Source organism: Streptomyces monashensis (assembly GCF_001866665.1).
Lineage (GTDB): Bacteria > Actinomycetota > Actinomycetes > Streptomycetales > Streptomycetaceae > Streptomyces > Streptomyces monashensis.
On sequence record NZ_MLYO01000012.1, the window covers coordinates 284147 to 379286 of the forward strand.

The 95140-nt window shown below is 72.1% G+C and carries 82 protein-coding genes, 2 pseudogenes and 2 riboswitches (1 of these 86 only partly in view); of the genes and pseudogenes, 27 read left to right on the forward strand and 57 right to left on the reverse strand.

The window, feature by feature from the left end; genetic code table 11:
- The 3 genes from BIV23_RS06100 to BIV23_RS06110 form a co-directional block, all read right to left on the reverse strand.
- A protein-coding gene (locus BIV23_RS06100) for an acetolactate synthase large subunit (protein WP_177239730.1) crosses the window boundary here: on the reverse strand, positions 1-687 show its start. 1161 nt of this gene lie to the left of the window's left edge; only the first 687 of its 1848 coding nucleotides appear in the window; it begins with the start codon at positions 685-687; its stop codon lies off the left edge, out of view.
- Between the two features lie 377 nt (positions 688-1064).
- Positions 1065-4181 carry a putative bifunctional diguanylate cyclase/phosphodiesterase gene (locus BIV23_RS06105; RefSeq protein WP_245790384.1) on the reverse strand — a complete coding sequence of 1039 codons (3117 nt, stop codon included), beginning with the start codon at positions 4179-4181 and terminating at the stop codon, positions 1065-1067.
- A gap of 422 nt (positions 4182-4603) precedes the next feature.
- Positions 4604-5581 (reverse strand): 2-hydroxyacid dehydrogenase, encoded by a 978-nt coding sequence (locus tag BIV23_RS06110; protein WP_177239732.1) that lies wholly within the window; start codon positions 5579-5581, stop codon positions 4604-4606.
- 274 nt (positions 5582-5855) lie between these two features.
- On the opposite strand from BIV23_RS06110, the gene BIV23_RS06115 reads away from it, so the two are divergent.
- Positions 5856-6854, forward strand: coding sequence for an aldo/keto reductase (locus BIV23_RS06115; RefSeq protein WP_071379688.1), 999 nt, complete (start codon positions 5856-5858; stop codon positions 6852-6854).
- Between the two features lie 252 nt (positions 6855-7106).
- Positions 7107-7292 (forward strand): annotated as a pseudogene (locus BIV23_RS45730) (PQQ-dependent sugar dehydrogenase); the annotation flags it as partial.
- A 43-nt stretch (positions 7293-7335) separates the two neighbouring features.
- On the opposite strand, the gene BIV23_RS06120 reads toward BIV23_RS45730, so the two are convergent.
- The 18 genes and pseudogenes from BIV23_RS06120 to BIV23_RS06200 form a co-directional block, all read right to left on the reverse strand.
- Positions 7336-7548, reverse strand: a complete 213-nt coding sequence (locus BIV23_RS06120; protein WP_071379689.1) for a DUF6191 domain-containing protein — start codon at positions 7546-7548, stop codon at positions 7336-7338.
- Positions 7549-7613: 65 nt separating this feature from the next.
- The gene (locus tag BIV23_RS06125) at positions 7614-10661 is read right to left on the reverse strand and encodes a helix-turn-helix transcriptional regulator (protein ID WP_107471090.1); all 3048 of its coding nucleotides are present in this window, start codon (positions 10659-10661) and stop codon (positions 7614-7616) included.
- A gap of 149 nt (positions 10662-10810) precedes the next feature.
- Positions 10811-11002 (reverse strand): hypothetical protein, encoded by a 192-nt coding sequence (locus tag BIV23_RS06130; RefSeq protein ID WP_071379690.1) that lies wholly within the window; start codon positions 11000-11002, stop codon positions 10811-10813.
- Positions 11003-11229: 227 nt separating this feature from the next.
- Complete coding sequence (locus tag BIV23_RS06135; RefSeq protein WP_071379691.1) at positions 11230-11835, reverse strand: hypothetical protein; 606 nt, start codon at positions 11833-11835, stop codon at positions 11230-11232.
- Positions 11836-11870: 35 nt separating this feature from the next.
- A complete protein-coding gene (locus BIV23_RS06140) occupies positions 11871-12446 on the reverse strand; it encodes a GNAT family N-acetyltransferase (RefSeq protein WP_071379692.1) in 576 nt (191 codons plus the stop codon).
- A complete protein-coding gene (locus tag BIV23_RS06145) occupies positions 12421-14649 on the reverse strand; it encodes an MMPL family transporter (protein WP_071379693.1) in 2229 nt (742 codons plus the stop codon). Before BIV23_RS06145 ends, BIV23_RS06140 begins: the two co-directional genes overlap by 26 nt.
- Before the next feature lie 204 nt (positions 14650-14853).
- Positions 14854-15168, reverse strand: coding sequence for a hypothetical protein (locus tag BIV23_RS06150; RefSeq protein ID WP_071379694.1), 315 nt, complete (start codon positions 15166-15168; stop codon positions 14854-14856).
- Positions 15169-15251: 83 nt separating this feature from the next.
- On the reverse strand, positions 15252-16766 hold the full coding sequence (gene gatB, locus BIV23_RS06155) for an Asp-tRNA(Asn)/Glu-tRNA(Gln) amidotransferase subunit GatB (RefSeq protein WP_071379695.1): 1515 nt from the start codon (positions 16764-16766) through the stop codon (positions 15252-15254).
- A gap of 16 nt (positions 16767-16782) precedes the next feature.
- Positions 16783-17025 carry a hypothetical protein gene (locus BIV23_RS06160; protein WP_071379696.1) on the reverse strand — a complete coding sequence of 81 codons (243 nt, stop codon included), beginning with the start codon at positions 17023-17025 and terminating at the stop codon, positions 16783-16785.
- On the reverse strand, positions 17022-18521 hold the full coding sequence (gene gatA / locus BIV23_RS06165) for an Asp-tRNA(Asn)/Glu-tRNA(Gln) amidotransferase subunit GatA (protein WP_071379697.1): 1500 nt from the start codon (positions 18519-18521) through the stop codon (positions 17022-17024). Before gatA ends, BIV23_RS06160 begins: the two co-directional genes overlap by 4 nt.
- 5 nt (positions 18522-18526) lie before the next feature.
- Positions 18527-18823 (reverse strand): Asp-tRNA(Asn)/Glu-tRNA(Gln) amidotransferase subunit GatC, encoded by a 297-nt coding sequence (gene gatC, locus BIV23_RS06170; RefSeq protein WP_006130840.1) that lies wholly within the window; start codon positions 18821-18823, stop codon positions 18527-18529.
- Positions 18824-18929: 106 nt separating this feature from the next.
- On the reverse strand, positions 18930-19424 hold the full coding sequence (locus BIV23_RS06175; RefSeq protein ID WP_071379698.1) for a cupin domain-containing protein: 495 nt from the start codon (positions 19422-19424) through the stop codon (positions 18930-18932).
- 40 nt (positions 19425-19464) lie between these two features.
- Positions 19465-19583, reverse strand: a pseudogene (locus tag BIV23_RS53860) (DUF4267 domain-containing protein); the annotation flags it as partial.
- A 131-nt stretch (positions 19584-19714) separates the two neighbouring features.
- Positions 19715-21985: a putative bifunctional diguanylate cyclase/phosphodiesterase gene (locus BIV23_RS06180; protein ID WP_071379699.1), complete on the reverse strand. Its 2271-nt coding sequence runs from the start codon at positions 21983-21985 to the stop codon at positions 19715-19717.
- 259 nt (positions 21986-22244) lie between these two features.
- On the reverse strand, positions 22245-24443 hold the full coding sequence (gene ligA, locus BIV23_RS06185; protein ID WP_071379700.1) for an NAD-dependent DNA ligase LigA: 2199 nt from the start codon (positions 24441-24443) through the stop codon (positions 22245-22247).
- Positions 24444-24458: 15 nt separating this feature from the next.
- Entirely contained in the window at positions 24459-25466 is a 1008-nt protein-coding gene (locus tag BIV23_RS06190; protein ID WP_079172976.1) for a methionine synthase, read from the reverse strand.
- Between the two features lie 66 nt (positions 25467-25532).
- Positions 25533-26231 (reverse strand): SDR family oxidoreductase, encoded by a 699-nt coding sequence (locus BIV23_RS06195; protein ID WP_071379701.1) that lies wholly within the window; start codon positions 26229-26231, stop codon positions 25533-25535.
- A 37-nt stretch (positions 26232-26268) separates the two neighbouring features.
- Positions 26269-26799: an LOG family protein gene (locus tag BIV23_RS06200; RefSeq protein WP_071379702.1), complete on the reverse strand. Its 531-nt coding sequence runs from the start codon at positions 26797-26799 to the stop codon at positions 26269-26271.
- A 73-nt stretch (positions 26800-26872) separates the two neighbouring features.
- Between BIV23_RS06200 and BIV23_RS06205 the strand changes: the two genes are divergently transcribed.
- Positions 26873-27196 (forward strand): DUF427 domain-containing protein, encoded by a 324-nt coding sequence (locus BIV23_RS06205; RefSeq protein ID WP_071379703.1) that lies wholly within the window; start codon positions 26873-26875, stop codon positions 27194-27196.
- A 62-nt stretch (positions 27197-27258) separates the two neighbouring features.
- The gene (locus BIV23_RS06210) at positions 27259-28041 is read left to right on the forward strand and encodes an alpha/beta fold hydrolase (protein ID WP_071379704.1); all 783 of its coding nucleotides are present in this window, start codon (positions 27259-27261) and stop codon (positions 28039-28041) included.
- Between the two features lie 39 nt (positions 28042-28080).
- Here BIV23_RS06210 and mnmA read toward each other — a convergent pair whose 3' ends face one another.
- The 4 genes from mnmA to BIV23_RS50155 all read right to left on the reverse strand — a co-directional run bounded on the left by mnmA (position 28081) and on the right by BIV23_RS50155 (position 31380).
- A complete protein-coding gene (gene mnmA / locus BIV23_RS06215; protein WP_071379705.1) occupies positions 28081-29205 on the reverse strand; it encodes a tRNA 2-thiouridine(34) synthase MnmA in 1125 nt (374 codons plus the stop codon).
- A 397-nt stretch (positions 29206-29602) separates the two neighbouring features.
- Complete coding sequence (locus BIV23_RS06220; protein ID WP_071379706.1) at positions 29603-30772, reverse strand: cysteine desulfurase family protein; 1170 nt, start codon at positions 30770-30772, stop codon at positions 29603-29605.
- 128 nt (positions 30773-30900) lie between these two features.
- A complete protein-coding gene (locus BIV23_RS06225; protein ID WP_071379707.1) occupies positions 30901-31179 on the reverse strand; it encodes a DUF4190 domain-containing protein in 279 nt (92 codons plus the stop codon).
- A gap of 33 nt (positions 31180-31212) precedes the next feature.
- A complete protein-coding gene (locus BIV23_RS50155; RefSeq protein WP_177239734.1) occupies positions 31213-31380 on the reverse strand; it encodes a hypothetical protein in 168 nt (55 codons plus the stop codon).
- Between the two features lie 166 nt (positions 31381-31546).
- On the opposite strand from BIV23_RS50155, the gene BIV23_RS06230 reads away from it, so the two are divergent.
- Complete coding sequence (locus BIV23_RS06230; RefSeq protein ID WP_071379708.1) at positions 31547-32173, forward strand: TetR family transcriptional regulator; 627 nt, start codon at positions 31547-31549, stop codon at positions 32171-32173.
- 478 nt (positions 32174-32651) lie between these two features.
- Here the strand turns inward: BIV23_RS06230 and BIV23_RS06235 are convergent, their stop codons facing one another.
- Positions 32652-33617, reverse strand: coding sequence for a helix-turn-helix transcriptional regulator (locus tag BIV23_RS06235; RefSeq protein ID WP_071379709.1), 966 nt, complete (start codon positions 33615-33617; stop codon positions 32652-32654).
- Positions 33618-33749: 132 nt separating this feature from the next.
- Here BIV23_RS06235 and BIV23_RS06240 point away from each other — a divergent pair, with 132 nt between their 5' ends.
- Complete coding sequence (locus tag BIV23_RS06240) at positions 33750-34373, forward strand: TIGR03086 family metal-binding protein (RefSeq protein WP_071379710.1); 624 nt, start codon at positions 33750-33752, stop codon at positions 34371-34373.
- A 143-nt stretch (positions 34374-34516) separates the two neighbouring features.
- Here the strand turns inward: BIV23_RS06240 and BIV23_RS06245 are convergent, their stop codons facing one another.
- The gene (locus BIV23_RS06245) at positions 34517-35377 is read right to left on the reverse strand and encodes a thioesterase family protein (RefSeq protein WP_071379711.1); all 861 of its coding nucleotides are present in this window, start codon (positions 35375-35377) and stop codon (positions 34517-34519) included.
- 162 nt (positions 35378-35539) lie between these two features.
- On the opposite strand from BIV23_RS06245, the gene BIV23_RS06250 reads away from it, so the two are divergent.
- Positions 35540-36790, forward strand: coding sequence for an alpha/beta hydrolase (locus BIV23_RS06250; RefSeq protein WP_071379712.1), 1251 nt, complete (start codon positions 35540-35542; stop codon positions 36788-36790).
- On the opposite strand, the gene BIV23_RS45735 is transcribed toward BIV23_RS06250, so the two are convergent.
- The 9 genes from BIV23_RS45735 to BIV23_RS06295 all read right to left on the reverse strand — a co-directional run bounded on the left by BIV23_RS45735 (position 36699) and on the right by BIV23_RS06295 (position 46704).
- Positions 36699-37358, reverse strand: a complete 660-nt coding sequence (locus BIV23_RS45735) for a trimeric intracellular cation channel family protein (RefSeq protein WP_079172977.1) — start codon at positions 37356-37358, stop codon at positions 36699-36701. The two genes, BIV23_RS06250 and BIV23_RS45735, sit on opposite strands and share 92 nt — an antisense overlap.
- Before the next feature lie 90 nt (positions 37359-37448).
- Complete coding sequence (locus BIV23_RS06260) at positions 37449-38735, reverse strand: ABC transporter ATP-binding protein (RefSeq protein WP_071379778.1); 1287 nt, start codon at positions 38733-38735, stop codon at positions 37449-37451.
- 47 nt (positions 38736-38782) lie between these two features.
- Entirely contained in the window at positions 38783-39880 is a 1098-nt protein-coding gene (locus tag BIV23_RS06265; protein WP_071379714.1) for an ABC transporter ATP-binding protein, read from the reverse strand.
- Complete coding sequence (locus BIV23_RS06270; protein WP_071379715.1) at positions 39877-40875, reverse strand: ABC transporter permease; 999 nt, start codon at positions 40873-40875, stop codon at positions 39877-39879. The genes BIV23_RS06265 and BIV23_RS06270 overlap by 4 nt, the downstream gene beginning before the upstream one ends.
- A 109-nt stretch (positions 40876-40984) precedes the next feature.
- Positions 40985-42772, reverse strand: a complete 1788-nt coding sequence (locus BIV23_RS06275) for an ABC transporter substrate-binding protein (protein ID WP_071379716.1) — start codon at positions 42770-42772, stop codon at positions 40985-40987.
- Positions 42773-42843: 71 nt separating this feature from the next.
- Positions 42844-43851 (reverse strand): ABC transporter permease, encoded by a 1008-nt coding sequence (locus tag BIV23_RS06280; protein ID WP_071379717.1) that lies wholly within the window; start codon positions 43849-43851, stop codon positions 42844-42846.
- Between the two features lie 273 nt (positions 43852-44124).
- Entirely contained in the window at positions 44125-44970 is an 846-nt protein-coding gene (locus tag BIV23_RS06285) for an enhanced serine sensitivity protein SseB C-terminal domain-containing protein (RefSeq protein ID WP_071379718.1), read from the reverse strand.
- Positions 44971-45149: 179 nt separating this feature from the next.
- Positions 45150-45941 (reverse strand): enhanced serine sensitivity protein SseB, encoded by a 792-nt coding sequence (locus tag BIV23_RS06290; protein WP_071379719.1) that lies wholly within the window; start codon positions 45939-45941, stop codon positions 45150-45152.
- Between the two features lie 118 nt (positions 45942-46059).
- The gene (locus tag BIV23_RS06295; protein ID WP_071379720.1) at positions 46060-46704 is read right to left on the reverse strand and encodes an AAA family ATPase; all 645 of its coding nucleotides are present in this window, start codon (positions 46702-46704) and stop codon (positions 46060-46062) included.
- 163 nt (positions 46705-46867) lie between these two features.
- A riboswitch (glycine riboswitch) is annotated at positions 46868-46964 on the forward strand.
- Positions 46965-47077: riboswitch (glycine riboswitch) on the forward strand.
- Positions 47078-47120: 43 nt separating this feature from the next.
- Between BIV23_RS06295 and gcvT the strand changes: the two genes are divergently transcribed.
- From gcvT to BIV23_RS06320, 5 genes are all read left to right on the forward strand, one after another.
- Complete coding sequence (gene gcvT, locus BIV23_RS06300) at positions 47121-48239, forward strand: glycine cleavage system aminomethyltransferase GcvT (RefSeq protein ID WP_071379721.1); 1119 nt, start codon at positions 47121-47123, stop codon at positions 48237-48239.
- Between the two features lie 115 nt (positions 48240-48354).
- The gene (gene gcvH / locus BIV23_RS06305) at positions 48355-48744 is read left to right on the forward strand and encodes a glycine cleavage system protein GcvH (protein WP_071379722.1); all 390 of its coding nucleotides are present in this window, start codon (positions 48355-48357) and stop codon (positions 48742-48744) included.
- A gap of 4 nt (positions 48745-48748) precedes the next feature.
- A complete protein-coding gene (gene glyA, locus BIV23_RS06310; protein ID WP_071379723.1) occupies positions 48749-50014 on the forward strand; it encodes a serine hydroxymethyltransferase in 1266 nt (421 codons plus the stop codon).
- Positions 50015-50130: 116 nt separating this feature from the next.
- Entirely contained in the window at positions 50131-51513 is a 1383-nt protein-coding gene (locus tag BIV23_RS06315) for an L-serine ammonia-lyase (protein WP_071379724.1), read from the forward strand.
- 10 nt (positions 51514-51523) lie between these two features.
- Positions 51524-53344, forward strand: a complete 1821-nt coding sequence (locus BIV23_RS06320; RefSeq protein ID WP_245790386.1) for a hypothetical protein — start codon at positions 51524-51526, stop codon at positions 53342-53344.
- Between the two features lie 70 nt (positions 53345-53414).
- Here BIV23_RS06320 and BIV23_RS06325 read toward each other — a convergent pair whose 3' ends face one another.
- The 4 genes from BIV23_RS06325 to BIV23_RS06340 form a co-directional block, all read right to left on the reverse strand.
- On the reverse strand, positions 53415-55823 hold the full coding sequence (locus tag BIV23_RS06325) for a tetratricopeptide repeat protein (protein ID WP_245790387.1): 2409 nt from the start codon (positions 55821-55823) through the stop codon (positions 53415-53417).
- A 110-nt stretch (positions 55824-55933) separates the two neighbouring features.
- Entirely contained in the window at positions 55934-56824 is an 891-nt protein-coding gene (locus BIV23_RS06330) for a class I SAM-dependent methyltransferase (protein ID WP_245790389.1), read from the reverse strand.
- Complete coding sequence (locus BIV23_RS06335) at positions 56821-57171, reverse strand: VOC family protein (RefSeq protein ID WP_071379727.1); 351 nt, start codon at positions 57169-57171, stop codon at positions 56821-56823. Before BIV23_RS06335 ends, BIV23_RS06330 begins: the two co-directional genes overlap by 4 nt.
- A gap of 1 nt (position 57172) precedes the next feature.
- Complete coding sequence (locus BIV23_RS06340) at positions 57173-57364, reverse strand: CopG family transcriptional regulator (protein WP_071379728.1); 192 nt, start codon at positions 57362-57364, stop codon at positions 57173-57175.
- A gap of 260 nt (positions 57365-57624) precedes the next feature.
- Between BIV23_RS06340 and BIV23_RS06345 the strand changes: the two genes are divergently transcribed.
- Positions 57625-58179 carry a glycoside hydrolase family 25 protein gene (locus BIV23_RS06345; RefSeq protein ID WP_071379729.1) on the forward strand — a complete coding sequence of 185 codons (555 nt, stop codon included), beginning with the start codon at positions 57625-57627 and terminating at the stop codon, positions 58177-58179.
- 6 nt (positions 58180-58185) lie between these two features.
- On the opposite strand, the gene BIV23_RS06350 is transcribed toward BIV23_RS06345, so the two are convergent.
- Positions 58186-58848, reverse strand: a complete 663-nt coding sequence (locus BIV23_RS06350; RefSeq protein WP_071379730.1) for an NADPH-dependent F420 reductase — start codon at positions 58846-58848, stop codon at positions 58186-58188.
- Positions 58849-58959: 111 nt separating this feature from the next.
- Positions 58960-59952 carry a zinc-dependent alcohol dehydrogenase family protein gene (locus BIV23_RS06355; RefSeq protein WP_071379731.1) on the reverse strand — a complete coding sequence of 331 codons (993 nt, stop codon included), beginning with the start codon at positions 59950-59952 and terminating at the stop codon, positions 58960-58962.
- A gap of 103 nt (positions 59953-60055) precedes the next feature.
- On the opposite strand from BIV23_RS06355, the gene BIV23_RS06360 reads away from it, so the two are divergent.
- Positions 60056-60973, forward strand: coding sequence for an AraC family transcriptional regulator (locus BIV23_RS06360; protein WP_071379732.1), 918 nt, complete (start codon positions 60056-60058; stop codon positions 60971-60973).
- Between the two features lie 104 nt (positions 60974-61077).
- On the opposite strand, the gene BIV23_RS06365 is transcribed toward BIV23_RS06360, so the two are convergent.
- Both BIV23_RS06365 and BIV23_RS06370 read right to left on the reverse strand, forming a co-directional pair.
- Positions 61078-61290 carry an EF-hand domain-containing protein gene (locus BIV23_RS06365; RefSeq protein WP_071379733.1) on the reverse strand — a complete coding sequence of 71 codons (213 nt, stop codon included), beginning with the start codon at positions 61288-61290 and terminating at the stop codon, positions 61078-61080.
- Between the two features lie 85 nt (positions 61291-61375).
- A complete protein-coding gene (locus BIV23_RS06370) occupies positions 61376-62278 on the reverse strand; it encodes a helix-turn-helix domain-containing protein (protein ID WP_071379734.1) in 903 nt (300 codons plus the stop codon).
- Positions 62279-62329: 51 nt separating this feature from the next.
- Here BIV23_RS06370 and BIV23_RS06375 point away from each other — a divergent pair, with 51 nt between their 5' ends.
- A complete protein-coding gene (locus tag BIV23_RS06375; protein ID WP_071379735.1) occupies positions 62330-62956 on the forward strand; it encodes a GNAT family N-acetyltransferase in 627 nt (208 codons plus the stop codon).
- Between the two features lie 22 nt (positions 62957-62978).
- Here BIV23_RS06375 and BIV23_RS06380 read toward each other — a convergent pair whose 3' ends face one another.
- The 6 genes from BIV23_RS06380 to BIV23_RS06405 all read right to left on the reverse strand — a co-directional run bounded on the left by BIV23_RS06380 (position 62979) and on the right by BIV23_RS06405 (position 69416).
- Positions 62979-64166, reverse strand: coding sequence for a YncE family protein (locus BIV23_RS06380; RefSeq protein WP_071379736.1), 1188 nt, complete (start codon positions 64164-64166; stop codon positions 62979-62981).
- Entirely contained in the window at positions 64166-64984 is an 819-nt protein-coding gene (locus BIV23_RS06385; protein WP_071379737.1) for a polysaccharide deacetylase family protein, read from the reverse strand. The genes BIV23_RS06380 and BIV23_RS06385 overlap by 1 nt, the downstream gene beginning before the upstream one ends.
- Positions 64985-65069: 85 nt before the next feature.
- Positions 65070-65678, reverse strand: a complete 609-nt coding sequence (locus tag BIV23_RS06390) for an ATP-binding protein (protein WP_079172981.1) — start codon at positions 65676-65678, stop codon at positions 65070-65072.
- A gap of 205 nt (positions 65679-65883) precedes the next feature.
- Positions 65884-66651, reverse strand: coding sequence for an enoyl-CoA hydratase/isomerase family protein (locus BIV23_RS06395; protein ID WP_071379739.1), 768 nt, complete (start codon positions 66649-66651; stop codon positions 65884-65886).
- 161 nt (positions 66652-66812) lie between these two features.
- On the reverse strand, positions 66813-68048 hold the full coding sequence (locus BIV23_RS06400; protein ID WP_177239738.1) for a L,D-transpeptidase: 1236 nt from the start codon (positions 68046-68048) through the stop codon (positions 66813-66815).
- A 156-nt stretch (positions 68049-68204) separates the two neighbouring features.
- A complete protein-coding gene (locus BIV23_RS06405) occupies positions 68205-69416 on the reverse strand; it encodes a L,D-transpeptidase (RefSeq protein ID WP_079172978.1) in 1212 nt (403 codons plus the stop codon).
- Between the two features lie 215 nt (positions 69417-69631).
- Here BIV23_RS06405 and glgX point away from each other — a divergent pair, with 215 nt between their 5' ends.
- Positions 69632-71878, forward strand: a complete 2247-nt coding sequence (gene glgX, locus BIV23_RS06410) for a glycogen debranching protein GlgX (RefSeq protein WP_177239740.1) — start codon at positions 69632-69634, stop codon at positions 71876-71878.
- 36 nt (positions 71879-71914) lie between these two features.
- Here glgX and BIV23_RS06415 read toward each other — a convergent pair whose 3' ends face one another.
- From BIV23_RS06415 to BIV23_RS06430, 4 genes are read right to left on the reverse strand one after another with little or no spacing between them, the layout of a single operon-like run.
- Positions 71915-72559 carry a response regulator gene (locus BIV23_RS06415; RefSeq protein WP_071379741.1) on the reverse strand — a complete coding sequence of 215 codons (645 nt, stop codon included), beginning with the start codon at positions 72557-72559 and terminating at the stop codon, positions 71915-71917.
- Positions 72549-73799: a sensor histidine kinase gene (locus tag BIV23_RS06420; protein ID WP_071379742.1), complete on the reverse strand. Its 1251-nt coding sequence runs from the start codon at positions 73797-73799 to the stop codon at positions 72549-72551. Before BIV23_RS06420 ends, BIV23_RS06415 begins: the two co-directional genes overlap by 11 nt.
- A gap of 25 nt (positions 73800-73824) precedes the next feature.
- On the reverse strand, positions 73825-74559 hold the full coding sequence (locus BIV23_RS06425; protein WP_071379743.1) for an ABC transporter permease: 735 nt from the start codon (positions 74557-74559) through the stop codon (positions 73825-73827).
- On the reverse strand, positions 74556-75476 hold the full coding sequence (locus tag BIV23_RS06430; protein WP_071379744.1) for an ABC transporter ATP-binding protein: 921 nt from the start codon (positions 75474-75476) through the stop codon (positions 74556-74558). The genes BIV23_RS06425 and BIV23_RS06430 overlap by 4 nt, the downstream gene beginning before the upstream one ends.
- Positions 75477-75658: 182 nt before the next feature.
- Here BIV23_RS06430 and BIV23_RS06435 point away from each other — a divergent pair, with 182 nt between their 5' ends.
- From BIV23_RS06435 to BIV23_RS06465, 7 genes are all read left to right on the forward strand, one after another.
- A complete protein-coding gene (locus tag BIV23_RS06435; RefSeq protein WP_071379782.1) occupies positions 75659-77542 on the forward strand; it encodes an ABC transporter ATP-binding protein in 1884 nt (627 codons plus the stop codon).
- A complete protein-coding gene (locus tag BIV23_RS06440; protein WP_071379745.1) occupies positions 77539-79434 on the forward strand; it encodes an ABC transporter ATP-binding protein in 1896 nt (631 codons plus the stop codon). Before BIV23_RS06435 ends, BIV23_RS06440 begins: the two co-directional genes overlap by 4 nt.
- Positions 79435-79461: 27 nt before the next feature.
- A complete protein-coding gene (locus tag BIV23_RS06445) occupies positions 79462-81201 on the forward strand; it encodes an ABC transporter transmembrane domain-containing protein (protein ID WP_071379746.1) in 1740 nt (579 codons plus the stop codon).
- Positions 81198-82967, forward strand: a complete 1770-nt coding sequence (locus BIV23_RS06450) for an ABC transporter ATP-binding protein (protein ID WP_071379747.1) — start codon at positions 81198-81200, stop codon at positions 82965-82967. Before BIV23_RS06445 ends, BIV23_RS06450 begins: the two co-directional genes overlap by 4 nt.
- Positions 82968-83248: 281 nt before the next feature.
- Complete coding sequence (locus tag BIV23_RS06455) at positions 83249-85312, forward strand: M4 family metallopeptidase (RefSeq protein WP_071379748.1); 2064 nt, start codon at positions 83249-83251, stop codon at positions 85310-85312.
- Positions 85313-85563: 251 nt separating this feature from the next.
- Positions 85564-87213, forward strand: coding sequence for a M4 family metallopeptidase (locus tag BIV23_RS06460; protein ID WP_071379749.1), 1650 nt, complete (start codon positions 85564-85566; stop codon positions 87211-87213).
- Positions 87214-87284: 71 nt separating this feature from the next.
- Positions 87285-87806, forward strand: coding sequence for a DUF1990 domain-containing protein (locus BIV23_RS06465; RefSeq protein ID WP_071379750.1), 522 nt, complete (start codon positions 87285-87287; stop codon positions 87804-87806).
- Between the two features lie 349 nt (positions 87807-88155).
- Here the strand turns inward: BIV23_RS06465 and BIV23_RS06470 are convergent, their stop codons facing one another.
- Together BIV23_RS06470 and BIV23_RS06475 are read right to left on the reverse strand one after the other, a co-directional pair.
- Positions 88156-89076, reverse strand: coding sequence for a hypothetical protein (locus BIV23_RS06470; protein WP_071379751.1), 921 nt, complete (start codon positions 89074-89076; stop codon positions 88156-88158).
- 35 nt (positions 89077-89111) lie between these two features.
- Positions 89112-89516 (reverse strand): ATP-binding protein, encoded by a 405-nt coding sequence (locus BIV23_RS06475; protein WP_071379752.1) that lies wholly within the window; start codon positions 89514-89516, stop codon positions 89112-89114.
- 191 nt (positions 89517-89707) lie between these two features.
- On the opposite strand from BIV23_RS06475, the gene BIV23_RS06480 reads away from it, so the two are divergent.
- The 3 genes from BIV23_RS06480 to BIV23_RS06490 all read left to right on the forward strand — a co-directional run bounded on the left by BIV23_RS06480 (position 89708) and on the right by BIV23_RS06490 (position 91410).
- Entirely contained in the window at positions 89708-90544 is an 837-nt protein-coding gene (locus tag BIV23_RS06480; RefSeq protein WP_071379753.1) for a helix-turn-helix domain-containing protein, read from the forward strand.
- A gap of 8 nt (positions 90545-90552) precedes the next feature.
- The gene (locus tag BIV23_RS06485) at positions 90553-90756 is read left to right on the forward strand and encodes a DUF397 domain-containing protein (RefSeq protein ID WP_071379754.1); all 204 of its coding nucleotides are present in this window, start codon (positions 90553-90555) and stop codon (positions 90754-90756) included.
- 102 nt (positions 90757-90858) lie between these two features.
- On the forward strand, positions 90859-91410 hold the full coding sequence (locus tag BIV23_RS06490; RefSeq protein WP_143079053.1) for a hypothetical protein: 552 nt from the start codon (positions 90859-90861) through the stop codon (positions 91408-91410).
- Positions 91411-91438: 28 nt separating this feature from the next.
- Here BIV23_RS06490 and glgP read toward each other — a convergent pair whose 3' ends face one another.
- Entirely contained in the window at positions 91439-94057 is a 2619-nt protein-coding gene (gene glgP / locus BIV23_RS06495; RefSeq protein ID WP_071379756.1) for an alpha-glucan family phosphorylase, read from the reverse strand.
- A gap of 330 nt (positions 94058-94387) precedes the next feature.
- On the opposite strand from glgP, the gene BIV23_RS06500 reads away from it, so the two are divergent.
- Positions 94388-95140, forward strand: a 753-nt coding sequence (locus BIV23_RS06500; protein WP_143079054.1) for a maltotransferase domain-containing protein, incomplete at its 3' end; no start/stop codon positions are given.

A 95140-nucleotide genomic window follows, 5' to 3' on the forward strand; every position in this document is an offset into this window, starting at 1 on the left:
CCGCTTGGCGGCGGTGATCAGCTTGGCGGCCTCGCGGATCTGCTTGGCGTGCGGCTTGGTCACCGGGCGGTAGCCGGGCAGGTCCATGACGGGCGGCCAGGTGAAGGTGGTCTTCGCCTGCAGGGCGTCCTTGGCGATGTCGACGAGGACCGGGCCCGGGCGGCCGGTGGAGGCGATGTGGAACGCCTGCGCGATGATCCGCGGGATGTCCTCCGCCTTGGTGACGAGGAAGTTGTGCTTGGTGATCGGCATGGTGATGCCGACGATGTCCGCCTCCTGGAAAGCGTCCGTGCCGATCGCCTTGGAGGCGACCTGGCCGGTGATCGCGACCATCGGGACGGAGTCCATGTGGGCGTCGGCGATCGGCGTGACCAGGTTGGTGGCGCCGGGGCCGCTCGTCGCCATGCAGACGCCGACCTTGCCGGTGGCCTGCGCATAACCGGTGGCCGCGTGTCCGGCGCCCTGCTCGTGCCGGACCAGGACGTGACGCACCCGGGTGGAGTCCATCAGCGGGTCGTACGCCGGCAGGATCGCGCCGCCGGGAATGCCGAATACCGTGTCCGCGCCGACCTCCTCGAGGGAGCGGATGAGGGACTGCGCACCCGTGACGTGCTCGACGGGGGCGGACTGCTGTCCTCCGGATCGGGGCCGCGGCTGCGGATGGGCCCCGGTGGCCTGCTCGGTCATCGGCATTCTCTTCTCGATGCTGAGGGTTTTTGCGAGGTTTGTACGGAGTTCAAGTGCCACACGATCGGTGCTCGTGCAACAAAAAACCCCTCGTGCCGTAAGGCAAGCGAGGGGAGCGCGCCGGTGCGGTCGCTGGGGATTCCGGATCGTCCTCCGGTGGGTCCCAGCTCAGCCGACGCGCTTGCCAAGTACGAGAATTCGGGTGCGCATGGCACTGACCCTCCCTCTGACGCGCACCACGTGTCAAGTGGGTGGGACGGGAGTCTCAGAATGTGAGCGAAGGGCACTGCCGCCTCCGAAGACAGCGGGAACACCTTCTGTGTACACCCCCGCACCCCACTCCACCATGTGCTTCGCCTACTCGCCCACGGCCCGTGTCACCTCCGGGGCCCGCCGCTCGGCGCCGGGGCCACGACCGTGCTCAGCCCTTCGGGCCGCAGCGCGTCGGACCGCAGCGTCTCGGACCGCAGTGCGGCCCCGCTCTCGATGCCGACGCGTCCCTGTGGCTCGCACACGCTGACCGCGAACGCCGGCTCGGCCGGTGCGTGCGGCACCGGGTAGTGGCCGGATCCGAGCGCCCGGCGCAGCCGGTACTCGTCCACGGGCCCGGCGAACGCCATGCCCTGCCCGTGCGTGCAGCCCATCGCGCGCAGTGCGACGACCTGCTCCGGCAGGTCCACGCCCTCGGCCACGGACTGGAGCCCGAGATCCCCGGCGATCCGCAGCAGACCGCTGGTGATCTTGTGCAGCCGCGCGGACTCCACGACGCCCTCGACCAGGCCGCGGTCGAGCTTCAGGATGTCGACCGGAAGCCTGCGCAGGGCCGTGATCGCCGCGTAGCCGCTGCCGAAGCCGTCCAGCGCGATCCGCACCCCGAGCCGGCTGAGCGCGGTCAGGCGCCGCTCCAGATCCTCCAGGCAGACCCGCGGATCGGTGTCGGACAGCTCCACGATCAGCGCGCCGGGCGGCAGCCCGTGCCGGGTGAGCAGCGCCTCCACCGAGCCGAGCGGCATGGAGCGGTCCAGCAGCCGGCGGGCGCTCATCCGGACGGTGACCGGCATGACGAGCCCGGTCGCGGCCCGCTCGGCGGCCTGCTCGACGGCCTCCTGCACGATCCAGCGGTCCAGCTCGGCGGTCTTGTCACCGTCCTCGGCCACCCGCAGGAACTCGGCCGGGGTGAACAGCACCCCCTGGGACGAGCGCCAGCGCGCCTGCGCCGAGACCGCCGTGATCCGGCCGTTCTCCAGGCACACCACCGGCTGGTGCAGCAGCGCGAACTCGCCGTCGTGCAGTGCGGCGCGCAGCCGGGTGGCCAGCTCCGCCTTGCGTACGACGTCCTGCTGCATCTGCGGCTTGTAGAGCTCGACGCGGCCCTTTCCGGCCGCCTTCGCGCGGTACATCGCGAGGTCGGCGTTGCGCAGCAGCTCGCCCGCGCCGAGGCCCGGTTCGGCGAAGGCGACCCCGATGGACGCGTTGACCCGGACGTCGTTGCCGTCGATGGCGTAGGGCTGGGAGAGGGTCACCCTGAGGCGGTCGGCGAGCTCCAGGATGTTGCGCTCCCGGGCGGCACGGTCGCGGGTGCCGTCCCCGACGATCAGGGCCGCGAACTCGTCGCCGCCCAGCCGGGAGGCGGTGTCCCCCTGCCGGACCGCGTCCTGGAGTCTGCGTGCGGCCTGGACGAGCAGTTCGTCCCCGGCCTGGTGCCCGATCGTGTCGTTGACGGCCTTGAAGCCGTCCAGGTCGATGAAGAGCACCGCCGTGTTGCGCAGCGCCGCGCCCCGGTCGGTGGCCCGGCGGCCGGACAGGGCCTGCTGGACGCGCCGGGTGAACAGCGCGCGGTTGGGCAGGTCGGTCAGCGGGTCGTGCTCGGCGTTGTGCTGCAACTGTGCCTGGAGGCGGACGCGTTCGGTCACGTCCCGGCTGTTGAAGATCAGCCCGCCGTGGTGCCGGTTGACGGTCGACTCGACGTTGAGCCAGCCTCCCCCGCTCTCGGCTTCTCCCCCAGCCTCCGGCCGGGAGGTGCCCCCAGAGCGGGAGGTGCCCCCACCGCCGGAGCGGAAGCGGCACTCGATGCGGGTGGTGGGCTCCTCCAGCGGGCTGGCGGCGAGGAAGCGGCGCACCTCGTGCACCACGCAGCCCAGGTCCTCCGGATGGATGAGACCGGCCAGCTCCGTGCCGACCAGGTCCTCGGCGGGCCGGCCGTAGACCCCGGCGGCGGCCGGGGAGACGTACCGCAGGACGCCGTTGGGCGCGGCGATCATGATGACGTCGCTGGAGCCCTGGACCAGGGAGCGGAAGTGGTTCTCCTTCTGCGCCAGTTCCTGGGTGAGGGTGATGTTGTCCAGCAGCATGATGCCCTGCCGGATCACGAGCGCGAGCACGACCATGCCCGCCGTGATCAGCACGACGTGGTCGGGCCGACGGCCGTTGAGGACGTTGTACAGGATGCCCAGGGTGCACACGGCGGCGGCGAGGTACGGGGTGAGCGCGGCGAGCGAACCGGTCAGCGGACGGCCGGCCGGATACCGGCTGTGGTCGCTGCCCGGCGCGGGCACGGGCACGTGCGGATGGCCCGGGCCGCGCTGTCCGGGCACGTGCTCGTGGATCACGCGCGTGTGCCCGTCCGGCCGGTGCGTCTCCTGCGCGCACCGGTGCCGGGCGGCCCAGGGGGCGTAGGCGAGCAGCAGCGAACCGGCGAACCAGCCGGCGTCCAGCAGCTGGCCGGAGCGGTAGCTGCTGTGCAGCAGCGGGGAGGTGAACAGCGCGTCGCACATCACGGTCAGCGCGAGCGCGCCGATCGCGGTGTTCACCGCCGTGCGGTTGCCCGGGGAGCGGCGGAAGTGCAGCGCGAGCACCATGCTGACCAGCGCGATGTCGAGCAGCGGGTACGCCAGCGACAGCGCGGTGTGGGGCACGCTCGGTCCGTCGAAGCGGGCCGCCTGGGCGAGTGCGAGGCTCCACGACAGGGTCAGCAGCGAGCCGCCGATCAGCCAGGCGTCCAGCCCGAGGCAGATCCAGCCGGCCTTGCTCACCGGACGCTTGGCCAGCACCAGCAGGCCGACGATGGCGGGCGGCGCGAAGCACAGGAAGAACAGGTCCGCGTAGCTGGGCGTGGGCACGGGCCGGCCGAGGACGACCTCGTACCACCCCCAGACCGCGTTGCCCAGGGACGCCATCATCGACGACAGGGCGAACAGCAGCCAGGCCGATCGGAAGCGGACGCGCGGGCTGCGGGAGTACAGGAAGCAGGAGACGGCGGCGACTCCGGCCGCCGCGCTGAGCCCGAAGTCGCCCATGATCAACGCCACTTCGTGCGTGCCCCAGTCGAACGCGGCCCCGACGGCGTAGACCGCGCAGACCAGGGCGAGAACGAGTTGCTCCGTCACGCGCGAGCCCTCGCCTGCGGCCGGCCGGAGCGGCGGCGGCGCCTCCTGCGGGTGCGGTGCGCGCACCGCGTCCTCGAACGTGGTCGTCACTGTGAGCGGCGCAGTCACCGGGGCCTCCCGGTCTGCGCCGCTCCCCGGTCGCGCCGGTCCCGCTGCGCTGGGTGCGCGTGCCGCCTGCGGGCGCTCTGCCTGCGCTGCTGGTTGCTGTGGTGGCCGGTGTGGTGACCGCGCCTGCGCGCGGTCGTGCGCCAGGGTCGCCGTCGGCGGCTCCGCCGCGTCGGATCGTTCGTCCATAGGCCGTGCATCGCCCGTCGCCCCCCTCACAAAATCTGAAATATCCATCCCCGGCGCCGACACGTCAGCGGCGCTGCCCCTCGTCGGGACGATACACCAGGATCGTCACTCAGGGACATAGCCTCTCTACGCTCCGTGACGACCAGCGAAGATGCGGCAACGGCCCGCGTCCGAGGGGTTGCGGAGGGTGCCGGACGGGGGGTACCGCGCTCGCGCGAAACCGGGAACGGGACGGTTCAGCGCCCGCCGTCGTCCGCCGTTTCGGCGTCCGTCGTCAGGATCACGTTGCGCAGCGGCCGCTGGTTCACGAAGCGCGTCAGCTGGTCGACGAGCAGCCGCTCGGCGCGGGGCAGGAAGGCCGAGGAGGGGCCGCCGACATGGGGGCTGATCAGCACTCCGGGCGCCTGCCAGAGGGGGTGGCCGGGCGGCAGCGGCTCGGGGTCGGTGACGTCCAGGGCGGCGGTGATCCGGCCGCTCTTCAGCTCGGCGAGCAGCGCCTCGGTGTCCACGACCGATCCGCGGGCGACGTTGACGAGCAGCGCGCCGTCCTTCATCCGCGCGAGGAACTCGGCGTCGACGAGCCCGTGTGTGGCCGAAGTGAGAGGAGTGGACACGATGACGACGTCCGCGTCCGGAAGCAGTGAGAGCACATCGGCGATCGGGTGCACAAGACCGCGCGCTGTGGTGCGCCCCGAGCGCGCGATGCGCGCCACCCGCGCAACCTCGAAGGGTGTGAGCCGGTCCTCGATGGCCTCGCCGATGGCTCCGTACCCGACGATGAGCACGCTCTTGTCGGCCAGCGCGGGCCGGAACCCGCCCTCCCAGCGCCCCTGTTGCTGGGCGCGCACGAAGCCGGGGATGCCGCGCAGGGAGGCGAGGGTGAGGGTGAGGGCGAGTTCGGCGGTGCTCGTCTCGTGCACACCGCGCGCGTTGCACAGCGTGACGCCCGGCGCGAGGGAGTCGAGCCGCCCGAGGATGTCGTCCACGCCGGCCGTGAGCGTCTGGATGAGCCGCACCCGGGTCAGCCGCTCCAGCGGCCGCACCCGCACCGGCAGCGGCTTCATGTACGGCACCACGTACACCGCGCAGTCCGCGGGATCCCCGGGAAACTCCTGCTCACCGTCCGCACCACCGTCCCAGAACAGGTACCGGGGCCCGACGGGCAGCCCCTCGATCTGCTCGGGCGGGATGGGCAGCCACACGTCCGTAGTCATGGAACGGAGGCTAGGGCCTGCCCGGCGGGTCAGGCCAAAGGAGGCCGGCGGTAACTCATGAGCGCAGGTGAGCGGGGTCATGGGGTCCCCCCGCTCGAGCGAAGCCGAGCGTGGGGGAGAAGCCGAGCGTGGGGGAGTCGGCGATCGACGACGCCGCCGCAGATGCGCGTGCCGGACCCACGTCCTTGGCAGGATCCGCCGGGCAGGCCCTAGGTCAGGGCCTCGGGAGCGCAGAGGTTAGGTTGGAGGTGAGAAGAGGGAGGGTCGCGAGCAGGTGGAGCGCAGGACGATCGGCGCGGGGGCACTCGCGGTGGGGGCCGTCGGACTCGGGTGCATGCCGATGAGCTGGGCGTACAGCGCCTCACGGCGGCGCGGCGAGGAGTCGCTGAGAGCGGTGCACCGGGCGCTGGACCTGGGGACGACCCTCCTCGACACGGCGGACATGTACGGCCCGTTCACCAACGAGCTGCTGCTGGGCCGGGTGCTGAAGGAGCGCCGCGGCGACGCCTTCGTGTCGACGAAGGTGGGGCTGCTGGTGGGCGAGCAGCACATCGTGGCCAACGGCCGCCCCGGCTACGTCAAACGGGCCTGCGACGCCTCCCTGCGCCGCCTGCAGACCGACGTCATCGACCTCTACCAGCTACACCGCGCCGACCCCGAGGTCCCGGTCGAGGAGACATGGGGCGCGATGGCGGAGCTGGTGCGGGCCGGCAAGGTGCGGGCGCTCGGCCTGTGCGCGGTGGGAGCGCGCGGCGGCCGCCGCTCGGACGCCGGGCTGCACGACGGCACCCTGCGTCAACTGCGGCGGGTGCAGCAGGTGTTCCCGGTGGCCGCGGTGCAGGCGGAGCTGTCGGTGTGGTCGCCGGAGGCGCTGGACGGGCTGCTGCCGTGGTGCGAGGCGCGGGGCGTGGGCTTCCTCGCGGCGATGCCGCTGGGCAACGGCTTCCTGACCGGCACGCTGACCCCGGGCGAGGGTTTCGAACCGGACGACCTGCGCGCCCGCCACCCCCGCTTCACGGCCGAGATGATGGCGGCCAACCAGCCGATCGTCGCGGGCCTGCGCCACATCGCGCGCCGCCACGGCGAGGACGTCACCCCGGCCCAGGTGGCCCTCGCGTGGGTCCTCGCCCAGGGCCGCCACGTCATCGCCGTACCGGGCACGAAGCGGGACCGCTGGGCCGCACAGAACGCCTCGGCGTCCGGGCTGAGCCTGACCCCACAGGACCTGACCGAGATCTCCCACCTGCCGGCGGCCCAGGGCTCATGGGACTGAGGACCAGCGCGGCGGACGGGGACCGCGGACCTGAGGACCGCGCGACGGGCGGGGACCGGGATCCGAGGATCCGCACCTCCAAGGGCGACCGCGCACCTGAGGATCCGCGCTTCCGACCGGCAGCGCGGGCCTGGGCAGTGCGCATCCAACGGACGTCGGGGGCTTGCGAACCCGCGCGGCCGGGGAGCCGCGAACTCCGCGGGGCCTGAGGGCCGGTGGCCTCGCGAGCGGCCCGGGGGCGGGCAGGAGTCGCGGATCCCGCTGAAGGGCACGGCGGTGGCCGCCGCCCCGCAGGCCTTCCTCACCGGCGCGTACGGCCGCCTGCGCACGGTCGTCGCGGCGGGCGGCCGCAAGATCTGGCTGGTGACGAGCAACACGGACGGCCGGGGCACGCCGAACAAGGGCGACGACCGGGTGCTGGAGGCACAGGTGCGGTGAGCCGGCACCCGGGTACCGATGACCGGCTGCCGGCTGCCAGTCGTCAGTCATCATCCCCGGACTCCGCCTCGGCGGCCGGTTCCTCTGCGGGCGATGGCTCCGGCAGGCGTACGACCACCTTGCCCGATGCCAGGTCTATCGGCCCCCGCCCCGGATCGCCGTCGCCGACGTCCTCGCGGGTCAGCTCCAGGCGGTTCTGCTCGTCCCGGGTGTGCTTGCGGCTGGGCGCGAACAGTTCCTCGAAGGCGTTGAACACGGCGTCTCCCCCGCTCTCTCCTCGTAGTGCTCTCTCCCGCCGACCGGCCCTCTACAGCGTACGAGTCAGCCCGCCGACGGCGCAGGGGCGGTCTCGGCCGGGAACAGCTCCAGCCGGTGGGCCAGCGCAGCCGCCTCTCCCCGGCCCGAGACGCCGAGTTTGCTCAGGATGTTGGAGACGTGGACGCTCGCCGTCTTCGGGGAGATGAACAGCTCCTCGGCTATCTGACGGTTGGTGCGGCCGGCCGACACCAGACGCAGGACGTCCCGCTCGCGCATGGTGAGGCCGAGGGCCGCGGCCGGGTCGGCGGGGGCCAGGGCCTGGCGTGCGGCGCGGGTCAGGGTGAGACGGGCGCGCTGGGCGAGGCGGGCGACCGCGTCGGCCAGGGGGCGGGCGCCCAGGTGGTCGGCGACCGCGCCGGACAGCCGGAGCAGTTCCACCGCGCGGTCGCGTTCGTCGTCCCCGGCGCCGGCTTCGGCGAGGAGGGCTCCGGCGAGCCGGTGGCGGACCCGGGCGAGGTCGTAGGGGCGGTCCAGGCTCTCGAAGGCGGTGACGACCGGCGACCAGGTGTCGGCGGAGTCCGTGCTCTGCGCGCGCAGCAGTTCGGCACGGGTCCACTGCTCGTAGGCCTGCCAGAGCGGGGCGCCCGTGGTGAGTCCGCGGACGGTCTCACGGAGGCGGTCGAGGGTCTCCTCGCGGCCGGGCCCGGCGGCGGGCACGGTGCGGGTGTCGGCCTCGGCGGTGGCGGCGGCCAGCAGCAGGGGCCAGCCGTAGCGCTGGGTGCCGGGCGGGAATCCGGCGTCCAGGGCCCGGAGCAGCTCGGTGCGGGCGTCGGCCACCCGGCCCTGCGCGGCGGCGAGGCCGAGGGTGACGCGGGCCAGCGGCAGGGAGTGCTGGGGCATGGGGTCGTGGGTGCCGTAGTGGGCGCGGGCGGCGGCAAGGTGCCGGCCGGCCTCGGCGAGGTCGCCGCGGGCCAGCGCGATATAGGCCAGGCGCAGGGCGCCCGAGCCGCGTGGCTGGGCGCCGTGGCCGCCCCGGGCCGCGTGCGCGGCGGCCTCGGCCGCCTGCGGCCACTGGCCGAGCGCGTAGAGCGACTCGGACAGGTTGCACCACATCCAGGGCTCGGAGTCCAGCAGTCCGTGGGCGCGGGCGTAGGCGAGGCCTTCGCGCAGCAATTCGGCGGACTCGCGGTCACGGCCGACGGACTGGAGCTCGGACGGCAGGTTCACATAGGCGCGGCCCGCGACCTGGTCCACGCCCTCGGCGACGGTGTCCGCCAGCACCTGCCGCATCTGCGCGAGGCCGGTCTCGAAGTCGCCGGCGTCCACCTGGAGGCCCGCCAGGGTGAGGCGGGCGTGCAGTTCGGTGTCGCGGGCGCCCACCATGCGCGCGTACTCCACGGCCCGCTCGGCGGCGGCGAAGGCCTCCGCTCCGGGCCGGTGCAGCATGGACCAGTTGGCGGCGAGCGCCAGCACCTCGGCGTGCACCTCCGAGGGCGGCAGACCGCGGACCAGGTCCTGGGCGGTGGCCAGTTCCGGCCAGCCGTCGCCGCGGGCCAGGGACTGGACCAGACGGGAGCGCTGGATCCAGAACCAGGCGGCGCGCAGGGGGTCCGGCTCCTCGTCCAGGAGGCGCAGCGCCCGCTTGGTGATCTTCAGGGCACGTTCGCGCTCGCCGCCGAAGCGGCCCGCGACGGCGGCCTCGGCCAGCAGGTCGAGGTAGCGCAGCGGGGTGGTGGCCGGGTCGCAGCCGCAGGGAGGGTAGACCTCGGCGCAGTCGATCGGGCGCAGGACGCGGCGCACGTCCTCGGGGGCGCTGTCCCACAGTTCCATCGCCCGCTCCAGCAGCCCCAGTTGCTCGGTGTAGGCGTGCCGGCGGCGGGCCACGACGGAGGCGGCCAGGACGGCGGGCAGGGCCTTGGCGGCGTCGTGCGCGTGGTACCAGTAGCTGGCCAGGCGCATCACGCGCGCGTCGGCCGGGACGAGCGTGGGGTCGGCCTCGACGGCTTCGGCGTAGCGTCGGTTGAGCCGGGAGCGCTCGCCGGGCAGCAGGTCGTCGGCGACGGCCTCACGGACCAGGGAGTGCCGGAAGCGGTAGCCGTCACCGGCCGCGGTGACCGTGAGGATGTTGATGCCGACGGCGGCCCGCAGCGCCTCGATGAGATCGTCCTCGGTGAGCCCGGCGACGGCGGCGATCAGCCGGTACTCCACGGTGGAGCCGCCCTCGGCGACGATCCGGGCGACCCGCTGGGCGCGCTCGGGCAGCGCCTCGACCCGGACGAGGAGCAGATCGCGCAGGGAGTCGGTGAGGCCGGTGCAGCAGCCCTCCCAGGCGGCGACGGCGAGTTCCTCGACGAAGAAGGCGTTGCCGTCGGAGCGTTCGAAGATGTCGTCGACCTGGTCGGGGTCGGGTTCGGCGGCGATGATGCCGGCGATCTGGCGGCCGACCTCCTCGCGCGTGAAGCGGGCGAGCTCGACCCGGCGGACGGTGCGCAGCCGGTCCAGCTCGGCGAGCAGGGGGCGCAGCGGGTGGCGGCGGTGGATGTCGTCGGAGCGGTAGCTGGCGAGGACGAGGAGCCGGCCGGCGCGCAGGGTGCGCAGGAGGTAGGCGAGCAGATGGCGGGTGGAGGCATCGGCCCAGTGCAGGTCCTCCAGGACGAACACGACGGGCCGGTCGGCGGCGACCCGCTCCAGCAGGCGGGCGGTCAGCTCGAACAGGCGGGCCATGCCCTGCTCGTCGTGCCGGCCGGCGCCGGCCTCGCCCAGGTCGGGCAGGAGCCGGGCCAGCTCCTCCTCCTGCCCGCACGCGGCGGCGGCGAACTGCTCGGGCAGTGCGTCGCGCAGGGCGCGCAGCGCGGCGGAGAACGGGGCGAACGGCAGCCCGTCCGCGCCGATCTCGACGCAGCCGCCGACGGCGACGACCGCGTGCCGCCCGGCGGCCGCGGCGAACTCCTCGACGAGGCGGGTCTTGCCGACCCCCGCCTCGCCGCCGAGCAGCAGTGCCTGCGGCTCGCCGGCGCGGGCGCGGGCGAGCGCGTCGTTCAGCGTGTCCAACTCGTCGGCGCGGCCGACGAACACGGGACTGACGGACCTGGTCTCCACGGGCCCGAGCATCGCACGAGGTCCGGGTGGCGGGTCACCGGTTTTCCACAGGTCCGGTGTGATGGTCGTACCACCGGCCGGACGGGTGGTGGGGCGGGACGGACGACGGCCGACCCCCGTACGGCCCTCCGCCGCCCCGCCCCGGTCCGCCGTCCCGGGGTTCACGCGGTGCGTGGGAGGCGGTGCCGGCGGACCCGCCCGGTATGGGACTCGGCACCCGCGCCGTCGTGGCCGTCCCGGTCCGCCGGGCGGGCGGCGCGGCGGGCCCGGGCGACGGAGCGGGCCAGTCGATCCTCCTCTGCCGCGCGGATCAGCTGGGCGGAGCGCATCTTGTGGTACTCGATCTCGATCATGACGTGTCCCTCTGGTGCGGGCTCGGCGAGCGTCGAAGGCCCGATGAGCGTCGGTGTCGTGCCTCGCGTTCTGCGATGCCTCCACCTTCGTCCGCGAGGGGGGTGCGCCACATCGGGAGAGTTCCGCATCTTCGTGGCCGCCCGCGGCCCGCACGCACGCGTAAGGGGCCTCAGGGCGCCCGTAAGGTACTCACGGATTCCCTAAGGCCCCTGGGACCTGCGGTTTCTCAGCCCGCCGAGGGCAGGGCCAGCAGCGCGTCGGAGTACTTCAGGACGGCCAGGACCAGGCCGATCACACCGAGCGAGACACCCGCCCAGGCGACCGACTTGATCCAGGGCGTCTGCGGGCGGCCCGGAGTGCCGAACGCGGGGCGGACGAGCACGACCACGCCGGTGAGCAGCGCGGCCAGCGCGAACACTCCGGCCCACAGCGCGGTGGTGTGCCAGGCGTCGCCGTAGACCGCCTTGATCTGCTTGGCGACGGTCGCCGTGGAGGAGGTCCGCAGCTGGCCGACGAGCTGCTGGCGGGCACCGGCGACGGTGCCGATCCAGCCGCCGCTGAGCGAGACCAGGCCCAGCGCGGCGGAGACGACCGCACCGGCGCCCTGGCCGACGCCAGAGGGCACCCTGGCCTCCGGCTCGCCGTCCTCGTCGAGGTCCTCCTCCGGCCCCGCCTGCGGGGCCCGGTCCTCCTTCGCCGCCCGGTCCGCCGCGGGCTCCGGGTGCTCGTCGCCGGATCCCGTCCGCGCGGTCTCCTCGACGGCGGTCGCGTCCTCCGCCGCGGTCTCGGCGTCACTGTGCGCCGCAGCGCCTTCCTTCGTCTTCGTTGCCATGCCCGGCACCGTACGGACGCTGTCTGAGAGGTCTCTTAATGATCGTTCTGCCCGGTACGCGCGTGTGCCGCACGCCACTCGGGGGCGAGCACCGACCAGATCTCGGTGTTGGAGCGCACGCCCCGGTGCGGGTAGTTCTCGCGGAGCACGCCCTCACGGGACATGCCGAGCCGCCGGGCCACACCGATGCTGGGCTCGTTGGCCGAGGAGACGTGCCACTCCACGCGGTGCATGCCGCGCTCCTCGAACGCCCAGTCCAGCAGCACCCTCAGCCCCCGGGTGACCAGTCCGCGCCCGGCCGCCGCGGGCTCCAGCCAGCAGCCGGCCTCGCACACGCCGCCCGGGGTGTCCCACACGCGGAACAGCAGCCCGCCGACGAGCGTGCCGTCGAGCCAGATGCCGTGCAGACTCCCGCCGTCGACGGCCCGCTTGTCGGCGTACGCCTTCAGCCAGGCACGCGCGCCGTCCAGGTCGGACACCACGTCCGGCAGCCCCACGTGCCGGCCGATGAACTCCCGTCCCCGGTCGATGTGGGCGAGGAGCTCCTCGGCGTGCCACACCTCCAGCGGCCGCAGCTCGGCTCCGTCATCGCCCAGGGATGTCGCGTACATCGTGTTCCTCACCCAGCTCCGCCGTCGAGACGTCCCCGAGCCTCTCATGTCCGCCGCGGCACTCCGGCGGCTCGATGCTGATACGCGGCAGGCGGCGCTCCAGCCAGGCGGGCAGCCACCAGTTGGCGGCGCCGAGCAGATGCATCAGGGCGGGCACGAGCAGGGTGCGCAGCACGAAGGCGTCGAGGGCGACGGCGGAGGCCAGCGCGATGCCGAACATGGCGATGACCCGGTCGCCGCTGAGCACGAAGGCGAGGAAGACCGAGATCATGATGACCGCGGCGGAGTTGATGACCCGGCTGGTCTCGGCGAGGCCCACGCGGACGGCGCGCCGGTTGTCGCCGGTCTCCAGCCACTCCTCGTACATCCGGCTGACCAGGAAGACCTGGTAGTCCATGGAGAGGCCGAAGAGGACCGAGACCATGATCACGGGCAGGAACGGCTCGATGGGCCCGGCCCGGCCGAGGCCGAGCAGTTCGCTGCCCCAGCCCCACTGGAAGACGGCGACGACGACGCCGAACGCGGCGGCCACGGCGGCGATGTTCATCGCGGCGGCCTTCGCCGGGATGCCGAGCGAGCGGAACGCGACCAGCAGCAGGAGACAGCCGAGTCCGACGACCGCGCCGACGAACACCGGGAGTTTGCCGACGATCACATTCGCGAAGTCGTCGTATCCGGCGGTCACTCCGCCGACCTGGACGTCGAGGGAGGTGCCGGCCTCCGCGCGGGGCAGGACGTGGTTCCGCAGCCGGTCCACGAGGGCACTGGTGTCCTGCGACTGGGGCGCGGAGGCGGGGACGACCGTGAGGTAGGCGGTGTCGCCGCCGGCGCCGTAGACGACCGGGGTGGCGGAGGCGACGCCGGGGGTGGCGCGCAGGGTGTCGTCGAGGTTGTCCAGGGCGAGTTTTCCGGCGGCTCCGTCGACCCGGGCCACCAGCGTGAGCGGCCCGTTCACGCCCGGTCCGAAGCCCTCGGCGAGCAGGTCGTAGGCCTTGCGGGTGGTGGAGGTGCGCGGGTCGTTGCCCTGGTCGGAGGTGCCGAGGTGGAGCGAGAGGGTGGGCAGGGCGAGGACGGCGATGACGGCGACGGCGAGCGCGCCGAGCAGTCGGGGGTGGCGTTCGACCAGCGCCGACCAGCGGGCGGCGAGTCCGGTGGGCAGCTCCGGGCGCGGTCCGTGCGCGGCGAGCCGGCGCCGCTCGCGGCGGCCGAGGGCGCGCGGACCGATGTACGACAGCAGGGCGGGCAGCAGCGTGACCGAGGCGGCGACGGTGAGCACGACCGTCAACGAGGCGGCGACGGCGACCCCGTTGAGGAAGCCGAGGCGCAGGATCAGCATCCCCAGCAGGGCGATGCACACCGTCGCACCCGCGAACACGACGGCCCGTCCGGTGGTGGCCACGGCGTTCACGGCGGCCTCGGTCACGCTCAGCCCGCGTTTCAGGCCGCGCCGGTGTCTGGTCACGATGAACAGGGCGTAGTCGATGCCGACGCCGAGTCCGATCAGCATGGCGAGCATGGGCGCGAAGTCGGCGACGGTCAGGGCGTGTCCGAGCAGCCCTATGCCGGCGTACGCGGTGCCGACGCCGACCAGCGCGGTGGCGATGGGCAGGGCCGAGGCGGCGAGCGAGCCGAAGGCGAGGAACAGCACGACGGCGGCGACGAGCACGCCGACCAGCTCGGCGGTGTGCTCGCGCGGGGACGCCGTGAGCCCGATCGCGTCGCCGCCCAGCTCGACCTGGAGCCCGTCGTGCGCGGCGGCCTTGGCGGTGCTCACCACGGCCTGCGCCTCGGACTTGCCGATCTCCTCGGCGGGCTGGGTGAAGGTGACGGTGGCGTAGGCGGTGCGGCCGTCGGCGCTGATCCGGTGGGCGCCCTGGGGGCCGTACGGGCCGGACACGGAGGCCACGCCGGGCAGGGCGGCGATCCGGTCGAGGGTGCGGGTCATGGTCTGCTCGACGCCGGGGGCGCGGACGGTACCGCCGCCGGTGTGCCAGACGACGCTGTCGCTGTCCCCGCCCAGCCGCGGAAAACCCTCCTTGAGCAGGTGCTCCGCCCGGCCGGACTCGGTGCCCGGGACCTCGTAGTTGTTCGAGTACGACGTCCCGGCGACGGCGGCGGCCGCACTCACCCCGCCGAAGGCGAGCAGCCACAGCAGCACGGTGATCAACCGGTGCCGGACACACCAACGGGCGAGGTCTGCCACGAACGTGCTCCCAGAATCGCGATGTGTGGATCTTTGGCCGGGAACAGTCGTCCATGAACTGAACAGCCCGCAAAGAACGGATGAGCAAGCGCAAGACACTCTTGCAGGCGAATGTGATCGTTTGCCGTGTTCGTGGGCTTCTTCACACGAGTGGGAGGCAGGTCACAGGACAGTTCGGCGAAGTCTGTCGCGGCTCCGGGGACGTCAGTCGGACTGGTCCCCCAGCGCCATGACCATCGTCCCGGCGATCATCAGCCACAGCGCCCTGCGCGTGCGGCCCCTGGCCCCGAGCGCGGCGGCGAGGGCGCACACGGCGGCCCCGAGGCCGTAGGCGGCGGGAACGCGGGCGGAGGGGGCGCCGGTGAGCTTGAACAGGGAGGCGGCGAGCCCGGCGAGGGTCAGCAGCACACCGGTGCCGACGGCCAGCCAGCGGGCCCGGCGGGCGTCCTCGACGTGGTCCGGCCGGTCCTCCGCTTCGGTTATGGCGGGTTCGGTGTCGGAGTCGGTACGTGTGCTCATGGCGGGCGAGCGTAGTGCCTCCGGCCGGCACGCAGGCGAACGGCCCCGGAGGACATGCCTCCGGGGCCGCGCGGAACGCGGCGTCAGCCCTCGCTGACGCCCAGCTTCTCCAGGATCAGCTCCTTGACGCGGGCCGCGTCGGCCTGCCCCCGGGTGGCCTTCATGACCGCGCCGACCAGGGCGCCGGCCGCGGCCACCTTGCCGCCGCGGATCTTGTCCGCGACGCCCGGGTTGCCGGCGATGGCCTCCTCGACGGCGGCGGTCAGCGCGCCCTCGTCCGAGACGACCTTCAGACCGCGCTTGTCGACGACCTCGTCCGGGGTGCCCTCGCCCGCGAGGACGCCCTCGATGACCTGCCGGGCCAGCTTGTCGTTCAGGTCGCCCTTCGCGACGAGCTCGGTGACCCGGGCCACCTGCTGCGGCGTGATGGCCAGCTCGTCCAGGGACGTGCCGGACTCGTTGGCGCTGCGCGCCAGTTCGCCCATCCACCACTTGCGGGCGGAGGCCGCGTCGGCACCGGCGTCGATCGTGGCGACGATCGGGTCCAGCGCACCGGCGTTGAGGATCGCCTGCATGTCGGTGGCCGTGATGCCCCACTCGGCGAGCAGCCGGGTACGGCGGGCCAGCGGCATCTCGGGCAGGGCCGCGCGGATCTCCTCGACCCACTCGCGCGAGGGGGCCACCGGCACCAGGTCCGGCTCGGGGAAGTACCGGTAGTCCTCGGCCTCCTCCTTCACGCGGCCCGAGGTCGTGGACCCGGTGTCCTCGTGGAAGTGGCGGGTCTCCTGGACGATCGTGCCGCCGCCGGAGAGCACGGCCGCGTGCCGCATGATCTCGAAGCGGGCCGCACGCTCCACGGAACGCAGCGAGTTGACGTTCTTCGTCTCGGAGCGCGTACCGAACGTCTCGGTGCCGTTCGGGCGCAGCGACAGGTTCACGTCGCAGCGCATCTGGCCCATCTCCATGCGGGCCTCGGACACGCCGAGGGCACGGATGACCTCGCGCAGCTCACGGACGTACGCCTTCGCCACCTCGGGGGCGCGCTCGCCGGCGCCCACGATCGGCTTGGTGACGATCTCGATGAGCGGGATGCCCGCGCGGTTGTAGTCCAGCAGCGAGTGCGAGGCGCCGTGGATACGACCGGTCGCGCCGCCCACGTGCGTGGACTTGCCGGTGTCCTCCTCCATGTGCGCGCGCTCGATCTCCACGCGGAAGGACTCGCCGTCCTCCAGTTGCACGTCGAGGTAGCCGTTGAAGGCGATCGGCTCGTCGTACTGGGAGGTCTGGAAGTTCTTCGGCATGTCCGGATAGAAGTAGTTCTTCCGGGCGAAGCGGCACCACTCGGCGATCTCGCAGTTCAGCGCGAGGCCGATCTTGATGGCGGACTCGACGCCGGTCGCGTTGACGACCGGGAGCGCGCCGGGCAGGCCGAGGCAGGTCGGGCAGGTCTGGGAGTTGGGCTCGGCGCCCAGCTCGGTCGAACAGCCGCAGAACATCTTGGTCCTGGTGCCGAGTTCGACATGGACCTCGAGGCCCATGACGGGGTCGTACGACGCCAGCGCGTCCTCGTACGACACCAGGTCGGTCGTGGTGGTCACGGTGAAAACTTCCCTCTCAGCCCAGCAGGACGTCGTCGTCGCCCAGCCGCTTCAGCTCGCGGTAGAGGATGGCGAGGCCGGTGATGATCGCGACGGCGGACACGGTGGCGTCGATGAGGCGCAGCGTGTCGTGCTCGGCCCGCGCCTTCTTGATCTGCTTGGTGACCCCGATCGCGCCGAACGCGGTGGTGGCCATCGACAGATACGTACCGGACTTGGACTTCTTGAAGCCCTTGGCCTTGGACAGTGCGTTGCTCACAGCGACGGAGCCTCCTCCAGCAGCGGGTGTCCCCACTTTTCCACGAAGGCGGCCTCGACGGCGGCGCCCACCTTGTACAGCCGGTCGTCCTGCAGCGCCGGGGCGATGATCTGCAGGCCCACCGGGAGGTTGTCCTCCGGGGCGAGGCCGCAGGGCAGGGACATGGCCGCGTTGCCCGCCAGGTTGGTCGGGATGGTGCACAGGTCCGCGAGGTACATCGCCATCGGGTCGTCGGCGCGCTCGCCGATCGCGAAGGCGGTGGTCGGGGTCGTCGGGGAGACGATCACGTCGACCTGCTCGAAGGCCTTCTCGAAGTCCCGCGTGATGAGCGTGCGGACCTTCTGGGCGGAGCCGTAGTACGCGTCGTAGTAGCCGGAGCTCAGGGCGTACGTGCCGAGCATGATGCGGCGCTTGACCTCGGGGCCGAAGCCCGCCTCACGGGTGAGGGAGGTGACCTCCTCGGCCGAGTGGCCGCCGTCGTCGCCGGTGCGCAGGCCGTAGCGCAGGCCGTCGAAGCGGGCGAGGTTGGAGGAGCACTCGGACGGCGCGATGAGGTAGTACGCCGACAGCGCGAGGTCGAAGGACGGGCAGTCCAGCTCGACGATCTCGGCGCCCAGCTCCTTCAGCAGCTCGACGGACTCGTCGAAGCGCTGGATGACGCCGGCCTGGTAGCCCTCGCCGCGGAACTGCTTGACCACGCCGACGCGCATGCCCTGCACCGAGCCGTTGCGGGCGGCCTCGACGACCGCCGGGACCGGGGCGTCGATGGAGGTGGAGTCCAGCGGGTCGTGCCCGGCGATGACCTCGTGCAGCAGGGCCGCGTCCAGGACCGTACGGGCGCAGGGACCGCCCTGGTCGAGGGAGGAGGAGAAGGCGACCATGCCGAAGCGGGACACCGCGCCGTACGTCGGCTTCACGCCGACCGTGCCGGTGACGGCGGCCGGCTGGCGGATGGAACCGCCGGTGTCGGTGCCGATGGCGAGGGGCGACTGGAAGGAGGCGAGCGCGGCGGAGGAACCGCCGCCGGATCCGCCGGGGATCTTGGTGAGGTCCCACGGGTTGCCGGTCGGGCCGTAGGCGCTGTTCTCGGTGGAGGACCCCATGGCGAACTCGTCCATGTTGGTCTTGCCGAGGATGACGACGTCGGCGGCCTTCAGGCGCTTGGTGAGCGTCGCGTCGTACGGCGGGATCCAGCCCTCGAGGATCTTCGAGCCGACGGTCGTGGGCACGCCCTCGGTGGTGAAGATGTCCTTGAGCGCGAGCGGGACACCGGCCAGCGGGCCGAGCTTCTCGCCGCGGGCCCGCTTCTCGTCCACGGCGCGGGCCTGGGCGAGGGCGCCCTCGCGGTCGACGTGCAGGAAGGCGTGCACCTTCTCGTCGACGGCCTCGATCCGGGCGAGGTGGGCCTCGGTGACCTCGACGGCCGTCAGTTCGCCGGAGGCGATCTTCTCGGCGATCTGCGCGGCCGTGAGCTTGATGATGGTGCTGTCCGTCATGGTCGTCACTCCTCCCCCAGGATCTGCGGCACCTTGAAACGCTGCTGCTCCTGGGCCGGGGCGCCGGAGAGCGCCTGCTCGGGGGTGAGCGAGGGACGGACCTCGTCCGCGCGCATGACGTTCGTCAGCGGGAGCGGGTGCGAGGTCGGCGGTACGTCTTGGTCGGCGACCTCGCTGACGCGGGCCACCGCGCCGATGATGTCGTCCAGCTGTCCCGCGAAGTGGTCGAGTTCTTCGGGCTTCAGCTCCAGACGCGCCAGCCGGGCGAGGTGGGCGACCTCCTCGCGCGTGATGCCAGGCATGCAGCGATCCTCTGGGGTGAGTGTGTGTGGTTTGGCCCAATCCTATGGGGCGGGGGCCGGTGCCCGTGAAACGGTTTCCCGGGTACCTGCTTCCGGGCCCCTGTCCTCACGCGTGCCGGCCGTCCCAGGCGTCGCTCCTCAGGAAGTGGTTGTCGTACAGCTCCTGGACCTCCAGGAGGCTCTCCGGGGTGACCTCGCCGAGGCGGATGCGCCGGAGGTGGCGGAAGTACTCGAAGCGTTCGACGCCGGGCGCGATCACGATCAGGATGTCGGCCGGGCTGCCGGGGGCCGCGGCGAAGGCATGCGGCCGGTCCGGCGGGACGATGATCAGGTCCCCGGGCTCGGCGGTGACCACGTCGTCCCCGGAGAGGAACTCGGCGGCGCCGTCGAGCAGGAAGAACATCTCGGCGGAGTTGTGGTGCACATGCGGTCTGGCGCCGTCGGCCCCCTCGGCGAGGGTGACCCGGACCGTGGACAGCGCGCCGCCGCTGGCGCTGCTGTCGGCGAGCAGCTTGACGCCGGTGGGCGCCTGACCCACGACTTCGGCCTCGGCGTCCCGGACCACCACGGTGTCGTCGAACCTGGGCACGAACAGAGACATCGCACTTCCCCCTGGTGTGGAGTCGGCCGGTGTGACGTCGGACCGCGAGGAGCGGTCCCGCACTGATCAATACCACGCCCGCGGTGGCGAAATGATCCCGAACGCGACGGCTTGCGTACCGCCGTCGCGCAGGACGATCAGCGTGTCGCCGAGCGGGACGGGGGTTCTCCCGGAGGGGGCGCGCGTGCAGGCTGGAGCCGCTGATCAGCCAGTTCAGCGCATCGTAGAGCCACGGGGCGGTGTCGATGCGCCGTTGCGCCGCGTGCACCCCACGGCGGCGGACGGGCGGGTCACTCGGCGCTGGGGAGCGCCGCCCGCGGCCGCTGCCATCCCCGCGACCCCCGCGCCCGCAGCCACGCCGTGGTCTCCTCGGGCGGCATCGCGGCGGCCACCAGCCAGCCCTGCACCGCGTCGCACCCCATGTCCCGCAGCCGCTCCCAGGTCTCGTCGTCCTCCACGCCCTCGGCGACGACGAGCAGCCCCAGCGAATGCGCCAGATCGACCGTGCAGCGCACGATCTCCGCGTCCTCGGTGTCGACGGCCAGCCGGGCCACGAAGGAGCGGTCGATCTTCAGCTCGCTCACCGGCAGCCGCCGCAGATGCACCAGTGAGGAGTACCCGGTGCCGAAGTCGTCCAGCGACATCTTCACGCCGTGCCCGGTGAGCCCGGCGAGGGTGTCGGCGGCGCGCTGCGGGTCCTCCAGCAGGACGTGCTCGGTGATCTCCAGCTGGAGCGCTCCCGCGGGGACCCCGTGCCGGGCCAGCCGCGCCGCGACCGAGCCGGCGAAGCCGGGCGTGTGCACATCGCGCGGGGAGACGTTCACGGCCACCGGCACCCGCAGCCCCTGTGCCCGCCAGCGGGCGACCTGCCCGAGCGCGGTCTCGAGCACGTACTCCGTGAGGTGGGGCATCAGCCCGGAGGACTCGGCGATCGCTATGAACTCGTCCGGCGGCACCTTCCCGCGCTCGGGGTGCACCCAGCGCACCAGCGCCTCCAGGCCGGCGACCTGGCCGTCGAAGCGGACCTTGGGCTGGTAGTGCAGCTGCACCTCGTGCGCGTCCAGCGCCCGGCGCAGATCGCCCAGCAGGCCGAGGCGGTCGGGGGTGTTGGAGTCCCGCTTGGACTCGTAGACCTCGACGCCCGTACGGTCGCGCTTCGCCTGGTACATCGCCACGTCCGCGCGGCGCAGCAGTCCCTCGGCGTCCAGGGCGTGGTCGGGGAAGACGGCGACGCCCGCGCTGGCCTCCAGGACGAGGGTGAGCCCGTCGAGGTCGAGCGGGGAGCTCAGGTCGGCGACGAGGCCGCGGGCGACGCGGGTGGCCGACGTGGTGGAGTCGGCGACGGGCAGTAAGACCGCGAACTCGTCGCCGCCGAGCCGCGCGGCCTCCGCTCCGCGCGGCAGGGCGAGCCGCAGCCGGTCGGCTATCTGGAGCAGCAGCCGGTCACCGGCGAGGTGACCGAGGGTGTCGTTGACCGACCGGAAGCGGTCGAGGTCGATCAGCATGAGGGCGGAGCGGGCGCCGATGCGTTCGGCGTCGTCGAGGGCGGTCCAGATCCGCTCCAGCAGCCACTGCCGGTTGGGCAGCCCGGTCAGCGGGTCGCGCAACTGCTCCTCGGCCCGCGCGCGGGCCATCCACAGGGTGGAGTCGAGCGCGATGAGCGGGATCGCGAACAGCGGCAGCAGGATCGGCCGGGCGTCGGCGACGACACACAGCAGGGGCGCGATGCCGAGCAGGGCGACGGCGAGAAGGCCCTGCCTGACCAGGGACGCCCGGTCGACGGTGGGCACCTTGCCGGCACGCGGAGCGTGCAGGTACCACAACAGGCCGCGGCTGACCACGAGGTAGACACCGGCGACGAGGACGACCTCCGGCACGGCCGCGATGCTCCAGCTCTCCGGCCGCCAGGGGGTCTCGACGCTCGGGACCCGGCCGAACGCGCCGAGGAGCAGCGCACCGGCGCCGATGCCGAGGAGGTCCACCGCGCCGTGCAGGACGCCCTGGCGCCAGCGGTGGCGGCGGGCGATGCCGACCAGGACGACGACGGTGAGGCTGACCATGCCGGCGGGCACCCAGCCGTAGAGCAGCAGGACGGCGAGGGTGAGGGCGGCGCCGGAGCCGGTGCCGCCCCACCAGCGGGCGCGGCCCAGCATGACGAGGTGGCCGACGATGACACCGGTGAGCAGGGCCAGCGACCAGCCGACGGTGCCGCCCGGGAAGAGGGCGTGGTGACCGGCGAAGGCGCGGTAGAAGCCGGCGGCCAGGACGAGGGCGCCGGCGGCCACGAGGGCCGCGGGCAGGGCGGGCCAGGGCAGGCGCCGGGCCGGGCCGGCGTCCGATCCCGTCCCGGTCCCGCCCGGCCCGGTCAGGCCGCGGGCCGGTTCGACGGCGGTCACGGGTATCGGCGGATGGGCCTCGGCGACGGCGCCCGGACCGGACCGGCGGACCCGGCCCGCCGCACGCCCGTCCGCCCGTGCCGCCCACCGGGTCCCCCGCCAGGCGCCCGCGCGACGGCGCAGACGCAGCCCTGAGCCCGGGGCGACGCTCTCGGTCGGTTCCATTCCCGTCCCTCTCACACCCGGCGGTGCCCACGCCACGCGGCCCGATGTCCGACACCCATCAGCGGCTCCGCGTTGAAGAAACGTTCCCCGCGCCTTGGGAGCGCACGGGAATGCCCCGACCGCAGCTGGGCACGGCAGGCGCACACCTCAACAGTAGGCCGCTGAAGGCTTCCACGGGCACCGGTCGTCGACGGTTGCCCGAATGCGCCCAGGCCACCCGTATGCATCTGATATGCGCCGATCGGGTGGCCTTCAACCGCTACTCCTCGGTCGGAAGCGCGACTTCGGCCGCGGCGTCCGGGCCCTGCTCCAAAAGGACGGTGAAACCGTCCTCGTTCAGTACCGGAACCTTCAATTGCATGGCCTTGTCGTACTTCGAGCCGGGGTTGTCACCCACAACGACGAACGAAGTCTTCTTCGATACGGATCCGGTCACCTTCGCGCCCTGGCCCTGCAGCGCGTCCTTCGCTCCGTCCCGCGTGAAGTTCTCCAGCGTTCCGGTGACGACGACGGTGAGCCCCTCCAGCGGGCGCGGGCCCTCGTCCTCGCCGGTGGACCGGTCCTCCAGCGGGATCCCGGCGGCCTTCCACTTGCGGACGATCTCGCGGTGCCACTCCTCGGCGAACCATTCCTTGAGCGCGGTCGCGATGATCGGCCCGACGCCGTCGGTGGCCGCCAGCTCTTCCTCGCTGGCCTGTTCGATACGGTCGATGGAGCGGAACTCGCGGGCGAGGGCCTGCGCGGCCACCGGTCCGACGTGCCGGATGGACAGTCCGTTGAGGAATCTCGCCAGCGGGCGCTGCTTGGCCGCCTCGATGTTCTCCAGCAGGGCGAGGGTGTTCTTCTTCGGCTCGCCCTTCTGGTTGGCGAAGACCGTGACGACCTTCTCCTCGCCCGTCTTGGGGTCCCGCTTGGGCAGACCGCTGTCGGGGTCGAGGACATAGGCCTTGATGGGCAGCAGCTTGTCCACCGTCAGGTCGAACACGTCGCCCTCGTCCACCAGCGGCGGGTCGGCCGGCTCCAGCGGGCGGGTGAGCGCGGCGGCGGCCACCGCGCCGAAGCCCTCGATGTCCAGGCACTCGCGGCCCGCGAGGTAGGTCACGCGCTCGCGCAACTGGGCCGGGCACGTACGGGCGTTGGGGCAACGGAGGTCGATGTCGCCCTCCTTCATGGGCCGCAGCGGGGTGCCGCACTCGGGGCACTCGGCCGGCATCACGAACTCCCGCTCACCGCCGTCCCTCAGGTCGACCACCGGGCCGAGGATCTCCGGGATGACGTCACCGGCCTTGCGGATGACGACCGTGTCGCCGATGAGGACACCCTTGGCCTTGACGACCTCCTGGTTGTGCAGGGTGGCGAACTCGACCTCGCTGCCCGCGACCGTGACCGGCTCCACCTGGGCGTACGGCGTGACGCGCCCGGTGCGGCCGACGCCCACCTTGATGTCGATGAGCCTGGTGTTGACCTCTTCCGGCGCGTACTTGTACGCGATCGCCCAGCGGGGGGCCCGCGCGGTGGAGCCGAGGCGGCCCTGGAGGCGGATCTCGTCCAGCTTGACGACGGCACCGTCGATCTCGTGCTCCACGGAGTGGCGCATCTCGCCGTCGTAGCGGGCGATGAACTGCCGTACGCCGTCGAGGTCGTCGACCACCCGGTTGTGCGGCGAGGTGGGCAGGCCCCAGGTCTTCAGCAGGTCGTACGCCTGGGACAGCCGGGTCAGGCCCGTGAAGCCCTCCAGGGCGCCGATGCCGTGGACGACCATGTGCAGCGGGCGGGTGGCGGTGACGCGCGGGTCCTTCTGGCGCAGCGAACCTGCGGCGGCGTTGCGGGGGTTGGCGAACGGCTTGTCACCGGCGGCGACCAGGCGTTCGTTCAGCTCCAGGAACTTCTCCATCGGGAAGTAGACCTCGCCGCGGATCTCCACCAGGTCCGGGACTTCTTCGCCGTGCAGCCGGTCCGGGATCTCGGCGATCGTACGGACGTTGGGTGTGATGTCCTCGCCGGTGCGGCCGTCGCCGCGGGTCGCCGCGCGCGTGAGGCGGCCGTGCTCGTACGTGAGGTTGACCGCGAGGCCGTCGACCTTCAGCTCGCACAGGAAGTGGTATTCCTGGTCGCCGAGTTCGCGCGCGATGCGGTCGGCCCAGGCGGCCAGTTCCTCGTCGTTGAAGGTGTTGTCGAGGGAGAGCATGCGCTGGCGGTGCTCGACCGCCGTGAAGTCCGTCTCGTACGATCCCGCGACCTTCTGGGTCGGCGAGTCCGGGGTGCGCAGCTCCGGATACCGCTCCTCCAGGGCCTCCAGGGACTTCAGGAGCTGGTCGAACTCCGCGTCGCTGACGACGGGGGCGTCCTTCACGTAGTACCGGAAGCGGTGCTCCTCGATCTGCTCAGCGAGCTGCGCGTGCTTGTCCCGTGCCTCGGCGGGCACTGCCGTCTCCGCCTGCTGCTTGTCGCCGGCCACCGTGTTGTCCTCCCGTTACTCTGGGTTGTCCGCGAGGGATCTCGCCGCCCGGACGCAGTGGGCGAGCGCCTGGCGTGCGTACGCGGGGGAAGCGCCCGCCAGACCGCACGCCGGGGTGAGGGTGACCGCCTCCGTGAGCAACCCCGGATGCAGCCCCAGCCTGCGCCACAGCGTCCTGACACCCATGACGCTACCGGCAGGGTCTGACAATGGGCCGTCCGTGCCCGGCACGACACCGGCGAACAGCCGCGTGCCGCCCTCGACGGCCTCGCCGATCGCGTCGTCGTCACGCTCGGTGAGGAGCGAGAAATCGAAGGAGACGGCGTCCGCGCCGGCTCTCCGCAGCAGGGCGAACGGCACGTCGGGGGCGCAGGAGTGGACGACGACGGGGCCGTCGCCGTGTACGCCGACGACGTCCCGCACGGTGGCCTCGACGACCTGGCGGTCCACGGCGCGGTGGGTGCGGTAGCCGCTGGCGGTGCGGACCTGGCCGCGCAGGACGGCGGTGAGCGAGGGCTCGTCGAGCTGCAGGACGAGGCGGGCGCCGGGGACACGGCGCCGCACCTCGGCGAGGTGGAGCCGGAGGCCCTCGGTGAGGGAGGCGGCGAGGTCGCGGCAGGCCCCGGGGTCGGAGAGCGCGGCCTCGCCGTTCCTCAGTTCCAGGGCGGCGGCGAGCGTCCAGGGACCGACGGCCTGCACCTTGAGGTCGCCCTCGTAGCCCTGGGTGAACTCCTCCAGGGCGTCCAGGTCCTCGCCCAGCCAGGACCGGGCGCGCTTGGTGTCCCGGCCCGGCCGGTCGCCGATCCGCCAGCCGCTGGGCTCCACGCGCGCGTACAGCTCGACCAGCAGGCCGGCACTGCGGCCGATCATGTCGGCGCCCGGCCCGCGCGCGGGCAGTTCGGCGAGGTACGGAAAGTCCTCGAAGCTGCCGGTGACCGTCTTGGCCGCTTCCCTGGCGTCCCCGCCGGGCATGGATCCGACGCCGGTGGCCGCGGGGAACCTGAACTGGGTGTTCTCACTCACCTGGGCAGGGTATGCCGTGAACCGTCCGGAGGGCTCCGCCCCCTGGACGCCCGCCCGGGCCGGAGGTCAGCTCCCCGGCCGTACCGTCAGGTCGTTGACCTCCGCGTCCCTCGGCAGGTCCAGGGACATGAGGATCGTCGTGGCGACGGACTCGGGGTCGATCCACTGCCCGGCGTCGTAGTCCTTGCCCTCCTGCTGGTGCACCTTCGCCTGCATGGGGCTCGCCGTGCGGCCGGGGTAGACCGAGGTGACGCGGACGCCGTTCGCGTGCTCCTCGTGGCGCAGGGAGTCGGCCAGGGCCTTCAGACCGTGCTTCGAGGCGGCGTACGCGGACCAGTTGGCGTGGGCGTTGAGGCCGGAGCCGGAGTTGACGAAGAGCACATGGCCGCGGGCGGCGCGCAGTTGGGGCAGGAAGTGCCGGGTCAGCTCGGCGGGCGCGATCAGGTTGACGTTGAGCTGGTGGTGCCAGGACTTGGGGGTCAGCTCGCCGACCCCGCCGAGGTCGACGACCCCGGCGATGTGCAGGAGGGAGTCCACACGGTCGGGCAGGGTCTGGTGCGAGAAGGCCCAGGAGAGGCGGTCCGGGTCGGCGAGGTCGCCCACCAGCGTGCGGGCGCCGGGGAACCGCGCCGCCAGCTCCTTGGCGCGGCCCGCGTCGCGCGCGTGGAGGACGAGTTCGTCCCCGCGCGCGTGCAGACGGCGGGCGACGGCGGCGCCGATGCCGGAACCGGCGCCGGTGATCACATGGGTAGCCATGCCCGCCATGCTCGCATCAGTGGCCGCCCGGCCCCGCGGCGGTGGCTCATGTCGCGGACTCCAGGTGGGCCAGCGCGGCGGCCGGCTCGTCGGCGAAGAACATCAGCTCGGCCAGCGGCCGCGGCAGGAAGCCCTCGGCCTCCATGCGGCGGAACTGCGTCTGCAGACCGTCGTAGAAGCCCTCGGTGTTCAGCAGGACGACCGGCTTGTCGGTGCGGCCGTGCTTCTTCAGCTCCAGGATCTCGGTGGCCTCGTCCAGCGTGCCGGTGCCGCCCACCATGATCACCACGGCGTCCGCCTTCTCCAGCAGCAGCCGCTTGCGCTCGGCGAGGTCGGGGGCGATGACCATCTCGTCGGCGCCGGGCCGCGCCTTGTTCGCCAGGAACTCCACGGAGACGCCCAGCAGCCTGCCGCCCGCCTCCTGCACACCGTCGGCGACGACCTTCATCAGGCCGACGTCGGAACCGCCCCAGACCAGGGTGTGGCCGGCCCTGCCGAGCAGTTCCGCGAACTCGCGCGCGGGGCGCGTGTACCGCTCGTCGAGGTCGGCGGCGGACAGGAAGACACAGATGTTCATGGCCCCTACCGTACGCGGGCCGATCGCGGGCCGTGCCCGGGAAGAACCGGGTGCCCGGCGGTGCTGAACGGATATGGCCGAAGGACACACCATCACCATCGAGCAGGGCGAGCGGCACGTGCGCGTGGTGCACGCGGACCTGGTGCTCGCGGAGACCGACCGACCCCTGGTGCTGCGCGAGACGGGCTGTCCCCCGCGGTACTACATCCCCGCCGAGGACGTACGCCTCGACCTGCTGACCCCCTCCGACACCCACACCGTCTGCCCCTTCAAGGGCACGGCGTCCTACTGGTCGCTGGCCGACGCGCCGGACCTGGTCTGGGCGTACCCGGACCCCAGGCCGGACGTGGCCGCCATCAAGGACCACTACTGCTTCTACGAGCCCGAAGTGTCATGATCTGCGCGGCACCGACGTGTCGTGAGCGATGAGTACCGGCCGGTGCGGCAGTCTGCACCGGCATGGACAAGAAGACGACGTCACGCGACGGTACCGCGCTCGCGTACGAAGTGACCGGCCAGGGGCCCGTCGTGATCCTGGTGAGCGGCGCGATGTCCACCGGGGGCACTGTGGCGCCCCTGGCCGCGCGGCTCGCGGACCGCTGCACGGCCGTGGTCTACGACCGCCGGGGCCGCGGGGCGAGCGACGACACGCCGCCGTACGCGGTCGCGCGCGAGGTCGAGGACCTGGCCGCGCTGATCGACGCGGTCGGCGGGGACGCCGCGCTGTTCGGGGTCTCCTCGGGCGGCGCGCTGGTGCTCCGGGCGGCGGCGAGCGGGCTGCCGGTGCGCCGGGTGGCCGTGTACGAGGTGCCGTACGCCGACTTCCTCCAGGGCGGGGCCGAGCAGGAGGCCGCGTACAAGCGGGCCCTGACCGAGGCGCTCGCGGCCGGCCGGCGCGGGGACGCGGTGGAGCTGTTCCTGCGGCTGGCGGGCCTTGGCGAGGAGATGATCCGGGGCGCCCGCAACTCACCGATGTGGGCCGGCATGGAGGCCGTCGCGCCGAGTCTCGCGTACGACGACGCGGTCATGGGCGACGGGCTGCTCCCCCGGCAGGAGCTCGCCGCGATCTCCGTGCCCGTGCTGTCCGTCGCGGGCGGCGCGAGTCCGGCCTGGATGCGCGAGGCGTCCCTCGCCGTCGCCGGGACCGTGCCCCAGGGCTCCCACCGGGTCCTGGAGGGCCAGACCCACATGGTGGAGCCGGAGGTGCTGGGGCCGGTGCTGGCGGACTACTTCACGGCCTAGGTGTGCCGTCCCAGGCCGAAGGAGGCGTGGTACGGAGAGCTACAGCGCGCCGGCCGTCGCGCGCGTGGTCGTCGCGATCGTCGCCGAGCCCACCACGCGCGTGCCGTCGTACAGGACGATCGCCTGGCCGGGGGCGACGCCGCGGACCGGCTCGGTGAAGGTGACGCGCAGCTCGCCGTCGACCGGCTCGGCGGTGGCCTCGGTCTCGCCGCCGTGCGCGCGCAGCTGGGCGGTGTAGGTGCCGGGGCCGGTGGGCGCGGTGCCGCACCAGCGGGGCTTGATCGCGGTCAGGCCCACCACGTCCAGGGCGGCGGCCGGGCCGACGGTGACCGTGTTGGTCACCGGGGAGATGTCGAGGACGTAGCGCGGCTTGCCGTCGGGGGCGGGCGTGCCGATCCGCAGGCCCTTGCGCTGGCCGATCGTGAAGCCGTACGCGCCCTCGTGGGTGCCCAGCCTGGTGCCGGACTCGTCGACGATGTCGCCCTCGGCCTTGCCCAGCCGTCCGGCGAGGAAGCCCTGGGTGTCTCCGTCGGCGATGAAGCAGATGTCGTGCGAGTCGGGCTTCCTGGCGACGGCGAGGCCCCGGCGCTCGGCCTCGGCGCGGATCTCGTCCTTGGTGGTGACTGTGTCGCCGAGCGGGAACAGTGCGTGGGCGAGCTGCTTCTCGTCCAGCACACCGAGGACGTACGACTGGTCCTTGGCCATGTCGGAGGCGCGGTGCAGCTCGCGGTTGCCGTCCTCGCCCACGACCACCTTCGCGTAGTGACCGGTGCAGACGGCGTCGAAGCCGAGGGCGAGCGCCTTGTCGAGCAGCGCGGCGAACTTGATCTTCTCGTTGCAGCGCAGGCACGGGTTGGGGGTGCGGCCGGCCTCGTACTCGGCGATGAAGTCCTCGACGACGTCCTCGCGGAAGCGGTCGGCGAGGTCCCAGACGTAGAAGGGGATGCCGATGACGTCGGCCGCGCGGCGGGCGTCGCGTGAGTCCTCGATGGTGCAACAGCCCCGCGCGCCGGTGCGGAAGGACTGCGGGTTCGCGGAGAGCGCGAGGTGGACGCCGGTGACGTCGTGCCCGGCTTCCGCGGCGCGCGCGGCGGCGACGGCGGAGTCGACCCCGCCGGACATGGCGGCGAGGACACGGAGGGGGCGCTGCGGGGTCTCAGTCATAGCCCCTCCAGGGTACGGGGCCCGGGAGGAGGTCCGTAAAAAATCAAGGCCCAGACCCCTTGCGTGCGATTCGGACCGATTTATCCTGGAAGTAGGCCTACGAGACGAGTGAGGGAGTCCAAGCGGAGTAGCCGACTTCAGCGAGAGATACAGGATCTCCCTTCACCGAGAGGTACGAGATCTCCGCTGGTGCCGACGTCGACGCTCGGGCTGAGAGGCCGGAAGGTCGCAAGGACTGGACCGGAAGGCGACCCCCAGCTACCTGATCCGGACAATACCGGCGAAGGGAACCCGCCTCGTAGGTCGCTTCATGTCCCGGCGCCGGTGCGCAACGCCCCGGCGCCGATGCGACCTCCCGGCTCGGGCCCGCGGATTCTCAGCCCGGGCCCGCGGATTCTCAGCTCAGGCCCGCGGCGCGTGCCCGCTCCACCGCCGGGCCGATCGCCTTGGCCACCGCCTTCACGTCCGCCTCGGTCGAGGTGTGCCCGAGGGAGAAGCGCAGGGTGCCGCGCGCCAGCTCCGGATCGGTGCCGGTGGCCAGGAGCACATGGCTGGGCTGGGCGACGCCCGCGGTGCAGGCGGAGCCGGTGGAGCACTCGATGCCCTGGGCGTCCAGCAGAAGCAGCAGGGAGTCGCCCTCGCAGCCGGGGAACGTGAAGTGGGCGTTGGCCGGAAGCCGCCCCTCGGGTGCCGGGTCGCCGCCGAGGATCGCGTCCGGTACGGCGTCGCGCACGGCCTCGACCAGTCGGTCGCGCAGCGCGCCGACCTCGCGGGCGAACTCCTCGCGCCGCTCGGCGGCGAGCCGGCCGGCGACGGCGAAGGAGGCGATGACGGGGACGTCGAGGGTGCCGGAGCGGACGTGGCGCTCCTGGCCGCCGCCGTGCAGGACGGGCACGGGGGTGTGCTCGCGGCCGAGCAGCAGCGCGCCGATGCCGTACGGGCCGCCGACCTTGTGGCCGGAGACGGTCATCGCGGCGAGGCCGGAGGCGGCGAAGTCCAGCGGGACCTGACCGAAGGCCTGGACCGCGTCGGAGTGCAGCGGGATGCCGAACTCGGCGGTGACGTCGGCGAGTTCACGGATCGGCAGGATCGTGCCGATCTCGTTGTTGGCCCACATCACCGTCACCAGGGCGACGTCGTCGGGGTTGCGGGCGATGGCCTCGCGCAGCGCCTCGGGGTGGACACGGCCGTAGGAGTCGACGGGGAGGTACTCGACCGTCGCGCCCTCGTGTTCGCCGAGCCAGTGCACGGCGTCGAGGACGGCGTGGTGCTCGACGGGGCTGGACAGCACCCGGGTGCGGGCCGGGTCGGCGGCGCGGCGGGACCAGTACAGGCCCTTGACGGCGAGGTTGTCGGCCTCGGTGCCGCCCGAGGTGAAGACGACCTCGCTGGGGCGGGCGCCCAGCGCTTCCGCGAGGGTTTCGCGGGACTCCTCGACGGTACGGCGGGCCCGGCGGCCGGCCGCGTGCAGGGAGGAGGCGTTGCCCGTGATGCTCAGCTGGGCGGTGAGTGCCTCTGCCGCCTCCGGGAGCATGGGGGTTGTCGCGGCGTGGTCGAGGTAAGCCATGGTGCCCTGATTCTACGGGCCCCCGTCGGTCCGCCTCGGCCCCGGATGCGCCAAGCCGTGCGAGCACCCCGGCTCGGGATCGAGGCGCCCGGCGCTCCAGGCCGTCGTCCCCCTCCGGGCTCCGGGGTCTACAGGCTCCAGGACACCGTGTGGCTCAGCTGCATCGACAGGACCAGGACCACCAGGTCCGCGATGCCCAGGGCGAGGCCCAGCCAGGCGCGGCCGCGGCGGACGGTGCCCCGCCACAGGGAGACCGCGGCCAGGGCGACGGCGATCGGGCCGAGGAAGATGTTGAGGACGAGCAGGCCCAGCAGGCCGAGGATGAAGGACGCCACGGCCATGCCGTCGGCGTCGCGCGGTCCCCGCCGGGTGTCGGTGCCGCTCGTGACCGGTGCGGTGAGTTGCATGATGCTCAAGCTCCAGGAAGTCGTGGCGGACGGTCAGTTGGCCTGTGTGCCGCGCCGGCGGCCGATGCGCTCGCGGATCGCGAAGACGCCGAGCCAGACGGCGATGACGGCGGCGATGAGGGCGGTGACGGTCAGCGGTGCGTGGGCGACGGTGCCCAGCACGACGCCGAAGAGCATGAGTGCGGCGACGAGGAACAACATGGGATCAGATCCCCCCTCCGGGATGCCTCGCGTCGGCCCGGTCCGGGCCGGCGTGGGGCCGGTGTGAAGTTTGGGTGAACAGTTGTAGTTACAGTTGTTCACTGACTTAGAGTCTAGCGCCTCCCGCGGCTTTCCAATTCCAGAGAACAGTTGTTAACTGGATGACATGAGTCACACCCTCGGCATCCGGCAGGCGCAGAAACAGAAGACCCGGCAGGCGTTCCTCGACGCCGCGCTCGCACTGCTGGAGGAGCAGAGCCTGAGCAGCCTGGGTCTGCGCGAGGTCACCCGTGCCGTCGGTGTCGCCCCGACCGCCTTCTACCGGCACTTCCGCTCGACCGCCGACCTCGGGGTGGCGCTGGTCGACGAGGCGCTGGGCAGTCTGCACCCGATGGTGCGGACGACGGTGTCGACGGCGGGCGGCAGCGAGGAGCGGATCGTCCGCGCCATCGACTTGATCTCGCACCACGTGGACACCCACCCCGCGCACGTCCGCTTCATCGCGCGCGAGCGGCACGGCGGGGTCCAGCCGGTGCGCGAGGCCATCCGGGCCCAGCTGGAGCGGTTCGCCGAGGAGGTGAAGGCCGAGCTGGCCAAGGACCCGCAGGCCGCGGGCTGGAACGACGACGACCTGCTCATGCTCGCGCACCTCTACGTCGACCAGATGCTCATCACCGCCTCCCTGTTCCTGGAGGCGCAGGAGGCTCCGGCCGAGGAGCGGCAGCGGGTCACCCGGCTCGCCCGGCGCCAGCTGCGGCTCATCACCGTCGGCCGCAGCCACTGGCTCGACTGAGCGGACGCACACGAACGGCGGGGACGGCACGCCCGATGCGCGCCGTCCCCGCCGCCGTACGGCCGTCAGCCCTGCCGGGCCCCGCCCCCGCTCCGCCCGCTGCCCGGGCCGCCGCAGCCGCCGCCCGGGCCGCCACCGGGCCCGCCCCGGCCGCCGGGTCCACCGCCCGGCCTGCCCGAGGCGGCGCCCGTCGGCTTCCCGGTCGGCGGGAGCCGCCGGCGCCGGGCATGCCGGACGGCGCCGTGCAGGCCTGCTGCCCGCCGGAGTTGCCACCGCCGGAGGACGACGAGGACGACGAGTCGCCCGCACCGCACGCGGCCGGCAGCAGCGGGGAGAGCGCCGGCAGGGCGGGGGCGAGACGGGCACGCTTCACGAGAACCAGCTCCGGTGAGGACGAGGATTTCCTGAGAGCCGCACTCAACCAACGCCGCCTCGGCGGCACTTGGGCCCCTCCTGTCCGCCGGCTGTCAATCCCGGGTCAGGGGCCCTGCTGGTACAGGGCCGTGACACGGCGGGCGCCGCCCAGCAGCTCCGCGCGCGCCTCGGGCGGGTCGAGGACCTCCACCTGGTCGGAGAAGGCGAGGAGTTGGCGCACCGCGCGCAGCTCCGGGTACCGGAGCCGGACCGTGACCCACTCCCCCGTGCCGTCGTCGTCGGGCTCGGCGGTCAGCTCGGCGGCCGCGACCCGCCGGAACAGATCCAGCCGGGCCCGCCGCACCCGTGCGGTGATCTCGATCCCGCCGTCCCGCTCCTCCACCTGGCGGCGCAACACCTCCCAGACGTCGGCGAGTTCGACCCCGGACCGGCGCCGCACGGGGTCGTCGAGGAGCCGGGCCGAGCGCACCCGGTCGGCCCGGAACAGCTGCGGGCGGCCGCGCCGGTCGGCGACCAGGTACCAGACCCCGGCCTTGGCGACCAGTCCGTACGGGTCCACGGTGTACGTCCGCGGCTCCCGCTCCCCGCTGTGCCGGTAGCGCAGGCGCAGCCGCCGGTCGGAGAAGACCGCGTCCTGGAGGGCGGCCAGGTCCGCCGCCCGCCGGGGTCCGCCGCGCCAGCGGGTGGCGTCGACCAGGATGCGCCGGCTGGTCACCTCGGCGGCGGGCCGGTGCGGCGCCGGGAGCGCGGCCATCACCTTGCGCAGGGCCGAGCCGAGGGCCGCGTCGAGGCCGAGCGCCGCGTGGGCGCCCTGGGCGGCGAGGACGAACAGGGCGCGGGACTCGTCGGCGGTCAGCCCGGTGACGTCGGTGCGGAAACCGGCGAGGAGTTCGATGCCGCCGTGCCGGCCGCGCTCGGCGTACACCGGGACGCCGGAGGCCGACAGCGCCTCGATGTCGCGGTAGACGGTGCGGACCGACACCTCCAGCCGGTCGGCGAGTTCGCGCGCGGGGACCCGTCCCCGGGTCTGGAGGAGCAGCAGGATCGACAGCAGCCGGTCGGACTTCACGCGGTCAGCGTGCAGCGCGGTCCGGCGAGACGCAAATGTTGACGGTTTCTGTCAGGTTATCGGGGGAAGCTCGGTTCACCGAACGGCACGCGGCCGCACCGGCCGCGGCAACCCCGAGGAAGAGGAACCCCCATGACCGGCACCGGCTTCACCGACCCCCGCCCCGTCTACGCCCGCGCCACCGAGCAGGCGGCCGCGCTGATCGAGTCCGTACGGCCCGCCGACCTGACCCGTCCGACGCCGTGCAGCGAGTACGACGTACGCGCCCTGCTCGGCCACATCGTCGGCGGCACCCTGCGTATCGCGGTGGTCGGCGAGGGCGGCGACGGGCTCGCGGTCGTCCCTGCGCTCGAAGGCGTCGGGGACGACGGCTGGGCGGCGGCCTACGACGAGGTCAGGATCCGCGTGCTCAAGGCCTGGGAGAGCGACGAGCGGATGACGACGCCCGCGCGCGTGCCCTGGGGCGAGGTGCCGGGTCACGCGGCGCTCGCGGGCTATGTGATGGAGATCGTCACCCACACCTGGGACCTCGCCGAGGGCCTCGGCCGTCCTTGTCGGCTCGACCCGGAGCTGGCCGAATTCGCGCTCGCCACCGCCCGCGCGGTGCTGCCCGACTCCCGCCCCCGCGACGTCGTGTCCCCCTACGCCGCCGACCGCAGGCCCCCCTTCCACACCCGCCGCCCGGCCCTCGGCGGCGCCGGCCCCTACGAGGAACTGGCCGCCTGGCTGGGCCGCGAGCCGCTCGGCCGGTCCTGACACCACGGGCCACGTCTGCGCCCCGCCGAAGCACCACCGCCCCGGGAGGGCGCATGTGCGCGAGAAGCCGCGGTCGGCCACCGGTCCCGGTCCGAGAGGCCGGGGCGACCGGCCGCCGCCGACACCGCACGTGGTCGCGCCGCTCAGCCCAGCCGGACGCGGGCGAGCTGGCGGGACTGGGCGACCAGGCGGTCCTCGCTGTCCCAGACCTCGGCGTCCTCCTCCAGGAAGCCGCCGGCCAGGTTGCGGGTGGTGATGGAGATCCGCAGCGGGCCGGGGGCCGGGCGGTGGCGCACATGGACCGTGAGTTCCACGGTGGGGACCCAGCCCTTCAGGCCGATCTCGAAGGCGGTCGGCGGCAGCGCGTCCACGGCCAGCAGCAGCGAGAGGGGGTCCGCGTCGCGGCCGTCGGCCAGGCCGAACCAGGCACGCATCTCCCCCTTGCCGGAGGGGGCGCCCAGGGCCCAGCCGAGAGTCGACGGGTCCAGCCTGAGCATCAGCCGGTCGGCGATCGCCGAGCTGCCCTCGACGGGGGCAGGTCCGTCCTCGGCGCCGAAGCACCGCTCCAGCGGCGGGATGGCGGGCGGTGCCGCCGTCGTACGGACGTCGTCGGGGAGGTCGGCGAGGTCGCCGTAGGAGGCGAGCACGCGGATGCGTTCGACCTCGTTGCCGTGGTCGTCGTACTGGTAGAGGGAGGCCTGGCCGGTGGAGAGCGTGCGGCCGGTGCGCACCGTCTCGGTGCGGACGACCGCCGGGCCGGGGTGCGAGGCGGTCAGGTAGTGCGCGGTGATGGTGAAGGGGTCCGGGTGCGGCAGGGTGTCGGCGAGGGCCCGGCCGAGCACGGCCAGCAGGTAGCCGCCGTTGACGGCGCTGATGATGGTCCAGCCGGCCGAGAGGTCGATGTCGTAGACCCCGGGCGCACGCCGGGTGACGGCGGTGTCGCGGTCGAACTCGCTGTCGCCGATCACGGCGGGCACGGCAGGTGCGGAGGCTCCTTCTGGCATGGGTGAACGGTACAACAGAAAACTACTAAGCGGTAGCTTTTCTGGGAAGAGGCGTCTGTGCGCCGTTTCCCTGTCGGCCATCCGGGTGAGCTTCGGGCAATTTCTCGGTAAGCGCCCGGAGACGTCCACAACCCCCGGCCCCTGATTCCCCTCTATGGGGACATGAGCCTCACCGGGACTCCGTTCCTCTACACGACCATCGTGCTGGCCGTGGTTGCACTGATACTGCCGCTCGCCTTCTGGTCGCGGGTGCGCGGGCCCAAGGCCCTGCGCGCCGCGGCCCGCGTACTGATGCTGCTCTTCGCCCAGGGCACCGCCATCACCCTCGTCTTCGTACTGGTCAACAACTCCAACAACCTCTACGACAACTGGGCCGACCTGCTCGGCACGGGCAACCATGTGCAGCAGGCCGCGAACCTCGGCGCCGACGGCACCGGCGGCATCGCGTACAAGAAGCTGCCCAAGGTGCAGCAGAAGTTCACCCAGGCCGACGGTCCCGGTATGCACGCGGCCGGCGGGGTCAAGGTCACCCAGCTCAAGGGCCGGGTGTCGGGCGTGAGCGCGGAGGTCTACGTCTGGCTGCCGCCGCAGTACGACGACCCGGCCTACAAGAACAAGAAGTTCCCGGTCGTCGAGCTGCTGTCGGGCTACCCGGGCTCGGCGAAGGCCTGGTTCGGGTCGATGAAGGCGCACGAGCAGCTGGAACCGCTCATGAAGAGCGGCCAGGTCGCCCCCTTCATCCTGGTGGCCCCGCGCACCAACCTGATCGCCAAGATCGACACCGGCTGCGCCAACATCCCCGGCACGGTGAACGCGGACACCTGGCTGAGCATCGACGTACCGAAGATGATCACGGACAACTTCCGTGCCCAGTCCGCGCCGGACGGCTGGGCCGCGGCCGGCTACTCGGCCGGCGCCCACTGCGCGGCCAAGCTGGCCGTCGCCCACCCCGACCGCTACCGGGCCGCCATCAGCCTCTCCGGCTACAACGACCCGATCGGCGAGCGCAACTCGCTGGCCGCGGGGAGCGAGGAGCTGCGGCGGGCCAACAACCCCTACTACATCCTGAAGAACTACCGCACCCCGCCGAGGATCGCCCTGTACATCTCCGGCGAGAACGGCGACGGCTACCAGGCCGGTGTGGCACTGGAACAGATCGCGAAGCCGCCGACGTACGTGAAGGTGGTGTTCCTGCCGCGCAGCATGGGCGGGCACTCGATGGCGCTGTGGCGGCCCCAGGTACCGACGGTCTTCGAGTGGTTGACCATGGAGATGACGGGCCACGGCGGCACCCCCCAGCACACCCGCACGGCGAGCCCGCTCAGTCCTCTGACACCGTCGAGCGGCGGTTCCAGGCGCGCGGAGCTCGCCAGTGGTAGCGCATCGCGAGCAGGCGGAGCACGAAAGCCGTGACGACCGCGAGCCCGCTGGTGAAGGGGTTCAGCACGCCGTAATGGATGCACAGCACCACCATCGTGGCGCCGACGATCGCTGGGACCGCGTAGAGGTCGCGGTCCCAGCGCAGCAGTGACGGCACCTCGTTGGCCAGCACGTCCCGCAGGACGCCGCCGCCGACGGCGGTCGCGAGGCCCAGCGTCGCCGACGCGGTCAGGTTGAGGCCGTAGCTGTACGCCTTCGTCGTGCCGGTGACGCAGAACAGGCCGAGGCCGGCCGCGTCGAAGACGAGCACCGCCATCTGGATCCGCTCCACGTGCGGATGCAGGAAGAAGACGACGAGCGCGGCGAGCAGCGGGGTCACGAAGTACCCGAGGTCCGTGAAGGCGGCCGGCGGTACGGCCCCGATGATCAGGTCGCGGAACAGCCCCCCGCCCAGCGCGGTGACCTCGGCGAGGACGCCGATGCCGAACACGTCGAAGTTCTTCCGGACGGCCAGCAGCGCACCGGAGATCGCGAACACGAAGATGCCGACGACATCCAGGGTGTGCTGGACGGAGGGACTGAAGAGAGGCTGGAGCTGCACCCGGACATTCTCGCCTGCCAGGGCGCATGAACCTTACAAAGAAAGGCTCACAGGGTGACATCCCTGTGAGCCTTTCTTACTCAGGCGTCCTTACTTGTCGGTCGGGCCGCCTTCGGCCGACTCCTCGGCCGACTCCTCGGACTCGCCGCTGTCGGCGCCGTCGGCGCTTTCCGCGCTCTCGGCACTCTCGGCGCTCTCGGTCGTCCCGGTGGCCTCCTCGGAGCCCACCTCGCCGTCGGCGACCGCCGTGGCCAGCGCCTCCGAGGTCTGGGCCGACTCGGCCAGCACCTCGTCGGCGACCAGCTCGGCGGCCTCCTTCGCGGCCGTCAGCAGGACGGTGTCCTGCGGCGCCTGGTCCTCGAAGTTCTCGGGGTGGTGGCAGGCGACGCGCTGGCCCGGGCGCAGCTCCACGAGCGGGGGCTCGGTCGTCCTGCAGATCTCCGTGGCCTTCCAGCACCGGGTGTGGAACCGGCAGCCGCTCGGCGGGGAGATCGGCGAGGGGACGTCGCCCTTGAGCAGGATGCGCTCGCTCTTGGCGTTCTTCCGCTTCGGGTCCGGGATCGGCACCGCGGACATGAGCGCCTTGGTGTACGGGTGCATCGGCGTCTTGTACAGCAGGTCCCGGTCGGCGAGTTCGACGATCTTGCCGAGGTACATGACCGCGATCCGGTCCGAGACGTGCCGGACGACCGAGAGGTCGTGCGCGATGATCACGTACGTCAGGCCCAGTTCCTCCTGGAGGTCGTCCATGAGGTTCACGACCTGGGCCTGGATCGACACGTCCAGCGCGGAGACCGGCTCGTCGGCGACGACCAGCTTCGGCTTCAGGGCGAGCGCGCGGGCGATGCCGATGCGCTGGCGCTGACCGCCGGAGAACTCGTGCGGGTAGCGGTTGTAGTGCTCGGGGTTGAGGCCGACCACCGACAGCAGCCGCTGCACCTCCTTCTTGATCCCGCCCTCCGGCTCGACCCCCTGGAGCCGGAACGGGGCTCCGACGATGGTGCCGATGGTGTGGCGCGGGTTCAGCGAGGAGTACGGGTCCTGGAAGATCATCTGCACGTCGCGGCGCATCGGGCGCATGCCCGTGACACCGAGGTGCGTGATGTCCTTGCCCTCGAACTCGACCTTTCCGGCGGTCGGTTCGAGCAGCCGGGTGATCAGCCGGCCCATGGTGGACTTGCCGCAGCCCGACTCGCCGACCACGCCGAGGGTTTCCCCGGCGCGGACCTCGAAGTCGATGCCGTCGACGGCGTGCACCGCCCCGACCTGCCGCTGGAGCAGGCCCTTCTTGATCGGGAAGTGCTTCTGCAGGCCGGTGACCTTCAGCAGCACCTCGCCGTCGGCGACACGGCCGCCCTCTTCGCCCTGCCGGGGAATCGTCCCTGCCTGCTCGGTCTGCTCTGCCTTCTCTGCCTTCTCGTCACTCACAGTTTCGGCGCAATCTCTTCGGTCCAGATCCGCTCCCGCTGCTCCTCGGTCATGTGGCAGGCGGCCCAGTGCCGGCTGTCGACCTCGGCGAGTTCGGGGCGGACCGTGCGGGTGACGTTGTCCTTGGGCACGTCGGCGTACGGGCAGCGCGGGTTGAAGGCGCAGCCGGACGGGACGTTGATCAGGGACGGCGGGGAGCCCTTGACCGGGATCAGGCGCTCCTGCTGGTCGCGGTCGAGGCGCGGCATCGAGCCGAGCAGACCCCAGGTGTAGGGGTGGCGAGGCTCGTAGAACACCTTCTCGGCCGGGCCGCGTTCGACGCAGCGGCCGCCGTACATCACCAGGAGGTCGTCGGCCAGTTCGGCGACGACGCCCAGGTCGTGGGTGATGATGATGACCGCGGAGCCGAACTCCTTCTGCACGTCCCGGATCAGGTCGAGGATCTGCGCCTGGACCGTCACGTCGAGCGCGGTGGTCGGCTCGTCGGCGATCAGCAGCTCGGGGTTGTTCACCAGCGACATGGCGATCATGGCGCGCTGGCGCATACCGCCGGAGAACTCGTGCGGGTAGTTGTCCACCCGCTTGTCCGGCTGCGGGATGCCCACCCGGTCGAGCATCTCGACCGCGCGCTTCTTCGCGGTCTTCTTGTCGACGTCGTGGTGGATCCGGTACGCCTCCACGATCTGCTGCCCGATCGTGTAGTACGGGTGCAGCGCGGACAGCGGGTCCTGGAAGATCATCGCCATCTGGCGGCCGCGCAGCCGGCGCACCTCGTCCGGGTCGGCGGACAGCAGCTCGGTGCCGTCCAGCCAGATCTCGCCGGAGATCTGCGCCTTGCGCTTGCCGTACTGGCCGGCGGTGTGCAGGCCCATGATGCCGAGCGAGGTCACCGACTTGCCGGATCCCGACTCGCCGACGATGCCGAGGGTCTTGCCCTTCTCCAGCTGGAAGCTGAGCCCGTCGACGGACTTCACCAGGCCGTCGTCGGTCGGGAAGTGCACCCGCAGGTCGCGTACTTCGAGGAAGGAGGTCGGGGCGGGCGAGGCGGCGGTGGGCTCGCCCACGGCCGCTCCGGTCTTGCTGAGTTCGGTCATGACAGCCTCACTCGGGGGTCGATCACGGCGTACAGGATGTCCACCACGAGGTTGGCGACGAGCACCGCGAGAGAGGTGATCAGGGTGACGCCCAGGATGATGGGGAGGTCCTGGTTCTTGATGGCGGTCAGCACGGCCTGGCCGAGGCCGGGGATGCTGAACGTGGTCTCGGTCAGGATCGCGCCGCCGATGAGGGCGCCGAGGTCCATGCCGAGCATGGTCAGGATGGGGGTCATGGTGGAGCGCATGGCGTGCTTGCCGATGACGACCTGCTCCGCGAGGCCCTTGGCCCGGGCGGTGCGGATGTAGTCCTCGCCGAGGACCTCCATCATCGTGGCGCGGGTGATACGGGCGTACATCGCCGCGTACAGGAAGGCGAGCGTGACCCAGGGCAGGATCATGCCGCCGAGCCACCCGGTGAAGCTGTCACTGATGGAGACGTACTTGCCGTCCATCCAGTGCAGTCCGAAGACGAAGATCGACGAGGCGAGCAGGCCGGTGAAGTAGATCGGCAGGGAGACACCGCTGAGGGCGACGACCATCGCGCCGCGGTCCCACAGGCTGCCCCGCTTGAGGGCGGAGAGCACACCCGCGGCGACACCGAAGACCAGCCACAGCACGGCGGCACCGAGCGCGAGACCCAGGGTCACCGGGAAGCGGTCGGTCAGCACCGGCCAGACGGCCTGCTCGCTGCGGAACGAGTAGCCGAAGCACGGCGCGGCACAGTGGGTGACATCGCCGCCTGCCGCGTAGGTGCGGCCCACGAAGATGCCCTTGAAGAAGTGCCAGACCTGCGCGTAGATCGGGTCGCTCAGACCCAGCTTCTCGCGCACCGCCTCGACGGCGTGCGGGTCCGCCTGCTTGCCCACGAAGCTCGTGGCGATGTCCACGCCCGCCCACTTGGGGACGAGGAAGAAGATGCTGAAGACCACCAGGACGATGACCACGAGCATCACTGCGGCGGCGAACAGCCGCCTGATGAGGTAAGCGAGCACAGCTTACGGCCCGCCGCGGACCGCGGGCCCCGGAGGTCGTCCGGAGGGCCCGCGGCTCGCCGCGCCGGCCTTCACCTGCCTTTCGTGCCGTACGGCGGGTGTGCCGGATTTACTTCGAGGACTTCAGACCGATGTTGACGAAGTCGTAGTAGCCGCTGTACGCGTTCGTCGTGTAGACGTTGCCGATCCGCGACGAGCGCCAGTTGAGCACCTTCTCGAAGGTGAAGGGCAGGTAGTACGCGCCCTCCATCACCTTGTGGTTGATCTCCGTGGAGATCTGCGTCTTCTGCGACTCGTCCAGCGTGGTGGTGTACTGGTCGAAGAGGCCGTCGATCGTCTTGTCGTTGATCAGGGCGTAGTTGTTGTTACCGCTCTGCAGGATGTACTTGCTGTCCCACAGCGGGATGCCGTAGCCCTGGACGGTCGGGAAGTCCGGACCCCAGCCCATGATCACGATGCCGAGCTTCTTCTTCGCGACGTTCGAGGGGCTGCCGATGATGCCGGCGATCTGCGAGCCGTCGTACTGGTAGATGTCGGCGTTGATGCCGACCTTCTTCAGCGAGGCCTGCATGGACTCGGCGGTCGCGACTTCCTGCGACTTGTTGTTGCGGACGGCGATGGTGGTGCTGAAGCCGTTCGGCTGGCCGCACTGCTTCAGCTCGTCCTTGGCCTTGGCGATGTCGCCGTTCTTGCCGGAACCGGCGATGTTGTACGGGTCGTACTTCTGGCCCTCGCCACCGGCGACGGACGGCGGGAGCATGTTGGTGCCGATGTCACCGCCGGCGACGGGGCCGCCACGCGCGGTCTGGATCGACACGTGGTCGGCCGCGTAGATCACGGCCTTGCGGCAGTGGATGTTGTCGAACGGCTTCACGCTCGTCGGGAAGGTCGCGTAGCGGATGAAGCCGAGGACCGGGTTGTCCAGGTTGTCCTTGTTCTGCTTGAGGGCGATCTGGCGGCCCTGCGGGCCCAGGCCGGTCTGGGACAGGTCGATGTCGTAGTCGCCGTTGATCAGACGCTGGTCGGAGTCCGTCTGGTTGGTGGAGATGTCCAGCGTGATCTCGTCCGGGTACGCCTTGCGGACCGGGTCCGAGGACGCGTTCCACTTGTCGTTGCGGACCAGGACCAGGCCCTTGCCCGGGCTGTACGACTGGAACTTGTACGGGCCGGAGGAGAACGGGTGCAGGCCGTACTTGGACTTGGTGTCCTTGTCCTGGCGGACCGGGGAGGCCGTGACCATCGCGAGCACCTGCAGGAAGTCCGAGTTGGGCTTCGGCAGGTGGAAGACGATCGTCTTGGCGTCGGGCGTGTCGACGGCCTTCAGGCCCAGGTGGTCCTGGGAGGTGTCCTTGTACGGGCCCTTGTACGTGTTGTTCGGGTCCAGCATGGACTGGAGGTAGACCGGACCGCCGGACAGCACGTCCTGCGCCCAGGAGCGCTCGATGCCGTACTTGACGTCCTGGGAGGTGATCGGCTTGCCGTCCTCCCAGGTGATGCCGGGGCGCAGGGTGAACGTGTAGGTCTTGCCGCCGTCCGTCACCTTGCCCGTGTCCGTGGCGAGGTCCGGGGTGAGCTGGGCACCCGTGGCGCCCGGCGCGGTCTTGTAGGTCAGCAGCTGACGGCTGTAGTAGCGGGAGAAGTCCCACATGAAGCCGTAGTAGCCACGCGTGGTGTCCCACGAGTCGGCGTCCTGCGTGCTGACGAACTTGAGCGTGCCGCCCTTCTTGACCTGATCGGCCTGGGCGACCTTGTTGTTCGCCGCGTCGAAGCCGGCGGCGCCGTTCTTCGAGCCGCTGCCGTTGCCTCCGCCGCACGCCGCCGTGGTCAGCAGCCCGGCGACCACTGCGGCAGCGGCAAGGGCCTGCTTGCGCCGCCCTGAGGTGCGTTGGGTAGTCACGATCTCGGATCCTCCGGATTTAGATGAGAGACCCCGTGGCAGAGCTCACGGGACGCTTGGGGTACGGCGCCTCAGCGGGAACCCTTCGGGTCGAGCGCGTCCCGCACGCCGTCGCCGAAGAGGTTGAAGGCAAGAACCGTGATGAAGATCGCCACGCCCGGGATCACCATGTACATGGGGTCCGAGTCGTAGTAGTCGATCGCGCTCGACAGCATCTGTCCCCAGGAGGAGGTGGGCGGCTTGACGCCCACGCCCAGGAAGCTGAGCGCCGCTTCGGTGAGGATGTTCGTGGGGATCATCATCGTCGTGTACACGATGATGGGCGCGACGAGGTTCGGCAGCAGCTCCTTGAACAGGATGTAGATCCGCCCGGCGCCGAGCGAGCGGGCCGCCTCGACGTATTCGCGTTCGCGCAGCGACAGGGTCTGGCCGCGCACCACGCGTCCGATGTACGGCCAGCCGAAGAAGCCGATGACGAGGATCATCACGAAGATACGCACGCCCGTACCGCTGAGCCCGAGCATCTCGTTGGGCATGACGGAGACCAGCGCGATGATGAACAGCAGCTGCGGGAAGGCGAGCAGGCCGTCCATGACGCGGCTGATCAGGGAGTCCACCCAGCCGCCGAAGAAGCCCGCCAGGATGCCGAGGACGGTGCCGATGACGACGGCGACCACGGCGGACAGGAAGCCGACGAGCAGCGAGATCCGGGCGCCGTACAGGATGCGCGCGAAGATGTCGCGGCCGTTGACCGGCTCGACGCCGAGCAGATGATCACCGCTGATGCCGCCCAGCGATCCCTTGGGGGTGCTGAACAGCGGGTCGATGAGGCTCTCGTGGTAGACGTCCGGGTCCTGGCCGAGCAGGCTCGTGATGACGGGCGCGAGCAGCGCGATCACGATGAGGAGCAGCACCACGACGCCGCCCGTCAGGGCGAGTTTGTCCCGCTTCAGGCGCTCCCAGGCGATCCGTCCCAGGGAGCGGCCCTGAACGGCCTTCGCGTCGGCGGCGGCGACCGCCGCTTCCTCGGCCGCACCGGGCGCCGCTTCCGCGGCCGGCTCGTGCAATGGTGCCGTCATTAGGCTGGGACCCCTCTCAACCGGTGGTAACCGGCCCGCACTTGCCGCTGGTAGCGGCATCATTCAGTCCGTCGTACACACAGGGGCGAGCCCCTTGAAGGGGGAGTCTTCAATGCTCGCGCGACAAGTCGCCAGCCTTGGCAGCGAATGGATGCGTAACCGTGATGCAAGCAGGCGTTTCCTGTTATGCGGACAGTTAATCGCGGCAAGCGGACGGTGAGCGGTGGTCGGCCGGGGAGGCGTGGCGGCCGTGGGGAGAGGTCGGCGGCGGGGTCAGTAGCCGCCGGGCACCGGCGGATAGCCGTAGCCGGGGGCCGGGGCCTGCGGCCGGGGCGGCGCCTGGAGCTGCGGCTGGGGCTGGGGGGGCGCCGGGGGTACGGCGGCGTGGGCGTCGCGGTCGTAGAACGGGCGGGCGTTGGCCCGCATCCACATCACGACCGGGTCGTAGTCGTCGGTCATCGCGACCGTCGACACCGGCAGGCCCTCGGGGACCGCGCCGACGGACTGCTGCATCATCGCGCGCACCGAGTCGACCGCGGCCGGGGAGGTGTCGTACACGTCCAGGCCGATCACGAGGTACGGCGCCCCGAGCGCGGGCTGCACCCAGGCGCGGCGCAGGGAGCGCAGGGCCGGGGTGCGGTGGGCGTTCTGCGCGAGCAGGGCGTAGAACTGCGGGACCTCGATGCCGGGTTCGTCGAGCCGGAGGGGGCCGGCGGGCTGGCGGTCCAGGCCGGTGGCGATGCGGCGCAGGTCGAGCCAGGGGATGCCGACGCCGCCGCCCCGGGCGTGCGGGTTGACCCAGAGGCCGTGGTGGTCCGGGTAGAGGGTGCGGGCCACGTCGAGCCCGTCCACGACCTCGTACGAGCGGTTCCAGCCGCTGGCCGACAGTTCCTGGGCGGAGGTGACGCAGGGGGCGTAGTGGAAGCCGTCGACCTCCATCGTCCCGTACTGAGCGTCCGGGGAGCCGGCCTGGCCGTGCCACAGCAGCATCCAGACCTGGCCGGAGGAGGGGGTGGCGAGGGCACGCAGCAGGGCCTCGTAGGCGTCGTAGCGTCCGGGCGTGACCTGGCGCAGCGTGTGTTCGACGCTACCGAGGCCGCCGCTGTGGCTCGCGCTCACCTTGTCGTGCCCTTCTGTTTTCCGTGCGCCGTGTTTGGAGACAGCTTAAGCGTCCACCGGCGTGCCGCCTCGGGTCCGTTCGCGGGTGCGGGTGCGTGGTGGGTTCCTCGCGCCCGCGCGGCGGGGGCGCATATCGGACACGGCCTCGCGCCCCCGGGTCGGCCGCCCCGCGTCGGCTTCTAGTGGCCGTACTGGTAGAAGGGCCGCACATGGCCCCGCAGCCATTCCGCCACCGGGTCGTCCGTCACGTCCAGGAGGACCAGGCTGACCGGCCAGGCGACCGGGACCCTGCCCAGGGCGCGGCCCAGGGCGTCCATCGGGAGGGTGCGCAGGTCGCCCTCCCACCGGGAGAGTTCCACGCCGACGAACATCACCGGGTCGTCCGTCTCGATGGCGGCCAGGCAGCGGCGAGCGGTGCGGACCACGCCGGTCTCGGCGAACTCCGCGGACGCGGCGGCGAGGAAGTCGACCGGGTCGTCCTGCCAGTCGGGCTCGAAGAGGCGGACCCGGCCGCCGGTGTCCGGGCCGTCGAGGGGGGTGCGGCCGGCGCGGCACAGCTCGGCCACGGCGGCCGGCGGCAGCGGTATGCCGACCAGCCCGTCCGGGTTCACCGCGAGGCCGACCTGCGCGGGCAGGCCCCGGGCGAACTCGACGGCCGGGGCGATGGTGTACCCCATGTGGGAGCCGACCGCCTGGCGCAGTTGCTCCTCCGAGCTGAAGACGGGCACATAGGCCTGGCCGTCGATCTCCAGTGTGGGCAGGTCCAGCGGGCCGCCGCCCGGGCCGCCGCCGTTGGGCAGCGGGATCCACAGGAAGCTGCGGCCGAGGACCTCGATGATCCGGCCGGCCGCGGTGGGTACGCCGAGGGAGGCCGCGAGCACCTCCTCCAGTTCGTTGCCGGGCCAACCGCCGTGCGGGTGGGGGTGCGCCTGTGCCGGGAAGTCCGCGGGAAAGTCCGCCGGGAAGTCCATCTGCCTACCGCCTGCTGGGAACCACTGCTGTGACCATGAAGGCTAGCGGGTTGCCGTGACGGTGCCCTCACCGTGGGAACACGATCGCCTTCCCTCCCTCCCGCTCGCCCGGCCCCCGTCATCCGGTGAACACGATCCGGCCCAGCGTGTCCGCCGCGGGGCGGTCCAGCAGGGTCGCCGAGCCGACGCCCGCCGGCAGCGCGCCCCGCTCGACGGCGGCGAGCAGCCGGGCCGTCGTACGGCGGTGGCGGGCGAAGGCGTGGCGGGAGACGCCCCGGCCGCGCTCGCGCTGGCCCTCGCGGGCCGTGCCGGGGGTGACGTCGAGCAGGAGCAGGTGCAGGGTGTTGCCGCGGCGGCGGGCCTCGCGGGCGAGCCAGCCGCGCACCCAGCTCTGGGTGCCGCAGTCGTGCACGACGACGCCCTCGCGGGTACGCAGGGCGCGGCGCAGGGCCGCGTAGTGGGCGAGGCGGACCAGGGGGCGGTAGAGCGCGTAGGGGAGGAAGCCCGGCAGGCGGGCGGCCCAGCGGTCGCGGGTGTCCTGGGAGTCGATGCGGCGGCCGGGGACCGCGCGGCGCATCAGCGTGGACTTGCCGCTGCCGGGCAGCCCCGTGATCACCACCAGGTCCTCGCCGCGGAAGAGCAGGGCGCGCGGGCTGCGGCCGGCCCGGTCGCGCAGGTCCCGGACGACCGGGACCGGGGCGCCGCGCTGCTTCGGCACCGCGACGCCGCTGGTGACGGTGGCGTACACCGGGGTCCTGTTCACCGTGTCGGTCCTCCCCTGTCGGTTCAGTAACAGCTCTGCCCGTGAAACGTAAAGGGAAGGTAATGGACCGAGGTCGGCGGTACGGTCCGCGTGCTGCCACAGACCGGTTACAAAAGCCCGCTCGGCGTGCGATGATGTGGCCGCCAACTGCATACCGGCCGCTTGAATCCGCGCGGGAGAGTCCCCAGCAGCTGCGCTGGGGCGCCGAAGGAGCAAGTCCCTCCCTTGAATCTCTCAGGCCCCGTTACCGCGCGGGCGAGGCACATCTGAAAAGCGGGCCGCTGCGACAGTGGCTCCACCCAAGGTGCAAGCCGTGATCGTCCCTGTGGCGGTCCTGGCGAACCTCTCAGGTTCCGATGACAGATGGGGAGGAACATTCCTCGCCCGTCCTGTCTGTCCTGGGAGACGACCGACCGATGAGCAGCACTGAACTCCGTCACACCGCGCTCGATGCCGTGCATCGCTCGCTCGGTGCGACGATGACCGACTTCGCCGGCTGGGACATGCCCCTGCGCTACGGCTCCGAGCGCGACGAGCACCTCGCGGTGCGGACCCGGGCAGGCCTGTTCGACCTCTCCCACATGGGCGAGATCACGGTGACCGGCGCCGAGGCCGCCGCCCTGCTGGACTTCGCCCTGGTCGGCAACATCGCCTCCGTCGGTGTCGGCCGCGCCCGCTACACCATGATCTGCCGGGCCGACGGCGGCATCCTGGACGACCTGATCGTCTACCGGCTCGCCGAGACCGAGTACATGGTCGTGGCCAACGCCTCCAACGCCCAGGTGGTGCTGGACGCCCTCGCCGAGCGCGCCGCCGGCTTCGACGCCGAGGTCCGCGACGACCGGGACGCCTACGCGCTGATCGCCGTCCAGGGTCCGGAGTCCCCCGGCATCCTGAAGTCCCTCACCGACGCCGACCTGGACGGTCTGAAGTACTACGCCGGCCTGCCCGGCACGGTCGCCGGTGTCCCCGCCCTGATCGCCCGCACCGGCTACACCGGCGAGGACGGCTTCGAGCTGTTCGTGAAGCCCGAGCACGCCGTGCGGCTGTGGCAGGCGCTGACCGCGGCCGGCGAGGGCGTCGGCCTGGTCCCGTGCGGCCTGTCCTGCCGCGACACCCTGCGCCTGGAGGCGGGCATGCCGCTGTACGGGCACGAGCTGAGCACCTCGCTCACCCCCTTCGACGCCGGTCTCGGCCGCGTGGTCAAGTTCGAGAAGGACGGCGACTTTGTCGGGCGCGAGGCGCTCGCGCAGGCCGCCGAGCGCGCCGCCTCCGAGCCTCCGCGGGTGCTCGTCGGGCTGATCGCCGAGGGCCGCCGCGTCCCGCGCGCCGGGTACGCCGTCGTCGCCGGCGGCCGGGTGATCGGCGAGGTCACCTCCGGCGCCCCCTCCCCCACCCTGGGCAAGCCGATCGCCATGGCCTACGTCGACGCGGCCCACGCGGCGTCCGGCACCGAGGGCGTCGGCGTGGACATCCGAGGCAGCCACGAGCCGTACGAGGTCGTGGCGCTGCCGTTCTACAAGCGCCAGAAGTAGAGACTGGGCGCGGAACGTCCATCTGACGTGACCCTGCGCACATTCCCCTGCCCGGCAGCAGATCCAGCTGTCCCCCCTTCATCAGCACTCCCGCGCGTACAGGAGAATTCAGGCCATGAACAACCCCCAGCAGCTGCGCTACAGCAAGGAGCACGAGTGGCTGTCGGCCGCCGACGCGGACGGCGTCGCGACGGTCGGCATCACCGAGTTCGCGGCCAACGCGCTCGGCGATGTGGTCTTCGCCCAGCTCCCTGAGGTCGGTGCCGCCGTGACCGCGGGTGACTCCTGCGGCGAACTGGAGTCGACCAAGTCGGTCTCCGACCTGTACTCCCCGGTCACCGGCGAGGTCGTCGAGGCCAACCAGGACGTCGTCGACGACCCGTCGCTCGTGAACTCGGCCCCCTTCGAGGGCGGCTGGCTCTTCAAGGTCCGCGTCTCGGCCGAGCCGGCGGACCTGATGAGCACCGACGAGTACACCGCCTTCACCGCCGGCGAGGAGTCGTAACCGTATGTCCGTCCTGAACACGTCCCTGCACGAGCTGGACCCGGAGATCGCCGCCGCGGTCGACGCGGAGCTCGTCCGCCAGCAGTCCACGCTGGAGATGATCGCCTCCGAGAACTTCGCGCCGCTCGCGGTGATGGAGGCACAGGGTTCGGTCCTCACCAACAAGTACGCCGAGGGCTACCCGGGCCGCCGCTACTACGGCGGCTGCGAGCACGTCGACGTCGCCGAGCAGATCGCCATCGATCGGATCAAGGAGCTGTTCGGCGCCGAGTACGCCAACGTCCAGCCCCACTCCGGCGCCTCCGCCAACCAGGCGGCCCTGTTCGCCCTCGCCCAGCCCGGGGACACCATCCTCGGCCTGGACCTGGCGCACGGCGGCCACCTGACCCACGGCATGCGCCTGAACTTCTCCGGCAAGCAGTTCAACGTGGTCGCCTACCACGTGGACGAGGCGACCGGCCTGGTCGACATGGCCGAGCTGGAGCGGCTCGCCAAGGAGCACCGCCCGAAGGTGATCATCGCCGGCTGGTCGGCGTACCCGCGGCAGCTGGACTTCGCCGAGTTCCGCCGGATCGCCGACGAGGTCGAGGCGTACCTGTGGGTCGACATGGCGCACTTCGCCGGTCTGGTCGCGGCCGGGCTGCACCCGAACCCGGTCGAGCACGCGGACGTGGTCACCTCGACCACCCACAAGACGCTCGGCGGGCCGCGCGGCGGCATCATCCTCGCCAGGCAGGCCTTCGCGAAGAAGCTGAACTCCTCGGTCTTCCCGGGCTTCCAGGGCGGCCCCCTGGAGCACGTGATCGCGGCCAAGGCGGTCTCCTTCAAGGTCGCCGCCTCGGAGGAGTTCAAGGAGCGCCAGCGCCGTACGGTGGACGGTGCCCGCATCCTCGCCGAGCGCCTGACCGCGGCGGACGCCCGCGAGGCCGGGGTGAACGTGCTCTCCGGCGGTACGGACGTGCACCTGATCCTCGTCGACCTGCGCGCGTCCGAGCTGGACGGCCAGCAGGCCGAGGACCGGCTCCACGAGGTCGGCATCACGGTCAACCGCAACGCCGTCCCGAACGACCCGCGCCCCCCGATGGTCACCTCGGGCCTGCGGATCGGCACCCCCGCCCTCGCGACCCGCGGTTTCACGGCCGAGGACTTCGCCGAGGTCGCCGACGTGATCGCGCAGGCGCTCAAGCCGTCCTACGACGCGCAGGCCCTGAAGGCGCGCGTGAAGGCGCTCGCCGACAAGCACCCGCTGTACCCGGGTCTGAACAAGTAAGACACCTTTCGCGGGGCACCGCGCACACTGGAGTACGGACCGACGTACCGGCGTGCGCGGTGCCCGCGCCCCCTGTACCACCGTTTTCGCTTCACCCCCGTCTTGAGGAGTCGTCCGTGGCCATCTCGGTCTTCGACCTGTTCTCGATCGGCATCGGCCCGTCCAGCTCCCACACGGTCGGCCCGATGCGCGCGGCGCGCATGTTCGCCCGCCGGCTGCGCAACGAGGACCTGCTGTCCTCGGTCGCGGCCCTGCGCTGCGAGCTGTACGGCTCGCTCGGCGCGACCGGCCACGGCCACGGCACCCCGAAGGCGGTGCTGCTCGGCCTGGAGGGCGCCTCGCCGCGCACGGTGGACGTGGAGTCTGCCGACGACCGGGTGACGGCGATCAGGACGGCGGGCCGGCTGAACCTGCTCGGCGAGCACGAGATCCCGTTCTCCTTCGACGACGACCTGGTCCTGCACCGCCGCAAGGCCCTGCCGTACCACGCCAACGGCATGACGATGTGGGCCTACGACGCCGAGGGCGCGGAGCTCCTGTCGAAGACCTACTACTCGGTCGGCGGCGGCTTCGTCGTGGACGAGGACGCGGTCGGCGCGGACCGGATCGTGCTGGACGACACGGTCCTGAAGTACCCCTTCCGCACCGGCGACGAGCTGCTGCGCCTGACGCGGGAGACGGGTCTGTCGATCTCCTCGCTGATGCTGGAGAACGAGCGGGCCTGGCGCACCGAGGACGAGATCCGCGCCGGTCTGCTGGAGATATGGCGCGTGATGCGCGAGTGCGTCCAGCGCGGCATGTCCCGCGAGGGCATCCTGCCCGGCGGCCTCAAGGTCCGCCGCCGCGCGGCCGTCTCCGCCCGCCAACTGCGCGCCGAGGGCGACCCGTTGGCGCACGCGATGGAGTGGATCACGCTCTACGCGATGGCCGTGAACGAGGAGAACGCGGCCGGGGGCCGGGTCGTGACCGCCCCGACCAACGGCGCGGCGGGCATCATCCCGGCGGTCCTGCACTACTACGTCAACTTCGGGTCGGGTGCTGCCTCCGAAGGAGAGAAGGAGGACGGAGTGGTCCGCTTCCTGCTCGCCGCCGGCGCGATCGGCATGCTCTTCAAGGAGAACGCCTCCATCTCCGGCGCCGAGGTCGGCTGCCAGGGCGAGGTCGGCTCCGCCTGCTCCATGGCCGCGGGCGCGCTGGCGGAGGTGCTCGGCGGCAGCCCGGAGCAGGTCGAGAACGCGGCCGAGATCGGCATGGAGCACAACCTCGGCCTGACCTGCGACCCGGTCGGCGGCCTGGTCCAGATCCCGTGCATCGAGCGCAACGGCATGGCCGCGGTGAAGGCGGTCACGGCCGCGAAGATGGCGATGCGCGGCGACGGCTCCCACAAGGTGTCCCTGGACAAGGTCATCAAGACCATGAAGGACACCGGCGCGGACATGTCCGTGAAGTACAAGGAGACGGCGCGGGGCGGACTTGCGGTGAACATCATCGAGTGCTGAGGTGAACCGCGTGACAGGTGGGGTGGCAGCGGGTGGAGTGACGGGTGGGGCGGCGCGCATCCGGGTGCGGGTGCCGGTGGGCGCGGACGCGGAGCGCTGGGTCACCCGGGTCGGCTGCCGCCGGGTCCTGTTCGTCGTGCACAACGTGACGTCGGCGACGCGACTGCTGGACGTCCTCCCGCTGTTCTCCGGCGACCTGCGCGTGCAGATGTTCGCCACCTGCACGGGCTCGTCCCCGTTCCTGGCCGGGGTACCCGAGCTGCTGGCGCGGGCGGGGCTGCCGGTCCTGCCCTGGGAGCAGGCCAGGGAGACGCCGTTCGACCTGGCCGTGTCGGCCAGCTACGGCGGTGAACTGGCGGCCGTGCAGGGCAAGTTGGCGGTGTTGTCGCACGGGGTGGGATACAATAAGAGGCTCGCAACACCGGACAACACCGGACAACACCGGACAACACCGGTCTTCGGGCTGTCGCCCGACTGGCTCCTCGCCGACGGACGCCCCCTCGCCGACGCCACCGTCCTCTCCCATCCGGAACAGCTGGACCGGCTGCGCTCGGCCTGCCCCGAGGCGGCGCCCACGGCGGTCCTCGCCGGTGACCCCTGCTACGACCGCATCCTCGCCGCGCTGCCCCAACGCGCCCGCTACCGCCGGGCGTTGGGCGTCGGCCCCGGTCAGCGGCTGGTCGTCGTCAGCTCCACCTGGGCCGCCCGCTCCCTCTTCGGCGGAGCCGCCGAGCCGGCGGCGGACGATCTGCTGCCCTGGCTGCTGTCCCGCCTCTCGGCGGAGCTGCCGGCCGACGAGTACCGGACCGTCGCGGTCCTGCATCCGAACATCTGGTACGGCCACGGGCCCGGCCAGGTCCGCGCCTGGCTGGACAACGCGCGCCGGGCCGGCCTCGACACGATCGACCCCCTCGACGGCTGGCGCCAGGCCCTGATCGCCGCCGACTGCGTCCTCGGCGACCACTCCAGCGTCACCTACTACGCCGCCTCCCTCGGCATCCCCGTCCTCCTCGGCGCCTTCCCCCAGCAGGACCTCGACCCGCTCTCCCCGGTCGCCGCCCTCGGCCGTACGGCTCCGCGCCTGGTGCGCCGGGCCGGCCTGCGCGCCCAGATCGAGGAGACCGTCACCGCGCACGACCCCGCCCGGTACAAGAAGCTCGCGGAGCAGACCAGTTCGGCGCCGGGAGAGTCGGCCGCCCTGCTGCGGCGCCTGTTCTACGGCCTCATGGACCTGCCCGAGCACGAGGGGCATCCGGCGCTGCTCGACCCGCTGCCGCTGCCGCCGTACCTGCCCGCCCGCCGTACCGCCCCGGTCCGCGTGCTCACGGGCGGCGTCGGCACGGATCCGCCGGAGGTCGGCGTCGTCCGGTACGCCGTCGTCGGTGACGGGCCCGACCCGACGGACGCCCCGGGGGTGCGCTGCGACGGGGCGCACACGGTGGTCGACGAGGAGACCCGGGAGGCTGGCCGGCTGCGCGTCGCCGACGTCGTCGTACGGTACGCGGCCGCGGACGACCCCCGTCTCGGGCCGCCGGCCGCCTGGACGGCGGAGGCGCTCGACCGTTACCCGTACTGCGGACTGGTCGCCTACGTCGACGGGCCGGACCGCTGCGTCGTCCGCACCCGCGCCGGCGACCTCGTACGGCTGACCGCCGCCGCGGGCCCCGACGGACAGGCCGACCTGTGCGATCCCGCCGCCTACGCCTCCGCGCTGCACGCCTGGCTCACCAGCGGCCGGGGCCTGGCCGGGGCCGTGCCCACGATCACCGTCCGCACGGGCGGGACGGCACACCGCGTCGCGGTGGAACCCCTCGGCCCTGGAGCACCGTGAGCCGGAGCCGGGATCCCGGGGACCCGCCGTCGAACGGCTCCGCGGGCGCACCGCGATCCGGGGCACGGGGTCAGGCCGTCAGTTCTGCCAGGCGGGTCCGGACCCGGGTGAGGCCGAGGTGGTCCTCGTCGGCCTCGTAGTGTGCGGCGGCGGTGCGGAGGTCCGCTGCCTCCTCGGCCCGCCGCTCCGACAGCCGGTGGCAGCGGGCGCGGGCCTCCAGGGCGTCGGCCAGCTGGAGTCCGGCGCCCGCCTCGGTCATCGCCGTGACGGCCTCGTCCAGGCAGACGCGCGCCTGCTCCGCGTCACCGGCGTCGAGGTGCGCGTCGCCCAGACTCATGTAGACACGGCCTGCGTTGTAGGCGTCACCGCCGCCCGGCAGCCGGCGGAACTGTGCGAGGGCGTCGTTCAACCGGGCGACGGCGGCGGGGAATTGACGCTGCCGCGTCTGGGCGCGCCCGATGTGGTGGGTCAGCAGGGCCGTGGCGCGCGGCACGTCCGCCCAGCCGTCCTCCCCCGGGCCGATCCGGCGCAGCACCTCCTGCGCCTCCTCGAAACACGCCTGGGCCGCGGCGAACTCCCACTGCTTGAGCCGGAGCAGTCCCAGCGACTCGACGGCCGTCGCCTCGCCCCGGTGGTGGCCGCAGGCCCGGTCCGCGGCCCTGGCCTGCGTGAGGGCGTGCTCCGCGTCCGCCGGCCGGCCGGATCCCATGTAGCCGAAGGCGAGTTGGGACCACATACGGCCGACGGAACGCGGGTCGCCGAACTCCTCCGCGACGTGCCGTCCGGCGGCCTCGACCCCGAGGAGGTGCGTGTCGATCCACTGCGCGTGGAAGCCGAGCAGCAGATGCAGGCCCCACAGGGCCTCGCACAGCTGCCAGACCAGGTCGTCGAAGCCGTGGTGGGCGGCGGCCCGGACGACGGCCGCGAGGTTCTCCCGCTCGGCACGCAGCTCCGCCAGCGCGCGCTTGCCGTCGGCGCGGTCGCGGTGTTCCGGCAGGACGAGCCCCCGGTACGCGGCGCCGAGCCGCCAGCGCAGCGGCATGACCCGGAAGTCCGCGCCCGCCGCGAAGCGCAGGTGCGCGACCGCGACCCGGCGGACGGCGGCGGCCATCCGGGCCTGCCCGTCCTCGGCCTCGGCCAGCGCGTGGGCGTGTGCCCGGGTCAGGTCGTGGAACCGGTAGCGCTCCTCCCCGACCTCTTCCAGCAGATGCACCCGGGCCAGCTCCTCCAGCAGCCCGCGCGCCTCGTCCTCGTGGACCGCGGCGGCGTGCGCCGCGGTGCGCACGGTCACCGTCGGCCACGGCCACACCGCGATCGCCCGGTAGAACGCGGCGCAGCCGGGGGTGAGTTCGGCGTAGGCCGCGTCCTGGACGAGCCGGACGGGATCGGCCGCCGCGGCCCGGTCCTCTTCGCGCACGGCGGTGCCCTCCCGGTCGTGCCCCTGGTTCCCCTGGCCGCGGCCGGACAGCCGCTCGGCGACCCGCTCCCAGGTCAGCTGGTGCCGGACGGCGAGGCCGGCGCCCGTGGTGCACAGCGCGAGGGGGATCCCGCCCGTGCCGTCGGCCACGGCCCGGACCACGGCGTCGGGCGCGGCGGGGCGGTCGCGGCCGGCGACCCGCCGGACCAGCGTCATCGCGTCCTCGGCCGAGAGCGGCCCCAGCGGATACGGCCGGGCGCCGTGCTCGCCCACGAGCCGCCCGGGGCGGTACCGGCTCGTCACCAGGACGAGGCACTCCGGCGAGGCCGGGAGCAGCGGGACGACCTGGGCGTCGTCGTGGGCGTCGTCCAGTACGACGAGCAGCCGCCGGTCGGCGGTGCAGCCGCGGTAGAGATCGCGCTGGCGCGCCTCGTCGCCCGGCACCAGGGCGCGCGGCACCCCGAGCGGCTCCAGGAAGCGCGCGAGCACGTCGGACGGCTGGAGCGCCGTACCGGCCGAGGCACCTTTCAGGTCGGCGAACAGCACCCCGTCGGGAAACCGCTCGCGCAGCGCCGTCGCGCAGTGCACGGCGGCGGCGGTCTTGCCGATGCCGCCCGGCCCGGTGAGAACGGCGACGACGGGCGCGCCGGGCGTCCGTTCCTCCTCGTCCAGCAGGCCCGTCAGCCAGGCGAGCACCTCCGCGCGGTCGGTGAACGCCGCCGTCGTCGGCGGCAGCATCTGCGGACGCGAGGCAGCGTGCGCCACGGCGGGTACGGAGCGCGGCGACAGCCACGCGGCCTCGCGGACCCACTCCGTCACCTCACGGGCGAACTCCGGTGATCTGCAGGCGAGTTCGAGCAGCTGCTGGGCGGCCGCCGTCTGCTCGGACTCGGTGCCGGGGAGGGCGGGATGCGCCGAACCACCCGCCGCCGAGCCCGGGTTTCCCCCGGACCGGCCCCTGCTCAGCAGGTCGTAGAGCCGCTCGGAGAGCCGTCTGCCCGCTTCTCCGCTCGCTCCGGAGACGGCGCCCGAGACGACCGTGCTGACAGCCGAGAGTGCCATGCCCATCAACGGTTCCACTCCGGAACTCCCCCCAACTCGCCGTTGCCGTCATCGTATCGACGCGCGGGCGGGGCGGACGGGGGCGACGGGCGGGGACGAGCGCGCGGGGTTCAGGTGCTCGCCACCAGCAGGTCCTCCCCCGTCGACGGGCGCAGGCCGTCCGGGCGGCCGGTGAAGTACCGCTCGCCGAGGGAGGCGCCCGAGACGTGCCGAGCCTCCTCGAACCCGGCCTCGCGGGCCAGGGCCAGCATCTCCTCGGGCGTGTAGAAGCTGCGGAACGGCGTGCCCGAACTCCGTGCGCCCGCCGTGCTGGCGCGCAGGCCGGGGCGGTCGGCCTCGGCCACGAGGTCCTCGGGCAGCAGGAAGGTCATGACGAGGGTCGAGCCGGGGGCCAGCGCGGCGATCTGGCGCAGCGTGGTGGCGGTGGCCTCCTTGGTGAGGTACATCGTGACCCCGCTGGAGGCGACGACCGCCGGCCGGCCCGGGTCGAACCCGGCCGCGGTCAGCGGCTCCCGCCAGGCCCCGCCGCTCGCCTCGAAGTCGACCGGCACGAGGTGCGGCCGACGGCCGGAGCCGTCGTAGCCCAAGGCGGCGAGCCGCCGGCGCTTCCACTCCTGCGGGCCGGGCCGGTCGACCTCGAAGACGCGCAGCCGGGACACGCCCCCGGTCTCGCGCTGCGCGAAGGTGTCGAGCCCGGCGCCCAGCAGGACGTACTGGTCGACACCGTGCTCGGCGGCCTGCTCCGCGACCAGGTCCTCGACGAACCGGGCGCGGGCGACCATGGCGGCCCGGAACGCGCGGGTCGCCACCGGGTCCATGTCCCGCCGCTCGCGCCAGTCGTCGCCCGGGTCCGCGATCCTGAGCCCGATCTCGTCCGTCAGGACGTGGGGCGGAGCGTCGACCTGGACGTGCATCGCCCGCCACAGGGCGCACCGGACGGCGGTGTGGTCCGGCGCCACGTCCGCCCGGCCGCCCGCCGGGCCACCGCCTGCGCCGGTCACGACTGCTCCTTCCGGGGAGCCTGGAGGCTCCACAGGCGTCCGTCGGGGTCGCGGACGGTCATCAGCCGGGTGCCGAAGTGCGTGTCCTCGAACGGCGTGACCACCTCGACGGCGGAGTCGGCGCGGAACGCGTCCGCGTCCGGCACCTTGAACACGATCTGCGTCCGCGGCTCCCGGTCCTCGGGAACCTCGGCGATGAACACGTACGGTCCGTCGCCGCAGCGGAACTGACCGGAGTTGTGATCGGTCTCGAACTCCAGCTCGTAGCCCAGCCCCTGGAAGAAGCGGGCCGCCCTGCCCCAGTTGTGCGTCTCCAGGAAGACCGCTTCGATGCCCTCGGTCGCCATGTCAGCCCTCTTTCCCGCTCGTGTCGCCGGTCTCGTTCTTCTCGTCCGTCCCGCCGTCGTCCAGGTAGGCCCGCAGGGCGTCGGCGACCAGCGCCGACAGTGACATGCCCGACTCGATGGCACGGAACTTCACCTGCTTGATCAGTCCGATCGGCAGGTACACGTTGAACTGCTTGACGTCCTCATCACCCACAGCGTGAGGCTAGCATGCTAGCAATCTAGCCGGGACTGATGCTCCCCCGGGAGGGCGAGTTCGTCTTCGAGGTGATCCCCGGCACGGTGGAGATGAACAACCCGTTCGGCCACGGCGAAGCCGGCCTCGGTTCTCAGTTCGGTCGTGGCCCGGAGCCGACATCCCGCGCGCGGGGCGGATCGAGCGTGCCATCGTGGGGCATCACTCAACCAGCAACGCCAACTCCGTCCCCCCCATCGGCACTTCGAGGAGTCCCCCACATGCTCCACGGCATCGATGTCAGCGCGTTCCAGTCCTCCTCGTACGACACGAGCGGCCTCTCCTTCGCCTTCATCAAGGCGACGGAGGGCCGCACGTACACCAACCCCCACGCCACCGCCCAGACGAAGACCGCCCGGGACGCCGGCCTGGTCGTGGGCTTCTACCACTTCCTGTGGCCGGGCAACCTCACCGCCCAGGCCGAACACTTCGTGACCGCCGCCCCCTCCAGGGCCGGCGACATCCTCGCCGTCGACTGGGAGACCACGGGCGACGGCACCCGCGCGAGCAACGCGGAGAAGGACACCTTCCTCAAGAAGGTGAAGTCCCTGCGCCCGAACCACCGGGTCGTGCTCTACACGAACAGGGACTTCTGGTTGACCGTCGACACGACCTCCTACGCGGGCGACGGTCTCTGGATCGCCGACTACGTCACCGCGGGCAGGCCTCGCATCAAGGCGAAGTGGCTCTTCCACCAGTACACCAGCGACCCGCACGACAAGGACGTGGCCGACTTCGCGAGCACGGCGGCACTGAAGAGCTGGGCCGAGGGCTGAGCGGCGTCAGCCGCGGAAGCCCGCCGGGCGTTCGGGGGAGGCCTCCGCGAGGGCCTTGGTGACGGCGTCGGTGCCGGCCTGGAGACCGTAGACCGGGGTGTCCGGCTGCTGGCGCCAGGAGTCGTCGATGCCGCCCGCGTCCACCGTGTCGAAGCCGAGTTCGTCGATCAGGGCGCGGACCTTGGCCTTGGCGGCCGCGTCGTCGCCGGCGACCGGAAGGGCCATGCGGTCGGCGGCGCCGGCCGGGCGGGGCCGGTCCAGGAGGTCCTGGGCGTAGGTGCCGTTGAAGGCCTTGATCACCGGGTGGCCGAGGTGCTGCTCGGTCCAGCGGCTCTCGGTCAGGCCGTCGTCCTCGATCGCGGCGATGCGGCCGTCGCGCTGCTGCGGGTAGTAGTTGCCGGTGTCGATCACCGCCACGTCCTGCGCCGCGCCGTCCAGCACGCCCGAGGGGAGGTTCGGGATCGCCTTCAGCGGGATCGTGACGACCACCACCTCGGCGCCCCGGGCCGCCTCCTCGACCCGGACCGCGGTCGCGCCCGTCTCCTCGGCCAGTTCCTTCAGGGTCTCGGGGCCGCGGGAGTTGGCCACGGAGACGTCGTGGCCGAGGGCGGTGAGCCTGCGGGTGAGGTTGCCGCCGATGTTTCCCGCGCCGATGATGCCGATCTTCATGACAGGCCTTCCGGGTTGTCTCTTTTTCATGCATGTGCATGATTCTGATGTCCCCGACAACCTCGTCGGCACCGGCGCTATTCCGGGACTCCGCCCTTCGCGTGAACCGGCTCAGACGCGTACGACGATCTTGCCCGTGTGGCGGTTCGACTCCATCAGGCGGTGCGCGTCGCCGATGCGGTCCAGGCCGTCGTACACCTCGGCGATCACCGGGCGGAGGGTGCCGTCGGCGAGGCCCGAGCCGATGTAGTGGGCGGCGCGGCGGCGGCCCTCCGCCGTGCCGGTGAGCGCGAAGTTGGCGTAGCCGTGGACCGTGACGGGCCAGTTCCTGGGCAGTTCGACGGGGCCGTCGGCGAGCCAGCCGTAGCTGACCATGGTGGCGTCGGGGGCGGCCGCCGCGCCCAGTTCCCGGAAGTACGAGCCGCCGATCGCGTCCAGGACGATCTCGGCGCCCCGGTCGCCGGTGAGCCGCCGGGTCTCCTTGATCACGTCCTCGGTGTCGGTGACGATCACGTGCTCGGCGCCCAGATCGAGCAGCGCCTGCCGTTTGTCCTCGGTGCGCGTGGTCGCGATCGGGACGGCGCCGGCCCGCCGGGCCACCTGGATCGCGGCGGTGCCGACCCCGCTGGACGCCCCGGTGATCAGCACACGGTCGCCGGCCGCGAGGCCCGCCCGCTCGACCAGCGCGCCGTACGCCGTCGTGCAGGTGAGCCAGACGGCGGCCGCGGTGACCGCGTCGGCGCCGGCCGGGCGCGGCACGAGCGAGGCCTCGGGGAGGAGGGCGAGGTCGGCGTAGACACCGTGGGTGCTGAGGTGGTGGTTCCCGGCGGTGAGCACCGGGTCGCCGGGCGCGAACGCGGTCACGCCCGCGCCGACCGCCACCACCTCGCCGGCGGCCTCGTAGCCGTTGCGGGAGCCCGGCAGGGTGGGCTGGTAGTAGTAGGTGCCGGCGCGCAGCAACGCCTCGGCCCGGTTCAGTCCGAGCGCCTCGACGCGCAGCAGCACCTCGCCCGGACCGGGGTCCGGCAGTTCGGTCTCCTCGACCGTGAACACCTCGGGTCCGCCGATTTCATGAAAGAGCACGGTACGTGCGGTAGTTGTCATGCCGTCGACGTTAGGCGCGACGGGCGAGACGTTCCATGTCCTTCTGTCTCGGTTTCCTGTCCGATCGTCTCTCTCGCCCGAACTCGCTGACTACAGTGGGCGCATGGACGTGCTCAGCGACGTCGTCGCCGCGATGCGTACCGGGCAGCCGCATTCCTCGCGCCGGTACAAGTACGCACCCTGGGGCGCGCGGTTCGCCGCCTCGGGCGAGGCCGGCTTCCATGTGGTGCTGCGCGGCTCGGCGTGGCTGGTCCCCGAGGGCGGGGAGCCGCTCGCGCTGGGGCCCGGCGACGTCGTCTTCCTCCCGCACGGGCAGGCGCACAGCCTGGCCGGCGCGCTCGACGTCCCGCTGCGGGACATACGGCTGCGGCCCGACGGCACCTGGGGCGGCTGGCCGCAGGAGACGCGGGAGGGGCGCCCGGACGCGGTCACGCTGTGCGGCTTCTACCGGCTCGACCGCGACCGCGCTCACCGGCTGCTGGCCGAGCTGCCGCAGATCGTGCATCTGCCCGCCACGGCCGGCGGGCACCGCTCGCTGCGGGCGGCGGTGGAGCTGCTCGGGATGGAGCTGGAGGAGCAGCGGCCGGGCACCGACGCGATCGTGACCTCGCTGCTGGACACGCTGCTGCTGTACATCCTGCGGGCCTGGTGGGAGAGCGAGCGCGCGGCGGGGCGGGCGCGGGGCTGGGCCGGGGCGCTGGCCGATCCGGCGGTCGCGGCGGCGCTGCGCGCGATCCACGGCGATCCGGCGCGCGCCTGGACGGTGGCGGAGCTGGGCACCGCCGGCGGGCTGTCCCGGGCGGCCTTCGCGCGCCGGTTCACGGCGCTGGTGGGCGAGCCGCCGCTGACGTACCTGACCTGGTGGCGGATGACGACGGCGGGCCGGCTGCTGCGCCACGACGACCTGTCCCTGCGCCAGATCGCCGAACGCACCGGCTACACCTCGGAGTTCGCCTTCGCCAAGGCGTTCAAGCGGGAGTACGGCACGGCACCGGGCCACTACCGGAGGAACGCCCGCTGACCCGCCCGCGCCACCGGCCTCGCCGCACATGACGAAGGGGGTGCCCCGGCCGCCGGAGGATTCCGTGCGGACCGGGGCACCCCCTCGGGCGCGTCACCCGTGGGTCACTTGTTCAGGTAGGCCCAGAACTCGTCGAACGACAGGACCTTGTCGCCGTTGAGGTCGCGCTGCTTGATGATGGACTCCGCCACCGACTCGGTGACGTTCCAGTCGCCCTCCTGGGCCAGCGCGTGCTTGAACTCGGCAGCGGTGATGAATCCGTCCCCGTTCGCGTCGATCCGCTCGAACTGCTTGCGTGCTTCCTCGATGTCCGCCACCGATCCGCCCCTTTTGTTCGTGTTTCTGTTGCCGTGCTGGCGTACTGACGCTGGTCAGATTAACGGCTCTCTGCCGCGGGACCGGTCAGCGGGCCGCGCGAGCACGCAGCGCGGTGACCACCCAGGCGAAGTCCTCGGTGTGCGGTGGGGCGGGCTGCCGGTTCACGACGGAGAGCAGTTCGCGGTACCGGGCGACGCGGTCGTTGAACCCCGCTGTCATGCGTTCCAGCACGGCTTCCCGGTCGGCGTCCCCGAACAACTCCGCCAGGACCTCCTCGGCCTCGGGCGCGGTGGGCTCGACGCCCCGCTCGCGCGCCGGGGCCACCAGCTCCACCAGCCGCTTGGCGAACCACATGGACCGTCCGCGCGGCTGCCGGTCGGCGGCGTTGAACTCCATCGCGCGCCGCATCTGCGCCCGGAACCCGGGGTCCTGGAGCATCTCGGCCAGTTCCACCCAGGCGTCGACCTCCTCCGGTGTGGGATTCTCCGCGAGGCGGACCGCCGTCTGCCGGATCCGCTCCTGCACGTCCGGGTCCACCGTGTCCAGCCCGTGGAGTGTCTCGTCCACGAACTCCTGCATGATCCGCTGCCGCTGCGCCGCCGACAGTCGAGCCAGCTTGTTCATCAGGGTCATCTCCTTGGCCGTCGAGCCTCGTCGGGCGACCGTCGACAGCACGGCCCGGGTCACCTTCAGCGCGCTGATCTGCGCGTCCAGCGCCGCCACATGGGTGGCCGCGACCTCCGCCACGGTGCGCTCCCCGGCCAGCACCCCGCGCACGTCCGCGAGGCCCAGCCCCAGCTCGCGCAGGGTCCGGATGAGCTCCAGGCGGGCGACACCCTCGCTGTCGTACAGCCGGTAGCCGCCCGAGGAGCGGGTCACCGGGGTGAGCACGCCCTCGTCGGACCAGTAGCGGATGGTGCGCACGGTCAGCCCGGTGGCCCGGGCCAGCTCGCCGATGGTGAGAAGTCCGGTGCCGTCGTCGGTCATGTCTGGGAGTCTGGGCCTTCCAGTGGGTGGAGACTCAAGGAGCGGGCGCGGGTGACCTTGCGGGACATTCTGGATGCGGCGGCGCGCGGCGTCTTCCCGCCGGCGGACGGCCGTACGACGGTCGTGCCGCAGCCGTCGCCCCGGGACGCCGGCGTGCTGGCGTGCACGGCCCACGCCGTCGTCTTCACGGACGAGGATCCGGCCTGGGTGCACGGCACGCTCGGTGCCCTGGCCCTCGACCCCCTGTCGGCGGCGACGAGCCCGCGCTTCCTGACCGCTCTCATGGACCGCACGGGCCGTACGTGCGAGGTCGTGGACGCGCTGCTGGTGGCCGACCCGCTGCCCGGAGGGCCGCCGCTCGCGCTGACGGAGACCGAGGCCCCCGCCCACTCCCGGGTCGACTACGCGCGCGACCGGCGGGACGGGGTGCGCGCCTGGTCGGCGCGGGGCGGCATGCTGGTGCTCGGGCGCGGAGTGGCCGGGCGGCTGGAGGTGTCGGTCGAGGTGGACGAGGACGTACGGCATCGGGGCGTGGGGCGGCAGTTGGTGACGGCCGCCCGGCACCTCGTCACCGAGCCGCTGTGGGCACAGGTCGCGCCGGGAAACGCCCGGAGCGTGCGGGCGTTCCAGGCGGCCGGCTACCGCGCGGTGGGCGCGGAGGCGCTGTTGCTGCGCTGAGCGTCCGCTCCGGGCACCGGTCTCACCGGAAGACGCCCGTGTGGCCGAGCGAGTAGCGGCCGGGCTGGGGGTAGACCGCGAGGCCGTGCGGGCCGCTGCCGACCTTGATGCGGGCCAGCTGCCTGCCGGTGCCTGTGTCGATGGCGTACACCTCGGAGTTGTAGCGGCCGGACAGCCACAGCACCTTGCCGTCGGCCGAGACACCGCCCATGTCGGGGCTGCCGCCCTGGGGCAGCCGCCACTTCGCGGTGAGCTTGTCCTGGGCGAAGTCGAAGACGGAGATCGTGCCCTCGCCCCGGTTGGAGATGTACATCTCGCGGGAGTCGCGGCTGACGTAGAGGCCGTGGCAGCCCTTGCCGGTGTAGAGGAAGCGGGGCTCGTCGAACGAGTCGCCGTCCAGGATCCACAGGCCGTTCGCGACCATGTCTGCGATGTAGAACAGCTTGCCGTCCGGGGAGATCTTGACGTCCTGGGGCATCGAGCCGCGCTGCGGCAGCTTCCGCTGGTCGACGACCTCCATCCGCGCGGTGTCGACCTTCATGATCTCGCCGCTGAACTCGCAGGAGACGATGAAGTAGCGCCCGTCCGGGGAGAAGTCGGCGTGGTTGACGCCGTAGCACTTGACGGGCAGCTTCTTGACGACCTTCATGGTGTGCGCGTCACGGAAGACCAGCGCGCGGTCCATGGAGGCCATGACGACGGCGTACTTGCCGTCGGGCGTGAAGTACAGGTTGTACGGGTCGTGCACCGAGACCGGCTTGCCCGCCTTGCCGGTCTTCGGGTCGATCGGGGTGAGGCTGTTGCCGAGGTCGTTGTTGACCCAGAGGGTCTTCAGGTCCCAGGACGGCACGACGTGCTGGGGCTGGCGGCCGACCGGGATCGTGTCGATGACCTTGTACGTCGCGGGGTCGATGACGGTGACGGTGTTGGAGTTGGTGTTGGGGACGTACACCCGGGACGGGAAGTCCTTGACGACGGGGGAGAGCTGGTTCGGGCGGTCGGCGGCGTAGAGGTCGTCGGGGTTGTCGACCGCGGGCATCCCGGGGAGCACGTTCACCCGCTTCTGGTCCACCTGGGGCTGGGCGGGCGGCTTGCTGCCGAGGGACTGGTCGCCCCCCTTCGAGGAGCCGGAACTGCACGCGGACAGCAGGGACAGGGCGGTCAGGGCGGCACCGGCGGCCAGCAGCCGGGCGGCTTTCGTGATGCGCATCAGCTCAGCAGCTCCGTGGTGGTGACCGCGCGCAGTCCGCGGCGGTCGAGTTCGTGGAGGACGTCGGGCAGGGCGGCGACGGTGTCCGGGTACCCGAAGTGCATGCTCACCACCGACCCCTTCGTCACGTCGGCGAGAACCTTGCGGGTGACGGCGGCGGCGCCGGGGCGGGTGTAGTCGAGCGAGTCGACGTCGTACGACAGCACGTGCGGGTACCCGGCCTCGCGGGCGAGCCGGACGACCAGCGCCGACGCGGTGGGCGAGCGGGAGGGGCGGAACCAGGTGCCGATGGATCCGGTGAGCCGCTTCAGCCGGTCCGCGCAGTCGGTGATCTCCTTGCGGGCGTCCGTCTCGGCCATGTCGTTGATGGAGATGTGCCGTTGGGTGTGGTTGCCGAGGTCGTGTCCGCCGTCGAGGATCCGGCGGGCGATGTCGGGGTGCTGGTCCAGCCAGGTGCCGACGGCGAGCACGGTGAGGCGGGCGCCGTGCTGTTCCGCCGTGTCCAGCAGGGAGTGGGCGATGCCCGGATCGCCCTGGCCGTGGAAGGTGAGGGCGACCTGGGGACGGGTGCGCGGGCCGTGGGCGATCTGGGCGGGCTGTCCGGGATAGGCGCGGGGAGCGGGGGCGGCCTGGGCGCCGGCCGAGGGACGGTCCGTGGCGTGGGCGGCGGACGGGGAGGCGGTGGGGGACCCGGGGTCCGGGGTGGTGGTCGGGGCGGTCCTGCCGGCACCGCAACCGGCGGCGAGCGCACCGCCGGTGACGAGTCCGGCGCCCGCACGCAGCACCCCGCGTCGGTTGGTCGTGGTCACCCGCACCATTTAAGGGCGGGGAGGTAAGAAAAGCGCCGATTAGCCCGGTTGGGGGATGTTGTCGGGTCGCGGTTGCCTGGGCGCAAGACGCTGGCTACCGGTCGGACACCCGCATCTCGAACCAGGTGGTCTTGCCGCGCGGCAGCAGGTCCACGCCCCACCGGTCGGAGAGCTTGTCCACGAGGAACAGGCCGCGGCCGCTGACGTCCAGGTCCTGAACCGGCATCAGACAGGGCAGCCCGCGCGAGGGGTCGCGGACCTCGACCCGGATCCAGCCGGGGCGGCGGCGCATCCGCAGGCCGAAGACCCGGGCGCCGGTGTGCCGTACGGCGTTGCCGACGAGTTCGGACACGAGTAAGACGGCGTCCTCGGTGATCTTGGGGGTCAGCCGCCAGGTCCGCAGGACGACGACCTGGGTGAGGCGGCGGGCGGTGGCCGCGGACTCCGGACGGGACGGCAGCGGGACCTCCGCCTCCGTCGGGTTTCCGAACAGTTCGAGCGCCTTGAGCGCCTGTTCGTCCTCGACCCCGGGCGACCAGCGTGCCGCGGCAGCACGACCGTGTCCCCGCGGCTGTTCGATGCCCTCCAGCCCCGCCATGCCCCCATGATGGCCGTCCGGAGGCGTCTTGGGGGCCGTTCCGGAGGAATACGCCCCCTGCGCGCCCCCAGTCTCACCTCTGCGCTTGGCATATGCCGACGACACGTCGACACCCGGCGCGACTCGGTTGACCTGCGCGGACGGCTCGCTTCCGGGCAATCGACCGGCTCCCTCGACGGGACAGGCTTAAGGTTGCCCTAAGGCTCCCATAATCCGCCCCAACGAGGGACCCGGAGGGGACGAGGCGTCAATTACAAAGAGTGCAGCGGGAGTTGTCGCCGAAGTTACCGGGAAGTTCACACGGTGGCGCTCAGCGGAACTTGGCCTTGCCCGGGCCCTCCTCCACGAAGCTGCGCATGCCGGTCTCGCGGTCCTCGGTGGCGAACAGGCCCGCGAACCAGTTCCGTTCGACGGCGAGCCCGGTGTCGATGTCGGTCTCCAGACCGGTGTCGACCGACTCCTTCGCCGCGCGCAGCGCGATCGCCGGCCCCTGGGCGAGCCTCGCGGCCCAGGCGTGCGCCTGCTCGTACACCTCGGCGGCCGGTACGACCCGGTCGACCAGGCCGATCTCGAGCGCCTCGGCGGCCTTGACCTGACGGCCCGTGAAGATGAGGTCCTTGGCCTTGGACGGGCCGACCAGCCGGGGCAGGCGCTGGGTGCCGCCGGCGCCCGGGATCAGGCCGAGGAGGATCTCGGGCTGGCCGAGCTTGGCGTTGTCGGCGGCGATGCGGAAGTCCGCGCACAGGGCCAGTTCGCAGCCGCCGCCGAGGGCGTAGCCGGTGACGGCCGCGACGACGGGCTTGGGGATGCGGGCCACGGCCGTGAAGGCGTCCTGGAGGCCGCGGGAGCGCAGGATCATCGCGGCGTGATCCATGTTCTGCATCTCCTTGATGTCCGCGCCCGCCGCGAACACCCGCTCGCCGCCGTAGATCACCACGGCGCGTACGTCGTCGCGGCGCGTGACCTCCTCGGCGAGTTCCTTCAGCCGGTCCTGGGTGGCGATGTCCAGCGCGTTCATCGGCGGACGGTCGAGGCGCAGCGTGCCGACGCCTTCGGCGACTTCGAGATTCACGGTCATGCAGGCAGGTTAACGGGGACTAACGGCGACCGGGTCGGTGCGCTCGATCACACTCGGCCGGGGGTCTGGGGGTTGTCCCCCAGGCAGACACAGCACGGGGACTAACGCGGGCGGGCCCGGTGCCGTTCCTCACAGCACCGGGCCCGCCCGTCGGTGCGGGCTCACTTCGTCCAGTCCGCCCACGACATGTTCCAGCCGTTGAAGCCGTTGGACGGGTCCACCGTGCGTTCGTCCGCGTGCTGGACGATCACCACGTCGCCGATGAGCGAGTGGTCGAAGAACCAGGCCGCCGGGGTGGAGCTGTCGTAGCCGCCCTGCACGTCCCGCAGGCCGATGCAGCCGTGGCTGGCGTTGTAGTTGCCGAAGGCGTCGCCGCCCCAGTAGTTGCCGTGGGCGAAGGTGCCGGAGCCGGTCAGGCGCATGGCATGCGGGACGTCCTTGATGTCGTACTGCTTGCCGTAGCCCACCGTCTCGCTGTCCATGCGGGTCTCGGTGAGCTTCTCGCTGATGACCATCTGGCCGTTCCAGGTGTCGTAGCCGGGCTTGCCGGTGGTGACCGGGAGGGTCCTGACGACCTTTCCGTCCTGGGTGATCTTCATCGTGTGCTTCGCGGCGTCCACGACGGAGACCTGGTTGCGGCCGATCGTGAACGTCACGGTCTTGTGCTGCTTGCCGTAGACGCCGGAGCGGCCCTCGACGCCGTCGAGGTTCAGGTCGACGGTGACCTTCGTGCCTTCCTTCCAGTACTTCTCGGGGCGGAAGTCGAGGCGGTCGTTGCCGAACCAGTGGCCCTCGACGTCGACCGCGGGCTGCGTCGTGATCCTGATGGACTTCTCGACGGCCTGCGGATTCGTGATGCCCCGCGTGAAGTTGACGGAGAACGGCATGCCCACGCCGACGGTGGAGCCGTCCTCGGGGGTGAAGGTGCCGAGGAAGGTGTTCTTCGGGGTGAGGGTGGTGAAGGTGGAGTCCTCGGCGCTCTCGCGGCCCTCGGAGTCCTTCGCGACCGCGTGCACCCTGTACGTGGTGGCCGCGGCCAGGTGGGTCGACGGCGTCCAGGACGCGCCCCCGCCGCTGATGCTGCCGTCGACCTTCGCGCCCTTGGCGTCCTTGACGGTCACCTCGGTCAGCCTGCCCTTGGCGACGTCGACCTTCAGCGCGCCGCTGGTGTCGACGCCGGTGGCGCCGGACTTGGGCGATATGGTGACGGCCGCCGCCGACTGCTGCTTGCCCTGCTGGGTACTGGAGCCCTTGCCGTCGGCCCCCGCCCCCTTGCCGCCGCCCCCGCCGCACGCGGCGAGCGACAGCACCAGGGCGCCGGATATCAGCGCCCATCCTGTGTTCCCACGGCCTCGCCGTCCCGCCGCCGACGCCCCCGATATGGGCCGCACGTTCAAGTCGTCTCCCCTCGCCGGACCTGGTCAGGCCCGCTCCCCACCACACTGGTGCGCGCATATTAACCGCCTGGTTTTGAGCTCGGTGTCAGGCGAATGTCACCGTTCCGTCGCAACTTGCGCCCGCACCCCCGCCCGTACCGAAAGCCCCTCCCCCGGTTACTTCACCGCGCTGCCCGTATTCCACTCCTGCCAGGTCATGTTCCAGCCGCCGAGGCCGTTGTCCGGGGCCACCGTCCGGTCCCGGCTGCCCACGACCTCCACGACGTCGCCGATGAGGCTGCGGTCGAAGAACCAGCCCGCGGGCGTGGCCGAACTGCCGCCCTTGACATCCATGAGCCCCACGCATCCGTGACTGACGTTGACGTGCCCGGGGGCGTCCGGCGACCAGTAGTTGCCGTGCAGATAGGTGCCGGAGGCGGTGAGCTTCATGGCGTGCGGGACGTCGGGGATGTCGTACTCGCCGCCGAAGCCGACCGTGCGGCTGTTCATGCGGGTGACGTCCTTCATGTCCATCACCACCATCTTGCCGTTGTACGTCGGGTTGCGCGGGCCGCCCGCCGTGATCGGCACCGTGGCGAGGAGCTGGCCGTCGCGGCGTACCTCCATGGTGTGCTTCGCCGCGTCCACCAGGGAGACCTGGCTGCGGCCGACGGTGAAGGCGAAGGTCTTGTCCTGCAACCCGTAGACGCCGGGCGCCCCCTGGACGTCGCGCAGGCCCAGGTGGACGGTGACCTCGGTGCCGGGTTTCCAGTACCGCTCGGGGCGGAAGTCCAGCCGGCTGCCCCCGAACCAGTGCGGACGGATCTCGACGGGCGGCCGCGCGCTGACCCGGACGGCGCGTTCGACGGCGGCCCGGTCGGCGATCCCCCGGCTGAAGACGAGCGAAACGATCATGCCGGTGCCGACGACGGCACGGTTCTCGGGGGTGACGTAGGCGATGAACCGCTGGTCGGGGACGAGGGTGGTGAAGGTGGTGTGCCGGGCCGAGCGGCGGCCGTCCGCGTCGCGCGCCACCACGTCGACGATGTACCGGGCGGCGAGCGCGAGCCGGTCGTCGTCGGGCCGCCAGCTCCGTCCGTCAGCGCTGACGTGCCCGCGGACCGGGGAGACCTGCGCGTCCTGCTCCCTGACGACGGTCACCTTCTCCAGCCGCCCTTCCGGCACCCGGATCCGCAGCCGCTCGCCGGGGCGGACGCCCGTGCCGGCGTCGTCGGGGCTGACGCGGATGACGTCCTGTGGCGCCCGGGGCTTGTCGTACGCCCCGAGCTGACCGGAGCCCCCGGAACAGCCCGCCAGCAGTGCCGCCCCTGTCAGTACCGCGGCCAGCGCGGCCCCCGCGCGCCGTGCGCGTCCTTGTACGTGCCTCACGCGGGGCTCAACGACCGGGCCCGCCCGGGGGAAACGTGAGTGCGAGGCACGCACTGGGCAGAAGACAGGGAAGGACGACACGTTGGGGAGCCTCCGGAGGGGGACCCCAGCCCGAACAGGAGCCGCACGGGGGCGCAGCCGTGCCGGAGGGCCGAGCGGGATGCTCTTCGGGCGGTGGACTGCGCCGTCCCCCGGGCTGGAAGAGGGGCCGACAGGTGACGAGCGCAGCGGAGCGGCGGGCACCGGCCGGGCAGCCGGCCCTCGGGACCGGGCAGCAGCCTGCCGGGCTGAACGGCGTCCGGCACGCCGCGGCGCCGGCCCCGGTGGTCTGGCCGGGCGCGCCGACCCCGCTCGGGGCCCGGTTCCGGACCGGCCCGGACGGGGTCGCGGGCACCAACTTCGCCCTGTGGGCGGGCGGGGCGGAGGCGGTCCGGGTCTGCCTGTTCGACGAGGGCGGCCGCGAGACCCAGGTCCGGCTGACCGAACTGACGCACGAGATATGGCACGGCTTCGTACCGGGCGTGATGCCGGGCCAGCGCTACGGCTACCGGGTGGACGGCCGCTGGGACCCGTGGACCGGCGCCCGCTGGAACCCGGCCAAGCTGCTGCTGGACCCGTACGCGCGGGCGGTGGACGGCGAGTTCGGGCTACCGCCCGAGGTGTACGGGCACGTCCGGGACTGGCCCGAGCAGTACGTCGCCGACACCGTGCGCGACGAGCGGGACTCGGCGCCGTACGTGCCGAAGGGTGTCGTCGTCGACGATGACGACGACTGGGGGGACGACCGCCGGCCGAAGACCCCCTGGGCCGACTCCGTCCTCTACGAGCTGCACGTGCGCGGCTTCACCAAGCTGCACCCCGGCATCCCGGAGGAGCTGCGCGGCACGTACGCCGGGTTGGCGCACCCGGCCGCGATCGAGCACCTGACCCGGCTGGGGGTGACGGCCGTGGAGCTGCTCCCCGTCCACCAGTTCGCGCACGAGGACCACCTGCTGCGCCGGGGCCTCGTCAACTACTGGGGCTACAACTCCATCGGCTACTTCGCCCCGCACGCCGGCTACGCGGCCACCGGGACGACGGGCCAGCAGGTCGGCGAGTTCAAGCGGATGGTGCGCGCGCTGCACGCGGCCGGCATCGAGGTGATCCTCGACGTGGTCTACAACCACACTGCGGAAGCTGGGGAGTTGGGGCCGACGCTCTCCCTGAAGGGCATCGACAACCGCGGCTACTACCGGCTCCAGGCGGACGCCCGCCGCTACGCCGACTACACCGGCTGCGGCAACACGCTGCACGTCGTCCAGCCCCAGGTGCTGCGGCTGATCACCGACTCGCTGCGCTACTGGGTGACCGAGATGGGCGTCGACGGCTTCCGCTTCGACCTCGCGGCGGCGCTGGCCCGCTCGATGCACGACGTCGACATGCTCTCCCCGTTCCTGGCGGTCATCGCGCAGGACCCGGTGCTGCACCGGGTGAAGCTGATCGCCGAGCCGTGGGACATCGGCTCGGGCGGCTACCAGGTCGGCGCCTTCCCGCCCCTGTGGACGGAGTGGAACGACCGCTACCGCGACGCGGTCCGGGACTTCTGGCGCCAGGCCCTGCCGGACGTGCGGGAGATGGGCTACCGCCTGTCCGGCTCCAGCGACCTGTACGCCTGGGGCGGCCGCCGCCCGTACGCCTCGGTCAACTTCGTCACCGCCCACGACGGGTTCACGCTGCGCGACCTGGTGTCGTACGAGCGCAAGCACAACGAGGCCAACGGCGAGGACAACCGCGACGGCACCGACGACAACCGCTCCTGGAACTGCGGCGCGGAGGGCGAGACACGGGACGAGCGGATCCGGTCGCTGCGCCGCCGCCAGCTCCGCAACCTCCTGACCACCCTGCTGCTGTCCACCGGTGTGCCGATGCTGGTCGCCGGCGACGAACTCGGCCGCACCCAGGGCGGCAACAACAACGCCTACTGCCAGGACAACGAGATCGGCTGGCTGGACTGGTCGCTGACGGCCGAACCGGGCTGGCGGGCGCTGACCGACCTGACCGCCCGCCTGATCGCCCTGCGCCACCGGCACCCGGTGCTGCACCGCCGCGCCTTCTTCTCCGGCCGCGCGCACTCGGCGGACGGGCTGCGCGACCTCGCCTGGTTCACCCCACGGGGCACGGAGATGACCGAGGCCGACTGGTACGCCCCCGCGGCCACGCTCGGCATGTACCTCTCCGGCCGGGACATCCCCGGCCGTGACGAGCGGGGGGCGCCGGTCGTGGACGACAGCTTCCTCGCGGTGCTGCACGCGGGCGGGGAACCGACCGGGTTCGTGCTGCCGGGCGCGCCGTGGGCGCAGCGGTACGAGGTGCTCGTGGACACCGACCGCGAGGACCAGGCGGAGCCGCCGGGCACGGTGCATCCGGCGGGGGAGCGGATCACGGTGCCGGGGCGGTGCGTGCTGCTGCTGAAAGTGCTCTGAGGGGCTGAGGGGGCCTGAGCCGGTGTGCGGGCCGGCTCAGCCCAGGATGCCCCGGTCGTACCCCGTCGCCACCGCCGCCGCGCGGTCGTTGACGCCCAGCTTGGCGTACAGGTGGGTGAGGTGGGTCTTCACCGTGGCCTCGCTGATGAACAGTTCGCGGGCGATCTCACGGTTCGACGTGCCCCTGGCCACCAGGGCGAGGACCTCGCGTTCGCGGGCCGACAGCGGTTCGCCGGACGGGGCACGGGGGGTGCGGACCGCGTGGACCAGGCGGGAGGCGACCGCCGGGGAGAGGACCGTACGACCCTCGGCGGCGGCCCGCACACCGGTGAACAGCTCGTCGCGCGGGGCGTCCTTCAGCAGGTAGCCGGTCGCGCCCGCCTCGATCGCGGGGAGGGTGTCGGAGTCGGTGTCGTAGGTGGTGAGGACCAGGACCTTGGCGCGGGCGCCCCGGCGGGTCAGCTCGCGGATCGCGTCGACGCCCGAGCCGCCCGGCATCCGCAGGTCCATCAGGATCACGTCCGGGTCCAGGGCAGCGGCCCGCGCCACCGCCTCGACGCCGTCCGCGGCCTCCCCGAGCACGCGGAAGCCCGGCGCCGACTCGAACATGCCGCGCAGGCCGTCGCGGACGACCGGGTGGTCGTCCACGATCAGCAGGGAAATCACGGTCTCAGCGGTCATCGCCGACCAACGGTACGCGAGCCGACACCGCCGTGCCGTGACCGGGTTCGGACTCCACGGTCAGGGCGCCCGCGATGCGCTCGGCGCGGGCCCGCATGCCGTCCAGGCCGAAGCCGCCGGCGCGGGTGCGGGGCGGTACGGCAGCGGGATCGAAGCCCGTGCCGTCGTCGCGGACGTCGAGGGTGACCTCGTCGCCCATGAAGGAGAGGGTGACCCCGACCCGGGTCGCGCGGGCGTGCCGGGCGGCGTTGGACAGCGCCTCCTGGGCGATGCGCAGCAGCGTCGCCGAGACCTCGTCGTGCAGCTGCTCGGTGGTGCCGGTGACCGTGAACTCGGCCCGCACGCCCGTGCGTTCGCCCCATTCCGCGACCGTCTTCTTCAGCGCCTCGGGCAGCCCGTCGGCCATGAGCTCCACCGGCGCCAGGTTGTGCACCGACCGGCGGGCCTCGCCGAGGCTGTGCCGGGCCAGCGTGGAGGCGCGCTCCAGATGGGTGCGGGCGGTGGTCAGGTCGGGGGCGTTCGCGACGACCTGGAGCTGCGCGATGATCCCGGTCAGGCCCTGGGCGATGGTGTCGTGGATCTCGGCGGCGAGTCGGCGCCGCTCGTCGGCCACGCCCGCCTCCCGCGCCTGGACGAGGAGCTGGGTGTGCAGGGCCGCGTTCTCGTCGAGGGCCTGCTGCAGCGCCGTGTTGGTGCGCTCCAGCTCGGCGATGGTGTCGGCCTGGACACTGAGCCGGGCCTGCTCCTGCTCGGCGAACCGGGTGAACACGCTGACCATCCCCATGTTGACGCCCAGCACGAGGAAGAAGCCGAGCCACATGACCAGCCCGTGCGGCGGCCAGCCGCCCACCTCGCTGCCGGCCATGGTGACGGCGGTCAGGAAGAGTCCCGGCAGCACCAGCCGGCGCGGCAGCTCCCGGCCGGCGGTGTAGTAGCCGCTCACGGCGTAGAAGGCGAAGAACGGGTTGGCCCAGGTCAGCACGAAGGCGACGGACCAGCGCAGGAGGTAGAGGGACACACCCGTCCGGCTCGGGCCCGGCCGCCTGCGCTTCACCCTGCCCCAGTACAGCTGCAGCACGGCGGCCACGGGCACGAGGACCGTGCAGACGATCATTCCGGGCCGGTCCATGCCGACCGGCCGGGCGGAGATCGCCGCCGCGACGACACCGACGACCAGCAGCGCCCAGGGCCCCCAGGTGTCGAAGGAGGCCCGGGGCGGCTGCTGCACGGTGCTCGTCATGCCCCCAGTGTCCGGCACGGCCCGCTCACTCCCAGCGGAACCAGCGCACGGCGGCGCCGGTGAGCAGCACCGTCCACGCCGCGAGCACCCCGAGGTGCCCCCAGGCCGGCCAGTCGCCGGAGGCGGCCTGGTCCAGGGCGCGGGCCGCCGCACCGAACGGGGTCAGCTGGACCACCCTGGCCAGCGCGTGCGGCATGGACCGCACCGGGATCCACACGCCCGCGCTGAACATCATCGGGAAGAGCACCATCGACCCGATGGCACCGGCGACCTTCGTCGTCCGGGAGAGCGCCGAGACGACGCTGCCGAGCGCGAGGGCGGACGCCGCCGCGAGCAGCAGGGCCAGCAGATAGCCGGCCGGCTGCCGGGGCAGCGTCACCCCGAAGGCCGCCCGGCCGACCACGAGCGCGAGCACCGCCGAGGCCAGCGCGGCCACGCCCTGGACGGCCATCTGTGCCGCCAGCAGCGCCGAGGGGCGCACCGGCGTGACGGACATGCGGCGCAGGATGCCGCGCTCCCGGTAGCCGGTGAGGACCTGCGGCAGCCCCTGCGCCCCGGACATGATCAGCGCGATCAGTACGGCGATGGGCACGTAGACGTCGACCGGCCGCAGCCCGCCCATCGACGCGTCGGCATGACGGAACGAGGGGATGGAGCCGAGGATCGCCAGCAGCAGCGAGGGGAACAGGAAGATCCAGAAAATGGTGGCCGGTTCCCGGCGCAGCAGCCGGAACTCGGTGCGCAGCACGGCGGTGTTCACGCGGCTTCCTCCTCGGCGGGGCCTGCGGTCAGGTCCAGGAACGCGTCGTCCAACGTGGCGTCGACGACCCGGAGCTGGCGGGCGGTGATGTGGTGGCGGGCGAGCAGGGTGATGACGGCGTCCACGGTCTCGTCGGTGCCGGACAGCGTGATCCGCTCCCCCTTGCGCTCGACCGAGGCGAGCGCGGGCAGCGCGGCGAGCTCACGCTCGTCCAGCGGCGCGGACGGGCTGAAGCTGATGACCGTGGCGCCCGCCGAGCGGCGGATGAGCCCGGAGGGGGTGTCCAGCGCGGCGATCCGCCCCCGGTCGATGACGGCGATCCGGTCGCACAGCCGCTGCGCCTCCTCCATGAAGTGGGTGACCAGCAGCACGGTGACCCCGCTCGCGCGGACTTCCTCGATCAGCTGCCAGGTGTCGCGCCGGGCGCGCGGGTCCAGGCCGGTGGTCAGCTCGTCCAGCACCACGGCGCGGGGCCCGCCGACGAGTGCCAGCGCGATGAACAGGCGCTGCTGCTGACCGCCGGACAGCTTGCCGAAGCGGGTGCTCAACTTGCCCGTCAGGCCGAGTCGTTCGGCGAGGGGCCGCCAGTCGGCGGGGCGCGGGTAGAACGCGGAGTACAGCTCCAGCGCCTCGCGCACGGTGAGCTTGGCCTGGAGTTCGCTCTGCTGCAGCTGGGCGCCGAGCACGCGCGCGACCTCCGCGTGGTCGGCGACGGGATCGTGGCCGAGGACCCGGACCCGGCCGCCGTCGGGGACCCGCAGGCCCTCGACGCACTCCACGGTGGTGGTCTTGCCGGCGCCGTTGGGGCCGAGGATCCCGAAGATCTCGCCCTCCTCGACGGTGAAGGAGACACCGTCGACCACGGCGCGGCCGCCGTACGACTTGCGCAGATCGGTGACTTCGATGACGGATGGCATGCTCCGAGCATTGCGCCCCGGAACCCCGCGGCACATCGGCCGACCCGCTCGAAGCCGCATCCGCCGATCGGTTGATGCCGCCCTACGACTCCTCGCGCGCGCAGGTCGTAGGACCAGCGACGGAGCCGCCTCCGGCCGAAACTCGGTGGGCGATGTCAGTGCCGGTCCGTACGCTCGCGGTGATGCCCACGACACGTGCAACCACCGAGGACCGATCGGCCGTCCGCACGCTGCTGCGGCTGTGGCCGTACGTACGCCCCGTGCGCGCACGGCTGTTCACGGCCGCGTTCGTCGCCGTCGTGGCCTCCTGCACGGGGCTGGTGATCCCGCTCGTCCTGAAGTGGATGGTCGACGGACCGGTCGCCGACCGCGACCCGGGCGGCGTGTGGCTCGGTGCCCTGTACCTGTTCCTGCTGGGCGTCGCCGAGGCGCTGCTGTTCGGTCTGCGCCGGTGGCTGGTGGCCCGTCCGCTCTCGCGCGTGGAGGCGCGGATGCGGGCGGGGCTGTACGGGCGGCTGCAACGGCTGCCGGTGAGCTTCCACGACCGCTGGGCCTCGGGCCAACTGCTGTCCCGGGGCACCACGGACCTGATGCTGCTGCGCCAGTTCCTCGCCTTCCCGCTGACGTTCCTGCTGGTCAACGGTGTGACCATCCTGGTCGGCGTGGTGATCATGCTGGCGCAGGACTGGGTGCTGGGGCTCGTCATCCTCGGACCCACGATCCCGGTGATGTGGACCTGCGCGGTCTTCGAGCGGCGGTACGCCACGGTGGCCCGGGCGGCGCAGGACCAGGTCGGCGACCTGACGACGGTGGTCGAGGAGAGCGTGCTCGGCATCCGCGTCGTCAAGGGCTTCGGCCGCCACCGCAGCCAGACGCACGCCTTCCGCGAACTGGCGCTCACGCTGCGCGGCACCGAACTGCGCAAGGCCCGGCTGCTGGCCGTCATCTGGGGCGTCATCGTGACCCTGCCCGAGCTGGCGATCGGGGCGGCACTGGTGCTGGGGGTGGTGCGGGTGTCCGACGGCGGCCTGTCGGCGGGCACCCTGGTCGCCTTCCTGAGCACGGCACTCGCCCTGCGCTGGCCGGTGGACTCCATCGGCTTCCTGCTGGCCATGAGCCAGGAGGCGGCAACGGCCACGGAACGCTACTTCGAGGCGATGGACGAGGCTCCGGAGGAGGACTCGGCAACGGCTGGACACGGGGAAGGCCCGGCCGCCCGGCGCGGGGAGGACTCGATCACCCGGCACGGGGAGGTCTCAGCCGCCCGGCGTGAGCGCGGTGGACCGCGCGCGCACTCCGCCGCCGGGCTCCGGTTCGAGAACGTCCGGTTCCGGTACCCCGACGCGGACCCCGCCTCGCCGCCCCTCCTCACCCGCATCGACCTGCACATCCGCCCTGGTGAGTCCATGGCGCTGGTCGGTGCGACCGGGAGCGGGAAGACGACGCTCACCGCGCTCGTGCCGCGACTGCACGAGATCACCTCGGGGCGGATCACCCTCGACGGCGTCGACATCACCGAGATGCCCCGCGAGGAGCTGCGCGCCAGGGTGGCCGTGGCCTTCGAGGAGCCCACGCTCTTCTCGGCGAGCGTCGGCGAGAACGTCCTCATGGGTGCCGGGCCGGACGCGGGCGAGCCGGAGTTGGAGCGGGCGCTGGACGTCGCGCAGGCCGCCGGCTTCGTGCACGCCCTCCCGCAGGGCGCCGGCACCCGGGTCGGCGAGCAGGGCCTCAGCCTGTCCGGCGGTCAGCGCCAGCGCCTCGCGCTAGCCCGCGCAGTCGTCGGCAGACCGGACTTCCTGGTCCTGGACGACCCGCTGTCCGCCCTCGACGTGCACACGGAGGCGGCCGTGGAGTCCGCCCTGCGCCAGGTCCTCGCCGACACCACCGCGTTGATCGTGGCCCACCGCCCGTCCACGGTGCTGCTCGCCGACCGGGTCGCCCTGCTCTCGGGCGGCCGGATAGCCGCCGTCGGCACGCACCACGAACTGCTGCGCACCAACGCCGAGTACGCGCATCTGATGTCCGGGGAGTCCGGGCACTCCAGGGACGGGGAGGAATCCCGTTGACCACCACGACCGCCTCCACCCCCACCTCCGACGACGACGAACTCCCCGGTCCCGGGCGGCAGACGGCCGCGGGGAGGGCCGCGCCGGGGGCCGACGGCGCGGACGACGCCTTCGACCGGGACGTCCTGCCCACCGCGCCCGGCGCCACCGCCGCCCTGCTGCGCTCCCTGCTCGCCCCTCTGAAGGGCAGGGCGGTACGGACCACGGTCCTGCTGCTGCTCCAGCAGGCGGCCGTGCAGACGGGCCCGCTGATCGTGGCGTACGCCATCGACAACGCCGTACCCGCGTTCCGTGACCACCGAAGCGGCCCGCTGATCGCGGTGGCCGTCGGCTGTCTGCTGTGCGCGCTGCTCTCCGGCGCCCTCCAGGCCGCGTTCATCGAGACCTGCGCGCGCGTCAGCCAGGACGTGCTGCTGGACCTGCGCGGCCGGATCTTCCGGCACGCGCAGGCACTGAGCGTCGACTTCCACGAGCGCTACACCTCCGGCCGGCTGATATCCCGCTCCACGACGGACGTCGAGTCGCTGCGCGAGCTGCTGAACGACGGGCTCCAGGAGCTGGTGACCGTCGTGCTGTCCTTCGTCTACATCTCCGCGCTGCTGCTGTGGCTGGACCTCGGCCTGGGCGCGCTCGCGGTGGCCTCCCTCGCGCCGCTGTACCTGCTCGTGCGCCTGTACCAGCGGCGGGTGGGGCGGGTGTACCGGGCCCGGTCCACGGCGATCGCGGCGGTGATCGTGAAGTTCGTGGAGACGATGAACGGCATCCGCCCGGTGCGCACCTTCCGCCGGGAGGCCGTGAACGACGCCGAGTTCGCCGTGCTGAACCGGCGGCACGAGCGGACGAACGGCGACGCGCTGCTGGAGATGGCCCGCTATGTGGTCGGCTCCCGGCTGGTGGCCAACACGGCGGTGGCGGGGATCGTTCTGTGGGGCGCCTACCGGGTGGCGACCGGCTCGCTGGAGCTGGGCGTGCTGGCGGCGGCGGTCCTCTACCTCCGCCGCCTCTACGACCCCATCGACCGGCTCGGCATGTTCCTGAACGCCTACCAGTCGGCTGCGGCCTCCCTGGAGAAGATCGCCGGCCTGCTGGCCCAGACCCCGTCCGTGCCCGAGCCGACGGCGCCCCGCGAACTCCCGCCGCCGAAGGGCGACGTGCCCGGACGCGAGGTCGTCTTCGACGCGGTCCGCTTCGGCTACCGCACCGGCGGCGAGGTGCTGCCCCGCTTCGATCTGACCCTCCCGGCCGGACAGACGGTCGCCGTGGTCGGCTCCACGGGCGCGGGCAAGTCCACCCTCGCCAAGCTGCTGGCCCGCTTCTACGACCCCACCGGCGGCCGCGTCCTGCTCGACGGCGTGGACCTGCGGGAACTGCCCACGCCGGAGCTGCGGCGCGGGGTGGTCATGGTGACCCAGGAGGCGTTCCTGTTCTCCGGGACGGTCGCGGACAACATCGCCGTCGGCCGGGCCGACGCCACCCGCGAGGAGATCGAGCGGGCCGCGAAGGCGATCGGCGCGCACGCGTTCATCAGCGCGCTGCCCGACGGCTACGACACCGACGTACGCAAGCGCGGCGGCCGTATCTCGGCCGGGCAACGCCAACTGGTCGCCTTCGCCCGGGCGTTGCTGGCCGACCCGGCGGTGCTGATCCTGGACGAGGCGACCAGCTCCCTGGACATCCCGGGCGAGCGGGCGGTGCAGCGGGCGATGACGACGGTGCTGCGGGGGCGTACGGCGGTGGTGATCGCGCACCGCCTGTCGACGGTCGAGATCGCGGACCGGGTCCTGGTCATGGAGCACGGCCGCATCGTCGAGGACGGCCCACCGGCCGACCTCGTCTCGGGCCCGGGCCGCTTCGCGGAGCTGCACAGGACCTGGCGGGACAGCCTGGCGTAGGCCCAGGGCGACGCGAACGGGGGACGGATGATCGACGCGTACGAGGAACCGGGTGTGCCCGACACCCGCGGCGGCTGGCGGTTTCTGTGGTGGCTGGTGTGGCGGCAGCGGGGGCGGTCGCTGGCCGGTGCCACGCTGGCCAGCGTGTGGATGGTGCTGCTGGCCGCGCAGCCGTACATGGTGGCGCGGGCCGTGGACGACGGGCTGGTGCCGGGGCGGCTGGGGGTGCTGGCCGCGTGGGCGGGGGCGATGTTCGTGCTGGGCGCGGGCAACGCCTGGCTGAGCATCATGCGGCACCGCACGATGACCCGGGTGCGGATGGACGCCAACTTCCGCACGGTGAAGGCGGTCGTGGGGCATGTGGTGCGGCTCGGGGACGCGCTGCCGCGCCGGGCGGGGGCCGGGGAGGTCGTGACCATCGGCGTCGGCGACGTACAGGTGATCGCGCAGTCGCTCACCGCCGTCGGGCCGGGCGTCGGCTCGATGGTGGTGTACGTGGTGGTCGCCGGGCTGCTGTTCACCGTCTCGGCGCCGCTCGCCGCCGTGGTCCTGCTCGGGCTGCCGGTGCTCGCGCTGGTCACCGGGCCGCTGACGCTGCGCCTGCAGCACGCGGAGAGCGAGTACCGGGAGCGGCAGGGCGTGCTGACCGCCCGCATCGGGGACCTCGCGGGGGGCCTGCGCGTCCTCAACGGGCTGGGCGGGAAGTCGCTGTTCGCCGACGGGTTCCGTACGGACTCGCAGGCGCTGCGCGCGCAGGGGTACCGGGTGGGCGCGGTGGCCAGCTGGGTGCAGGCGCTCGGCGTGGGCCTGCCCACCCTGTTCCTCGCCGTCGTGACCTGGCTCGGTGCCCGGCTGACGGCCCAGGGGCACATCAGCGTCGGCCAGTTGGTGTCGGTGTACGGCTATGTCGCGGTGCTGATCGGGCCGGTGGCGTTCATGGTGCAGATGGCCTACGAGCTGAACCGTGGCGTGGTGGCCGCGCGTCGGGTCGTAGGGCTGCTGCGCCTCGCGCCGGACCCGGACGTGGGCACGCGGCCCGCGCCCGCCGGGCCGGCCGAGCTGCACGACCCCGTGTCCGGGGTGCGGATCGCGCCGGGCCGGCTGACCGTGCTGGCCGCCGCCCGGCCCGCCGAGGCGACCGCCGTCGTCGACCGGCTCGGCCGCTTCGGCCCGACCGACGCCACCTGGGGCGGGGTGCGGCTGGACGCGATCCCGCTGGCCGACGTACGCGCGCGCGTGCTGGTCGCGGACAACGAGGCCGACCTGTTCGCCGGGCCGCTGCGGGAGGTCGTGGCCGCCGAGGGCGCGGTCGGGGAGGCTGCGCTGCGGCGGGCGCTGTACGCCGCAGCGGCCGACGACGTCGTACGCGGGCTGCCGGAGGGGGCCGACTCGGCCGTCGCCGGGCAGGGCCGCAGTCTCTCCGGTGGCCAGCGCCAGCGGGTGCGGCTGGTACGGGCGTTGCTGGCCGACCCCGAGGTGCTGCTGGCCGTGGAGCCGACCTCGGCGCTGGACGCGCACACGGAGGCGACGGTGGCCGAACGGCTGCGGGCGGCGCGCGAGGGCCGTACGACGGTGGTGACGTCGACGTCGCCGCTGGTGCTGGACCGCGCGGACACGGTGGTGTTCCTGGCCGACGGCAAGGTCGCGGCGCACGGCCCGCACCGGCGGCTGCTGGCCGAGGAGCCGGCGTACCGGGCCCTGGTCGCCCGGGACGTGGAGGCCGGGAACACCGAGGATGCCGCGGACACGGAAGGGGTCGCAGGGTGACGGCGGGCGTGCCGGGTGAGGGGTTGCTGCCGGTCGCGGACCGGGCGCAGGTGCGGCGGGCCGTGGTGCGGCTGGTGCGGGCCGACGGGCGGGCGTTCGCCGCCGCGGTGCTGCTCAACGCGCTGGCGGCCGCGGCGGGACTGGCCGGGCCGTGGCTGGTCGGGCGCATCGTCGACGAGGTGCGCGCCGGGCACGGGGTCGGGGCGGTGGACCGGCTCGCGCTGTGGATCCTGCTGTGTTCGCTCGCGCAGCTGCTGCTGGCCCGCTGGGCGCGGCACGTGGGCTACCGGTTCGGGGAGCGGATGCTGGCCCGGGTGCGCGAGGAGTACGTCGAGCGGGTGCTGGCGCTGCCCGCGTCCGTGGTGGAGCGGGCCGGGACGGGTGACCTGACGGCGCGGGGGACGGCGGACGTGGCGACCGTCGGCAGCACGCTGCGGGACGTCGGTCCGGAACTGCTGGTCGACTCCGTGCAGGCGCTGTTCGTGCTGGGCGCGGTGTTCGCGCTGGACCCGCTGTTCGGGGCGTTCGGGGTGCTCGCGCTGACCCCGATCTGGCTGTCGCTGCGCTGGTATCTGCGGCGGGCCCGGGACGGCTATCTCGCCGAGGGCGCGGCGACGTCCGAGGTGGCGGAGATCGTCGCCTCGACGGCGGCCGGGGCCCGCACGGTCGAGGCGTTCGGGCTGCGGCAGCGGCGGATCACGGCCGGCCGGGACGCGCTGGAGACATCCCGCCGGACCCGTTTCTACACGCTGTTCCTGCGGACGGTGTTCTTCCCGGCGGTCGACATCACCTACACCGTGCCCGTGGCGGGGATCCTGCTGCTGGGCGGCTGGCTGCACGAGCGGGGCTCGGTCGGGGTGGGCGCGGTGGTGGCGGCGGCGCTGTATCTGCGGCAGTTCACCGAGCCGCTGGACCAGATCCTGATGCGGGTGGAGCAACTGCAGAGCAGCGGCGCCTCGTTCGCGCGCGTGGAGGGGCTGGCGGCGCGGGCGCCCCGCGGGGACGCAGGGACGGGCTCGCCGGTGCCGGCGGACGACCGTGTCGACGTGCGGGGCGTGCGGTACGCCTACGAGCGCGGCGGCGAGGTGCTGCGCGGGGTGGACCTGACGGTGCGGCCCGGGGAGCGGCTCGCGGTGGTGGGGCCCTCCGGGGCCGGCAAGACGACGCTGAGCCGGCTGCTCGCGGGCATCGACCGGCCCGGGTCCGGCGCGGTGACGGTGGGCGGGGTGCCGGTCGCCGATCTCGAGCCGGAGCTGCTGCGCCGCCAGGTGGTGCTGGTGACGCAGGAGCACCATGTGTTCCTCGGCACGGTCCGGGACAACCTCCTGATCGCCGAACCGGAGGCCACGGACGACGCCCTGTGGGCGGCGCTGGCGGCGGTGGGCGCCGACGCGTGGGTGCGCGACCTGCCGGCCGGCCTGGACACCCGGCTGGGTACGGGCGGCACGGCCACCGACGGCTCGCAGGCCCAGCAACTCGCCCTGGCCCGTGTGGTGCTGGCCGACCCGCACACCCTGATCCTGGACGAGGCGACGGCGCTGCTGGACCCCACCACGGCCCGCCACACCGAACGCGCCCTCGCCGCCGTTCTGGAGGGACGTACGGTCATCGCCATCGCGCACCGCCTGCACACCGCGCACGACGCCGACCGCGTGGCGGTCATGGAGGACGGCCGCCTCTCGGAACTGGGCACGCACGAGGAGCTGGTGACGGCGGGCGGGGCGTACGCGGCGCTGTGGCGGACCTGGCACGGGGACGCCCGCTGAGGGGCGCTTCCCGCCGGGCAGTCCGCATACCGGACATGAACATCCGGTCAACGGACCGTTTCCGGCCAAGTTTGTGACGCGGTCCTGACAGACATACCCATCCCCTGCCACTCTTCCCTGGCCGACTCACAGCAACCCCACAACTGCACGCGCACGCACGCGAGTCGGCCCGCACGACCCCGCACCTCGTTTCGCGCACGTCCTGTTCTGCCCGGACGCCCCGACCTCTCGTCCGGTCTCCCCTGGCCGCACGACCCGCGGCCACGCAGAAGGAGTCAGTGTTGAGACGCAATTCCTCTCGCGGACGCACCTCCCACACCCCGCAGTTCCGCACCGCCCACCGCCGCAGCGCCGCGCTCGCCCTCGCCGGTGTCGCCGCGCTGATCGCCGCCGCCGTCCAGACGGGCGCGGCCAGTGCCGCACCGGCGGCCACCCCGCGGCCCGCCACGACGAACCCGGCGCACACGGCACTCAGGCTCTCGCCCTCGCAGCGCGCCGAGCTGCTGCGCGACGCCGATGCCACGAAGGCCGCGACGGCACGCTCGATCGGCCTCGGCAGCCAGGAGAAGCTGGTCGTCAAGGACGTCGTCAAGGACGCCGACGGCACGCTGCACACCCGCTACGAGCGGACGTACGCCGGTCTGCCCGTCCTCGGCGGCGACCTGGTGGTGGACACGAACAAGTCCCGCAAGACCATGGACGTCATCCGTGCCACGAACGCCACCGTGAAGGTCCCCGGCCTCACCCCGAAGGTCTCCCGGGCCGCGGCCGAGCAGCAGGCCGTGCGGCGGGCGAAGGCGCGCGGCGGCACGAAGTCGGCCGCCTCCGGCGTCCGCAAGGTGATCTGGGCCGCCACGGGCAGGCCCGTCCTCGCCTACGAGACGATCGTGGGCGGCCTCCAGGACGACGGAACCCCGAACCAGCTGCACGTCGTCACCGACGCCACCACGGGCAGGAAGCTCTACGAGTACCAGGGCATCGAGACCGGCGTCGGCAACACCCGGTACAGCGGGCAGGTCACGCTGACCACGGCCCGGTCGGGCTCGACGTACACGCTGACCGACGACTCGCGCGGCGGCCACAAGACGTACAACCTGGGCGGCGGCAGCGACGGCACCGGCACGCTGTTCTCGCAGGACAACGACACCTGGGGCGACGGGACCACGTCGAACGCGGCCACCGCGGGCGCCGACGCGGCCTACGGCGCGCAGGAGACCTGGGACTTCTACAAGAACGTCTTCGGCCGCAGCGGCATCAAGAACGACGGCGTCGGCGCCTACTCCCGCGTGCACTACGGCGATTCGTACGTGAACGCGTTCTGGGACGACAGCTGCTTCTGCATGACGTACGGCGACGGCGCGAACAACGCCCAGCCGCTGACCGCGCTCGACGTCGCGGGGCACGAGATGAGCCACGGCGTCACCGCCAACACGGCGGGGCTGAACTACAGCGACGAGTCCGGCGGCCTGAACGAGGCCACCAGCGACATCATGGGCACCGGTGTGGAGTTCTACGCCAACAACCCCACCCACCCCGGGAACTACCTCATCGGCGAGCAGCTCAACATCAACGGCGACGGCACCCCGCTGCGCTACATGGACCAGCCGAGCAAGGACGGCAGCTCGGCCGACTCCTGGTCCTCGTCGGTCGGCGGCCTCGACGTCCACTACTCGTCCGGTGTCGCCAACCACTTCTTCTACCTCCTGTCGGAGGGCAGCGGCGCCAAGACGATCAACGGCGTGAACTACAACTCGCCGACGTCGGACGGGCTTCCGGTGACCGGAATCGGCCGGGACAAGGCGCTCCAGATCTGGTACCGGGCGCTGACCACCAAGTTCACCTCGACCACGAACTACGCCGACGCCCGCACCGGCACCCTCGCGGCGGCCGGTGAGCTGTACGGCACCTCCGGCGCCGAGTACGCGGCGGTCGAGGACGCCTGGGCGGCCGTCAACGTCGGTTCGCGCTCCGGCGGCGGTGGCGGTGGCGGCACCGGCTCGACGTACGACAACAACACGCGGACGGCGATCCCGGACAACGGTCCCGCCATCACCTCGGCCATCACCGTCTCCGGCCGCGGCGGGAAAGCGCCGGGCAACCTCCGGGTGAACGTCGACATCACGCACACATGGCGCGGCGACCTGGTCATCGACCTCGTCGGCCCGTCCGGCAAGGCGTACCGGCTGAAGAACTTCAGCTCCTCCGACTCGGCCGCCGACGTCAAGGCGACGTACACGGTGAACGCGGCGGCCGAAACGGCCGACGGAACGTGGAAGTTGAAGGTGCAGGATCAGGCCAGTCAGGACACGGGCACACTCAACGACTGGAAGCTGACCTTCCCGTAGGCCGCACGTCAGGGCCCTTGTGTCACGGCGCCGTCCGAGGGCGGACCCCCCTCGGACGGCCCGGGTTCACATTCCTGAAATGTTTCTCCGCCGGTCGTCTTTCAGCCAACATCACTTCAAGGTCCTGACATGTACGCGCCCTTGATGTCACTCTCTCTCCACCCGCCGCAGCAGCACAGCAACTTCACAACCCCACACAGCCGGGCCAGTAACCCCACGCTGCCCGGACTCCCCACCTGAAGGAGCTTTGAGTGAGCCCCCTCTACGCGCGTCACAAGCGCACCACTCTGGCCATCGCCACCGCTGTCGCCGCCGGAGCCCTGCTCTCCACCGGGCTGACCACCACCGCCTCCGCCCAGCCCACGACCCACCGGCCGGCCGCCGCCCCCGCCGCGCTGTCCGCCACGGCCCACGCCTCCCTGATGCAGAAGGCACAGGACGACGCCGCCACGACCGCGCAGTCGATAGGCCTCGGCGCCAAGGAGAAGCTGGTCGTCAAGGACGTCGTCAAGGACGTCGACGGCACGGTCCACACCCGCTACGAGCGGACGTACGCCGGCCTCCCCGTCCTCGGCGGCGACCTGGTCGTCCACACCGCCGAGTCGGGCAGGACCGAGGGCGTCACCAAGGCGACCAAGGCGGCCATCAAGGTGGCCTCGCTCACACCGAGGATCACCCCCGCCAAGGCCGCGCAGCAAGCGGTCTCCGCCGCCAGGACGCTCGGCTCCGCCAAGTCCTCGACGGACGGCGCGCGCAAGGTGATCTGGGCGGCGAACGGCACGCCGGTCCTGGCCTACGAGACGATCGTGGGCGGCCTCCAGGACGACGGCACCCCGAACCAGCTGCACGTCATCACCGACGCCGCGACCGGCAAGAAGCTCTTCGAGTACCAGGGCATCGAGAACGCGACCGGCACCGGCAAGACGCTGTACTCGGGCACCGTCAGCCTGACCACGACCCAGTCGGGCTCGTCGTACAACCTCACCGACGCCTCGCGCGGCGGCCACAAGACCTACAACCTGGCCCGCAAGACGTCCGGCACCGGCACCCTGGTCAGCAACTCGACCAACACCTTCGGCACCGGCACCGCCTCCACCTCCTCCAGCGACCAGACGGCCGCCGCCGACGCCGCCTACGGCGCGCAGGAGACCTGGGACTACTACAAGAACGTCTTCGGCCGCAGCGGCATCAAGAACGACGGCAAGGCCGCCTACTCCCGCGTCCACTACGGCAGCTCGTACGTGAACGCCTTCTGGGACGACAGCTGCTTCTGCATGACGTACGGCGACGGTCAAGGCAACGCCGACCCGCTGACCTCGCTGGACGTGGCCGGCCACGAGATGACCCACGGCGTCACCGCCAACACCGCGGGCCTCGACTACAGCGGCGAGTCCGGCGGCCTGAACGAAGCGACCTCCGACATTCTCGGCGGCGTCGGCGTGGAGTTCTACGCGAACAACGCCAAGGACCCCGGTGACTACCTCATCGGCGAGAAGATCAACATCAACGGCGACGGCACCCCGCTGCGCTACATGGACAAGCCCAGCAAGGATGGCGGCTCGGCGGACTCCTGGTCCTCCTCGGTCGGCAACCTGGACGTCCACTACTCCTCCGGCGTCGCCAACCACTTCTTCTACCTCCTGTCGGAGGGCAGCGGCGCCAAGACGGTCAACGGGGTCTCGTACGACTCCCCGACCTCCAACGGCTCCAAGGTCACCGGCATCGGCCGGGACAAGGCGCTCCAGATCTGGTACAAGGCACTGACCACGTACTTCACCTCGACCACCGACTACAAGGCCGCCCGCGCGGGCACCCTGAGCGCGGCCAAGGACCTGTACGGCTCCGGCAGCACCGAGTACAACACGGTGGCCGCGGCCTGGTCGGCGGTCAACGTCAGCTGAACCAGCCGTAGTTGAACTCTGGGCGGCACCCGGTGGGAGAACCCCCCGGGTGCCGCCTACCCTTGTGACCCATGTCCTCGGCGCCCTTCACCTACGAGCCCGTCGGCGCGACCCGCGACGACCTGACGTACTGCCCGCCCGGCTTCCACCCCCTCTTCGTACGCACCCGCCTCGGCGAGGGCGAAAAACTCTTCGCACGTGCGGCCGAGGCGGTCCTCACCTGGGAGATGCACCGCGCCATGGGCGTAGGCATCATCACGACGGCCGACCGCGCAACCCCCGGCGCGGACGTCACCGTCACCCTGGCCGGCCTCCTGAAAGCCCCCTGCCGCGTCATCTGGACGACCGAGCAACCCCGCCGCGCCGGCTGGGCCTACGGCACCCTCGAAGACCACCCCGAATGCGGCGAGGAAGCCTTCCTCGTCGACCGCACCGGCGACGGCACGGTCTGGCTGACCGTGGCCGCCTTCAGCAAACCGGCCAAGTGGTACACGAGGGCGGGCGGCCCGGCGACCCGGGGCCTGCAGCACGCGTACGCACGGCGGTGCGGTGGGGTGCTGAAGAAGCTGTGTGCGGGGTTGTCGGAGGAGTGAGCAGTAAGGAGTAAGGAACCCGCCAACATGGGTGGTGGGTTCCGTGCCCGTTGTTGCTGACAGCGCGTAAATGTGATGATCCGAGGCATGTCTGAGCACGGGTCGCCTCCGAATCGGTGGAACATATACGCAGGTCACGCAGGACCGCTACGGGCTTGATGAGTTCACTGGGCCGTGGAGCTCGGCAACACCGCGTACGGCCGCATCCCGGTGAGTGGAGACCTACTCGAAATCGTCCACGTGCTGGGAGCGCCTGACCAAGGTGGAATCTGACGACTCAGCAAAGGCCTGTCAGCCGACGGTAGACCGTAAGCGTCTCTGGGTTCACCTTGCTTTTCAGACCACTTCCTCATGCCTCGACGAACAGCTCCGCCGCGTCCGTGGCATGGACGGCTCGCTGGGCCCAGACCTCCAGCTGGTCGAGGTCCGTGCAGGCGCTGACGCGGTCGCGGACGGCGCCGGAGACCGGGATGCCGCGCCACTCCAGGACGTGGAGGACCATCTCGGCCTTGGCCTCAAGCCGCCCCTGCTCCAGCCCCTGCTCCAGCCCCTGCTCCCGTCCCTGTTCTCGTCCTTCTTCGCGCACTTGTTCGGCGAGCGGGTGTCGCCAGAAGTACTGGATCGCGGTCATCAGGTCCCTCCACATCTGCTTCGCCTGGGGGTCGGTCAGGCACGAGTCGATGAACTGCACGAAGACGGCGGCGCTGTCGGGGTCGATGGTCCGCAGGGCGGCGGCCAGGGATTCCAGTATGGCCGGTGCCTGCGGGCCACGCCCGTGTGTCATGGCCGAGAGCACCGCGAGGGGTACGTCCTTCTCGGCCTGCCGCTCGTCCGCGATCACGGGCACGTTGTCGGGGCCCAGCACGAGGGGGCGGACGGTCAGCGGCTCCCAGCCGGGGAAGCCGAGCCGGATCGGGCGCGAGGCCCACTGGGCGGTACGGCTGCTCTGGGTGATGACGATGAGGACCGGTTCGCAGCGGTACTTCTCGTAGAGGTAGCTCAGGTAGTAGGGCCAGCTGCCCCGCTTCCGCTCGTCCGTCTTGCCCTGCGACTCCACCACCAGCAGGTACGTGCCCTCGTCCGTCTCCGCCCGCAGCAGGGTGTCCACGCGGCGCTCGACCGGTTCGATCTCCGTGAGGTCCACGTTCAGCGCCGCGATCTCCCTCGGTTCGGGGAAGGGCACGTGCAGGACCTTCTGTAACGCCTTCGTCAGCAGCGTCGGATCCTTCTGGAAGATCCGGTGCAGCGCCTCGTACGACGAGCCGACCATCAGTTCTCCTTTCGTACGACGTCCTGATCAACGAGCTACGCCGCGAGAAGTTCGCACCACACGTACTTCCCCCGGTCCCCGAACCGCGCCGACGGCTGCCACCCCCACACCTGCGCGCAGGCCGACACCAGCCCCAGCCCCCGCCCGTCCTCCGATTCCCCCACCTCCTCCAACGGCAACGGAGGGTCGGGTGGCGCCGGGTCCGTGTCCCACGCTCCGATCCACACCACGCCCTCCGGGGTGCGGCGGACCCTGAGCGCGGCGGGGCCCTTCGTGTGCCGTACCGCGTTCGACACCAGCTCAGCCGCCAGCAGTTCGGCGGTGTCCACCAGTCCGATCAGGCCGTGCAGGGTGAGGATCAGGCGCAGGGTGCGGCGGCACACCGTGACGGCTCTGGGGTCGTTGGGGATGTAGAGCGTGTAGTCCCAGGTTTCGGGCATGCGTCATCAACTCCAAAGGGACGAGGTGGATTTCGCGCGCAGGGTGGCAACGCCGCGTCACACGGTGCACTTCTGCTGCGTGTGCGGTACGTCACCGAAGGTAGGGCTTACGTGTAATCCAAGGCAAGCCGGTCGCGTAATCTGCCCCCGAACGAGCCACATCGACGGACGCGTTGATCAAGGAGTGACGGATGGTTCTTAGGCGCCAACCCACCGCGCGTCAGATGCGCCTGGGAATCGAGTTGCGTCGCCTTCGCGAGGCGGCTGGGCTGACGGCCGTCGACGCGGCTGCGCTGCTGGGCGTGAACCGGGTCCAGATGAGCCAGATCGAATCCGGAGGTACGGGAGTCAGTGAGCAGCGGCTGCGCCGCCTAGCCTCCCACTACGCCTGCACGGACACGGAGTTCATCAATGCCCTCGTCGCCATGGCCACCGACCGGACACGCGGCTGGTGGGAGAAGTACCAGGGCTTGCTGCCCACGTCATTCCTCGACCTGTCCGAGTTGGAGCATCACGCCCGGTTCCTCCGCCACGTTGCGATCTTGTACGTGCCAGGACTCCTTCAGACCGAGGACTATTCGCGTGCCGTCTTCTCGTCCAGGCTTCCGGAACTGACGGACGAGGAGCTTGAGTTGCGCATCCGTCATCGAAAGGCGCGTCAAGAGTTCGCCATTCCGTACGAGGCGGTGATCCACGAAGCGGCACTGCGCATCAGAGTCAGTGACCGGGCCACCTCCAGCGCCCAGCTGGCCCGGCTCCTCCGGCTCTCCGAGGCGGAACACATCACTGTGCGTGTCATCCCCTTCGACCTGGACGGCTTCGCCAGAGCCTCCAGCACCATGACGTACGTGGGCGGCCCTCTGCCCAAGCTGGACACAGTGGTACGAGACGCACCTCACGGCTCAGTCTTCGTGGACTCCGAGGCCCAACTCGCCAGCTACCGGACGCGTTTCCGTAAGCTGGAGGCCGTATCGCTCGATCCCGACCGGTCGCGGGACTTCATCCACAGGCTGGCGAAGGAGCTGTGAGGCATCCCATGAACACCCTCGACAACTGGCGGAAGTCGTCCTACTCCGGCGAGGGCGACGGCAACGAGTGCGTAGAAATCGCGACCACCGCCACCCACATAGCCGTCCGCGACTCCAAGGCCCCCACCCGCGCCACCCTCACCTTTCCCCCCACCGCCTTCGTCCCCTTCGTCGACGCCCTGAAGAACGAGCGTGTGCATCTCGGCCGGTGAAGCTGCCTTCTCCGGGACCGTCCTCTACGAACGCCATGCTGCTGCGTCTGCCCACCCGGCACCTGACGCCCGAGCGGTTCGTCTCCGTCGGACGGCTGGGGCGTGCCCGTCGCACACCCGGAGCGGATGCCGCACCGCCTGCGCATCTTTCTGCCCGATCGGGTCGTGGGGCGGTACTACGGCGACGGGCAGACGCTCAGGAACGGAGACTTCGGAACCGGCACCGTGATCTGCTCGCAGGCGATCTCGATCGCGTCGAGCGGCGGCGGCCATAATTCAGTGATGGCCACGACCGCCCCTGCCGAATCCCCCGCCCGCCGCCGAACCCAACTGCTCGTGCCCGTCCTGACAGCCGTCTCGGCCGGCCTGCTCGTCGCGCACCTGGCCTTCAGTTCCGACACGTTCCAGCACTGCAGGTACCTGGGCCCCTCGACGCGCATGTACGTCACCTCGTGGGCCGGTCTCGTCTGCGCCCTCGGCGCGCTGCTGGCGTTCGGCACGCTCCCCCGCACCGAGCGGCGCGGGCTCGCGCTGGTGTCCGCCGTGCTCGGCCTGCTCTTGACGCTCGGACTCCTCGCGACCGTCTACGGGCTGTACGCCCCGGACCCGGCCGGCGGGGACGACTGCTCCGGCCTGCACCTGCTCGTGCCGTAGCCCAGAACAGCCCTCCCCGGCTGGACAGCTACCGCAACAACACCCCCGCCCCCTCCACCACCTCCCCCACCGGCACCGCCACCAGGCCCGGTTCCGCGGCCGAGGCCAGCAGCCGGTGTGTGGGCAGGATGCGGACCGTGTAGCCGTACGGGCCCGTGCGGTCCAGGGACAGCGGGCCTTCGTACAGCAGCCGCCCCTCCAGGTCCGGGGCTCCCGTCGGTTTCAGGGCGACGACCGTGGCGTCCGTGATGTGGTCCTCCGCGTCCACCCGGCCGGAGACCGCCTGGACCTCCACGTCGTCCGGGCTCAGCTCGCCCAGAGCGACCCGCACCCGCAGGCCCACGGTCGTGCCCAGCTCCGCCGTGGCCGTCGTCGCCGTCGTCTCGACGTGGTCGACGCTCACCTCGGGCCAGGCCGCCCGAACCCGGGCCTTCCAGGTGGCCAGCTCGCTCGCCGTGTCCGGGGTGAGGGCGCGGTGGGCCTGGGCCGCGGGGGCGTAGAGGCGCTCGACGTATTCGCGGACCATGCGGCCGGCCAGCACCTTCGGGCCCAGCAGGGTGAGGGTCTGGCGGACCATCTGGATCCAGCGGTCGGGCAGGCCCGCGCGCCCGCGTTCGTAGAAGCGGGGGGTCACCCGCTGCTCCAGCAGGTCGTACAGCGCCGACGCCTCGATGTCGTCGCGGCGGTCGGGGTCCATGCCGACGCCGTCCGCCGTCGGGATGGCCCAGCCGAAGTCCGGCTGGAACCATTCGTCCCACCAGCCGTCCAGCACGGAGAGGTTGAGGCAGCCGTTCAGCGCCGCCTTCATGCCGGAGGTGCCGCACGCCTCCAGGGGGCGGAGGGGGTTGTTCAGCCAGATGTCGCAGCCGGGATACAGCTTCTGCGCCATCGCCATGCCGTAGTCGGGCAGGAAGACGATGCGGTGGCGTACGCGCGGGTCGTCGGCGAAGCGGACCAGTTCCTGGACGAGGCGCTTGCCACTGTCGTCGGCCGGGTGGGCCTTGCCCGCCACGACGATCTGGATCGGGCGCTCCGCATGCAGCAACAGCTCCATCAGACGGTCGCGGTCGCGCAGCATCAGGGTCAGTCGCTTGTACGACGGGACCCGGCGCGCGAAGCCGATGGTCAGGACGTCCGGGTCCAGCACCCCGTCGACCCAGCCCAACTCGGCGTTGCCGGCCCCGCGTTGCCGCCATGACGCGCGCAGTCGCTCGCGCACCTCCAGCACCAGCTGTTCGCGCAGGGTGCGGCGCAGCTCCCAGATCTCCTGGTCCGGGATGTCGGCGACGGAGTCCCAGCGGTCCGAGCCGCCCACCGTCAGCGCGTCCTCCGCCCGCTGGGCGCCGACCGCGCCGGCGCCGAGCCGCAGCACCTCCGGGGCCATCCAGGTCGGCGCGTGCACGCCGTTGGTCACCGAGGTGATCGGCACCTCCTCGGCGTCGAAGCCCGGCCACAGGCCCGCGAACATCTCCCGGCTGACCTGCCCGTGGAGCAGGGACACGCCGTTGGCCCGCTGAGCCAGTCTGAGCCCCATCACGGCCATGTTGAACAGGTTCGGCTCGCCGCCCGGGTATGTCTCCATGCCCAGCGTCAGGATCCGCTGCACGTCGATGCCGGGCAGCTCGGCGTCCGACCCGAAGTGCCGGGCGACCAGCTCCCGGTCGAAGCGGTCGATGCCGGCCGGGACGGGGGTGTGGGTGGTGAAGACCGTACCGCCGCGCACGGCCTCCAGCGCGGAGTCGAAGTCCAGCCCGTCCACGCACAGTTCGGCGATCCGCTCCAGGCCGAGGAAGCCCGCGTGGCCCTCGTTGGTGTGGAAGACCTCCGGCTCCGGGTGCCCGGTGAGCCGGCAGTACGTCCGCACCGCCCGCACACCTCCTATCCCGAGCAGCATCTCCTGGAGCAGCCGGTGCTCGCTGCCGCCGCCGTAGAGCCGGTCGGTCACCCCGCGTTCGCCGAGGTCGTTCTCCTCGACGTCCGAGTCCAGCATCAGCAGCGGCACCCGGCCCACCTGGGCCAACCAGATCCGGGCGTGCAGCGCCCTGCCGCCGGGCAGCGCGAGCGAGAGCCGCGCGGGGGTGCCGTCGTCCTCCTTGAGCTGGGTGAGGGGCAGTTCGTTCGGATCGAGCACCGGGTAGTGCTCCTGCTGCCAGCCGTCGCGGGACAGGGTCTGGCGGAAGTACCCGTGCCGGTAGAGGAGACCGACACCGATCAGGGGTACGCCCAGGTCGCTGGCGGCCTTGAGATGGTCCCCGGCGAGGATGCCGAGACCGCCGGAGTACTGGGGCAGCGCGGCCGTGATGCCGAACTCCGGGGAGAAGTAGGCGACGGCGGCGGGCAGCCCGTCCGCCTGCGCCTGGTACCAGCGCGCCCCGGTCAGGTAGTCGTCGAGGTCGTCGGCCGCGGCGCCGAGCCGGCGCAGGAACCGCCGGTCCCCGGCCAGCTGCGCCAGCCGGGCCGGGCGCACCCGGCCCAGCAGCCGTACCGGATCGGCCTGGGCGGCGGCCCAGGCCTCCGGGTCGACGGACTGGAACAGGTCGCGCGTTTCCGCGTGCCAGGACCAGCGCAGATTCCGCGCCAGGTCACTCAGCGGCCGGAGGGGGTCGGGGAGAACGGGACGGACGGTGAACCGACGGATCGCCTTCACATTCCACCTCGGACGCGTTGCGGGGAGGGAGACGCACGGCGGTGTACGTCTCGTCGTCACTGTCGACGGTAGTGGTTACCGGAGGGTCGGTGGGGACGTGCCGGACGGGGTGTCGGGGCGTGCGGGAGCGGTCGCGGGGCACCCGGGAAAAGGGGCCCGTCCTACGGGTGGACATACGCGCGAGTAGTTAACAAAGTGCCGGATTGCCCACCCGAGCAGGATGGGAAGGCTCCTGCGGTACACACCCCACAGGCGCACCACAGCACCTCGCAGGACCCACCTCCCCACACACCTCCGCCCACACCCACGTTGACGCGGACAGGAGCGGTCATGCCCGCCACGCACCAGTCGTCAGGACCTCCGTCGAACAGCAAAGCACCGGCCAAGAAACCCGCGAAGCCCGTGAAGCCCCGCGCCGGGAAGCCTTCTTCACCGCCGCCGGTCACCGCCCTGGGCCGCATCCCCGTCCTCGACGTACGCCCCGTGGTCCAGCGCGGGCGCAGGCCCGCCAAAGCGGTGACTGGTGAGTCGTTCGAGGTGTCGGCCACCGTCTTCCGCGAGGGGCACGACGCCGTCGCGGCGAACGTGGTGCTGCGCGGTCCGAAGGGCCGGCGCGGCCCGTGGACACCGATGCGGGAGCTCGCGCCGGGCACCGACCGCTGGGGTGCCGCCGTCACCGCCGGCGTACCCGGCCGCTGGACGTACACCGTGGAGGCCTGGTCGGACCCGCTGGCGACCTGGCGCCACCACGCGAGCGTCAAGATCCCGGCCGGTGTCGACACCGCCCTGGTCCTGGAGGAGGGCGCCCGGCTGTACGAACGTGCCGCCGACGGCGTCCCGAAGGCCGACCGCCGGCTCGTGCGGAAGGCGGCGGCGGCCCTGCGCGACGAGTCCCTGCCGGTGCGGGAGCGGCTGGCGGCGGCGCTGTCGCCCCAGGTGGCGGCGGTGCTGGCGCGTCATCCGCTGCGGGAGCTGGTCACGGCCTCCGAGGCGATGCCGCTGCTGGTGGAGCGGGAGCGGGCGCTGTTCGGGTCGTGGTACGAGTTCTTCCCGCGGTCGGAGGGCACCGCCGAGCAGCCCCAC

Excerpts from the sequence above, each read along its gene's own strand:
- BIV23_RS06110 (WP_177239732.1), bottom strand. The coding sequence starts at position 5,581 with ATGACTACGGACGTGTGGCTGCCCATCCCGCCCGAGCAGATCGAGGGG.
- BIV23_RS06125 (WP_107471090.1), bottom strand. The coding sequence starts at position 10,661 with ATGCTCGGGCCCGTGGAGACCAGGTCCGTCAGTCCCGTGTTCGTCGGC.
- BIV23_RS06130 (WP_071379690.1), bottom strand. The coding sequence starts at position 11,002 with ATGATCGAGATCGAGTACCACAAGATGCGCTCCGCCCAGCTGATCCGC.
- BIV23_RS06135 (WP_071379691.1), bottom strand. The coding sequence starts at position 11,835 with ATGGCAACGAAGACGAAGGAAGGCGCTGCGGCGCACAGTGACGCCGAG.
- BIV23_RS06140 (WP_071379692.1), bottom strand. The coding sequence starts at position 12,446 with ATGTACGCGACATCCCTGGGCGATGACGGAGCCGAGCTGCGGCCGCTG.
- BIV23_RS06150 (WP_071379694.1), bottom strand. The coding sequence starts at position 15,168 with ATGAGCACACGTACCGACTCCGACACCGAACCCGCCATAACCGAAGCG.
- gatA (WP_071379697.1), bottom strand. The coding sequence starts at position 18,521 with ATGACGGACAGCACCATCATCAAGCTCACGGCCGCGCAGATCGCCGAG.
- gatC (WP_006130840.1), bottom strand. The coding sequence starts at position 18,823 with ATGCCTGGCATCACGCGCGAGGAGGTCGCCCACCTCGCCCGGCTGGCG.
- BIV23_RS06175 (WP_071379698.1), bottom strand. The coding sequence starts at position 19,424 with ATGTCTCTGTTCGTGCCCAGGTTCGACGACACCGTGGTGGTCCGGGAC.
- BIV23_RS06180 (WP_071379699.1), bottom strand. The coding sequence starts at position 21,985 with ATGGAACCGACCGAGAGCGTCGCCCCGGGCTCAGGGCTGCGTCTGCGC.
- BIV23_RS06195 (WP_071379701.1), bottom strand. The coding sequence starts at position 26,231 with ATGGCGGGCATGGCTACCCATGTGATCACCGGCGCCGGTTCCGGCATC.
- BIV23_RS06200 (WP_071379702.1), bottom strand. The coding sequence starts at position 26,799 with ATGAACATCTGTGTCTTCCTGTCCGCCGCCGACCTCGACGAGCGGTAC.
- BIV23_RS06205 (WP_071379703.1), top strand. The coding sequence starts at position 26,873 with ATGGCCGAAGGACACACCATCACCATCGAGCAGGGCGAGCGGCACGTG.
- BIV23_RS06210 (WP_071379704.1), top strand. The coding sequence starts at position 27,259 with ATGGACAAGAAGACGACGTCACGCGACGGTACCGCGCTCGCGTACGAA.
- mnmA (WP_071379705.1), bottom strand. The coding sequence starts at position 29,205 with ATGACTGAGACCCCGCAGCGCCCCCTCCGTGTCCTCGCCGCCATGTCC.
- BIV23_RS06220 (WP_071379706.1), bottom strand. The coding sequence starts at position 30,772 with ATGGCTTACCTCGACCACGCCGCGACAACCCCCATGCTCCCGGAGGCG.
- BIV23_RS06225 (WP_071379707.1), bottom strand. The coding sequence starts at position 31,179 with ATGCAACTCACCGCACCGGTCACGAGCGGCACCGACACCCGGCGGGGA.
- BIV23_RS50155 (WP_177239734.1), bottom strand. The coding sequence starts at position 31,380 with ATGTTGTTCCTCGTCGCCGCACTCATGCTCTTCGGCGTCGTGCTGGGC.
- BIV23_RS06230 (WP_071379708.1), top strand. The coding sequence starts at position 31,547 with ATGAGTCACACCCTCGGCATCCGGCAGGCGCAGAAACAGAAGACCCGG.
- BIV23_RS06240 (WP_071379710.1), top strand. The coding sequence starts at position 33,750 with ATGACCGGCACCGGCTTCACCGACCCCCGCCCCGTCTACGCCCGCGCC.
- BIV23_RS06245 (WP_071379711.1), bottom strand. The coding sequence starts at position 35,377 with ATGCCAGAAGGAGCCTCCGCACCTGCCGTGCCCGCCGTGATCGGCGAC.
- BIV23_RS06250 (WP_071379712.1), top strand. The coding sequence starts at position 35,540 with ATGAGCCTCACCGGGACTCCGTTCCTCTACACGACCATCGTGCTGGCC.
- BIV23_RS06265 (WP_071379714.1), bottom strand. The coding sequence starts at position 39,880 with ATGACCGAACTCAGCAAGACCGGAGCGGCCGTGGGCGAGCCCACCGCC.
- BIV23_RS06280 (WP_071379717.1), bottom strand. The coding sequence starts at position 43,851 with ATGACGGCACCATTGCACGAGCCGGCCGCGGAAGCGGCGCCCGGTGCG.
- BIV23_RS06290 (WP_071379719.1), bottom strand. The coding sequence starts at position 45,941 with ATGGACTTCCCGGCGGACTTTCCCGCGGACTTCCCGGCACAGGCGCAC.
- gcvT (WP_071379721.1), top strand. The coding sequence starts at position 47,121 with ATGAGCAGCACTGAACTCCGTCACACCGCGCTCGATGCCGTGCATCGC.
- gcvH (WP_071379722.1), top strand. The coding sequence starts at position 48,355 with ATGAACAACCCCCAGCAGCTGCGCTACAGCAAGGAGCACGAGTGGCTG.
- glyA (WP_071379723.1), top strand. The coding sequence starts at position 48,749 with ATGTCCGTCCTGAACACGTCCCTGCACGAGCTGGACCCGGAGATCGCC.
- BIV23_RS06325 (WP_245790387.1), bottom strand. The coding sequence starts at position 55,823 with ATGGCACTCTCGGCTGTCAGCACGGTCGTCTCGGGCGCCGTCTCCGGA.
- BIV23_RS06335 (WP_071379727.1), bottom strand. The coding sequence starts at position 57,171 with ATGGCGACCGAGGGCATCGAAGCGGTCTTCCTGGAGACGCACAACTGG.
- BIV23_RS06345 (WP_071379729.1), top strand. The coding sequence starts at position 57,625 with ATGCTCCACGGCATCGATGTCAGCGCGTTCCAGTCCTCCTCGTACGAC.
- BIV23_RS06350 (WP_071379730.1), bottom strand. The coding sequence starts at position 58,848 with ATGAAGATCGGCATCATCGGCGCGGGAAACATCGGCGGCAACCTCACC.
- BIV23_RS06355 (WP_071379731.1), bottom strand. The coding sequence starts at position 59,952 with ATGACAACTACCGCACGTACCGTGCTCTTTCATGAAATCGGCGGACCC.
- BIV23_RS06360 (WP_071379732.1), top strand. The coding sequence starts at position 60,056 with ATGGACGTGCTCAGCGACGTCGTCGCCGCGATGCGTACCGGGCAGCCG.
- BIV23_RS06370 (WP_071379734.1), bottom strand. The coding sequence starts at position 62,278 with ATGACCGACGACGGCACCGGACTTCTCACCATCGGCGAGCTGGCCCGG.
- BIV23_RS06380 (WP_071379736.1), bottom strand. The coding sequence starts at position 64,166 with ATGCGCATCACGAAAGCCGCCCGGCTGCTGGCCGCCGGTGCCGCCCTG.
- BIV23_RS06385 (WP_071379737.1), bottom strand. The coding sequence starts at position 64,984 with ATGGTGCGGGTGACCACGACCAACCGACGCGGGGTGCTGCGTGCGGGC.
- BIV23_RS06395 (WP_071379739.1), bottom strand. The coding sequence starts at position 66,651 with ATGACCGTGAATCTCGAAGTCGCCGAAGGCGTCGGCACGCTGCGCCTC.
- BIV23_RS06415 (WP_071379741.1), bottom strand. The coding sequence starts at position 72,559 with ATGACCGCTGAGACCGTGATTTCCCTGCTGATCGTGGACGACCACCCG.
- BIV23_RS06420 (WP_071379742.1), bottom strand. The coding sequence starts at position 73,799 with ATGACGAGCACCGTGCAGCAGCCGCCCCGGGCCTCCTTCGACACCTGG.
- BIV23_RS06430 (WP_071379744.1), bottom strand. The coding sequence starts at position 75,476 with ATGCCATCCGTCATCGAAGTCACCGATCTGCGCAAGTCGTACGGCGGC.
- BIV23_RS06435 (WP_071379782.1), top strand. The coding sequence starts at position 75,659 with ATGCCCACGACACGTGCAACCACCGAGGACCGATCGGCCGTCCGCACG.
- BIV23_RS06445 (WP_071379746.1), top strand. The coding sequence starts at position 79,462 with ATGATCGACGCGTACGAGGAACCGGGTGTGCCCGACACCCGCGGCGGC.
- BIV23_RS06465 (WP_071379750.1), top strand. The coding sequence starts at position 87,285 with ATGTCCTCGGCGCCCTTCACCTACGAGCCCGTCGGCGCGACCCGCGAC.
- BIV23_RS06470 (WP_071379751.1), bottom strand. The coding sequence starts at position 89,076 with ATGGTCGGCTCGTCGTACGAGGCGCTGCACCGGATCTTCCAGAAGGAT.
- BIV23_RS06475 (WP_071379752.1), bottom strand. The coding sequence starts at position 89,516 with ATGCCCGAAACCTGGGACTACACGCTCTACATCCCCAACGACCCCAGA.
- BIV23_RS06480 (WP_071379753.1), top strand. The coding sequence starts at position 89,708 with ATGGTTCTTAGGCGCCAACCCACCGCGCGTCAGATGCGCCTGGGAATC.
- BIV23_RS06485 (WP_071379754.1), top strand. The coding sequence starts at position 90,553 with ATGAACACCCTCGACAACTGGCGGAAGTCGTCCTACTCCGGCGAGGGC.